The following is a 115343-nucleotide window of genomic DNA, read 5'->3' as shown; positions in this document are numbered from 1 at the left end:
AGTCTAAGGAGTGTCCATTTGCTTTCAATAGACCTTCTAGCTGACGCATAAACCATGCATTAGGATTAGAACTTAACGCTTGTACACAACCATCGGCAAAACTAATAGAGCCATCTGGAATTACGCGTTCTTCATCAACCTCCATAGTAGAGCCAATCCCCAAACAAGCGGGGCATGCCCCAAAGGGACTATTGAAAGAGAACATACGGGGCTCAATTTTCGGCAATGAAATGTGACAATCTGGGCATGCAAAGTTCTGACTATACATATGCTCTGGGCCATCGACCTCTTGAACAATAACGATACCTTCTGCCCATTTTGATGCAGTCTCCATAGAGTCTGCTAACCGGGATTCAATGCCTTCTTTGACAACGAGACGGTCTACAACAATATCGATGGAATGCTTTTTATTTTTCTCTAATACAATATCCTCATCCATTGTGCGTACCACACCATCAACGCGAGCACGGACAAAACCCTCTTTTCGAAGTTGTTCAAAGACAGATTTATGTTCCCCTTTTTTTCCTTGAATCATAGGTGCTAAGATTAAAATCTTAGTCCCTTCAGAAAAGCTCATTACATCATCTGTCATTTGTTGAATGGTTTGTTGTGTAATGGGTTTACCACACTCTGGACAATGAGCATGTCCAACACGGGCAAATAATAGACGTAAATAGTCGTAAATCTCCGTCACCGTACCAACTGTAGAACGAGGATTTCGACTTGTAGTCTTTTGGTCGATAGAAATGGCTGGAGATAAACCTTCAATATAATCTACATCAGGTTTATCCATTTGTCCCAAAAATTGACGCGCATAGGCCGACAGTGATTCTACATAACGCCGTTGGCCTTCTGCGTAAATCGTATCGAATGCAAGGGACGATTTACCAGATCCACTTAAACCAGTTAAGACAATAAACTTGTCTCGCGGTAGTGAAATATCTATATTTTTAAGGTTATGCTGACGTGCACCTTTTACAATCAATTGATCTTTCATATATGTACCTTTTTACTTTTTGGTGATTGTTTCTTAGAATTTTTTCGTGGTTTTTTTAACTTACTTTCACCGACACTATGCATATCGGACCATTGTTGACGAAGTTCGCCCAATTGGTCACGTAATTTAGCAGCCTTTTCAAATTCCAACTGTTTAGCAGCCGCCTTCATTTGACGGTCAAGCTCTTCAATCTTGTTATATAGTTCTTCCGCTGTAATCTCTGCTACCTTAGTAGTATCTGCATCTTGAGCATATGGTTCGTGGCCATGGTCCATACCAGCTGCAGAGGACTTCTTTTTCCCCTTCTTTGGTGAAAGCCCTTTGCCATCGGTGACCATATCTGCTTCAATTTTAGTGAGCTCAATAAGCTCTTTCACATCTTTAGATACAGATTTTGGCGTAATATGATGTTCAATATTATATGCCTCTTGTACTGCACGACGACGATCTGTTTCGTCCATAGCGCGTTGCATAGAACCTGTTACACGGTCAGCATACATAATAACATGACCATTCACATTACGCGCTGCACGACCGATAGTTTGAATCATAGCTGTATCAGAGCGTAAGAAACCTTCCTTATCCGCATCTAAAATAGCCACCAAGGAAACCTCTGGCATATCGAGGCCTTCGCGGAGCAAGTTGATACCGACTAATACATCGAATACACCGGCCCGCAAATCGCGAATGATTTCAGCCCGCTCGATGGTAACGATATCCGAGTGAAGGTAACGAACACGAACACCCATTTCCTTCAAGAATTCCGTTAAATCTTCAGCCATCTTCTTCGTCAATGTCGTAACGAGAACCCGTTCATTCTTAGCGGCGCGCTTATGAATCTCACCGAGTAAATCATCCATTTGCCCCTTAATAGGACGAATTTCAATGGATGGATCGAGTAGCCCTGTAGGACGAATGATTTGCTCTGCCACATTCGTTTCTACTTCCATTTCATACGGTCCTGGCGTTGCTGATACATACACGATTTGATTGATCCGTTCTACAAACTCATCGAATTTCAGTGGTCGATTGTCGAGTGCTGATGGCAAACGGAAGCCATATTCGATAAGAGATTCTTTACGCGCTCTATCCCCATTGTACATGGCGCGAACCTGAGGAATGGTTACATGCGATTCATCTACCATGATGAGGAAATCATCAGGGAAGTAGTCTATCAATGTATATGGTGCTTCCCCTGCTTTACGCTCCGACATATGGCGGGAATAGTTTTCGATGCCTGAACAGTAGCCCATTTCTTGCATCATTTCTATATCATAACGGGTGCGCTGTTCAAGACGTTGCGCCTCGAGCAAACGATCTTCTGCTTTCAGTTTTGCCAGCTGCTCATCAAGTTCTGCCTCAATGCGCTCTACCGCAATTTTCATTTTTTCTTTTGTTGTAACATAGTGAGATGCAGGATAGACCGCAACATGTTTGCGCTCTGCAATGACTTCTCCCGTTAATGCATCCACCTCAACAAGACGGTCGATTTCATCGCCGAATAGTTCCACCCGAATGGCTCTTTCACTATAGGCAGCAGGAAAAATTTCTATGGTGTCCCCTTGTACGCGGAATGTACCGCGAATAAAATTCATATCATTACGCGTATATTGGATATCTACGAGTTTAGACAGAATTTCATCACGAGATTTCGTCTGACCTAATCGCAAGGACAATACGAGATCAGAATAGTCCTCCGGATCACCTAAGCCATAAATACAGCTAACAGAAGCAACGATGATAACGTCTCGGCGCTCAAATAAACTCATGGTAGCACTATGGCGCAATTTATCAATTTCATCATTAATAGATGCATCCTTCTCGATATACGTATCGCTAGAAGGGATATACGCTTCTGGTTGATAAAAATCGTAGTAAGATACAAAGTATTCTACCGCATTATTAGGGAAGAAACTTTTAAACTCGCTGCAAAGTTGAGCAGCCAATGTTTTATTATGGGCGATAATCAAGGTCGGTTTCTGAACCGCCTCGATGACCTTTGCCATGGTAAAGGTTTTTCCTGTACCAGTCGCACCTAATAGGACTTGAGCCCATTCGCCACGCTCAATCCCGTCTGTAAGAGATTGAATGGCTGTAGGTTGGTCCCCAGTAGGCGTAAAGGGCGCCTCCACTTTAAATGGTTGGCCCCCTTCATAGTTATAGCTATTATGTTTCATTACTGTTCATCCTGATGTTTACGGATAGCCTTGAGTTCTTCCTCTGACAAACGACGACCTGCATTTTCAGCTTGGTTCAATGTATCCTCACCTTCTAACACTTCGATGAGCATAGCAATGGAGAAGCGATCTAATGTAGGCGTGGTCTTTTGAATTTCATCGGCCATCATCCAATCTGATTCAGTATAGTTATTAATACGATCTGTAATTTCTTCCCAGTTTGAAAGTAGTAATCTCGTAATAGGACGATATAATTCAATACCGAAATACTCGATTAAGCTAACGATTTTTTCCATGTTTTCTAGGCTTACATTACATTCATTTTTTTTATTTTCAGATTCTACATATTCAAGTAAGAATTCCCGGTTATATTTATTTGTCACCTTGAATCATTCCTTTATTAAATAGTGCATTGGCAAATTCTTTTGCATTAAATGGACGTAAATCATCCATGCCTTCACCAACGCCAATCCAACGTACAGGTACGCCTAGTTCTTCTTTAATAGAAATAACTACGCCACCTTTCGCAGTACCGTCTAATTTAGTAACTACAATACCATTAACAGGTACGGCTTGACCAAATAATTTAGCTTGGCTTACCGCATTTTGACCTGTAGTGCCATCGAGAACGAGCAATGTTTGATGCGGAGCACCCTCTACATGATTATTCGCTACGCGGCCCATTTTTTTAAGTTCTTCCATAAGATTTACTTTTGTATGAAGACGACCAGCCGTATCGACAATTACCATGTCTGCATTACGTGCCTTTGCGGCTTCCATCGCATCATATACAACGGCAGCAGGGTCTGCACCTTCCTTATGTTTAACGATAGGTACGCCTACGCGGTCAGCCCAGATGGATAATTGGTCCGCCGCCGCCGCACGGAATGTATCTCCAGCAGCGATGATAACCTTTTTACCTTCTTTAGTATAGTAGTTTGCCAATTTAGCAATAGTTGTAGTCTTACCCACACCATTAACACCAACAACCAGGATAACCTCTGGGTGGTGAAGTGTGATTTCATCCTCTTGGTCAACTAACATTTCTGTGATGCGGTCTTCCATGAATGGCATTACATCACCAGTATTGTTAATAACACCTTCTGTAACACCACGGCGGATTTCCTTCATCAAATACTCTGTAGTCTTAGGACCTAAATCGCTAGTGAGCATGACCGCTTCTAAATCATCAAGAAAATCATCATCGATTTCTGCATAACCAATGATCACTGTTTCTACATTTTTTACAAAGGACTTACGAGTTTTTTCTAAGCCCTCTTTAATTTTATTAAAGAATCCAAATGCCATTATGCTAGATCCTCCTTCACATCTTCAAATGAAACCGTTAACAATCGAGATACACCGCGCTCCACCATGGTAACCCCTTGTAATACTTCGGCAGCTTCCATCGTTTTCTTACGATGTGATACGACGATAAACTGCGTTTCCTTATTTACCCGATTCAAATAAGAACTAAATCGCTCTACATTTGCTTCATCCAAAGCAGCATCAACTTCGTCAAGCACACAGAATGGAGCCGGACGATAGTCAAGGAACGAGAACAATAAGGCAATAACTGTGAGTGCTCGTTCTCCACCAGATAGTAACGTCAATTGCTGACGCTTTTTCCCTGGTGGTTGGATGTAGAAATCAATACCACCAGTCAAGATATTTTCTGGGTCGGTAAGTACGATTTGAGCCGTACCACCACCAAATAATTGACTGAATACATGTTGGAACTGCTTACCTACCACCTCTAATACATCATAGAGTTGCGTGCTCATGGCCTTATCCATTTCAGCGATAACCGCCTGTAATTGCTCTTTTGCCGTATCGAGATCTGATAATTGATTCGATAAGAAATCATACCGAGTTTTCGTCTCTTCATACTCTTCTACAGCATTAGGGTTTACAGATCCAAGTTCTGCAATTTCCGCCATTAAACGAGCTTGTTCCATTTTCCAATCATTCACAGAGCCGGCAATATTTATATGCTGTGCATCTTCCAATGAATAGCCTAATTCATTCAAATCCTCTACAGCACGATCACAATCCATGCGATAACGCGTCAATTTACCTTCTGCTTCAACTAGACGATTTTGAACCACCTTATACCGCTGGTTGAGTCGGTCTTGTTCAGCTAAAATTAATTCAATCTCCTCCCGTGCACCAGCAGTCGATTGATACGCTTCATCACGTAAAGCGCGAAATTTTTCAACCTCTCCACGAATCGCTTCAAGAGACTCATTAGCAACTCGAATTTGTTCAGGAATCACAACATTCAAACGCTCTTCACTAGAGTGTAATAACTCCATGAGAGGTTCTAAGCGAGATACTATGGTTTCCAAATTTTGCTTTCGTTGCTCTTGTTGTACCTTACGTTCTTCTATAGTGCTTTCTAAACGTTCACAAAACAATCTAGAGGCTGTAAAAGATTCATATGCCTCTTGCTGTGCCTTTTGCAGCGTACTTAATCGTTCCATAATTGCCGATTGATCACCTTGTTGTTCAGGTGAATTATGTAACGCTGACAATTCCGATTCAGATTGTGAAAGCACATGTTTTGTTTGTCCCATGTCCACGTCAATTTGAACGATACGTTCCTGTTCATCATGAAGCACACGCTTTTTACGTTCTAATTGATTTTCAATGTTCTGAATCTTCGCTTGACTGGCCGAGAACAAAAGATTGGTGTGTTGATATTGTTCATCCAACACACTTCGCTCACGTTGCGCCCTTTCAATACGATTTTCTTCATCTTTAATTTGTTGTTCAAGCTTGGCCGTACGCTCTTCTACAGAAGCTAATTCGGCCTCTAAACGAGCCGCTTCTTCACGACGACTTAACAAGGAACTGCGTTTTTTCTTCGTTGCACCACCAGTTAAGGAACCACCTGGTTGGAATTGTTCCCCCGTCAATGTAACGATGCGTAACTGCTGATTATATTTCTTTTGTAACGCAATAGCCCGTTCCATTGTTTCTACAACTAATGTACGGCCCAACAAGTATTGAAAGATATGATTATAGGCAGCATCGAATTCAATACAGTCGACAGCTGTCCCAATGACACCATCTTCCGACAATGCAGGAGTATCATAAGGTCGCCCTTTCACAGAATCCATAGGCAAGAAGGTAACGCGCCCCCCTTGAATTGATTTAAGGAATTGAACGCCTTCTGATGCGGCTTTAGCTGTCGTTGTCACAACATGGTTAACACTACCACCTAATGCGATTTCAATAGCAACAGTAAATCGGTTATCTACGGTAAATAAATCACCTACCGCCCCTTTAATCGCTTCACGCCATGGGCCCTTACCGTTAAGGATGTTTTTAGTACCTTCTAAGTAACCTTCATGTTGTTCTGCCCATTGTGCTAATAATTCTAATCGCCCCTGTGCCTTTTGCACATCGCTACTCATGCGATTTAATGCCTTTCGGGCTTCTCGCAATCGTTCTGATGCAGACCGTTCTTCATCAACTAAGGACTTCCGTTTATTAGATAACTCATTAAATTGAGTATCTAAGGATTCATGTTCAGATTTCGCTGCCGATAAATTGGATTGAACCTCTTTAATTTCCGCTTCTAATGTTTCTACTTGAACAGCGGACTCAGATTTACGAGATTCTAAATTTCGCAATGTAGCCTTCGCTGTTTCAATACTAGCAACTAAATCTAATTGACGCTGTTGATAGGCTTGTCTGTCGCTTTCTAAGGACTTCCATGATGATTGTTCCGCATCTAATTGAGCAATGGCCTTATTATAATTTTCCTCTAAAACTACGAATTGAGTGCGTTCAGATTCTAATTGAGCCGTTTCATCCTCAATAAGGCGATCTAAAATGAGCAATTGCTGCTCTTCACCCTTTTTAGACGCTTCTGCTTCGCTAATACGCAGAGAAGTATCTTCTACTTCGCGCTTAGTTGTACGCAACTGTTCTTCTAGTAGTGTTACAGTACCATTGATGCGTTCTTCTTCCCGTTGTTTTTCGCTAAACTGTGCTTCCCAAGATTTTAATAGTTCTTGATCCTTTGCATTTTCAGCTTGTAATGTATGACGCCGTGCATCGAGGGTAGATAATTGCGTTTGTAGTTCAATTTCTTCATCCTTCAATGCAATATTGTCATTTTCTGCACGGGTTAATAATCTATCAGCTGTCTTGTAATTATGAAAGCCGATAACACCATCATATTCGCGTTTACTACGGCTTAATGCCATATATTTTTTCGTCGTTTCCGCTTTTTCTGCCAGAGGTCCTAATTGTTCCTCGATGGTCGCCATAATATCGCGAACCCGTTCCATATTCCGGTCAGTGCTCGCAATACGACGCAATGCATCCTCTTTATTAATTTTAAAACGAGAAATGCCTGCAACGTCTTCAAATATAAGGCGACGTTCTTCTGGTTTACTATTAAGAATAGCATCGATACGATTTTGCCCAATGATAGCCATCGAATCTTTGCCAAGACCTGTATCAGCTAATAACAAGTGAATATCCTTTAGACGGCAGGTCCGTTTATTAATGAGGAACTCACTTTCACCTGTCCGATAGATACGACGCGTAATGGCTACCTCTTGCATGTCCACATCGAGTTGACCATCTGCATTATCAAATACAAGGGTAACCTCGGCAGCACTCATTGGTTTTCGTTTTTCTGTGCCAGAGAAAATGATATCCTCTGCACGTTGGCCCCGTAAATTACGCACATTGGATTCCCCTAGAACCCATTTCATAGCATCCGTAATATTACTTTTACCACTCCCGTTAGGACCAATAACGGCAGTCATCCCTGGGGAGAATTTTACAACTGTTTTATCAGCAAAGGATTTAAATCCTTTTAATTCTAGCCGCAGTAATTGCATGACTGCCTCCTTTCTTAGTATAACCCCATTAAATCATATCTTTAATTATACCACATATACCATGCCATCTATACTGCATTGTACTGTATCAATATCATTATTTTCTCGCCATGTGAAAGTTATATCTTCATATGCTCGTTCGAAATATGTTACATTGCGTTTTTTTAATCCTCTTACCTTAGACGTAAGACATCGTGGATAGGATATCGTAATGGTACGAATTAGATTTCTAAAATATTCTGTATGCTCATCGATACAATATGCTATGCGCTGCTTCCACTGCTCATTTGTCACTAGTTCTCCCATGGCAGGCTCATAAGGACCTGCCAATAGACTAGTACCTGTATCGAGTTCTTCAGTGCTTTGCAATCCAGTCCGAATAACAGTAATATGATGCGATTCAAACCAAGTCTTTAAAAACGCACAATACTGTAATGCTAACTCCAATGATAATGGCTCATATATACCTGACTTATATTGTTCCGCCAATTCCGTATGATCTATGACGAGAACGGGATAAATACGTACAAAATCAGGCTGCAATGCAGTTATTTCAACAGCTGTTTGTATTATCGTTTCCCATGAATCGCCTAAAAGCCCCGGCAACAGTTGTAGTCCTACGGTAAATCCAAACTTTCTTAATTGTTTAACAGCCAATTTTACATCATCAGAGGTATGACCGCGTTTAGCTAAAGATAGTACGGTATCATCCATCGATTGTACGCCGAGTTCTATGGTCTTCATACCAAATGAACGCAGTAATTCTAATTGTCCATCACTTACGGCATCAGGCCTTGTAGAACAACGAATACCATCTATAATACCCGCTTGTAGCGCTTCATTCGCAGGTGCTAATAATTGTTTTTGTAATTCTTGATCAATAGCGGAAAAGGAGCCTCCATAAAAACAAACCTCCCAATATTTATCCTCTCTAGACTCGCCTACATAATCTCTAATGGTCGATGTAATATATGCTGGAGTCAAATACCCTATGCCTGATATTTCTGTAATACGAGACTGATTACAAAATGTACACACATGAGGACACCCTACATGAGGGATAAAAAATGGAATCATACCATATTTCATGAATAAACCTCCTTCCTATTACTGATCTACGCTTCACGGTTCATGCTATTGTATGTAAAAAACCTAAATTAATAGTTCCTATATAAAAAGCGCCTTGCGGCGCTTATTATATAGCAGCCATTAACCGTTCTAATGTCAATTGTGCTGCATGTTGTTCTGCTATTTTTTTACTTTTACCAGTACCTGCCTCATAGGTAATCCCATCAATGGATACCTCCATCATAAAAGTCTTAGCATGATCAGGACCAGACTCACTGATAAGACTATATACTATATGTTTATCACCATCACGTTGTACAAATTCTTGTAACAATGTCTTATAATCTTTACCACGCTTACCTTCTAATGCTTGCTTAAGATTAGGAGCTAAGTGATGAAGAACAAAGTCCATTACTGTTTTATAGTCAGTCGTTATATATAACGCACCAATCAATGATTCAAATGTATCAGCTAATATGGATTTTCTATCACTACCACCAGAGGACTTTTCCCCATGGCCCAGTAATAAATAATCACCTAAATGCAATGTACGACTAACGGTAGCTAATGAATCTTCACAAACTGTAGCCGCCTTAATCTTAGTCAAATTACCTTCAGACATATCGGGATATGTTGTAAATAAATATTCACCAATAATTAAATCCAATACAGCATCACCAAGAAACTCTAAGCGTTGATTATGATGAATATGCTTAAATTTATGTTCATTCGCATAAGATGTATGAGTAAAAGCACAATCTAAAATCGAGATATCAATATTCGGTATATGTAAACGACTAACAAGCTCATGAAGAGAATCTTCACGAGCTTGTGTCATTATAGTATTCTTATGCGATACGTGACGCCCCATTAGTCTTCATAACGGCGAACACAAAGTGTACCGTTATGACCACCAAAGCCAAAGGAGTTAGAAAGAGCTGCTGTAACATGTAAATCACGAGCACCTTCACGTACATAATCAAGGTCTAAACCTTCATCTGGATTATCACAGTTAATTGTTGGATGAACCTTACCTGTTTCGATTGCCATTGCCATTACAATAGTTTCAATCGCACCAGCAGCGCCCAACAAGTGACCGGTCATAGATTTTGTAGAGTTAACAGCGATATCTTTTGCATGATCACCGAACAATTCTTTAATAGCCAATGTTTCGTTTTTATCATTCAAGCCTGTAGATGTACCGTGAGCATTGATGTAGTTAATTTCTTTAGGGTCAACACCTGCATCTTTAATTGCTAATTCCATACATTTACGAGCTTGTACACCACCAGGAGCTGGAGCTGTAATATGATAAGCATCGCCATTAGTGCCATAGCCTACTACTTCTGCGTAGATATGAGCACCACGAGCTTTAGCGTGTTCTAATTCTTCAAGTACAACGATACCTGCACCTTCACCCATTACGAAACCGTCACGGTCCTTATCAAATGGACGAGATGCTTTTGTAGGCTCATCATTGCGTGTAGACATAGCTTTCATAGCTGCGAAGCCGGCTACAGCAGCAGGGGAAACAGCAGCTTCAGTACCACCTGCAAACATGATGTCTGCATCACCACGTTGAATAATGCGGAATGCATCACCAATTGCATTAGTACCAGAAGTACAAGCTGTCACGTCTGTAATAACAGGACCTTTCAAGCCTAGGCGAATGGATACACGTGCAGAAGACATATTTGCAATCATCATAGGAACTGCAAATGGGCTAACACGACCAGGACCTTTTTCAAATAATGTTGTATACACATCATGGATAGAATCAATACCGCCAATACCAGTACCAACTACTGTACCACAACGGTCCAAATCTTCTTCATCAAGTGCTAATTTTGCATCATCAGCTGCCAAAACAGCTGCACCAATTGCAAATTCAACGGAACGGTCCATACGGCGAGCTTCTTTTTTATCTACGCCATATTGAGTAATATCAAAATCTTTTACTTCACCTGCAATGCGTGTTGCATAGTCAGATGCATCAAAGCGTGTAATTGGGCCAATACCAGATTTACCCTCTAACAACGCATTGTAGAAATTCTCTTTACCGATACCTACCGGAGTAATCGCTCCTAAGCCAGTAATTACTACACGTTTTTCCAATTATTCCACCTCTTATAGCTATATAGCCCCTTTAATTAATCGATTTCTGCTACTTGTTGTTTTAACTGTGCAAAAATATCTTTAACTGGCATAATCTTATCGACTTTTCGCATATTATTGCCAGAGAATACTAACCCCGTTTCCACATCACCTTGTTGCGCTCTAGATAAAGCACGGATAATACAGAATTTATGGGAACAATGTTTTAAACAATTGTCACATACTGTTGGTGGCGCTACAGTGCCATCAAGAACAGATTCAGCAAATTTATTTTTAATAGCTTGGCCTGGTAAACCTACTGGACTTTGAATCAATACAATATCCTCAGGATTTGTAGCACGCACATACATTTTTTTCAATTCATCAGATGCATTACATTCATCAGAAGCAGCAAAGCGACTGCCCATTTGAACGCCATTAGCACCCAATTTAAACATATCCACGATATCTTTACCATCTAAAACACCACCAGCTGCAATAACTGGAATATTTTTAACGGCGGCTACAACTTCTGGTACGATTTCACGAGCAGAACGATCCGTTCCCAAGTGACCACCAGCTTCGCTACCTTCTACGATAACTGCAGCGGCACCTAAACCTTCAGAAATGCGCGCTAATTTTGCAGAAGAAACAATAGGTACGATTGGAGTACCAGACTCTTTACCCATTGCGAACATATCTCTTGAAAATCCGGCACCTGCCACTACAAGATCAATGCCCTCTTCGATGGCAGTTTTTACAAGACCCGCAAATTGCGTTGCTGCTACCATCGCATTTATACCAATAATACCCGTAGGTGATAATTTTCTAGCTAATTGTATTTCATATCTTAATTCATCAAAAGGCAATCCAGATGCTGCAATAAGGCCAATACCACCTTCATTTGCAACGGCTGCTGCCAACCGAGCTGTAGACAATCTAATCGCCATACCACCTTGAATAATAGGTACTTTGGCCACTAGATTCCCAATGCGAAGTTCAGGGAGCTTCACTATCAATTCCTCCTGTAAACAATACCGATTAGGGGAGCCACTCGGCCCCCCGCACGGCTGAATTGTCAGCTATACAGCTTATTTAGCAGAATCAATATATTCTACTGTATCCTTAACGGTTTTGATTTTTTCTGCAACGTCGTCAGGGATTTCAACATTGAATTCTTCTTCAAATGCCATGATCAATTCAACGATATCCAAGGAGTCAGCGCCTAAGTCGTCGATGAATGTAGAATCAATGGTAACTTCAGCTTCATCAACGCCTAATTGTTCCACAACGATTGCTTTAACTTTATCGAAAGTGCTCATTAGTGGTTCACCTCCTTTCAAATGAGATTTATATATAGTCTAATTTTGTAACTACATTACCATGCCGCCATCTACATTGATGACTTGACCTGTAATATAGCTAGCAAAATCACTAGCAAGGAATGTTGTTACGGCAGCCACTTCTTCAGCTTTAGCCATACGGCCCAACGGAATTTGTGTTACCATAGCTTCTTTCACCTTTTCAGGCAATACATCTGTCATATCAGTATTGATAAAACCAGGTGCGATTGCATTAACTGTGATACCACGGCTAGCTAACTCTTTTGCACAAGATTTAGTAAAACCAATTACACCAGCTTTAGAAGCCGCATAGTTAGCTTGACCAGCATTACCCATCAAACCAACAACAGAAGTCATGTTAATAATATGACCAGCACGTTGTTTCATCATGATTTTGGATACTGCTTTTGTTACTAAATATACACCTTTAAGGTTGATATCGATAACGGCATCAAAGTCTTCGTCTTTCATACGCATAAGCAAACCATCACGAGTGATACCTGCATTATTTACTAAAATATCGATGTGACCAAATGTTTTATGCGTTTCTTCAACCATTGCTGCCACTTCTTCAGCATTTGCAACATTGGCTTTAATTTTAATCGCTTTGCGACCCAATGCTAAGATAGCGTCTACTGTTTCTTGAGCAGCAGCTTCACTGCCACTATAGTTAACAGCAACATCAGCACCAGATTGTGCAAGTTGAATAGCAACGGCGCGACCGATACCACGAGAGGCGCCAGTTACGAGAGCTACTTTACCCTCTAAGTGCATTTTATCGAACCCCCTTTAAAAATTCAAGCGTTTTCTCTAAGGATGGAATGTCTTCTACATTAGCTAATTCCATTTCTTTATTAATCTTTTTAGTGAAACCTGTTAATACTTTGCCAGGACCAACTTCTACAAAGCGAGTTACACCAAAGTTAACCATTTCTGCAACACAATCTTCCCACAATACAGGATTAGCTGCTTGTGTTACTAAAGATTCTTTAATGTCACTAGCATTTGTTAAAATTTTGCCAGTTACATTAGCTACTACTGGAATCTTAGCATCGTTAACTTGGATCTTATCTAATTCTTCTTTTAAACGAAGCGCTGCAGGTTCCATAAGACGACTATGGAATGGAGCACTTACAGGAAGCATTACTGCACGTTTTGCACCGGCTTCTTTCATTTTTTCAGCTGCTGTTTCTACGGCAGCTGTTTCACCAGCGATTACGATTTGACCAGGGCAGTTAAAGTTTACAGCTTGTACAGAACCAACTGTATCATTAACTTGTTGGCAAATTTCAACAACTTGTTCTCTTGGCAATGCTAGAATAGCCGCCATAGCACCCTTGCCCAATGGTACAGCTTCTTGCATATATTCACCACGTTTATGAACTACATACACAGCATCCTTAAAATCAAGAACACCGGCAGCGACTAACGCACTATATTCACCTAAGCTATGACCACCTACGATATCTGGTGTAAAACCTTGTTCTTTCAACACTTCATAGCAAGCTACGGAAGCAGTTAAAATAGCTGGTTGTGTATTAGCAGTCTTAACCAATTCTGTATCAGGGCCTTCGAAGCATAATTTAGAAATAGAATAGCCCAATGCTTCATCAGCTTCTTCAAAACGTTGTTTAACAATAGGGTATGCATTATACAAATCTTGTAACATGCCTACTTTTTGGGATCCTTGACCTGGAAATACAAATGCAGTTTTCATAGGATGGCCTCCTTATTTGCCAAAAGTTTGTAGATTTTTAATCACTGTTTCAGCTTCTGTCATAATGTCTGTAATGATTTCTTTACAAGGTTTCACATCGTGTAGCATACCTGCGATTTGACCAATCATAACGGAGCCTTCTTTTACATCACCTTCAATAGCAGCTTTACGAAGTGTACCTGCGCCAAGATTTTCTAATTCTTCCTTGGAACCACCACTAAATTCAAGATTTTTATATTTATGTGCTAATTGATTCTCGATAATTCGAACTGGATGACCTGTTGTAAGACCAGTCATAACAGTAGAACGATCTTTTGCTTTCAATACAGCGTTTTTATAGTTTTCATGAGCAATACATTCTTCAGATAGGACAAAACGTGTACCCATTTGAACTGCATGAGCACCTAGTGCAAACGCAGCTGCTACGCCACGGCCATCTGCAATACCACCAGCAGCAATAACTGGAACATCGACAGCATCTACAACTTGTGGTAACAATGCCATTGTTGTAATATCCCCAACATGGCCACCTGATTCAGTACCTTCTGCAATAATCGCATCAATACCACCACGAAGTAAACGTTTCGCTAAAAGAACGGATGCAACTACAGGAATAACCTTTGTGCCAATTTCTTTCAAAGCTGGGATATATACACCAGGATTACCCGCACCAGTTGTAATAACAGGAACTCGTTCTTCAACAACGACTTCCATAACTTCTTTTACAAAAGGAGACATCAACATAATATTGCAACCAAATGGTTTATTAGTACGCTCTTTAACTTTGTGAATTTCGTTGCGGAAAATATCAGGAGGCATATGTCCTGCACCAATTATGCCAAGACCACCTGCTTCAGATACTGCAGACGCAAGTTCAGCCGTTCCTAACCAAGCCATACCACCTTGAAAGATAGGATACTCAATCTGTAACAAATCACAAATATCAGTCTTAATCATCTTGATGTTTCCTCCTTAATACCATTTCAAGACGAGGCTAGCCCAGGTAAGGCCAGCACCAAATCCTGCAAGTGCTACATTATCACCGCGTTTTAAGCTACCTTCACGATTTGCTTCATCCAACGCAATGGCCACTGATGCAGCAGATGTATTACCATACTTATGTAAATTTACAAATACCTTTTCTTTTGGCATATGTAAACGTTTAGCGGCTGAATCGATAATACGAATATTAGCTTGATGTGGGATAAAATAATCTAACTCATCTAAATTCATATTAGCTCGTTCTAGAGATTTTAATGCCGTTTTTCCCATTGTTTTAACAGCAAATTTATATACTTCTGGACCATCCATATGAATGAAAGTCAAGCCTTCTTCTATACGTTGGTCATTAGCTAAAACAGCTGTACCACCAGCTGGTATACACAATGCAGAACCGCCAGTACCATCAGCGCCTAAGTCGACCCCTTTGATACCATAACCTTCTGGAACCTCAGAAACAACAGCTGCACCTGCACCATCACCAAATAGAATACAAGTACCACGATCTTTCCAGTTAACGCGACGAGACAAAATTTCTGCGCCTACAACGAGAACATTTTTAAATAATCCAGAAGCGATATAGCTTTGAGCAGTTATCAACCCATACACAAATCCGGAGCATGCAGCTTGTAAATCATAAGCTGCTGCATTTTTCGCACCAAGATTTGCTTGCAATATACATGCGGCAGAAGGAATCACCATATCTGGTGTCAATGTAGCAAAGATAATCATATCGATATCTTCTACATCGAGCTTAGCCATTTGAAGTGCTTTTTTTGCAGCTTCAGTTGCCATATAGGATGTATTCATACCTTCTGGTGCAATGCGTCTTTCTTCAATGCCTGTACGTTCTCTGATCCATTGGTCACTTGTATCGACCATTTTCTCTAAATCAAAGTTAGTCACCACATTATCAGGAAGGAAGCTACCTGTACCAATAATACCGACAGGTTTATTCATCATACTCATATTTTACGGCTCCTTCAATTTCCATTGTTTCTCGAATATGTTCAATTATTTTGCGTTCTACTAAATCGGCTGCAATGGTAATAGCAGTCTTAATTTCTTTAGCCTTTGAACTGCCATGAGCAATCATAAACACACCATTTACACCAAGTAATGGAGCACCACCATTTTCAGTGTGGTCCACCTTCTTGGCCATTGGTTTCAACGCTGGTTTGATAAGCAATGCCCCAATTTTAGCTAATATTCCACCATTCATGATGCTGTCTTTGATGAGCTGTGTCAAACCAGTTACAAGACCTTCTGCAAATTTAAGAATTACATTGCCTACAAAACCATCGCAAACGACAACGTCTACGGTTCCTTTCGGAATATCGCGACCTTCTACATTTCCTTTAAAATTGATGGTTTTCATATTTTCCAAGATAGGATATGTAGCAAGCACAACTTCATTACCTTTAGTCGCTTCTTCACCAATATTGAGAAGGCCTACCGTAGGATTTTCTTTGCCAAGTAAAAGTTTTGCATACTCAGCGCCCATCAATGCACCTTGTACAAGATGTTTTGGTTTACTATTTGAGTTCGCACCGGAATCCAACATAACGGTTATACCGTTTACAGTTGGCATTGGTGTAGCAATAACAGGTCTATCAATGCCCTTGATACGGCCTAGACCAAATAATGCTGCCGCTACAGCTGCACCTGTGCTTCCTGGGGCAATAACAGCTTCACATTCTTTACTTCTAACTAAAGATGTAGCCACCACAACGGAGGCATCCTTCTTCTTGCGCAATGCTTGGCCAGGATGTTCATCCATTCCAATTACTTGACTCGCATGATACACAGAAATGCGAGGATTATTTGTTTCATTATTATCTTCTAAAATTTTAAATATTTGAGTTTTATCGCCTACAAGAACAACATCAATATGTTCCGTTTCTCGCACTGCTTCCAAGGCGCCTAAGACGATTTCCAAGGGAGCAAAATCACCACCCATGGCGTCAATTGCAATTTTCATATACTACACCCGATTCTCCACAGACTCCATGATAAATTTAGCTCTAAATACTTCTTTTATTTTATCTCTAATTATAACCCAAATAAAGTATTTATCTCCACGACGACGAACAATTTCTGCTTTCGCCACCAAATTAGTACCAGACTCTACTGGATTTTTATATTTAATATTCCCTACCTCTGCAGAGCAAAGGGTTGAACCCATAACTAGCTTGGCCAAGGAATTTGCTTGAGCATACAAATACTGTGGATCAATATAACCAAAACGATCTTCCATGTCTGGCGTCGTATGTAACATGGATAAAGCTTGTTTTCCTTCCGTTACATCGATGAGTTCGCCTACAATTTCATGCTGTATTGGTTCCGGTTGCTCATCCTGAGCATGTTCGGTAGCCATCGCTTTAATACGCTCACGCAATTCAGGAATCCCCAATTCTAATCGATCGAGTCGAATTGTAGGTACACTGACACCAAAGTGCGATGCCAACTCTTCATCAGTAAGAAAAGGCGTAATATTCAGTTTTTCTGTTAACTGTTTCTGTCTTTCTTGCTTCTTCAACCTACTCATGGGACCACCTTTTATGACCTAGTATTAATATTACATCTTAAGTATATATAATAATTCCCATATTGGCAAGGTTTTTCGCATATATAGTGATATATTTTATGGTAATATACTAAATATTGTCCTTATTTTAAAATTAATTAATACTTTATAGGAGAAATTAATATAAAACATATATTAATCAACAACTATCCATTTTTGGGCAGTAAAAAACACCTACACAAATGTGTAGGTGTTTTACACGCTCAATTAGGCTTTTGCAACTACTTGTTCACCTTTATAGTGACCACATGTAGGGCAAACACGATGAGGCATCATAGGTTCGTGGCATTGTGGACATGCTACATAACCAGGAGCTTCTAATTTCCAGTTTGCACGACGACGATCGCGACGGCATTTGGATAATCTACGCTTAGGTACTGCCATTATCTGCACCTCCTTAGTACAATCATTAGGATAGTCTATCATCTTTCTCATCAAGCAAAGCACGTAACTCTGCGAATCGAGGATCCACCACAAAGGATTCACAAGAACAAGGTGAAACATTCAAATTTGCTCCGCAATGAACGCACAATCCTTTGCAATCATCCTGACATAACACTTGAGAGGGCTCATTGATGATTAATGTATCCCGAATCAGTTCGGTTAAGTCAATTTCCTCTCCGTTAAAAGGAATCACATCTTCATCGGCATCTCGAGAATCACTAAAGATTTCCTCGAAGGAATCGTTACGCTCATGTTCCGTAGTCGTTAAACAACGAGAACATTCGTAATCACCTTTAGAATTAATCGAACCTTGAACGATGTAGTTTTGACCATCAAACCAAAACTCACCACTAATAGTTATATCATGACGGCTCCAAGGAAAAGCAACTACGTCACTACCAAGTTCTTCACTCGGCATCGTATAGCTATAAGGAAATTTCTTTCCTATATGTTCTTTTGCTTGCTCTACTTGCAGTTTCATAATCTTACCTCGACTTATAATATTATAAACATGACAGTGTGCTTTGTCAAATAAAAAAGGCTATCTCAATATTGCTTAAGATAGCCTTTCTAATGTATCAATTACATTTTTTCGAATTGATCTTTGCCAACGCCACAGATAGGGCAAACATAATCAGCTGGTTGATCTTCGAATTTAACGCCTTCTACAGCTTCGTCATAAACCCAACCGCATACTACGCATACGTATTTTTCCATGTCTATTTCCTCCTTCACTTGAGATTATATTAATGTGTTCATATCGTTAAGATACTTTATCTGTAATATAGTATAGCAAAGACATCGAAACTTTTCAATACTCATTTTCCATTTTTCTACTAAATTTTCAATATCCTCTGAAAGCTGACTATTATTACTTTCATACGTAATTTTATAATGAAATCTATTATCAATTAGATTTTTATGATATACTATTTACTAGAAATATATAGTGGTATACTAAATATTCGCTACATAAGTAGATTTTATTATCTTATATATAACTATATTATAGGAGGATTCATGAGAACAAAACTGACTGAATTACTAAATATCGAATACCCTATCATCCAAGGTGCTATGGCATGGGTTTCTGAGGCTACATTAGTTGCAGCTGTAGCTAACGCTGGCGCTACAGGTGTTATCGCCTTAGGCGGTCGCGATGCAGAATGGACTCGCAATGAGATTCGCGCATGCAAAGAATTAACAGATAAACCTTTTGGTGTAAATTTAATGCTTATGGCCCCAAATAAAGATGAATTAGTAGATGTTATCATCGCAGAAAAGCCTGCATTTGTAACACTTGGCGCTGGCAATCCTACCCCATATATTAAACCATTCCAAGAAGCGGGTATCAAGGTCATTCCTGTTGTACCTTCCTTGAAATTAGCAAAACGCATTCAAGATGCTGGTGCCGATGCTATCGTCGTAGAAGGTATGGAGGCTGGTGGTCACATCGGTTCTCAAACGACAATGTCTTTGATGGAAAACATTCTACCAGAAATCACTATTCCTGTTGTTGTGGCTGGTTCCATCGTTGATGGTCGTGGTTTGGCAGCAGCTTTATTGATGGGTGCTGAAGGTGTACAAATGGGCTCCCGTTTCTTACTTGCCGAAGAATGTAAAGCTCATCAAAATATGAAAGAAGCAATTATCAAAGCAACAGATACTGACTCCGTTGTAACAGGTCTTCTCTCCGGTCACGGTGGTGTACGTAGCTTGCGCAGTGATTTTACAGACCGTTATATTGCAGCAGAAACTGATGGCGTTACAACAAAAGAAGAGCGCAGCAAAATGTCCCAAGGTACAAATAAATTAGCTGCTATCGATGGCGACGTTGTCAATGGTGCTGTACAAGTAGGCCAAGCGCTTAATAGACTTAATGAAATTGAACCAGCTCAAACTATTGTACACTCTGTTATTAATGAAGCTATTATGGCAATCCGTAAAGCACAACGCTTTATCGAAGTAATTTAATAGGAGGTCCTATGTTACCTTATCATGGAAAGTATCCAAAATTAGATCCAAAATCTTGTGTTATGCCTGGTGCTGAACTAGCCGGCGATGTAGAGTTGAAAGAATTTGCCTCCATCTGGCAAAACTGTGCACTTCGTGGCGATGTTAATAAAATTGTAGTAGGTCGTTATTCCAACGTACAAGATAACTCTGTGCTTCACGTCGATGATGATGAGGCTTGTATACTTGGCGACTATGTAACTATAGGTCATGGGGCCATTGTTCATGCGTCTACCATCGAGGATAATGTACTCGTTGGCATGGGGGCTATCGTACTAAGTGGTTGTCATATCGGTACTGGCTCTATCATTGCAGCCGGTGCAGTGGTAAAAGAAAACACTACAATCCCTCCCTATTCTTTAGTCGTTGGTATTCCTGCACGCATCGTACGTACTGATGAATCCCAAGTTGAAAGAATCCACAATCAAGCATTAAAATATAAACACCTTTGGACTGTTGAATATGGTATGCTACCAGATTGTGGTGGCGAAGAATACGACAAAAGCGCCAAAATTGTATAACTACAATGTAAAAAATAAGGTTTTCTATAAATAAAGCCTTCACACATAAAAATAGCGACTAATTGATCATCTGGTATCAACTAGTCGCTATTTCTTTATCATCAGAATATCGTCCGATATAGTATGCAGTTTTGTTTTATAATTGGAATCTTGCTTTTACAATCTGCTGAGTTATCAATGCGGAGCCCATAGCTAGCGCCATTGGGAAGCACATTTCCACGGAAAATCGTGAAAGTTCTAACATGAACACACAGGATGTAAGCGGCATCTTTTGTGCCAATCCCAAGAAAATTACGGCCCCTATAAATGCAGCAAAGCCAAGGTGTACAGGGCTGACCATAATACTCCACAAGGCCGCAAAGGCTAATGCCAATGTACTACCTAGCATCATAGATGGCGTAATTCGACCACCATAAGCACCAGCCATTAAGGCAAGTAACACGGCAATCCATTTAGTAGCTAATAGACCTAATGCATAATCCCATCCTACTAAATCTGTAAAGGTCAACTGATTACCAGCTTTACCATTACCGAGGATTTCTGGAAAATACATGGCCATCACCCCAATAACAGCAAATGATAAAAGAGCTATGACAATCATTTTAGGGCTTTTTCTATCAAACTTAGGTAATAAAGATTGTGTTTTATCAAATAAAACAACGCCAATAGCAATGACAGCGCCAAGGACGATAGCAAATTCTTGATAGCTACCATATAAGGGTGGTTGTGGCATCGTATACTGAACAAGATCTCCTATCCCTGCCTGACGAACGACCAATGTAGCTAGTCCACACGATAAAAGGGCTGCACTCATGGCTCGAACATTCCATGTGATAAGTAATGTCTCTAGCGTAAAAATAGCAGCTGATAAAGGAGAATTATATACGGCAGCTAAGCCTGCACCAGCAGCACAAGCAATAATAAGCGACTTGTCCTCAGGGCGCATATCAACATAGCGCAATAATCCAGACATGATACCAGCACTAGCTTCACGAGGTGCGACTTCTCGACCAAGCGGAGAACCCATGCCGACCGTGATAATTTGCAATGTAGCATGAATAAATGTGGTCAACGGAGGCATTTCTTTTGTAGAATCTTGGACAGCTTTTTTTATATCTACCAGTGGATCTCCATAACGATGGATAAGAACCCAACCTACACCGCCAACAAGACCACAGGCCAGTAAGGCTAACAATCGATGTTCAGGCGATACACGGGCTACGGCTTGTCCAAATGATAAACCTTCTGATGTAGAATAGGCATACATAAAATGCTGGATATAATGTAACAAATGGGTATAAAAAGAACCGATTAAGCCCGCCACCAGGCCAACGATTATTATTAAACCAAGTAAACGTTTATCTAACATACTCTCTATATCACTCCATAGCCAGGACTACTTCACCCTGTTTCAACGAAGATTGTACATCAATAATTCGTTGATTAGAAGATCCTCTAAATCGTAAGGATGGATCTTTTAACTCATCTACAAATCGACCATCCACGAGGATATCGATTTGTTCCACTAAGCTACGGCGCGATGGATCAGATATAATATCATCCCATACATAGCCAGAGTAAGCCCAAATAGGTTTTTCAGGCGCTGCTTCACGCACCGCTTTCACTATAGCTAGCATACCATCTACATTTTGAAATGGTTCACCGCCTAACAAGGTAAGGCCAGCACAATTAGGATCTTTTACATAAGACACAACCAGCTGTGTTTCTTTATCAGTCCATTCTTGACCAGCATTAAAATCTTGATATTCTTCATTAAAACAATTATAACAGCAATGGGTGCAACCAGTTACAAATATAGATGTGCGTATACCTTCCCCATTGGCGATATCATATTGTCGGATCTGTCCGTATCTCATAATAACCCCCATATTTGCCTGTGATCAACTTTGACCAAATTAAATATATAGATATATTTCAATTTATCATGTATATAGTAAAAGCTGTGCCGATGGCACAGCTTTTAACATGTTTACAATTAATAAAATTAAATATGCATTACACGATCTTTTATTTCTTTTGTGCGACCTTCGTTCCAGAAGTTTTCACCAAGGTATCCACACGTACGGCGGATAACTGTTAATTTATCGCGGTTTGTATTATGACAACGAGGACATTCCCATTGATTGTCATCATTAACCTTGATTTCACCATCAAATCCGCATTCATGACAGTAGTCAGATTTTGTATTGAACTCTGCATAGGAAATATTGTCGTAAATATATTTAATCATCGTCAATACTGCTGGAATATTATTGGACATATTCGGAATTTCTGCATAGGAAATGCAACCGCCTGTAGATTTCTTTTGGAATTCAGATTCAAAGGCAAATTTATCAAATACGTTAATTTCTTCACGAACGCTTACATGATAACTATTCGTATAGTAACCTTTGTCCGTTACATCTTCTATAATACCAAAGCGTGCTCGGTCCAAAGAAGAGAATCGATTTGTTAAGCTTTCAGCAGGCGTACCATAAAGACCAAAGCCTAAGTTATGTTTTTCACGCCATTCATTAATAGCTTGGTTCAAACGATCCATAATTTTCATGGCAAAAACACGACCATGTTCACCTGTATTAGATTCGCCAGTAATCAAGCGACATGCTTCATAAATGCCGATATAACCAAGGGAAATCGTCGCATAGCCATCAGTCAAAAATGGAGCGATTTTTTCACCTTTTTTAAGTCGCGCAATAGCACCATGTTGCCAATGAATTGGGGATACATCGCTTACTACATCTTTCAATAGATTGTAACGTAACATCAATGCTTTTTCAGCTAACTCAAGGCGTTTATCCAAGATTTCAAAATACTTTTCTTCACTACCGCGTGCTAAAATACCAATTTGTGGCAAATTCAAACTTACTACGCCCATGTTGAAACGGCCATCAAATTTATAATTGCCTTCTGCATCCTTCCAAGGAGATAAGAAGGAACGACATCCCATAGGGCTGAATACATTGCCTTCGTAATTTTCCTTCATCTTCTTTGCAGAAATATAATCAGGATACATGCGTTTAGCCGTACATTGAGCAGCTAATTCTGTTAAATAATAATATGGGCTATCCGGATAAACATTGTGTTCGTCTAATACATAAATCAATTTAGGGAATGCTGGTGTAATGTATACATCGGCTTCATTTTTTACACCCTTAATACGTTGACGTAAAATTTCTTCCGTAATTAATGCCGCTTCCTTAGCGTATTCATAATCCGGTTGGAAATACATAAACAATGTAACGAATGGGGATTGGCCATTTGTAGTCATCAATGTATTGATTTGGTATTGAATGGTTTGAATGCCGTCCTTTACCTCTTTACGCGTGCGTTTCCAAGCAATTTCACGAGCCTTTTCCATATTTGGTTCCATGCCGTAAATCTCAACTTGTTCTTCAATTACATTATTGAGGATTTTTTCATAAGATTTACGTACGAATGGTGCCAAAATACGGTCAATACCATTAATACTTTGACCACCATATTGACCAGATGCAACTTGTGCAATGATTTGAGTTGTTACAGTACATGCTACTTGGAATGATTTTGGCGTGTCAATGCGCTTACCGTTAATAACTGTACCATTTGTCAACATATCTTCTAAGTTGATTAAGCAACAGTTAAACATCGGTTGGATGATATAGTCCATATCGTGGAAATGGATAGCACCGCTATCATGTGCTTCTAGTATATCTGTAGGAATCAACTTACGACGCGCAATATCCTTGGACACTTCACCAGCAATTAAATCGCGTTGTGTAGATACAATGGCAGCATCTTTATTAGAATTTTCATCAAGAACACTAACATTACTACGATCCAACAAACCGATGACATCTTCGTCAGTCGTGTTTTGGCGACGTTTGAAAGCTTGTACCGCTTTATAACCTTCATAAGCACGAGCTGTTGCAGGATTATGATACTCAATCAACTTATAGTATACTTGATCTTCTATTGCATAGATTGTCATATCCTTTTGAAGTTTTATAGCATATGCTTCAATTTCGTCAGCAATGCGTTCAGCTAAGCCAGATTCATATAACCCCGTACTACTATGTTCTGCCTTTTCAATAGCTACTGCAATTTTATGTTTATCGAAAGGTACCTTAGTACCATCCCGTTTAATGACCTGCAACATCTCGGAACCTCCCCGTTTCCCATACTCCGAATTAATTAATGTCATTACATATAAAAAGTATGGAAAAAACCATACTCAATCTATATTATTTACTACGAAAAATACAAAATTCAATAGATTATTTCGTATTTCTAACCGCTTTCATAGTATACTATATATAGTGTTTTATTGCAATAAAAAATACAATATCATGTAAAAAAGAGTCTTTTTGCTATACTTAAACGGCATAACAAAAAAACTCTTTTTTTATAAAGCGATTGAAAGAAGTCGAGTCCAGAAATTAGGCCGTTTTCCTGCCCAATGATCCGGTACCGTAGGATAAAATACTCTATCCGCTAATAAATCGCGTTCATTTAATCGGACGTCACTAAGTAAATCTTTCTTATATTCAACATCTAGTTTAGAAATTACATCTACATAGCTACCATATTGATTGTTCATCACATCATAACCAGTACCAAAGAAGTGTATTAGACCATTCGTATATAATTCAATAGCTTTCGTATAATGCTCAGAATGATGTGTAAAAGACATAATATTACATTCAAATAAAATGCCCTTATCAACCCATTCCAATAGTTGTTCAGGTTTATTAAAGAAAAGGTCATTACGTTCCACTTCACTTATGATAGGCGTAATACCTAAGTCACATAAAGTCTGTAACCACGCATCTACATGATATAACTTACAATCTTGTGGAATAGTAACTAACATAAAATGGCTATTACCTAATACAAGTGATTCTTTATGATTGCGTATATAGTCAATCATACCATCACCTAACTCAACAACGGCACCACTATGTAATGTAACCGGTATCGCTTGTTCAGATACTACTTGTGTTAAATTTTCTACCTGCTCCACTACTGACTCAACAACGGTCTGTACATTTAGCTCATTAACCTTAGGTGTACAAAAAATATCTGTAATACCAGAACGGACTAAATCTTTAACCATTTGCACAGATTCAGCCATGGATTGAGGTCCCTTTCCATCTGCCATAGCCGGCAAAATATATGTATGTAAATCTAAAATGCGTTTCATCTTCTTCCCCATTCTCATCTTTATATCGCCCCTTACCTCGATATAAATCTCTTAAATATAATCTCTTTAATTACTCAAATTCATTTTGTATTCATATTATACCAATGAATCTATGTCTTGAAAAGTACCTATACCTAAACTTTTGATAATATTTGATTGCTTAAAATTAAAGATTATTTAATAATTTCATTTTGTTTTCACAAAAAAACAAGGCTCCTATAAATAACTCATAGAAGCCTTGTATATTTAATTAAAATCCATCTATTAACTATGCCGTATTCTTTGATAAATAGACAGTATAACTTGTACGACAGCAACACCAATGATGACGCCGGCTGTATCGATTGCTACATCGCGAATCGATGCATGTCTACCAATACTTGCAAGTTGCAAGCATTCATCCATAACGGCAATAACTAATCCTATAAAAATCACTTTAAGTCCTGCATATTCACGATTAAATTGATGCAATGCTACATACAAACATCCACCAAGTACAGCAAACTCGAACACATGCGCCATCTTGCGGACAATGCGATTTAAGGACCACATGTCACCGGTGAGACCCAGCTTATACAGAATCGGACTCAACCATTGTGTCATCTTAAGACTCAAACCATCTGAGGAAATATCATTTTGTAGCGAATTATCCCAGATAAAAAGGATAACGAGAACAACTAAAGTAAAGCTTATCCAATGTTTCTTTAACATCTACTATCACCGCCACTAATCTCGGTCAAAAATATCTCTAGTATAAACTTTATCCTTTACATCGGCCAAGGAATCATCCCAACGATTGGCTACAATCACATCACTAACACGTTTAAAATCATCAAAATTTCTAATGACTGGTGAGTGGAAAAAATCATCAGCATCTAGTGTTGGTTCATACACAACAACAGCAATCCCCTTTGCCTTAATACGCTTCATGATCCCCTGTACCGCAGAAGCCCTAAAATTATCGGAATTTGTTTTCATTGTTAATCGATAAATACCAACAATCTTAGGATCCTTACCAATGATAGCATCTGCAATGTGATCTTTTCTTGTACGATTTGCATCAACAATGGCAGATATGAGGTTTTGTGGCACATCATTGTAATTTGCCAATAGTTGTTTTGTATCCTTTGGCAAACAGTACCCGCCATATCCAAAGGAAGGATTATTATAGAAATCCCCAATACGAGGATCTAAACATACGCCATGAATAATCTCACTCGTATTTAATCCACGCACCTCTGCATAGGAATCTAGTTCATTAAAGTAAGCTACACGCAATGCTAAATAGGTATTAGCAAACAATTTTATAGCCTCTGCCTCTGTAGAACCAGTGAAACATAAAGGTATATCATCTTTAAGAGCACCTTCTGCTAATAAGTGAGCAAACGTATGAGCACGTTCCGAATCTTCACCAACTACAATACGAGATGGATATAAATTATCATATAACGCTTTACCTTCACGTAAAAACTCAGGAGAGAAAATTATATTCTTCGTATTAAACCGTTCTCGCATCTGTTCTGTATAACCTACAGGGACTGTAGATTTAACAATCATAACCGCATCAGGATTAATATCTAAAACTGTTTTAATAACAGATTCTACGGATGATGTATCAAAAAAATTCTTTTGTGGATCATAATTGGTAGGTGTAGAAATTATAACATATTCAGCACCTGTGAAAGCTTCGTTAGGATCTAATGTAGCACGAAAATTCAGCGACTTATTCTTTAAATAGTCGGCCAACTCTGAATCAACAATAGGTGATTCTTTACGGTTAATCATATCTACCTTTTCAGGAATGATATCCAGTGCAACCACTTCATTATGTTGTGCTAATAATACGCCATTTGAAAGGCCAACATATCCCGTACCAGCTATTGCTATTTTCATTTATTTACCATCCTTCATATAAAAATCTTTATACCATATTGCAAAACGTCTTAAACCTTCTCGAAGTGTTGTACTCGGTTTAAACCCAAAATCCGTTTCTAATGCAGATGTATCAGCATATGTAATCGGCACATCTCCAGGTTGCATCGGTACGAGTTCCTTATGGCGCTCCATGTTAAAATCTGCTGGTAACACACCAGCACCTATTAACTCTTCACCTAATATTGTCACAAAGTCCAATAGATTTTCAGGACTATTATTACCGATATTATAAATTGCATATGGTGGTACTGGTAATCCATCAGCTCCATTTCTTCGTTCAGGAGCTACTTGCATAACCTTATAAACACCTTCAACAATATCATCTATATAAGTAAAGTCACGCTTACAATTACCATAGTTAAAGATTTTAATCACTTCGCCTTTGCGCAATGTGTTAGTAAATCCAAAGTATGCCATATCAGGACGCCCTGCTGGGCCATACACAGTAAAGAACCGAAGGCCTGTACATGGGATGTTATACAACTTAGCATAGGAATAGGCTAATAATTCATTAGATTTCTTTGTAGCTGCATATAAGGACACAGGATTATCTACTTGATCATCTGTAGAATAAGGAATCTTTTTATTAGAACCATAAACGGAAGAGGATGATGCATATACAAGATGTTCAACACCTTTTGCCCCATTATCATACGAATGACGGCAACATTCTAATATATTGTAAAAGCCAATAATATTTGATTCTATATATGCGTCTGGGTTCGTAATAGAATAGCGTACACCTGCCTGTGCTGCTAAGTTCACAACTACATCCGGTTTATATCTATCAAAAATAGATTGTAAAAACTCTTTATCCGCTATATTCCCTTTTTTGAATATCCATTGATTATCATGTTTTACGGAGGAAACAATCTGTTGAAGTCTATACTCCTTTAAACTCACATCATAATAATCATTAACAGAGTCAACACCTATGATGAGGCTATTTTCAATATTATTAAAAAGCGACATAACAAGATTGGCACCTACAAATCCTGCAGCCCCAGTAATGAGAATTACCTTGTTATGTAATGATACATTTTGTAAAAGCATAGTCTGTCCTTTCCTTTAGGAACGTCTTAGTCGTGCTAAGGCGCTATCCCATATTTTAGCAAGTACAACCCTCTCCGTTGGAAATAAATACAACACAACAAGATACGAAATAAGACTGACACATATACAGAAAATCGTCCAAATCATACTATTATATAAATGCAACAAAGCATAGGAACCAATACCTACAATGGCGGAGGTAATGATATAGGCTTTAATATTAAAAATTACACTCCACGCATTCATCTTCACATACACAGCTAAGAGATATAAAAGTACACCAATCATTTGAATCCGTACTATAGAACGAGCATAGACAAATGTAGTGAAATCATATTGAACACATATGTATATAACCGGAATTAATACGATGAGATGTAACATCTGTGCAAGGAATGAAATATTTGGCATTCCCTTAGCACGAAATGCTTCAGATATTAAATATGAAATAGCGGTCACGAGAGATGAGCTTAATGCCCATGATCCTAGCACTATTCCGGCTAACTTCCACTGAGGTCCCAATAAAATTTGTACAATAAAATCTTGATATACAAACATACCAACACCTAATGGAACCAAAAATAAGGCCATATATCGTTGAAATGTTAAAAATGTTTTTTCAAACTCCTCTTTATTATGTTGATGTCGTGATAAAGCAGAGAATAAAACAGGAGCCATCGAAGATGTAGCAATAGCCATAACAGTAGTAACTATAGCTGTTGGCATCTTATAAACGCCAAGATAATATGCGTTCAAAAAATGACTAATAATGAAGGTATCTACCCATGCCGTAAGCCATATAGAGAATGCCTCCGCCAAGGACCATGCACTAAAACTGAACATATTACGAAATATAGGATACGAAAAATAGATGGATATCAATTTTTCTTGTCTCACACATAATGCAATAGCTGTAAATAGTTGTGCCACTAAAAGCCCAGCAATCAAAGACCAATAATCAAAACCTGATAATGCCATTGGTATAGATACGAACAAAGGAGTAATGATAGTAATCATTCGTATGCTTAAGAGAAATTTGAAGTTAAAATTTCTTCTATACATTGCCATTTGAATGCTACTAAATGCACTCAATGGTAACATAGCCCCCATCACAGCTAAAGGAATACCTAATCCTTCATTGCCAACCAATGATGCTAACTCATCACGGCAGACAATGATAGCAATCCATAATACAATAGCTAGTACTATATTTGAAATAAATGCAACACTAACACTTTTCTGTTTAGCCTCTTCACTTTCAAATTCGTATTGAACAAGAAATTTCTGGAATCCCGCATCTGCTAACATTTCCGCAAATGAAATAACCATCATTATAGTGGCTAAAATACCAAATGCTGTAGGGGCCAAAATATGCGCCAATATGATATTTGTAATTGGTGTAATAAGCTTTGCTAAGATCTCCGTTATAAGTGACCACTTAGCAGCAGCTACAACTTTAGTATCCATTGATATTCAAATCCATTTAATTACGATTTATATTCTTTAAGCCTTGTAAAAATAACTCATGATGCGCTTCACATGACAAATAATTCTGTATTGCTGTAAACCCATTAATCGTTTTTGTAGGTGATTTTAAATTTATAGATTCCATATCACCATTTTCGAATAATATACGATTTATATCTGTAGGAACAAAATCAGCTCCGATGTATACCTTCAAGATGTAACCACTCTCCCATTTCGTAATCAAACTCCATTGGTTCCATCTTTATAAATCCTGCGCCAGGATACAATGTTAATTCTCCAATATAAAGATGATCATTCACGTCATAAAAATCAACCCGTAAAAACGGAAAATCCTTAGATAATTGTTTGCATAATGATCTCATTTCTTCATAGTGTGGCGGTTTTTCAAATGTTTTGTTAGAGGGCTCATAATGAAGAACGGAAAGATTAATATAATTCCAATCCTCATCATAATAGTTCATACGTGTTCCACCTTTAGAAAATCGTTCAGAACAAACTACAGTTAGCTTTGGTTCTCCGTGAAAGGAATACATCTTATAGTCTAATAAATCTGCATTCCCTAACTCATCTATATACTCTTCTGCTAAAATACGGCGACGTACATTTTTATAGGGCCATTCACGAGCTATAAGATAAAAATCACGCTGTAAAGATTTATTAATAATTTGACGTGCTCCTTCTTTATCAAACTTAGACTTATCTTTACAAATTACAATACCACCACTGTCATGAGTGCATTTTAGTACAAACTGATTCGGTAATGCATCAAAATCAATTTCATTAAAAGAATCCCATACACCTAAAGTAGGAATGATGTACTTTGAGTCAATCCTATCAGCTAAATACTTTTTAGCCTCATACTTATCAACCATAGTAGTATATATGGATTTACGATCATATAATTTCATCCACTGCATCTTTTCACTAAAGGTCTGTGGATTATCTAAATTTAATGGATATCCCATATATTGAGGAAATATCCTTCGTAGAAACGCTTCATCGCTTAAGGAATCATAAGCACCCATTTTTATCATCACCCGTAAACGGTAATAAGGATCAGAGATGAACCGCTTTCCCTTGGTCAAGATTGTTTGTATGTTCATGTAATTTCTTCCTTTTAGCCCGTAAAATCTGAACTTCTATAAAAAATAACATCATATAAAAGTAAGTACTTTTACTTTCATAAGAAACCAAACCCATATCCATAACTAATTGAGACATAAGTAATATAAATACCATGACATATTCATTGCTGTGAAAATCATGATATCGTATCATGTTATAAACGAGATAGGCATACATGGAGTAGTATGTGACCACACCTATAACACCAGTACCCGCCAGTAATTCAATGTAATTATTGTGAAGGTAGTAATTTTCTCGACCGAAAATAGAGTATGTATATACCGCAGGATTATTAATCCCAACGCCTATAATTGGAGACTGATGAAATAAATCCCAACCAATATCGACTAAGGCCATGCGAACAATAGCAGAAGAATCCCCACCAGTGCCTGTGAAAGCATCTACCATGGAACTCATACGTTCTAATACTTCACTAAAAATAGGTAGCTGTAATATACCTATAAAAGCAATAATTAGTATGCTCAAATAAGCTACTAATTTAGCTAAGGAATTAACAATATTTTTACTACGAAAGCTTTTGAATACGAATAATAAAACGATACCTATAACGACAAATACCAATGCTTTCCGACTACCTGTAGCCGCCAATATACCTAATGTTGGTAATGCTATGATGTTCCACCATCGCGGTTTATCGTACATCATATAATACACGGTCATTACAATAGCATTGGCACCTAATAGTCCTACTGTATTTGCATTTAATGCGTCATTTGCTATACGAGCCGATGATGAAAGAACATTGATAAAATAATCGAGCCCATAGTAATACACCGTATAGAAACAGACAATATATCCTGTCCACATGCCGATTTTCAATAAGGAATCAACTGATTTTTCTCGCTGAAAGCACATATACAAAACAATGAGCATACAAAATATTTTTACAATATCAAAGCTTCTACTCATGGCTACAGATGGATCAAGAGCATTTAGAGAACTAAGATAGCAAACGCCTATGAATAGTAGCATATACATATGCATCCATGTAAATGACACTGTAATTCGCCCCTGGTCTCGTACGAGATAACATAGTATTAATCCAAACAAGCATACGAATAGCACATAGGCACCGTAATCTGCATCGCCGAGGGCGAACGATATGGTCAATGAAAGTACAAGAAATACTAATGTTATAAACCATATAAGACGATTAGATATGGTCGTAATATTTAACTTCAATACTGTCCCTCTTCTCTCAATATATGTACATCACAACACTAATTTTTCTATAAAATATCAATCCAACGTTTAGCAATTTTACTTAGTGGGAATGTATCTCGCACCTTGATTGCTTCAACAGATATACGTTTAGCCAACTCAGGACTTGCTAAGATGGATTTCATTTTTTCATACATCGTTTTCGTATCCCCTACAGGCACTAGTAATCCATTGACCCCATCTTGAATAACCATACGCGCACCGCCTACCGGACAATCTGTAACAACTACAGGTAGCCCCATTCCCATAGCTTCTAACATAGAGTTAGATATGCCTTCAAAGTCAGACGATGACACAAACATTGTACATGGTCGCTCTTGTTCCAAGATGTTAGTTGCGAACCCCGGTAAAAGAACTCTGTCTGTTAATCCTAAATTTGCAATTTGTTGACGAAGTTCATCCTCTAGGACACCTTGACCATAAATGACAAGTTTATAATCCTTAAACTCATTTGCCAACATGCTAAATGCATTGATCATCATAGGTAAATTCTTTTGCGGATGTAATCGACACGCGGTTACAATAATCTTTTCACGTTCCCCTTCGTAAGGTTCTGGTAAATTGCCATTAATCGGATTCGGAATGATATGCCCACGGCTTTGTATAGACTTAGAGAAATATGATTTCGCATCTTCAGTTTGAAATACTATAGCATCAGCAAATCGAAATGCAAAGTTTCGAAGCATTTGTTGATGTTTGCCGACAGGCACCTTACGCGGATTATTTCGTTCAGAAAATACCATGCGATTTTTCACAAACCACGAACTAATAGCTAATATAAAACTGGACGCACTCAGAAATGATAAACACGTTGCATTAGGACGTTGTTTTAATATGCCAATAAGTGCTTTAATTTCTTGTAAAAATCGAAGAATCTTATTGGAACTGGTCGTATGTATTTGAATTTGCTCTATACCTTCTGGCAATGCATATTCGGTGCCATAGCGATTGGGACTTGTTTGAATCACTGTAATCTCGTGTCCATCATGATGCCATTGGCGAGCCAATTCTGTTAAAATACGTTCAGCACCATCATTTCCAAGGGAAATAGTAACAATAATAATTTCTTTACCCATTTTGACGCTCCTCTGTGATATATTCGGCTAAACGTATATATGCGTCTTTCATTGTTACCTTTGGTTCCCATGATAGATTGCGCATCTTCCTAGAATTTAAAAACATATGAACTGTAGGCGCATATCCAAAGGAGGACACAATTTCAGGTATATCAAAGACAACAGAAACTTTATCGCCCCCCACATGGCACGCTACTAAATTGGCAATACTAGCAATACTACGAGTTTCCTCGTCATGGCACACATTATAAGCTTCGCCCATATCACCTTGGGTCATCAAAATAATAATGGCCCGCACTGCATCCGTAATATAGCAGAAGTTGGACATGGAATCGCCCTTAGTATGAAGGATAATATCACGACCATCCAAGGCATGTTGGGTGAACTGCATAAACACCCGATTATCATCTAACGGCACCCCAGCGCCGAACGTCTGCGCAAGGCGAGCGATTTTAACAGGAACACCAAATTCAACAGCATAGGATTTACAATAACATTCGCACATACGCTTACTTTCAGAATAGGAACTACGAACGTTTAGATGATCTAAATACCCAATGCGATCCTCCGTCATAACTTGACCAGATTCATAAGGTATACCATACTGTTCCATGCTCGATAGATATACCATACCTAAAATCCGCTGTTCTTTTCCCAGTTCTAACATACGTTCCGTACCATGTATTGATGTACGAATCGTATCCACCGGATGTTCTACAAAATATTTAGATTTTGTAGGGGCAGCCCCATGCATAATATAGTCACATGCTACAGTTAGAGAATCTAATGGCCTATCAACAAATGTGATTGCTTGTGAATTTAGAATATCTCCAAACATAGAATGTGCCTTTTCTATATTGCGCACATGGCATATGACATGTAATGAAAGATGGTAGGCATCATTGGCGGCTACTAATGAACGAGCCACCATAGAGCCTATTAAACCTGTAGCACCTGTTACAAGTATTGTCTTATCCTGAAACGCCTTAAATATATGAGAATCACCTATAATTTCTTGTATGTCTCGTTCAACAACCGTATTAATTGCCCTCACCTCCACTTTCTCTATTTTTTAATATACCTGTGAACATATAATAATCTGACGGGGTTGTAATCTTAATATTTTCAGGTTCCCCCCATACGGGATACAAGGGATACCCATAATGCATCATCATAGATGCAGAATCGATAAAATCATGAATTCCTTCAGCTATTGATGTATCATGAACTGAAAGAATATCAACGAGCCTAAAACTTTGAGGCGCTTTTGCCATCAAACATTGTTGACGATTTAAAATCGTTTTGATTTCTCCATCATCAGTAACCATAACTGTTTCAATAGCAGGAGTTACCGTAATGGCACTCCCCTTTGTTTCAACAGATCGTATATTTCTAACAATGGTAGAACGATCAACTAAAGGTCGTACACCATCATGAATTAGTACTGTTATATCATCAACACCATATAATCGTTTCACTTCAAGCAAACCGTTATATTGAGAGTCCAGTGCAGTCTCGCCACCAGGAACAATGGATACTATTTTTTGAAGGCCTTCTTTTGCTATCAGAGCCCTTGCATAATCCATCCAGTCTGACTTACACACTAATACAATGCCATCAATGAAGGGTTCTTCTTCAAAAATGGATAGTGTTTGTATCAGTATAGGCTTACCATTCCATTCAAGGAATTGCTTTGGCATTTTATCATTTTTCATACGGGATCCTACGCCACCAGCAAAGATAACTGCTATTCTTTTCATAGAACCTCCCTTAACTATTAACGATGTGTATTTACTAAATAATGAATGCCCTTGTAATTGGTATAACTACGATCCATATCGATATATACGGCATCATGCTTTGCTACACGCTGTTCCACTGGAGGCAATTGCATATAGTCGCCCCAAATCAAACGTAAGTATCGTTCATAACCAGCCATAACGGGAATTTGATGACCTTCAAATTCCTTATATACAACGTGATCAAAATCTTGGCGTGGATGGCGTAGCTTCATACCTTTCAAACTACCAATCAGTTCCGTTACTTCATGGGATGTGTCAAAATCATATTGGCTCATTTGTTTTTCTGCAAAGCGCCATATGTGATAACGCCACGAAGGTTTAGAAATCACCTTATAAATGCACCCAGCCAACATGCGATATACCTTGCCCTTGTTATCAGGCAACCGTTGTGCATTAAACAAGGCAAAGGTCATGGCCCACATTAATTGAAAGAATCGTTTGACAGTACCCTTGGGACAGCCATCGATAGGCATAATTTCAAGGGCTAATCCATGACAAATATCTTCATTCACACTATGGCGATTGATGAAAGTCGTTTCTTCATCGCGAATTGATGCACCCGCATCATGATAGATCTTATCTCTCGTTGTTCTACAATAGGTATATCGTTTATCACCGTGTATAGGCCAAAGTTCAGCCAATCTTTCATAATCAGGACGAGGCATAAAAATATCTAAATCATCATCCCAAGGGATAAACCCTTTATGTCGAATAGCTCCTATAAGACCGCCACCACATAAATAGAATCGTAGATTATGAGCATCACAAAATTCTTTAAACACTAAAAGCATATTCAATTCTTTAGCCTGTATATCATGAGCTGTTGTTTCTGCCATACTACCTTTCTAACGTATAACGGCCAATACCGTTTCCACCATAACTTTTAATTCTCCAATGAACGAGAATTCTTTAAGACTCCGTAAATTCCATTCCATCTTTGCAGGCAATACATTATGAATATAGCAATCATCTACATCATCTGCCGCATCTAACAAGATATCTTCATCCTTATACCGAATACTAGCTACACTCGTTACACCTGCAGGCAGTAACAATGTCGCTTTCATTTCATCTGTATAAGCTGCTACATACCTTGGGACCTCTGGACGCGTACCGACAAAACTCATGGTACCTTCCAATATATTTATCAACTGAGGCAATTCATCGAGTCGACATTTTCGCAAAGCCTGTCCTACAGATGTAACACGCATATCATCTTTAGACGTAACTTGTGTACCAAGCTGTTCAGCATTTTGTACCATGGTTCTAAACTTGTAAATTCTAAAAGATTTACCATACTGCGTGACCCGTTCTTGTCTAAAGAATACAGGACCTTCACTATCTAGTTTTATCCATACCGCTAATAATAGAAATATGGGACTCAATACTATTAATAGAATGGCTGCCATTAAGCGATCAAATACAGACTTAATCATTAAATCACGACGTTTGGATGCTAAGATGTCGTAATAAGGACGAATGGCTTCACATCGCATATCATCGGGCAACTCCTGCCATGATTTCCAAATCATAATGCACCTAAACATTCTTTAAATGTATGAATCACATAGCTTACCTCTTCATCTGTCAAATTAGTATGAAGGGGCAATGTAATTTCATTTTTGAACTGATCATATGCATTTGGATAATCATCGATAGAAAATCCCAATTTTTTATAAGCCGTATGCATTGGAATTGGCTTATAATGCACATTTGTAGCAACACTTTTTTCTGCCATTCGTTCAATTAATTCATTACGTTGTTCTATGGTTGCATCATTGATACGCACTAAATATAAATGACCACTACTCATATGCTCATCCGTATAATGAGGTACTACAGATACAGGACAATCTTTAAACGCGTCATTATATCGATCAATAATTTCACGACGCCGTTCTAATAGGCCAGGATATCGTTCTAATTGGGCCAATCCAATAGCAGCCATAATATCCGTCATATTGCACTTATAATAGGTACCTTTAATATCATATTCCCAGGCCCCCATCTTAGTTTTGGCCAATGCATCCTTATCCTGACCATGTAAAGATAATAGTTGAAATTCCTTATAGAGAGCTTCATCATCAATACCCTCTATATGATTCCACGTAGCACACCCACCTTCAGCAGTGGTAAAGTTTTTTACCGCATGAAAGGAAAAACTACTAAAGTCAGCTACATTGCCTGTATGCATCCCTTTATAGGTTGCCCCAAAAGAATGTGCACAGTCTGCAACGATTGGAATTCTACCTAAAGCACGTTGTATATCATTACTTGGTACAAATAAAGATTTTGCATCATTTACAATTGTAAATAAACGGTCATAATCACAAGGTACACCACCGATATCGACAGGAATAATGGCCTTTGTCTTATCGGTTATGGCAGCAGCCACCTTATCATAGTCCATTTCATAAGAATCAGGTGCTGTATCGATTAATACTAGTTTTGCCCCTACATGAACTACAGGACTTGCACTAGCCGTATAGGAGTAAGCACTAGTTATAACTTCATCACCTGGTCCAATACCCAATACGCGAAGAATCATTTCTAAGGCTGCAGTTGCTGAATTTAAGCACACTGCCTTTGGCGTCCCTAAATACGTTGCAATACGTCGTTCTAATTCCTTAGTACGTGGTCCAGTTGTAATCCAACCACTTTTTAACGCTTCTACCACCTCATTGATTTCTAATTCTGTAATATCTGGAGGAGAGAAATTAATTTTCATAGCTTTCACCTATACTTTCCATTTATTCCATATCAATAAACACTGATCCGATAATAGGTACTCCAATTTGCTCTAATCGTTGTTTAGCTAATGCCATATCATCAGGTTGAACATAATCACCTTTTACAACCAAGAGAACCCCATCAGCTTTCTCAGCTATTACCAAGGCATCCGTAACACTTAACACCGATGGTGTATCCACTATGATGACATCATATTCATCACGAATGTACTCAAATACCGTAGATAATCGATGGGAATCAACCACCTCTGACGGAGATTCCACTGCAATACCACTGGTAATTAGATCTAGATGAGGCATCACATGACGATGAATCGTCAAATCTTCATCCATAATGATATGATTTGTTAATCCTTGATTTTTTACATCAAATACAACATGTTGCACTGGATTGCGTAAATTACCATCAATTAACAGCACCTTGTCATTATTCTTGGATAAAGAAATCGCTAAATTAGCGGCCACCTCCGATACACCTTCACCTGTTGTAGCAGATGTAACACACAACATTTTTCTATTTTCTGCATTACAGCGATACTGTAAATTGCTACGCAATGTTCGATAAGATTCCACAAGAGGAGTATCACCATATTCATTTGAAATTAATCGTATCGTATCCATCTTAACCTCTCACCTTGTACAACCAACGCAACACTTTATTCTTAGGTTCTTCTATTACCGATTTTCTGTGATTAGGAATGACACCTAACATCGGCACCTGTAACATATCTTCAACATCTTTTACAGTCTGTATTCTACGATTTCGCAAAGAGTTAACTAATGTATACAAACAGCCTAAAATTAAACCGATAATAGCACTGGCAACCATAACAAGTACACGACGAGGAGCAATCGCTTTTTCTGGTAATGTAGGAGCATCGACAATTTGTACCTCATTCGGCACCATAACCTCTGCCACCTTAGCTTCTTCCAGACGTTTAGAAAGCATTTCATAAATATCTTGGGCTACATCTACATCACGCTTAGCTTGAATATACCCCCGTTCCTTTTCAGGGAGTGCTTTCATCGCATCTTCGTTATCTTTATCTAAATCAGCTAACGTAGCCTCTTTACTTTGAGCTACTGCTAAAGCAGCTTCATTTTTAAATTTATCTGTTAATAAACCTTGTTGAGCGGAGTTACTTGATGGAGCTTGCTGTGAAACAATAGCATCGATTTCCTGTTGTAAACCGGCTTGTGCTTTAGCAATCTGATCATTTACTTCCTTCATTGCAGGATGTGAATCAGTATATTTACCTACGTAACTTGCCTTACGAGCCTCTAAATCTGCTAGTTGTGATTTATAAGCTTGTACCGTTGAGCTATCTGCAATACTAGCACCTGCCGAACCTAAATCCGCATTAATGCTACCTAATGCAGCTTGCGCCGTTTCTAAATCGAGCTTATTTTGTGCCTTTTCACGATCGATTAACGTAATCTTATCTGTAAGCCCCTTCATTTGATCATTGGTAGAATAAATTTTATTATCTACTTGAAATTGTTGGAGCTTTTTCTCTGCTTCAGACAATTCCTCCTTCGCTGTTACCACTCTTTTTTGTAAAAACTCACGAGTCGCTTTTTGTTCAACTTGGGATAACTCGGCTAAGCGTTTTAAAAATGTATCAATTAATAACTGATTAGCTTCTTGTGCCTCTTCTGGGGACTTACCAGTCACACTAACTTGTAATAACTGTGTTTCTTTATATGGCTTTGTCTCAATACGATTTTTAACAAATTCTTCATACGTTGGTAGCTTACTACTATCTTCGGCAATTTCATTGATAACAGGTTCCACAACATTACGACTTTTTAAAATCTCTGCATCAGTATTCATCAATTGACGAGCCATCGTATCAGAGTAGCTTGGGTCACTAGATAGCACTGAATTACCTAAGCCTTGCGTCTGTTTAATACGCAACATAGCTGTAGACTGATAGGTAGATGGTGTTACGATTAAGTACGCACCGCCAAGGAGAATACAAATGCCAGTCACATTTATAATAGTTCGCCGTTTTCTAACAAGAATCTTGGCTATATCTTTTATATCTATAATTTGTTCCATCCCAATACCCCTTTCAAGTAGGCATACAACACCGCGGTCTCTCTTTCCGCTTAAATATTATGGTTAGGTGTATATGTTGGAATAATATCCTGTAATACGCCAATTACATCCATATCAGTTTCACAAGAATCAAAGCTGCTAATTTTTTCTATCAACCAATCACGATCAACGGTATCTAACGGGGCTTCAAAAATCTTTGTATGATTCGTTCGATTGGTTCCTTCTTCAGATGTAAGCAACTCTTCGTATTTCTTTTCACCTGGTCTAAGGCCTGTAATTTTAATATGAATATCCTTATCAGGTTCCAATCCTGATAAGCGAATCATATTTCTTGCTAAATCAATAATCTTTACAGGTTCGCCCATATCAAGTAAGAATACCTCTCCACCTTTACCCATAGCACCAGCTTGTAACACGAGCTGACTGGCTTCTGGTATGGTCATAAAATACCGCGTCATTTCTGGATCTGTAACAGTTACAGGGCCACCAGCTTCAATTTGTTTTTTAAATAGAGGAATGACGGAACCGCGACTGCCGAGAACATTACCGAAACGAACAGTAATATATTTCGTATCATATGTATCATTCATAGATATGATAACCTTTTCTGCAACGCGCTTTGTGGCACCCATAACGCTAGTTGGATTGACGGCTTTATCCGTAGAAATCATAACAAACCGTTCTACACCATGGCGACCTGCTACGTCTGCTACATTTCTTGTGCCATAAATGTTATTTAAAACGGCAGCCATTGGTTGAATCTCCATTAACGGTACATGTTTATGAGCTGCTGCATGAAATACAACTTGCGGATTATATTGAGTGAATATTTGATCTAATTGTTGTTTATCTCTAATATCTGCAATAATTGGTATAATCGGGCCGTCTTTATATATATTTTTCAACTCTTGATTGATAAGGTATATACTATTTTCACCATGGCCTAACAATAAGAGCTGTTTAGGGCCAACACGCATAATTTGACGACAAATTTCTGAACCTATAGATCCACCAGCACCAGTAACTAGAACAACCTTATCGCGAATATAATGTTCTACAATATCCATATCGAGACGAACCTCATCACGTTCTAATAGGTCTTCTATGGATACAGGATGTAAATGGGATACTAGTACCTCATCATCTAACAATTGATACATCCCCGGTAATGTATTGACTTTACATTTAAGAGGTGAACAGATTTCCATGATATTTCTGATTTCATTACGTGTAACAGAAGGCATGGCGATTATAATTTCTTTCACCTTATTTTCTTTTACAATAGATGGGATATCATGGCGATTACCTAGTATACGAACGCCGCCCATTAGACGATTGAATTTAGACTCATCATCATCGATGAAACCAATTACCTTACGAGACCGTTTATGATACCGTTCAATTTCACGAGCAATTGTGGCACCTGCATCACCTGCGCCAATGATTAAGGTATTTACCATATCAGCATCAGTACTTTGTTTTCCACCATATTGCATGGCAATATAATGGAGTATCATTCTACCAATTCCGATAACACCGGTACTAAGAATCCAGCTAATCAAATATATGGATCTAGGTAAAGATTTATCAAATACATACATCCCTGTATAGAACAGTCCTGCTCCTAAGGTGGTCGCAATCAATACAGCAACCATTTCGCGCATACCTGCATAGCGCCATATGCGCGTATATAGATGCATGGACAAAAGCATAACAATATAGGAGATTACCATTATAGGCAATGCATCTATCATCTGATACAGATAATGTGATGTTATATAACCATCAAATCGTATAAGCAAACTGATCAATGCCACACCAATAATAGTAATAACATCTACAATAAGTAATAAGCCGGGTAATAAATATGAACGCAATGAAAGCCCCCCTTATATGACTTACATATGATACTATTTTTACTAATTAGTCTTTACCTATGCGAGATACCATGTAAGCACCTGTCAAAATAGGAGCAATATCTCTAGAGAAACTAATCTTACTGTTCTTAGTTAAGTACAAGATATCGCCTTCACGCATAACGTAATTTTGGGACATATCACCAGTTTTCAACATATTATTTAAATTGATTTCAATAGGTTTTGTAGGATCATTTTGATGAATTAAAAATATCTTCTTCTTAGCCGTATCCCAGTTGAAACTACCCGCGGCCCCAATCGCATCAATAACGGTACTCGATTTTGTTAATGTATAAGCACCTGGTTTATTAATTTCTCCAAATACATAAACGCGTACGCCACCTAATTTTGTAACATTAACCGACACATCAGGATTGATAATGTATGTGGATAATGCGTTAGATACATTTCGGGTGAATTCTTCTACTGTCATTCCATCCGCCTTAATATTACCTGCCATAGGAATGGATACATATCCATCTGGTCGAATGGTGAAAGTTTTATTTGCACCTAAATCTGCTTGTTGTACTACATCAATCATGAGTTCATCCCCTTGTCGTAGACGATACTCTTGATCAGAACCAATTGTAGATGCAGACGTATTCATATTTGATGTTGTAACTACTACAGGAGAAACATCCTTTGCAAGACCCGTAGTGGCTATCGTACCTATGACAAGAGATAAAGCAATCCATTTTTGATTCATACATGCACCTCATAGCATTCATTTCAATTAACAAAACACCTTAACACAACTATTTAAATAAATTTAATATTTAATTAATTATCGTACACATATTTTATCATCGTTTCTATGTAACTACTATATAAGCAAGATGAAGCTTCTTTCTATGGTTTTCATGAAGCATCAAGAATACTGAAATTATCTATGTTTAATGCCCACCTGTATATGTGTATTTTTCTTCGCATGCATGAGTATTAAATTGTTCTATATATTTCTATTACTAATAAAAAATTTCTATATTTAGGAGTTTGCAAAAAAAATGGATGTATATATCCGTTTAATAATAGATATATACATCCAAATAAATTATATTTAATTTTATTCGACACGACCGCCCAAATAAGCTTCCATGACACGAGGATCATGTCGTACTTCATCAGCTGGACCAGACAATACCATTTTGCCTGTTTCCAATACATACGCATAATCAGCGATTTTCAATGCTTGACGGACGTTTTGTTCTACCAAGAGAACGGTGGTGCCTTCTGCACTAATTTCTTTAATAGTTTCAAAGATTTCGTTTACTACTAATGGTGCAAGCCCCATAGATGGTTCGTCTAGTAGCAATAACTTAGGACGGGCCATAAGAGCACGACCAATGGCAAGCATTTGTTGTTGGCCACCAGATAATGTACCACCTAGTTGATAGCTCCGTTCATCGAGAATTGGAAAGCGTTTAAATACCTTTTTAATGTCCGCTTCAATCTCATTATCATTGCGTATATAAGCGCCCATTTCAAGATTCTCGTAAACGCTCATATCTTGAAGAATTTGACGACCTTCAGGTACTAAGGAAATACCATTATGTACAATTTGATGAGTTTTATGTCCAGTAATGTCTTGACCCTCAAATAGCACCTTACCTGATGTAGGCTTTACAAGGCCCATAATAGTCTTCATTGTTGTCGACTTACCAGCGCCGTTGGCACCGATCAAGGATACGATAGACCCTTGTGGTACTTCTAAGCTAATGTCTTTTAAGGCTGTAATATGTCCATAACCAGCCACGATGTTTTCTAGCTTTAACATATTACACCTCCTCTTTACCTAAGTATGCTTCGATAACAGCCTCATTATTTTGAATTTCTTGAGGTGTACCTTCAGCAATCTTTTTACCAAAATTGAATACCACCAAACGGTCACAGATATTCATCATCAATTCCATGGCATGTTCAATTACGACAACAGTAATACCTAAGTCGCGAATTTTACCAATCAATTGGCGTAACGCTTCCGTTTCACTATCATTCATACCTGCTGCTGGTTCATCAAGTAAAATCAATTGAGGATGTGTAGCTAAAGCACGCGCGATTTCGAGACGACGTTGTTTGCCATATGGTAATGATGTAGCAACTTCTTCAGCATCTTCTTCAAGACCTACAAGTTTTAAAAATTCATAGGCAATGCCACGACAACGTTCTTCTTCAATACGTTGGCGTTTTGTTCTTAAGAAACTAGCAACGAAACCAGAACCAGTTCGGCAATGCATACCAGTTAATACTGTTTCCAAAGCTGTCATATTGCCAAAAAGTCGAATATTTTGGAATGTACGAGCAATGCCCATTTCTACCGTTCTATGCGGTTTAATGCCTACAACAGACATACCATCAAATACAATTTCGCCAGAACTTACAGGGAATACACCTGTAATCAAGTTAAAGAGTGTAGTCTTACCAGCACCATTTGGTCCGATAACACCAAACACTTCACCTTGCTTAACACCAAAGGATATGCCTGTGAGAGCTGCAACGCCACCAAAGCTTTTACTTACGTCATTTAATTCTAATAGCATTCAGTTCCCCTCCTATCCTTGTTTATCTTGTTGTTTACGTTTATACGCTTCAAAACGTTCTGTTAATACTTGTGTTTCAGGAATGTATGGAGCTTTTTTAAAGCCTAATTTACGGCTAATCTTATCTACCATAGATTCGGTTAAAATACCATCTGGACGAACAGCCATCAAAATGACTAACAATGCACCATAAATGATATCGCGATAGTCGGATAAGAAACGCAATACTTCTGGCAACAATGTAAGAATGAAAGAACCGAGTACGGAGCCCCATACTACATTAGAACCGCCAAATACAGGGAACAATAAGATTTGTACTACTTTATGATAACTGAAGTCTGTAGGGTTGATAAAGTTTGTAATATGAGCATACAAACCACCACCAATACCGGCGATAAATGCGCCGATGATGAAAGCCATCATTTTATAGTACACTACATTAATCCCCATCAACTCAGCAGCATGATCATCTGCCTTAATAGCGGCAAAGGCACGACCGACACGGCTATTGTTGATACGTACACAGAAAGCAATAATAAAAATCAAAACGATTAGTAAAATAATGATAGCCATAATGTTGCCCCATGCAACCGCATCAATTCCCATAAGGCCATCAATATCAATTTCGTAAGCAAAATTTGTCAATTCTTGAGGAATAGATGGAATGCCGGATAGACCAAGAGCACCATTTGTCACATCTAAGTTCAAGAAGATAACACGCACGACTTCACCAAAACCAAGTGTGGCGATGGCAAGATATAGACCTTTCAATCGAGTTGTTGGCAAACCGATGATAACGGCAACTAAAGCAGCTACAAAGCCACCTGCTAAAATACCAACTACGATAGGTAAATCAGCTTTCAAAGAAAGCAATGCACCCACATATGCACCAACACTCATGAAACCAGCTGCCCCAAGGGATAATTGTCCACTAGCAAGGGTGAAATAAATAGAGATACCAAGGATGGCATTGATGATGAAAAACATCACAATTTGTAGATAATAAGGGTTAAAAATATCCATTATGGTCTGCCCCCCTTATCTTTAGAACCAAATAAACCTTGTGGTCTCCAGAATAATAAGACAATGATTAAACCGAAGGCTACCGCATCACGGAATGTAGATGCACCATAAGCAACGGAGAAGATTTCCGCAATGCCCAAGATAAAGCCACCTACCATGGCGCCAGTAATATTGCCAAGACCTCCTAGGATAAGTACAGCCAAGCCTTTAAAGCCTATGATAACACCCATGGTAGGCTCAATAGCATTGAAGGAAAGGCCAACAAGTACACCGGCAGCTGCACCTAAAGCGGAAGCAATCATAACGGTAACAGAAATAATCATCGTTGGATTGATGCCTAAGAGAGCTGCTGTTTCCGTGCTCATGGATACGGCACGAATGGCTTTACCAATCTTAGTCTTTTTAATAACCACATTCAAAATAATCATTAAGAGAACAGAAACACCTAAACCGATAATTTGCACCATGGAGATTTTAAATACCCCAAAGTCGATAAGTCCACCAATATAATCTGGTGGGAAGGATCTAGTTTGAGGACCCCATAATAATAATGCCAAACTTTCAAGGAAGATGGAAACACCAATGGTGCTGATAAGTGGTGCTAAGTGAGACACCTTTTTCTTACGTAGTGGGCGTAACGCCACAAATTCTAATAAGTAACCTAGTACGGCACCTACAGCCATCGCTACGATAAGGGCTACAAATATGTTTACGTCAAAAACAGTTACCATAAAAAGACCAACGAAGGCACCTATCATAAAGATGCCTCCGTGTGCCATGTTGATGATATTTAAAACGCCAAACACAAGTGTTAAGCCAATAGCGAGTACAGCATATAAGCTACCGAGGGTTAACCCGTTAACTAATTGTTGTAAAAACACTATACTACCTCAACTTTTATTTTTTTAATGCGTCAAATTGACCGTTTCTAATTTGCAATACTTGAACTTCCATGGAAGGGTCGCGGTGGTCATTGAATTTGAATTGACCTGTTACACCAACGAAGTCGGCAATATTTTTCAATGCTTCGCGGAATTTTTCGCGATCTGTGGTGGAGCCAGATTTTTTCAATGCTGCTTCATACAAGTAAACTGCATCGTAAGCTTGCGCTGCGAATTGATCTGGTTCTTTACCGTATTTATCTTTATAAGCTTTACGGAAATCTTTTACCTTTTGGTCATCTTTGTTAGGGAACCAAGGTGTACCTACGATAACACCATCAGCTGCAGCACCTGCGATTTTAATAAATTCAGGACTGTTGAAGCCATTGGAACCAACTACAGGTTGTTTCATACCCATTTCACGCATTTTTTTCATAATCAATGCGCCTTCTTGGTATAGAGAAGCAACAACGATTACATCAGGATTAGCTTGTTGAATCTTAGTTAATTGTGCAGAGAAGTCTGTATCTTTATCTGCGAATGTTTCAGTATCAACGATTTGTACACCTTCAGCTTCCAATGCTTTACGAGCTGTATTATTTACAGATACCATTTGGTCATTGTTGTTGGAGTACATAATAGCTGCAGTTTTAAAGTTCAAAGTTTTATGTGCTTCTTTAATTGCAGTATCTACTGCCAAGGATTCTGGTACAGCATTACGGAAAATGTAATCGCCAATATCAGTAATACCTTCAGCTGTTGTAGATGTGCCAAGAGCTACGACTTTACTTTTATTTGCTACAGGGCCAGCAGCCATCATTTCACCAGATAACATAGGGCCAATAACACCTACCACTTTATCTTTAGAAATTACTTTATTCATCGCATTAATCGCTTCGTTTTTATCACCTTTAGTATCTTCAACGAGCAAATTAATTTTTACATTGTTAGCATCTGCATTGATTTCGCTAACAGCCAATTCTGCACCAGCTTTGATAGATTCGCCATACGCAGCAGCACCACCTGTTGTCGTTGTTAACAATGCGATTTTCGCTTCATTATTATTTGCATTACCTGCATCTTTATTGCTACCACAACCAGCAGCAACCGCCATTACACCAGCAAGGCCAAAAATGGCTGCTTTTTTTAACATGGATTTATTCATGTTACACCCTTCCTTTAATCACAATAATAGCAACTATAATAGTATAAATTATATATACTTCTATATTATGAAATATTTTTTATGTTTGTCAATTAAATCATGTATATCTTCTATAGAATTCAGATAAACACCTTATAATTTTTATTTATTATGCTAATAATTCTGAAAAATGTTCCCATTTCTCATACAACTTTTGTAAGTTGCTTTCCGTATCTGAAAGCTGCTTAGATATGTTTTCCATCTCCGCTAAATCTTGTTGGACTACAGGATTTGCTAATTGTACTTCATACATTTTCGTGGTCGCCTCTAATCTAGCAATTTCTTCTTCCACTTCAGCTAATTGCTTTTCAACCATGTATGTATTTGTTTTTTTCTTAGGATCATCAGATGGAGATGTAGAAATGGTTTTAGCTTCAGATTTCACATCTTCCTTAGCTACTTCTTCTACTACTTCTGTAAGAGCAGCTATATCCTGTTGCTCTTTTAATTTCTCTTTATAGTAAGAATAATTACCTAAGTATTCAGTAAGACCTTTATTCTCTAATACCAATGTTCTTGTAGATACTTGATCTAAGAAATACCGGTCATGGGAAATAATAAAACACGTACCACCAAATTGCTGCAACGCACGTTCGACTATTTCACGGGTAGGTACGTCTAAATGGTTAGTAGGTTCATCAAGAATGAGGAAATTATCACCTTGTAAGAATAATTTTAACAGAGCTAAACGCGCTCGTTCACCACCGGATAAATCACCTACTAGTTTAAATACATCATCCCCTTTAAATAGGAATGATCCTAGTACATTGCGAGCTTTCTCTTCGGTGAAATTATAATTATTGATAATCTCATCTACCACTTGCCACCGATCGTGTAATTCTTCATGTTCTTGTGAAAAATAGCCCACTTGTACACGATTGCCAATATCGATATGACCTTCTGTAGGGAATAACTCCCCTACAATAGCTTTCACCATGGTAGATTTACCAGCCCCATTAGGACCGATCAATGCAACAGATTCGCCGCGCCTTACAACTACAGATACATCATCAATGATTGGATTATCCGTTTTGTAGCCAATAGACACATGATCTAATACAAGTACCTTATCAGCACTCATAGCAGCCGGTGGAAATTTAAAATCTAACGAATGTGAAGTTTCAGGAGCCTCTAGTCGTTCTAATCGATTTAGTTGAGATTGGCGACCTCTTGCCATCTTAGACTTAATACCAGCGCGATACTTATCAATATACTCTTCTGTTTTCTTAATATATTCTTGCTGCTTTTCATAAGCAATCGTATCTGCTTTTAAACGTTCTTCTCGTTGTGCCACATAGCGACTATAATTACCGCGATATGTTGTGGCCTTGTGATGATCTAGTTCTACCACACCAGTAACGATGCGATCCATGAAATACCGGTCATGGCTGACGATCAGAATGCCGCCTCGATAGGATGATAGATAACCTTCTAACCACTCCAACATTTCCATATCCAAATGGTTTGTCGGTTCGTCGAGGAATAAAAAATCTGGACTCCGTACTAAGGCCTTCGCCAAATTAATACGCGTTTTTTGACCCCCAGAAAATGCATTAGCCGGTTTATATAGATCTTCATCGGTAAAACCAAGACCATAGACTATGCGTTTTGTTTTTTGTTCATAGTCATAACCACCTAACCATTCCAATCGATTTTGTAAATAGTCTAAGCGTTGTAAGTCACTTTCACTAGCCTCATGAGTCTCTAAATATGTGGTTAACTCTTGTAATTTATTTTCTAATGCATGAACATCTTCCCAAGCTGTTTCTATTTCTTCAGCTAAACTAGCATCACCTAAGTTAACATCTTGTTGCAAATAGCCAATGCTTGCCACAGGAGACATTACAACTTGGCCTTCATCTAATTCCTCAATACCGAGGATACATTTCAACAGTGTTGATTTACCAGCCCCATTAGGGCCAACCAAGGCAATTCTATCGCCTTCTTTTATTTCAAAGGACACATTGGAAAACACTTGGCGCACCCCAAATGATTTTCCTAGGCCGATCATTCGAATGCGTTCCATTCAATACCTCCTTTATCATTCCGTAACTATTATTATACCACAGTCGCTTTCACAAAAATGACCATTTCCACGCTATCCTTTGTCTTCCGGCTATGTCTAAATAATTTACCTAATAAAGGGATATCACCGAGTATTGGGATTTTTTCAATCTGTTTTTGATCACGATTATCCATTAAGCCACCTATGACCAGTACTTCTCCCGGTTGTAGACGCACTCTAGTCTGTGCTTGTCGAGTGGTTATTTTATAAGATTTCATCTCAGATACCATAATGGGTGAACTCACCTCAGCTCGTATAGACGTATCAATGGTACCATTTTTCGTTACTACCGGTGTATAGTCAAGTTTAATACCGACCTCTTCGTAATGAATGGATCTTTTTCTTTCACCATTAGAAATTGACTCTTCGATTACAGGAATTCGTTCACCTATCAAAATATGTGCGGCTTCACCATTTAAGGCCATAATGGAAGGGGTTGCAATAACAACTGCCTTTCCCGATGTTTCTAAAAGGCTAAGCTCAGGTTTAACAAAAAATTTATAAGCTTCCCCATCTGGAGCTTTTCCAAAAGAAATAGCACCATAGGAATTTGTCTTATCATTACCATGTCCGGTTAAACTCAACCAGGACCATCTAAATCCCGTCTCCTTCGTATAGGAATGCTCCATAGCCATAATGGTGGCTTCCAAGCGCACTTGTTTCATATCTCTATCTACAGATTGAATGATAGAGTTTACCCCTTTTTCCTCGTCTCCTGTTACATTTAATACAATCTGATTCGTTTCCTTATGCACAGCGAATTTTCCATTAGGTACTACTGTTTTTATGACAGATTCTAGCGATGTCGATGATGCCATCTTTGGTTCTACTACCACTACATGACGATGCTCCTTAGCACTAGAATGCCCTGTAACGGTTACCACGCCCTGATCATCCTGTATATCAAAATGATACATATCCCCTAAATGATGTAGCATGTCTAATGGCGACTTACCATGTATCGTTCCTGTCACAATTCCATTTAATGTATTAATGCCTAGTATATCAATCTTATAACTACGACTGATGGCCTCTACCACATCGGACAAAGGCGCCTTGCTAACCGTCATACTATATGTATTTTGACCTGACTCAGATTGTTGTACATGTATCGATTCTTTCGCCCATACACAAGGATTTTCTATTACACCTAAGAGTAAAACTATAATCATGATTCGCCAATAGATACACATCGTACATTGCCTCCTTCATCAAGGGTTACACCATTTTCATCTACATTAATTACCTTTACACCATGCCAAGAATCTCCTTCCATAACAACAGTAGATTCTGTGCCACTGCTTAAAATTACAGCCCATTGAGGCCCATGTATTACGCCATTAACATGAATTGTTTTCTGCTTATTATGTTTTGTTGTAACTGGTTCTGCACTAGAACTGCTATCTTGGTCTACTTTCTTCTGACTATGTCTCCGTTTACCTTGTTTTACCTTTGATGAATCATCTTTATTATTTAGGTTCTGCTGACCTCCACCGCTATGTTCTTCATCCATCATATATATTGAAGATACATTACTTTTGTCTAATGATTCGCCTAATACCTCACGCCAAGGAAGAGCTCGCAAGTTATTACTCGTACTGTATAACAATGTTATTTCATGAGATTTATCTTCTGATTTCGACATTGACGTTGAATCAGGCTCCATCTGGACATAATCAGCCTCGGGTGTATAGAATATGCCCCAACCAATTGCTATTCCACCTAATACAAACAATACACCTAGACTCTTCTTGTATCGTTTACATTGAGTCACATAAGGATACAATTTTTCTCGTAAACGTTCCTGTATGTTCATTCATCAGGACTCCTTTCACATAGTGGAATTAAAATATCTATCTAGTATCAGTATGCAACACAAATATACATAAAAAAAGGACACTAATAGTCACCCCCGTGACTATTAGTGTCCTTGACAAATCATAAAATATCAGTTATAAAGTTTTATTTATCATCATAACCCATTGGATGAGATTGATGCCAACGCCATGCATCCCCTATGATGTGTGATAATTCACTATGTTGTGGATTCCAGCCTAGAACATTCTTAATGCAATCTGAAGATGCGATTAATGTACTTGGGTCCCCTGCGCGACGATCACCATACTCCACGGGAATATCAATTTTAGTTACATTTTTAGCTGTTTCAATAATATCCTTTACAGAAAAACCATTGCCACTACCCAAATTAAAAGCTCTTGATCCACCGCCATTAATTAAGTAATTCATAGCTAATACATGAGCAGATGCCAAATCAGTAACATGAATATAATCTCGAATACATGTACCATCACTAGTATCATAATCAGTTCCAAAAACCGTAATATGAGGTCTCTTTTTTAAAGCGGCCTCTAATACTAATGGAATTAAATGAGTTTCTGGAGAATGATCTTCACCAATATTGCCACTTTCATCTGCACCTGCAGCATTAAAATAACGTAACGCTACATAAGTAGAGCCATAAATAGCACTATAGTCATGAAGCATTTCTTCAATCATTAGCTTAGTACGACCATATACATTAGTTGGCTGTAACTTAGCGGTTTCTACAATAGGTACCTCTTCCGGTTCACCGTAAACAGCAGCTGTACTTGAAAATACAAAATATTGGACTCCTGCCTGTCTTGCAGATTCTATTAATCGATAAGATCCAACCACATTATTTTCATAATAAATAGATGGATTAATCATAGACTCTCCTACTTGAGAATGTGCCGCAAAATGCATAATCCCCTTTATATTATTATCTTTCATGATATTGACAAGTTTTGAATCTGCAATATCTAACTCTATAACCTTAACCCCTTTAGGAATAGCACTACGGTGACCACGTGAAAAATTATCAACGACAATAGGTGTAAAACCAGCCTGTATTAATGCTCTAACCGTATGACTACCTATATAACCAGCACCACCTGTTACTAAAATATTCATATACTTACTCCCCCATTAATAACTACAACTTTTTCATAGCTTGAAGTTTTGGACCAATCAAGCGTTTATAAACTTCAACACCAGGTTGATCAAAGGCATCAACACCAGCTAAAATTGATTCAAAATACACAGCCCAACAATGCATGAACATAATTTCCCCTAAATGAAATGCATTTAATGTTGGTACCGATATGGTCATATTAAAACGATTATCTATCGATAGGGCCTCACGATTTGCATCAAGTGCGCTATTTAAGATATCACTAATAGGAATATCACCAATTGCATCAAGTTTGTCGTACTCACTATATAAATTTGGAACAACCAATGATGTATTCCAATCTCTTACCTTAATAAATTGAACTACCTTGTTAAGACGCCCCTCTTGGTGTTCTTGCACTTGTGCGTGCATATCCATCGTGCCTACTGCAGGAACAGGTGTACGTCCATAAGGAAGACAGGTATTACTCATTTTACCTAATGATTCGGATAAGAGCTGTACATACCAATCGGATAGTGAATGTAGAGACTCACCATAAGGCATGAATACCTCTATAATACGTCCATATCGCTCAGATGCAATATATTTTAATAATGCACTAAATAGTGCAGGATTTTTATAAACATCTTCTTCTTGGCAAGCCATATCCATCGATGCAGCACCGGCTAAAAATCCTTCAATATCAAATCCCACAAGAGCAGCTGTAACGAATCCTACTTCAGTAAAAACGGAGAATCGGCCTCCTACACCATAGGGAACGGAGAATGTTCTCCATTGATGCTTGATAGCCATATCATGAAGAATAGTAGGATGTGCCTCATCATTTGTTTCTGTAACGACGGTAACTTCATAATTAATATGATGATCCTCTAGTGCTTTTTGAAGAATCATAAAATTAGCCATCGGTTCAATAGTGGAACCAGACTTTGATGTAACTACAAGCATAACTTTATAGTCACTACCCTTTTCACCGGCCTGAGATACTAAGGTTTTAATTAGCCCTTCTAAGTATGGGCCATCTACATTAAACCCAGCAAAATAAAATCTCGGATAGCCGTTGCGTTCTTCATCAGTATAGTTATTCCAAAATGAACCACATTGCACATCAAAGAGTACCTTACTACCTAGATAAGATCCACCGATGCCAATAGAAACAACAGTATCAATACTTTTACGAGCATAGTCACCCAAGTCATGTAAACGGTCCATCATATCCGGTGTATTGATGCCGTTTTCTGATATATATGGCAACTGATAAAACAAGATTGGTTCTGGCTGACCATCTTTAGATAGGTGGCCTTCTTCATAACCTGTGGATCGCAAAATATTAGTATGACGCCATACATTTTGAATGGCCCGTTCAAAGTTTTGTATGTCCCTTGCCTGTATGCAGCTTTCATTATAGATATTGTTATAATCTAGCTCAAATCCAGAATCTAACTGTAACATCAAGTATCTCCTTTATGCACCAATCCAACCATAGCCATAACCGATACCAAATACGGACCAAAGAATAGCGATGGGAATCAATAACTTAAATTTCAATTTTGCTGTTTTATGATGACATACTACCATGCCCAATAAAGCGCCTAAACCACCAAAGGCAAAGGCTAAAAATAGCAATGTAAATTCAGAAATCCGCTCATACCCCTTTATAGCGGATAACTTATCATATCCATATATACAAAAGACAATAAAATTCCATACGGTCATAATAATCAGAAAATACGTTTCACTCATAATCCTATATTTATTTCCCCTTAAAATATGAGAAGGTATCACCCAATCCACAATCTAAACTAACAGTGGCTTCAAATCCAAAATCCTTTTTTGCTTTTTTATTACATAAGCGAGAATGGCGTATATCTCCAACCCGCTCTGCTTCATAATTAGTTACAATTTCTTTACCACTGATAGATGCAAAATAGCCTACCAATTCATTGACAGATGTACTCGTATTGGTAGAAATATTATAAATTCCTGTTAAGTCAGGATGATTCATAGCTTTAATATTAGCCTCAACTACATCAGCTACATATACAAAATCACGTGTTTGCTCACCATCCCCAAAAATGGTAAGCGGCTTATCCTCATTAATGAGGCGGTTGAAAATACTGATTACACCGCCTTCTCCACCATCCCCTTGACGTGGCCCATATACATTAGCATATCTAAAGCATACTGTTTTTAATCCAAAAGCTTGTTCATAAATACGTAAATATCCTTCAGCTGTCAATTTTGTAAGGCCATAAAATGATGTCGGTTTACCAGACATGTCTTCTGTGAGTGGTAATGTATCGAGATCACCATACACTGCAGCAGAGGATGGCATTAGAAAATGTGAAACATTATGCTTTCTAGCTGCTTCGAGCATATTAATTAATCCCATTAGATTCACATCACAATCCATCTTAGGATTTTCCATAGATGCAGGTACCATCGTTTGTGCCGCTTCATGAAATACCACTTGAGGTTTAAAATCTGCAAAAATAGATTCTATGTTAGCGTCTCGTACATCCATTTCTATGAATGTTGCTTTTGGATTAACAAATTCTCGTACCCCTGTTGTAAGATTATCGATTACCAATACTGTATGACCTAATGCTATGAGTCGATCGACCAGATGGGACCCTATAAATCCGGCGCCCCCCGTTACACAAACGCGCATTGTTTTCCCCTTTTAGATTATTTACCTATCGCTGCCCCTGCCTTTGCGAGTTGGTCAGCCATTTCATTATATGTATCACCCGTATGAGCATGTACCTTGTGAAAGTATACTTTCACATGTGGAAATATACGTTCACAAAATGCTGCATATTCATTGGTTAATACATTATTTCGTTTCCACTTCTTCGTGGCCCACATTTCAATCCCCATATAATCATAATATAAGGAACACTTAGAAATCCCATGAGTTAAAGCATATTCCATAACATGCATAGCCGCCAATAACTCACCAGACACATTCCAAAACTCTGTATATTTCACATCTTTTGTGCCGAATGAAAATGTTTCTTTGTTTCCATTTAGAAACATAATACCACCTGAACCTACAGACTGATTATATTTATCATAACTGCCATCGATATATGCAATTAAATGATTGGTTTCTGAGAAATCAGGGACTATAGATTTCTTTGTATGGTTTGTTTTAGACGTTTTTGATGATGCTAGATAATCACCAATACTCATGCCTTCATCACCTATAAAAGCCTGAGCTTCTGACTTAGTGGGAAACGATTTATAAATAGCCCCACCAAAGCCTTTAACCTGTTTTTCACAATCGCTCCAAGTTTCATAAATACCTGGCGTACGGCCTGCTTTTACAGCATAAAATTTCTTCGCCATACAACCTCCTAATGCTTCATGGTAAGCGGTACAAATTCAGCATTTACTACAGATTGTAAATCTTGTGGATTAACATGCATCTGCATGCCTCGTAAACCAGCACTAACATATACAGCCTCTTGAGCTTGCATCGTTTCATCAAAATATGTAGGAAATAGCTTTTTCATACCTACCGGCGAGCAACCACCCCGTAAATAACCAGTTATACCTAATAAGTCCTTAACATGAATTAATTCAACTGATTTATTACCACTGACACGAGCAGCCTGTTTCATATCTAGTTCTTCAGCTACAGGAATACAGAATACTACATATCCTGTTTTATCACCCTTGCCAACTAAAGTCTTAAATACTTCTTTTTCATCAAGACCTAGTTCATCAGCTACATGAACACCCTGACCTCGTTCTTCAGACCATTCATATTCATTAATCGTATATGCTATGTGATGAGTATCTAATATGCGTAATGCATTTGTTTTTTTATGCTTTTCCTTACTCATACAAGAGCCTCCTATTTATTAACAATTTTATTTATATTCTTTAATTCAATGCGTAAAGTACCATCATCATTAGTTTTAATTTCGATAAACTCTCGATTTTGCATATATTCTACAGGGAACGAAATTTCTATGCCAGTATCGGTTTTAATCTTATGATGTTCGCCTACCTTCGTAGCAAATTCACGATTTACCGGTAAAGGCCGCATCATATCCTGTTCAGCTAACTCCTTTTTAGCAGCTTCTTGTTGAATGGGATTAGACTTAAATACCTCTTCCACAATGCGAACAGGATTAACCGTATCAGATACTTCTGCATTTTTAGCAATCATAGACTTTGCCATCGTCAGCTCTGCTACACCATCGGATTCGTGCGCTTGAGCCACCTTATCTATAATGTTTTTTACCTTTTTAACAGTATCCCTAGAGGATTGATCTGTACCGAGTTGTAACACCTTATCTGCTAAGATATAACAAACTTCACCGTCATATTCACCTTTTGGTTCAAAAATGCGAACAGATAAATCCAATGTATTTATGGCAACAAAAGCTCGCAACTTTTGTGTCGGCATCGGCAATACCGCCTTATGTGGTACAAGTTCAGTCGATAAGGATCCATCATCTTCACTAAACAATTGATGCGTAAAGGCATCATGAGCCTGACATAATAGCATACAAATATAGGATGTGTCTGTCACCACATCGCATACAATAGTATCAATGACAACGCCTACTGTGGCTTGTTTCATATAGTCAAAGGTCTTCTCCCCTAACTCTTTTGCTAACGTGATAAAGGAGATTTCACCAGATTTATATTCACCGATTCGCTTTCCCATAGGGCTATGTGCATGTAACGTCCCTGTTCTCGCGCCGGGATCTTTAAAAGCTTTCGTTACATGGCCTGCAATATAGTCATGTATGTCTTGCTCACCTATTTTTAATTCATGTTCAGAATAGACCGCTAAAGATGATGTAAAATCAAAAATCTCTAGGGCTGCTTTATTAATTTGCATGATAACTCCTAAAGGATAAAAATATTACTCTTTATTATACCATTCTTTTAGTAATTCTTTGTCTATTTTTGAAGAATCAATGATTACTAGTTATTTCACAACATCTTCATCTAGCTCTTAGTTCACAAAAATAAATAAGAAAATAATATAAATAAGGAGGTGTATATATACATAGACACCTCCTTATTTATATTAAATTTTAATTTTAGTAGCTAACCACGCAGCAACTAAACATTTTACAATATCTCCAGGAATATAAGGAAACATTGCAGCAGTTAATGCAGCCCAAAGTGGAGTTCCTGTAACAAGCATAAATCCTATAACACCAAAAAAATATACTACAGGAATTGTTATAACAATAGAGCGCCAAGCATAAGAAAAAAAGTTTTGAGACTTACCTTTGCAAATACTTAATAAAGTATATGCTATTGGCCAAGAAACTATAAATCCACCTGTAGGACCCCATAATTTAGCTAACCCAGACGTTCCACCAGCAAACACGGGAACCCCTATTAAGCCTAATAAAATATATACTAAAAATACAATAAATGCTTCCTTAGGTTTCAACATTAATCCGGTTAATGTGGCAACCAAAGTTAACGCAATCACAGGAACAGGACTAAATGGTAATGGAAATGAAATCCATGCTGATACACACAATAGCGCTGTTAATAAAGCCATTTTTGTTAAACGTCTTGCTTCCATAATATACCTCATTCACATAAAATCTTAATTTGTTCTATGCTCATCATAGAGACGAGCCTTAAAAAGAATCATATCATCTAACGCGCCAACTAAGACATTACCTTCACGTTGGCTTTCAATAGAAACACAATCATTAGCAAGCATAGGAGATAAAAAACGAATAGACATGCCTACCTTTGTGTTACTATTTATCATATGCATCCAAAGATACTCAAGTATAAGTAACCCTGGCACAATATAAGGAACTTCACGATGAATACGATTGCGATCATTTACATCCTCTACAAATTGTATAATTTCATCCTTTGTAAATGTAATACGTTTAAGTGAATCATCAACTTTAGGAGTCTCACGAATTTGTAAAGGTCTTGTTAGTTGTAATAAATTAACCCATAACGTACCACTTGTATTGGACATACAAACGGATATATGATTGCCTTTATACTCTACACCATGAAACACAGTTTCATCTGTGCCTTGCGTATCAAAATAAGCCTTCGTAATAACGCAATTAGTAGGTAAATTTAACGTTTCTTCATCCGTTAAAAGAGCTAATAGATCTCGCATATTACTCCTTATAATTTAATCAGTATAATAATAGTTTTATACCATTACTATTAAATTATAATCAACGGAAACACTATAGTCAACCTAGTATGACATACGAGTTAACAACAAAAGCCACCATTGATAATCAATGGTGGCCTCAATTTTATATTTAAATCCAAAGAATATATAAGCTATTTTATAACTTCAATCCTTTTAAATATTCCTTAAATGCTGCCCCTAATTCTTCATTACGAAGCGCATATTCCACGGTAGCTTTCAAATAGCCTAATTTATCACCCGTATCATAGCGAACACCTTCATAGGCTAAAGCGTAAGTATCTGTTTTGGATGCAGCTAATGCATCTGTTAGTTGTACTTCATTACCAACACCTGGTTTTGTATTCTCTAAGATATCAAAAATATCAGGTGTTAAAATATATCGACCAAGAACAGCTAAATTGGACGGTGCCTTATCAACACTTGGTTTTTCTACTAAGCCATGAACGCGATACAAGTTATCTGCCAACGGTTCTCCGGACACAATACCATAGGAGCTTACCTTTTCATTCGGTACAAATTGAGCACCTAATATGATACCTGGATGTTGTTCATAACAATCCATCAACTGTTGTAAGCATGGTTTTTCTGGATTATAAACAATGTCATCACCTAATAATACAGCAAATGGCTCGTCACCAATAAACGCTTTAGCACATAATACGGCATCACCTAAACCACGCGGTGATTTTTGACGAATAAAATGAATTTTAATATCCGCCAAATCTTTTACCATGGCTAATTGTTTATTTTTACCTTGCTTTTGTAATAGCTCTTCTAGCTCGACACTGCTATCAAAATGGTCTTCTATGGCGCGTTTGCTACGACCTGTTATGATAAGAATTTCTTCGATACCAGAATCGAGTGCTTCTTTTACAATATATTGAATCGCCGGTGTATCAACAATAGGCAACATTTCCTTTGGTTGTGCTTTCGTAGCTGGCAAAAAACGTGTACCGAAACCAGCTGCTGGAATGACAGCCTTACGAATAGACTTCATGTGTATGCTCCTTAGAAATCTTTACCAACGAATTTGATTTTCCATTGGTTATTGTTATTTTTATGAGAATCTTTATATGTTAAATACATATCAAAGGAGTGCAAATCACGATGGTATGTGTAATAGATAGAATCCACATCGCCACTCATCATATTTTGTTTAACACTCACCGAAATATCATCGAGACGTGTCAATTTAAAGGAACCACCATAGATGAGCTCCTTAGGAAGCTCTGTACCATCAAAGCGATATGGCGAGTTGTTATAGCTAATATTGCGTTGATTATACGATACCCACGCATTAACTCTAGATCCTACAGCTGTACGGAATTGAGCGCCCCAGTACGGCATGCTACGTATTGACTTATCATAGCCATAATAATCGCGTTGATAACCACCGAAGAATCGCAAAGTACCATCTTTCCAAAGGTTGATAGGATCATGAGATACTTCTACCTTATAGTCCTTATGGACCCCCTTTACAGATCCTTCCTTCCAATAACCAATGCTTGTTTCACCACGTGCAGTAAATTGAGATTTACCAATATGGTACGTATGTGTATCAAGACGTAATTCGCCGATTTTTTCTACCCATACAGTTTCATCATTATATTCATTGGATACTTTACTATACCCGATGGATGCAGTTCCCCAAGGTAAGAAATAGCGATATCCAATTTGAGGCTTAAATCCGGCTTTTGAATACCATTTGTAATCAAAATACGCTTCACCAGATTTACCCAATGGAATTTCTGCATTACCACGCAATCCAATGCCATCATCACTATTATAAATAGGGCGAGGCATAATAGAAAAAGCACTTACTTTACCTTGTTTATCTCCACGTATAGATTTTGTATAAGATTTCAAGCTAAAAAGTTTAAAATTCTTGATGTAAAAGCTTGGATGTTGAATCACTACCTTATCGCCAGGATAGATTTTAATATCTTCACCTTCAATACGGTAATCAGGTGTATGCTTAAATGCCATCGCATGCTTAGACGTAATCATACCCTTCTCTATGGAACCAGTTTGCCCATCATAAGATAAGTTTTGACCCTTCACATAATACGGATCAGACCAGCCTTGTGTATGACCTGCATCAAAATGTTGATCGCTAGTACGATAGGTCATAACATCACCAGTAAGGTCTTTTGTTTTACCACCATCTTCTAAATAGCGATATGGTCCATCTGCAGTCCTATACTCTGTAGTCTTAGTATTACCAGTAATGCGATTAGCTAATAATGTGCGATTACCTTGAGTAACCACTACATTACCAAAAGCATTTACATCGCCAGTACTACCGGAATATGTCATCTTATCTGCATCTACACGAGTTGGTAACTTTTCTGTCGGTGCAGTAATCGGTGAAGCACCACGACGAACAACACGAATATTGCTGCGTTCAGGTGTCGAAGGTTGTTGCAGTTCACCTGGATAGGATTCAGATATACTATCTAAACTATCTTGATATGTAATTGAGTCTGAAGCAGCCCACGCTGGCTGGGCTAAACAAAGCAAACATGCTGCCACGAGCCATTGTACTCTTTGTTTCCTCATGGTTACTAAACTCCTCTATTGGTTACGCTTTACTACGACGATTGGTTGTGAAACATTTTCTGCTGTATCATTTGTATCTTCTACTTCTTCTGAATCAGCAGTGTTTGTATCGTCTTCGTCAGTGTTCACAGTTGAATCATCTGCTTCATCCACAGTGCTATCTACGGAATCATCATTCGCAGTCGGTACTGTCACGGCTTCAGCTAATTCATCATCACTATGAGCTAACCCATCACCACCAATAACAAGACCTTGAATAGATACAGAGTCTTGAGGTTGAATAAATACAGTGGAACCTACTGGGTAATCAATATTTTTACCCTTAATGAAAGCACCACCTACTAGGCCAACAGGGCCAAGTAGAACTGCACCAGCCACAGAGGCACCAGCTGCTTTAATTTCGCCCTTTGTTTTTTCCTTAGCCTCATTACCTTGTACAGCAGTAAATTCTGTACCATCAATAGCAGGAACAGATTCAAAAGTTATATCTAATGCACCATTACGTCCAAAAGAGCGCGCTTTTTTCAAGGATGTAATCGTTGCAGAACCTACAGTACCAGCTGGCACCAACAATACATTGCCATCCATTACATTTTCAGCAACAGTGAATTTAATTGTATCTCCTTCATGACTTGTTTTTGTGGATACCGCATCATTTAGTGTTACCTTGAACACGTGATCAGAAGATAGTGTTCCTACTTGATTTGTAAGGGTTACATTACTACCATATACCTTGGTTTTCAAGCTAATAATACGTTTTTGTAATGAACCTGTTGAAATTCTACCATTCACACTACGTTCCATCTTTTCAACACGTTCTACCAAGGAACCATCATTAATGCTGTTTTGGTATGTATATTCAAGTGCGTCCATTTCTTCACGCAATGAAATATTAGTACCACTACCTTCAACGGAATCATATAAAGAATCTACACGTTTACTCAATGTAGCAGTATTGCCAGAAAATCCGTTGCCGTATACAGTTTCATCCAATTGATTAATACGATCCACAACGGCACCATCTTGAGGTGCACCATATACAGTGCTTTCTAATACTTGTGTTTTTTCCGTTACTGTACCAGGTGCAGCAAATGCGGTACCTGTCAACAAAGACGCCATCAAAAGTGTAAGTACTTGCTTCTTCATATAATCCTCCACAACTTATCCTCTATGGGACATATACGTTAAACAGCACAATAAGCACGGGCCTAAGACCGTGCTTATTTTCTGAGTACTTCTAAGGAAGTATCTCAGTGGCCATTAAATTTTTAAATCAATAAGTGCAGATACACCTACACCTTGAACACGGGAAGCGCCCACTGGATTTGTACTATCTACTGGTACTAAACCTTTAACACGAACCATGCCATTAAAGCTACCTTCAACTTGAGCAACAGCCTTAACTTGTTCGATACTAGATGCAGGGCCTGTTACTTGAGCAGCACCAATGTACCCTTTTGTACCAATACTAATGATAGGTACAACCTTTGTAGTATATTCAGTACTCAAATTATTTTGTTTTAGTAATTTATTTAAGAAAGAATCAATTTGTGGACCAAATTTACTAACTAGAATGCCAACGCCACCAATTTTAGCAGCACCACCAAGGATACTACTTAAGCCGCCAGCTTGAGTAGTTAAAATGCCACCAAATGCAGTTGTAGTTAAACAAATTCCTAGAACAGCGGTCATAATTTTCTTTTTCATGATAAGCCTCCTAATAGATACTTATATTTTAACAAATTCTATACATAGTTTCTAGTGAAAGTATAAATACTTACACTTAAAGATAGTAAAATTATATAAAAATACAATGAGTTTATTATGAATTTTATGCAATTTAATTTTTAGCTATGTTTTAACCGCAAATCATACAATTATAACCAGAAGACTTAACAGATTCGAGGCACTTGATCTTCACCCAATAAATCTACTAGACGAACACCGCCAATCGATGTTTGTAGACCTACTTTACCAATATTTTTATCCATGGTTACACCGATATGAGTCGCTTCACGGCCTTCTGGATAACTATGTAAAATATCTAGCACATCATTTGTTACGGACGGCTCTACAACGAAAATACATTTACCTTCATTTGCTAAGTATAAAGGATCATAACCTAAAATATCGCAAACAGAACGAACTTCATCATGAATAATAAGCTTGGATTCCTCAACCTTTATGCCCACTTGACTTTGTTCGGCAATCTCTTTAAGAACAGTACCCACACCACCGCGCGTAGGATCGCGTAATAGTGCAACCTGAGACCCTACTGCATTTAAAACAGCATGAACCATATGGTTCAATGGAGCACAATCAGTCTTAACAGAGTCTGATAATTCTAGTCCAAATCGTTGTCCCATGACAGCTATAGAGTGATCACCAATAGATCCGGACAGAATAATATCCATATTAGGTTTTACGAAATTCGGACCTATATTTATGCCATCTGGAATCATACCAATGCCGGCTGTATTGATATAAATTTTATCAACTTCACCTTTTTTTACGACCTTCGTATCACCCGTCACAATTTGTACATTCGCAAGCTTTGCCATATCAGACATGGTGCTTAAAATCGTTTCTAATTCGTCAAAAGGAAGGCCTTCTTCTAAAATCAAACCACAGCTAAGATATTGTGGAACAGCGCCATTCATAGCTAGGTCGTTAACTGTACCGCATACAGCTAATTTACCGATATTACCACCCGGGAAAAAAGTGGGCTGTACAACATAAGAATCTGTTGTGAAAGCCATTCGCCCCGAGGCTACCGGAAATTGTGCCCCATCATGTAAGGGAGCTAACAAATCATTAGTAAAATATTTTAATATAAATCGTTCTGTCAATTCGTGGCTAAAACGGCCACCATTGCCATGAACTAAACGAACTCGTTCCATTAATCCTCCCAGGCTAATCCGCCACTAGAAAAGCCATACTTATACCATGCAGCACAACTACCTTCTACAGATACCATACAAGCACCTACTGCATGATCCGGTGTACAAGCTTTTCCAAAAAGCGGACATTCATTAGGTTTGATTAAACCTTGTAATACGCTCCCACATTGACAGCCTTTAGGATCAAGAGATGGTTTTTCTAACTGTATAGGTAATACCTTTTCTGCATCTAGAAATGCGTAATCATCATTAAGCTGTAACCCAGAATTTGGAATTATACCAATACCACGCCATGCATCATCACAAACATCGTATATTTCATTCATCATACGCACAGCCACAGGATTGCCTTCCTTCATAACAACAGAGTGATAGGTATTACCTACTTCAAAATGACCACTTTTCCGTTGTTCCAAAATATTGACGATAGCAGATAATATTTCTACTCCATCAAACCCAGCAATGCAGGATGGAGTTTTATACTCATCCGGTAAAAATTGATATGGTTGTTCGCCAATGATAACACTGACATGCCCTGGCAAGATAAAGCCATCAATTTGTCCTACTTGTCGGTCTAATAAAGCGCGTAATGCGGGTGGAACCAATTTATGAGACACCAAAAATAATACATTTTTCAAGCCAGCCTGTGCTACAGCTTTCACAGTGGCACCGATGACAGCAATAGTCGTTTCAAACCCTATAGCTAAAAATACTATATATTTATCCGGATGTTTTTTACTTAGTTCCAACACTTCTAACGGCGTATAGATAACGTGAATATGAGCGCCCTGAGTTTGAGCTTCACTAAGACTGCTATAACTACCTGGCACCTTTAGCATATCCCCAAAGGTTGCAATAATAACATCATCTCGTTTTGCATATTCTAACGCTTTATCCATATACACTTGGTCCGTTACACACACAGGACATCCAGGGCCACTGACTAATTCTATTCCCGAAGGCAATAATTGTCGTAATCCTTCTCTAAAAATAGATACTGTATGTGTGCCACAAACTTCCATAAGTCGCACCCGTTCACCAGGTGTATGTAGTTCGCTAATACGGTGTAATAAAGCATCAGCTGTTTTCTGTTTTTCCTGCAAAGTAAGCTTCTTCAAGTTCTTCCAACTCCCGGAAGGCATCTAAGGTTGCCTTCGCTTCTTCTTCATCTACAATTTGAACTGCAAAACCGGCATGTACTAATAACCAGTCTCCCACCTTTGCATCTGGCACGAGAAGCAAACTACAATCGCGCGTTGCACCTGTTAATTCTACTGTGCCAATGGCTTCATTAATAGAAATCAACTGTGCTGGTACTGCTAAACACATACGCCCTCCTTTTGTAAATATACTTATACATCTATTTATAACTATTAATCCAAATATTTTGATTAATTTAATTGTATCATAAAACTAAGAACTCTTATGTAACCAATGATACGTTTATATATTTTTTTGATGAGCAATCCACAATTGTCCCAACGATAAACCACCATCATTACATGGTACTTTTTTATTAATATATAAGGTGCCATGGTGCCATTTATGTTGTAAGGAGGCTAATAATCTGCGATTTTGAAAAACGCCACCACCGATACATACATCATCGATGCCATAGCGTTCACACAAATCAGCTCCAACTTCACAAATAGCAATGGCCAGTGTTTTATGGAAGCTCGCCGCTAACGAGGATACACTTTCACCTTGAGAATAGCCATCCATAATTTGTTGAACTGCAGGCACGAGATCTAATACTTGCCCATCATAGTTAAAGTCTAACAATCGACCTTCTTCATTTGCACATGCAGATTCTAATGCTATGGCGATCTGTGCATCAAAAGAATGTTCATTTCCTAAGCCCAACAAACAACCAATTACATCAAATAATCTACCTGCACTAGATGTCATCATCATGGACATGTCCGATTGCAATGCCTTATCTAGAATTTGCCAGCCTTTAGGCAATGTGGTTAACCATGTTTTATATATATTAGGCAACTCATCCCCATAATAATTCCGTAAGTACCATAAAGCTTGACGCCATGGTTCTTTTACCGCTTTTTCACCACCAGGCAAAGGCGCTAAGTGAATATGTGCAACACGCATATACTCTGCCCCATAGCACAGCATAAATTCTCCGCCCCAAATCGTATCATCGTCACCATACCCAGTGCCATCAAAACAAATTCCAAGAACAGGATATTTTAAATCGTATTCAGCCATAACAGCTGCGATGTGACTATGATGATGTTGGACCTCTATAGCCGGAAGATTTAGCGTTTTACTTAATTGTCGACCATAATTAGAAGAGAAAAATGATGGATGCTTATCCATGACAATTGCTTTCGGCTTCACATCAAACAGCCGTTCATATCGTTTAATGGTCCACTCAAAAGTGTTATGAGTGGATTCACTTGCCAAATCACCTATATGAGGACCTAGCAATACCTCCTGCTGTTTATTAATCGCAAAGGTATTCTTTAAATCACTGCCCATGGCGAGTATCGGTAGATCTGTAATCGACTCACAATGAATAGGTTCAGGAATATACCCTCGACTTCGACGAATTAAAATCGGTGTATTTTCAACCACTGATACAATCGAATCATCTACAGGCGCATAAATTTGACGATTATGTGTCAAAAAATAATCTGCTATAGTCTGCAATTCTAAAAAAGCTTTTTCATCATCGTAAATAACGGAATCACCGCTCGCATTACCACTTGTCATAACCCATTTCGCATCATGTGGTACTAACACATGATGGATAGGTGCATATGGTAACATAACACCAATTAAATGATTATTAGGGGCTACTAACTCACTTATAGACGTATGAAAATCATCATTTTTCTCTAAAAGAACAATAGGCCTTGCCATAGAGCTTAATGCATCTAAGTCTCCATCGCTAACGATGGCAAACTCCTCTACGATGTCGATAGAACCGGCCATGATAGCAAAGGGCTTATCCTTACGATGTTTTCGGTCTCGCAATGTTTGTACCGCTGTATCATTAGTAGCATCACAAACCAAGTGATATCCACCAATTCCCTTTAAAGCAATAATCGCACCCTTCGCAATCATTTCTCTAGCGGCCTCAAAACAATCATCAACGACACAGAGATTACCGTTGTTGTCTAATAATTGGTAGCTCGGTCCACATTGTTCACAAGCATTCGGTTCCGCATGATACCTACGCCCATTCACATCAACGTATTCATCATGACAAGCTTCACACATGGTGAAATCAGACATAGTAGTTCGTTCTCGATCATAAGGCATCGATTTAATAATGGAATATCGAGGTCCACAATTGGTACAGTTTATGAAAGGATAGTGATATCGTCTACCCTTCTCATTCATTTCGGATAAACAGTCCTCACAAGGGGATGTATCCGCACTAATAAAGGTATTAACCGTTCCTTCGAGGGGAGACTTACTTATAACAAACTCCGTATTATCATCAACGTCATGTGGAGCAACCTTGGTAATACCCACATGTGTTATACGGCATAATCGCGGCTGCTCTTCCTGAATCGTATCTACAAATAATTGTAATGTATCTGTATCGGATTGAGCCTCTACATATACACCAGAGCTATCATTGTATACAAATCCATTAATGCCTAATTGATGGGCTAACATAGAAACAAGGGGTCGAAATCCGACCCCTTGTACAATACCTGTAAATCGAATCCCCCATCGTTCAATAGTTTGTTTTTCATCCAATCTAGTGTCCATAGCGGCTCCTATTACAAAATATATCTTATTTAAAATGTCTATCCTAATGCTACAGGAATACTACCATCGATGCCGGCTTGTTCGAGTTCAGCTTGAATCATGATAGCACATTCAATTCGTTTCTTTTGTAGACGACAGCCAAACTCATAAGGCGTTTGTAAATCTCCACCCAATGTAATGTTATTGGCATGACAGCCACCAGAGCAGAAGAATTTAGCCCAACATTCTGCACAAGTAGGTTTTGTAAACACATGTGTGTTACGGAAATCCTTTGGAATTTCAGTATTTTTTAAACCTTCATATACATTACCAAGTATATAACCATCTTTGCCTACAAATTGGTGACATGGATAAATATCTCCATTTGGCACGACAGCCATATATTCATGACCAGCCCCACAGCCACGCAAACGTTTTGCCATACAAGGTCCACGGTATAAGTCCATACGGAAGTGGAAGAAATTAAATTTTTCACCCCACCCGTCCTTTTGACGTTGCAAATATATATCTGCTAATGTTTCATATTCTTTCTCAAGCGTTGGCCAATCTTCTTCGCGAAGTACATAATCGCCTTCTTCACCAACTACAGGCTCCATAGATAAGTGTTCAAAGCCTAAATCAGACATAGCCAATACATCTTTAGTAAAATCAAGATTCTTATGCGTATATGTACCGCGTACATAATATTCTAAACCATGACGTTGCTTTACAGCATTTACAAGATTTTTAGCAATATACTCATAAGATTTAGCTCCACTGCCAGCGACTGGACGCATAGCATTATGCACATCTTCTCGGCCATCTAGAGACAAGACCAAGCTCATTTTATGTTCGTTTACATAATCGATTTTCTCTTGAGACAATAACATACCATTAGTAGTCAACGTCAATTTAAAGATTTTATTATGTTTTGGCGCCTCTTGCTCGATATATTCTACAGTTTGTTTCACCACGTCCCAATTAAGAAGGGGTTCACCACCGAAGAAATCGATTTCGCAATGTTGACGAGTGCCACTCATTTGAATGAGAAAATCAACAGCACGTTTGGCTACATCAAAGCTCATCAATTCGCGTTTTACACCGCCGTAATCGCCTTGACTAGCAAAGCAATATTTACATGCTAAATTACAGTCATGGGCAATATTAAGACACAATGCTTTAACGATTGGTTTTTCTCCAACTACGAGCTTGAATTCTGTGCTCATAGGAGCAAAGAGTTGTTCTGCATCGATGAGCTCATCTAATTCATCCATGATTTCATTTAATTCTACAGGATCCTGAGAGCTATCTAACGCTGCATGGACTGCATCACGATTGGTGCCGTCATATATATCTAATACTTTATCAATGAGTTCATCAATAACGTGAATGATACCGCTATTTACATCTAAACAATAGTAGTTATCTTTCATCCGAAACTTATGGATCATTGGTTTTAATTCTAACATGGTACCTCCAAATTATGTGTATGTGAAAGCGCTAAACTATATAGAACTTTCTAGATAATTGTACCACATTTTTTGTCTATCGTGCTAAAAGTCCTCATAAATATATACCATAAACAGTATGTATATATTACATACATAAAAAAAGAGAGCCATCGGCTCTCTTTTTATTATTTTTGTTTGCAAACTTGGTTGCCTACTGTACAGCTTGTTTTGCAAGCGGATTGGCAAGAAGTTTGGCATTCACCACAACCGCCAGTTTTAGCAGTTTTTTGTAAAGATTCAGTGTTGATTGTACGAATACGTTTAGCCATGATTATCCTCCTCAATACTTATTGTATTACTGTTATTTTATCATAGATATTCAAACTATGTAAAATATAAATTATTTTTGTACATCCTTACGCAATGCTTTTCGCAACGCCAATGCAATCGGTGTTACGATAACGCCTGCAAAGATGGCTTCTGGAATACCATGAGTAACAGACAATACTAAAATAGTTCCCATAACTTGATCAGATGAAAGATGCATTGCCTGTGCGAACATATCCGCGTATATCACATAGATTAGCCCCATTACCATACATGTATGGAATATAGTGCCCATAAATGCAGAAACTATCAAGCGCGGACCTTGTGGTACCTTCCATAATGCTTTGTATACTAAAACAGCCAATACAGGGAATATAATCCGAGGTAATACTGATACTAACGGATTAATGAACAGTGGTGACAAAATATTTGGTGCCGTAAAATTTTGCCAGAAGCTATAGACACCAAAAATCAATCCTACGAACGCACCAACCTTAGGCCCTTCAACTAAGGCACCAATTAATGCTGGGACATGTAATGTAGTGACATTCAATGGTCCTAACGCCATAATACCATAGCCAGAAAGACCTAGAATAATGGTAATGGCCGCTAATAGACCCACAATGGTCAATTCGCGCAATGTTAAGCCCGATTTCGTAACGGTTTCCTTACTCTGTTTACGCTCCAATTGTGTCGCTTGTTGTTCTTGGATTGATACCTGTTGGTTATCATCCTTCACATTTTCATTCATAAAAATCCTCCTCCGCTCTCATTCTCTTAGGATATGAGTCGAAACTAGAAATAAAATTAACCTTTGCTCTTAGTAAGAGCTTTTATTACACCTATCTCTACTAATTTACCAATTAATACAGATACGATAATAAACACAAATTCCAGTAATCCTGGTGTAAAGAATACAAGTGGATTGCCTTGATAGATTGGAAATACCGTAGGTGCTATTGCTTTCACAAATTCCGGAATATACCCACCATATAATATATGACCATTCATAGCTAATAGCATAGCAGCAGTAATGACAATACGCAATAATCTCGTCCCTTTATATTCACCATTTCGAGGGTACATATAGAATGCAAAGACTAACATCGAAATGATGATGAATAGGAATTCCCCCACCAAAGCATTCAAACTAATGGTAGGGCCAAAATAAGCTACCATGATAGGATCCGTTAAATTGATGTAAAAAATAGAACCTAAATAGATAAATGGAATTGGTACAATATAAACGGCCATATCTAAAGCTTCATCAACCGCACCCCATCTATGGCGACGTTTGAAGAAAAATGTCATCAATAAAGCTACCAACTCAAGCAAAATCTGTATAAAAAAATATACACCTAAAAAGACTAGTACTATAAGCGCTTGATTTTCCAATGTTACATTGAACGGCGTAGTGAATAGATTAATAACCGTAAAAATGGCCCAACTGTATACATGGTACCCCATATGAAGTGGCAATTCACCAAATTGTCCTTGTCGCATCCGTTGTAAGAGAACAGGTACCAATAGAGATAAAACGGGGAATGTGAGATATGGAGATCCCAAACCGGTTTGATGTAATACAGCAGTCACTACACTTACAAAAAAGGCACTAACTAAAGTAAATACAATAAATTGCTTATTCATGTGAACCTCCCAACAATTGAGAAATTAAATAAGCTATGATGAGAACAATAGTAACTTGACCATACATACCGACAAGGAAGATAATATCACGCCCAACGGATGGCAAGCCCCAAAGCCAATTTAAATCCAACCCAAGAAACATTAGCTTATAGGTAGCAAACTGAATAACGGCCCAACCCAGCACATATATAATGCGGTTAATCCGTTTGTTTTCAGCGCCAAATGTACTAGCTTTAAACGATAAATAGGCCCAAGGGATACACAAGGATAGCAATAAATACCATGCCAATGCCACTGTAGCACTAGATCCATTATGAATCATATAAGAAATAACAGGAATGGCCACGATAAATATATTCATATATAGTGATCGTTTACAAATATCTAATATAGTGTTCATATACGTTCTCCTAAGATAATTAATCACTTGATATTGTACACTACACACCAGTAAAATGCCACAAAAAAAGACCCCTTATAGAAATTTTCTATAAGAGGTCTTTTAATAAAATCCATGTGCGAAACACGAAACAATCAAGTATTATGCAACAGTAGATTCTGCAGTAATATCAATTGTATGTTTGTCTTCAGATTTTTCTTCTTTCAACAATGGAGTCATGCTTTCAATACCAATACCCAATGTGAATAGGTTATGTAACCAAGCAGTTTGACTTGGAGGCATGAAACCAAGTACGCCACCACCTACAAGAGCACCATTGAAACCAACAATGCCATTGTAATTGGACTTGATGCGTTTCATCAAGGCCATAGAAATGCGGCGTAAATCTACAAGAGCTTGTAGATTATCAGAAGAAATCGTAACATTCGCAATTTTTTGTGCAATAGGAGCACCTTCATTCATTGCGATGCCTACATGTGCTTCAGAAATAGCTGGGGAATCATTGATACCATCCCCTACCATCATGACAGTATAACCTTCAGCTTTTGCTTGTTTTACATAAGCTGCTTTATCCTCTGGCAATACCTCTGCATGCACTTCATCGATACCGAGTTCATCAGCTACGCGTTGCGCATTGCGTTTGGAGTCACCAGTCATCATGACAATCTTTTTAATGCCTAAAGCATGTAAATCAGCAATAACTTGTTTAGATTCATCGCGTACAGGGTCTTTAATACAAATAACCGCTGCTAGTGTACCTCCAATAGCGAGGTAAATATGGGAAGATGAATTTGGTAAATTATTGAACTTTTCTTGTTCATCTGCAGGAATCTTTGTTTTTTCATCATCAAAGATGTAGTGAGCACTACCAATGCGTACACGATAGCGGCCAACTTTAGATGCAATACCATGAGCTACAACGTATTCTACGTCGGAGTGCATTTCCTTGTGAGGCAAGGAATGATCCTTAGCAGCACGTACAATTGCTTTTGCCATGGAATGAGGGAAATGTTCCTCAATACATGCAGCTAATTTTAACATTTCATCTGCATCATGACCATTAAATGGAATGATTTGTTCAAACTCAGGTTCTGCTTTTGTAAGAGTACCAGTTTTATCGAACACAATCATATCTGCTTGTGCAATTTGTTCTAAGAACTTACCACCTTTAACAGTGATACCGCGTTTAGATGCTTCTTGCATAGCGGAAAGTACTGCCAATGGAATGGATAATTTTAGAGCACAAGAGAAGTCAACCATAACGAAAGACAATGCTTTCATTACATTTCGAGTCAACAAATATGTTAAACCAGCACCGATAAAGCTAATAGGCACTAATTTATCAGCCATGCGATATGCTTGTTGTTCCATACCGGATTTCATTTGTTCAGACTCTTCAATGAGGTTAACGATTTTTTCGTAACGAGAAGATTTAGATGTGCTACGTACTTCTACAATAGCTTTACCGTCTTCAACAACAGTACCTGCATATACAGAACTGTCTTGATCGCGACGAACTGCTTCTGGTTCACCAGTCATGGAGCTTTCATTTACAAGAACAACACCATCGATTACAGTGCCATCCAATGGAATTACTTCACCTTGACGGATAATGATTTTATCGCCTTCCACAACTTCGTTAACAGGCTTGCTCACTTCAATGTCATCAACTAAAACCCATACTTTATCAACATTCAAAGACATGCTTTGAGCGAGATTCAATACGGATTTACGGTGAGTCCATTCTTCTAAGATATCGCCAATACCTAATAGGTACATAACAGCACCAGCTGTAGGATAATCTTTTTGAAGTAAAGCTGCACCAATAGCAACACCGTCGAGAACCTCTACGGTTAACTTACGTTGCCACAATGTTTTAATCGCTTTGCCGATAAATTTAATACCGTCAAACCATGCCCATGCTGCCGCAATCGGTGCAGGTAACACTGCTTTTTTACCTAAGTAAATAGCAGTACGATTAATCATCATTTCACGATATTTTTTATTTACCAAGCGCGGAGAGTATTCATTCAAAGCAGGAGCTTCGGATAAATCTAAATCGCGTAGACCTAACACCGCATCACGTACAGATTCAGAATCGCCAGTATGTTTAATGACGATCTGACTGCTACGTGTATAGAAGGTTACGTCTAAAATTGCATCATTAAGTAATAATGTATCTTCTACATAAGCTGCTTCAGCTTCTGTAAAGCGATGACCTGTTACCTTAACATGCAAGCGATTTCTGAGTTTTCGTACAACAGAAAATTGTAACATAGTTAAATCCTTCTATTATTTATTTTCTTCAAAGATTTCTTCGTTGCGTGCTTCGTTGATTTCTTGAGCTTCTGCCAATACATCAGATGCGGAAGCTTGTACTTTTTCAGCTGTTTCTAATACAGTTTCTTTAGCGCGAAGGCCAGCTGCTACGATACCAGCATATACTTTTTTAGCGTCTTTAGAAGTCAACACTTTAAGACCTACAGTACCCAATGCAAGACCTGCTGCGAATAAGTTAGCGTTTTTAAGATTGTTTTGATTGAAGTTGAACATGATAATATCCCTTTCTACTAAATATATAAAAATTTACTTACTATATTTGAAAAGAGGATCCATTATAGAGACCCCTCTTTCAAATTCAGAATTCGTATTAGCTTACTTAGCGGTACGTTTAATGCCTAGTGCTTTATTGGAACCATCACAGCTGCAGTTACCACCGCAACTAGAAGATTTTTTGGAGCCACCGCTACCACAGCCGCAGCCACCCTTACCAGACACTTGTTTATAAATTTTTGTACCAAGATAAGCCAATGCTAATATCACTATGAGTCCTATAATTAGGTTATCCATTATAATTCCTTCTTTCTCAATATCCACCAAATTTTCATAAATTGATATATGATAAATGAGTTAAAAGCAATATATTTGGATATTTCCCTTTTCTCATTATCATTTAACCACAAATAATGATAATTGGCAAGAATTATTTTAAATTTTTTCTATAATTAAATTACATTATGTCAATACAATTTAGTTCTAGGTATCTAAGGAATGTAAACCATAGTGATTAGCTACGCTTTAATTAGAAGCCTAGTGCCAAACCGATATTGTAGAAAATAAAGCATGCAATCCATGCGAAAGCATTTTCATAGCAGAACATGAATAACATCCATTTCCAAGAACCAGTTTCGCGTTTAATAACTGCTAGCGCTGCGATACATGGAGGGTAAATCAAGATGAATAGCATTAATGTTAATGCAACCAATGGTGTAAAGTCTGGATCATTTTGTAAGTAATCAGTCAATGCTTGAGGGTGAAGTGTATCGCCACCTACTGCATAAATTGTACCCAATGTAGATACAATAACTTCTTTAGCCGCTAAACCAGCCACAAGAGATACACCGATTTTCCAGTCAAAGCCTAATGGTTTAAGAACTGGGTTGATTGCTTTACCGAACATAGCAGCATAGGATTGTTCCAATTTTTCAGAATTTTTTTCATCGTCAATTTTTTGATTTTCATCATCTAAATTAACGCTATTTTTGTACATAGCCCATGCTACTGGGAATAATTGTTCATTTTGTTCTTTAATATCATTGAACAATTCAGGGGCTTCGGAATCATCTTCTACTTCGATTACAGGATCATCTTCTCCAGCATCCTCTGCTTGTGTAGTGGCATCTGCTACAGTAGATTTCATATTATCAACAATTTCATTTACTTGATCTTTTTGTTCATCTGTAGTGATACCAAAATGAGCCAAAGTTTCAGCATCTTTCATTTCATATGTTTGAGCTACTTGATCATGCAATGCATCATAATCTTTGGAGTATTCCACATCCATTGGATATGTTGTGATGAACCATACGAGAATGGAAGCAGCAAGGATGAAAGTACCTGCTTTTTTAAGGTACATAATACCACGTTCAAGCATATGAGTTAATGTAGCTTTTAAAGTTGGTAAATGATATGGAGGCAATTCCATTACGAATGGTTCTGCTTCGCCAGCAAATAAATATTTGCGGAAAATTTTAGCAAATACGATACCAAATACAATGCCTAATGCATACACAGCAAATACTACAGTACCAGCCCATTTAGGAGGGAAAAATGCTGCTGCAAACAAAGTATAAACAGGTAAGCGTGCAGAACAACTCATGAATGGAGTAATTAAGATTGTTACCATACGATCTTTGTAGTTATCAAGTATACGTGCACCCATTACGGATGGTACGGAACAACCAAAACCTAATAATAAAGGAATAAACGATTTACCATGTAAACCACAAGCGCGCATTACACGGTCAATAACGAAGGCAGCACGTGCCATATACCCTGTATCTTCCAAGAAAGAGATACCAAGGAATAATAATAGAATTAATGGTACGAAGGATAATACAGCACCTACACCAGCGATGATACCATCAGAAATAAGTGATTGTAACTGACCTTCTGGAATAACTGTTACAACCCATGCCTGTAATGCAGTAAAGCCATCTGTAATCCAAGTTTGAGGAATAGCACCTACAGTATTTACGAAGTTAAATAGTAACCACATTACAACCATAAAAATTGGCAAACCAAGAATACGGTGAGTTAAAATTTTATCATAACGGTCAGAACGCGTTTCTAATTGTGTAGGAGCCTGTGTTAAACATGTATTATATACTTCTACTGCGAAGCGGTGACGATATTCTTGGAATACTACATCAAGATCGACTTGATCTTTAATTTCTTCACGAATCGCTTTCGCTTTTTCAATAACAGCTTCTGTATTTTCAAAGCGCATAACTTTGCCAATAACGTCCGCATCTTTTTCTAACAACTTAACAGCAACCCAACGAAGTGGATATGTAACAGTACCAGCTTGTTTTAGTTCTTCTACAAGTTCACTAATTTTGCCTTCTAACAAATCACCATAGTTAATTGTTACACCAGGAGCTTTTTGAGAAGCAGCTACACTAACTGTTGCTTCTAACAACTCATTTGTACCAATGTTTGTACGACCTACTGTGCTAACAATTGTAGCCCCTGTCATTTCTGCCATTTTTTTTAGGTCGTATTTGATGCCCATATCTTCAGCAACATCAGACATGTTTAGAGCAATAACCATTGGCTTTTCAAGTTCCACTAATTGTGCAGCTAAATATAAGTTACGTTCCAAATTAGATGCATCAAGAACATTAACAATTACATCTGGGTTATCATTTACGATAACATTACGCGCTACTAACTCATCCAAGGAACGTGCAGTTAAGCTATATGTACCTGGTAAGTCAATAAACAATAACTCATGGCCATCAAATTTCTTATAGCCTTCCTTTTTTTCTACTGTAACGCCGGCATAGTTACCAACGTGTTGCTTCGCCCCTGTGATATTGTTAAACATTGTAGTTTTACCACAGTTAGGGTTACCTGCTAAGGCAATTCGAATTTGCCCTTTTTCTGCCATGTGAACCTCCTATTGAACCTCTACATCAATCATGCCAGCTTCGCTATTACGAAGTGCTAATTCAAAGTTTTTTACTTTGATTTCCACCGGATCCCCCAAAGGGGCAAACTTCATAACATGGATTTTTGTACCATGTACAAGACCCATGTCAATTAGACGATGCTTAACGTTGCCACTGCCATGTAGTGTAACAATAAGACCAGACTCACCTGGTTTCATGTCTTTTAACTTTTTGATAGCCATACGACACCTCCTAATTATTGTACCTAACAACCTCATATTAAACACACCAAATAATAATGCGTATTAATATCTTAAATTATTATATCATGAGAGTTCATAATTTCAACAATAATTATCATTTTATTATTCAAAATATTTATACTTATTATTAAATATGATTATACCTATTTTAAAAATATACCAAACATACTTATAAAATAAGGGTCCATCAATTTTAATATTATATACACAATAAGATTTCTCATTACTGAAAATGATAATTAAGGTTATCTTGTTATCAATTTATTATATATTCATTCTCATTTTCATACTTGCGTTTTAAGAATTGCCTGTCATTATTAAAACTTCTAATCTCAATTTCGCCCTTCAAATTCTCATTTTCTGAATTTTATTCATTTAATTAGATGTTATTCAACACTCATTATCTCCCCAGAATAATCCATAATGATATAAATTTGCTCCACTCTAATAGATTAGGTATAATTAATATAATATGTATTAAAGAAAGGACGACACATGAAATCTTTTAAATCCTTAGGCGTTTGCGACGAACTTATTAGCACCTTACAAAAACAAGGCATCAAGGAACCAACGCCGATTCAAGAACAATCGATTCCTATCGTCTTCAAAGGCAATGATATTATTGCAAAGGCACAAACAGGAACAGGCAAAACACTAGCCTTCTTATTGCCTATATTGCAACGCATTCACACAGATGTACATCAAGAACAAGTACTGATTATCGCACCAACACGGGAACTCATTAAACAAATTTCCGACGAAGCAAAGGTGCTAGGCGCTGTGTTGGATGTCGATATTCTTCCGCTCATCGGTGGTAAAACGATTGAATCCCAATTACAACAACTTGGTAGACGTCCTCACGTTATCCTAGGTACACCAGGTCGCTTATTGGACCACGCTAAGCGCGGCTCACTCCATCTCGATTCGATCCGTCGCGTAGTATTAGATGAAGCGGATCAAATGCTTCACATGGGATTTTTACCAGACATAGAAAACCTAATCGGTCAAACAGATGCGAATCGACAATTGTTACTCTTCTCTGCTACAATTCCGGACAAGATACGCAACCTAGCAAAAGCATATATGACAAAACCGGTATCTGTAACGGCGGAAGGCAAACACATTACACTAGACTCAATTGACCAACGCGTATACATGATGAATCCAGAGGATAAAACACCTCGCCTCATCAAGATGATCCAAGAAGATAATCCATATTTGGCAATTGTATTCTGTAACAAGCGAGAAGGCGCCATTCGACTATCCTATGAGTTGACAGCTGCAGGTCTCAACATTGCTGAAATGCACGGCGACCTAACACAGGGCCGACGCACACAAATACTTCGAGACTTTGCCAAGGCAAAAACACAAATTTTGGTGGCTACTGATATTGCAGCGCGCGGCATCGATATTGAGGGCATCACTCATGTATACAACTATGATGTACCTCATGATGTAGATTACTACATCCATCGTATCGGTCGTACAGGTCGTGCAGGTAATTCTGGTATAGCCGTTACATTTGCTACGCCAGCCGATGAATCTTGGTTACGACGCATAGAACGTGCGATCCAAGCAACCTTAACAAAATACACAAAAGATGGGCAAATCAAAACTAAAGGTAATGCCAGCACTGCGCCAAAACGCAAAAAAGCAACATCAAAACCTAAAATCACAAGTTCCTATCAATCTACAAAGGCAAAAGCCCATAAGGCTCGAGGCCATAAGGGTTCCAATACTCGACAACGCCGTGCCTCTACATCACAAACAGGTCGACGTGGCAATCGAAGATAACACAAAAATGCGTGTAGCATATCCTAAGCTACACGCATTTTTTATGTGCCATTATTTATTTTGATTTGCATAGATACTCGGTACACCCTCTACATCCATGCACTGCGTCTTGCAAGCTAAACGATTACTACAAACCCATGTAGTACGTCCTCTCATCTGTTGCTTTACAAAATATCCTTTTTTGCATCGAGGGCATATATATTGCTTTGACTCTTCCGGAACCTCCAGATTTGAATCCTCGTTTTGACCACCACCTACAGGTTGAGTATATCGACAAGACGGATAATTAGTACAACCTAAAAAGGCGCCAAACTTACCACTCCGCTGTTGTAATCGCCCCTTCTTACAGGATGGACACTCGGGTAAATCCTTCAGATTTACTTGATTGGCATCCATAGGCCGTCTTGCATTTTGATTCGAAATGGTACGAACCACATTTGGCATCATTTGATCACGACTCACCTGTTTATCAAAACCAAGTTTATCAATTAAGTGTTGTAAAAATTGAATCTGATCTTTTAGGAATGACTCCAGTGTATCCTCCCCCTCACTCATAAGAGCAAGACGTTCCTCCCAAATGGCTGTTTCATCAGGATATAATAATTCATCAGGCAATGCATCTACCAAAAGATATCCCGTATCGGTAGGAGATAACACCTGTTTCTTACCAGATGTCTTCATAAACCCACGACTGATTAATTCATCAATAATATTTGCCCGCGTCGCTTCCGTTCCAATACCGGATACGGCCTTCAATTGTTTCTTCAACTCTTCATTCTTAACAAACTTATGAATTTCCTTCATCGCTTGTAATAATGTAGAAGGCGTAAATCGAGATGGCGGTTTTGTTTGTTTTGACTCTACAGATGAATCCGTATATTGAACTGAGTCATTCTTTTTAACCGACGGCAAATGATCTGCTTCTTCGATAGCATCCTTTTTAGGCCCTGATTCTGCACCTCGTTCATCGGTTAAGTCCGGTTCATCACCATCTGCGTTAGTCTTAGACTTTTGACGCTTATATAAGGACTTCCAGCCTTCTTCAATAACAACGCGACCATTGGCAACGAATTCTTCCTCGCATTGACCAACTACAATCCTTGTTTGCTCATATACATGTTCTCCATAAAATTGAGCAATATAGGCCTGACTGATGAGAAAGTAAATATTACGTTCTGCTTGAGTTAAGCTGTTTACATTACAAGCAACTGTGGTTGGAATGATGGCATGATGGGCAGTAATCTTTTTTTCATTCCATGCACGACTCTTAATATTTCTATCCGCATTTTGTGCCCATTGTGAAAGTTTTTCATCCCCCGATTGCGCTAAATTGCTGAGAATAGCCATACGGTCACCATATTGATTAGGTGGCAAGTATTCACAATCAGAACGAGGATACGTGGTCAATTTTTTCTCGTATAATTTCTGTGCCGTATCAAGTACAGTTTGAGGGTCATAAGAGTATGCCTTCCCTGCCAACACTTGTAATGACGATAGTGATAATGGCAAGCGTTGTAAATCTTTCTTCTTGGATTTTGTAACGGATTTTACCACACCATCAGGGCTTGATGCTAGCTGTTGCACTAAGCTTTCAGCAACCCCTTTATTAACGAGACGCCCATCTGGATCTAATCCTTTTTGTTCATCCTTAGGTTGCCACGTTGCCCAAAAGGTACCATTCTCATGGGTATATAAAATTTTAACGGTAAAATAATCAACCGGTTTAAAATCAGCTAATTCTCGCTCACGACGTACCACGAGTGCTAGTGTCGGTGTTTTTACACGGCCTATAGGCAATGTTACCTTATTCCCCTTATACCGTTCAGATAATGTATAAGCCCGAGATAAATTCATCCCGATTAACCAATCTGCACGCGCTCTAGCTAATGCAGATTGATATAGATTGTGAAAGTCCTTATTATCCCGCAAATCACCTAATGCCGATTTTACAGATTTCTCGTCCAATGCATTTAACAAAATCCGTTGCACCGGTTTTGTGTTGCCTACAAAATACAAAACCTCATCGACTAATAACTGACCTTCTCTATCCGGGTCACCTGCGTTGACGATGATATCAGCTTTTCCAATCAGCTCTTTTACAGTTTCAAACTGTTGACGACTACTATCGGTTACGAGTAATTTCCACTCAGTAGGTACGATTGGTAAATCTTGAGGGCGCCAGCGGATATACTTATCGTCATAGTCACCAGGCTCAGCTTGATGTAATACATGCCCTACAACCCATGTAACAATATCGTCACCTTGAATGAAATAACCATTGCGTTTTTGTATATTCTTATTTTCCGGCAAACATTTACTGATTTCTCGAGCCATGGATGGCTTTTCTGCAATAAATAACCGCATGGTCCCCTCCTTAACGTACATATGGCGACCATCCCCGTAGTCGCTCTTTGAAATCTCATTATACTACAATTTAGTGGTCATAACTACCAAAATCATGTATAATTTTAAAGATATGAATGATGTGAAAATTGTACAATACAATTAAACTTTCACAAGCGAAACAACAGAGGTGAATTATGACATTTTTAGAAGAAGTACAACGTCGTCGTACGTTTGCTATCATATCTCACCCGGATGCGGGTAAAACGACACTAACAGAAAAATTACTTTTATATGGTGGTGCCATTCACTTAGCGGGGTCCGTTAAATCTCGTAAAACGGCAAAACACGCTGTATCTGACTGGATGGAAATCGAAAAGCAACGTGGTATCTCTGTAACGAGTTCCGTATTGCAATTCGACTACGATGGATGTCGCGTAAATATCCTCGATACACCTGGTCACCAAGACTTCTCTGAAGATACCTACCGTACATTGATGGCTGCCGATAGTGCAGTCATGCTCATCGACGTAGCAAAAGGTGTGGAAGCACAAACAAAAAAACTATTTGCTGTTTCTAAAGAACGGGGTATTCCGATTTTTACATTCGTAAATAAAATTGACCATTTTGGTCGTAATCCATTCGATTTGATGGAAGAAATCGAAAACGTTCTCGGCATTCGTACATGCCCTATGAACTGGCCTATCGGTATCAACGGCGAATACAAGGGCGTATACGATAGAGAACATGAAACGATCGAGCTCTTTGCTAAGGATGAAACACATGGTCAAGAAAAGTTAGCCTCTGAAAAAGGTGCATTAACTGACCCTCGCATGAAAGAATTATTAGGTGACGATGTATATCAAGCATTGCTTGATGATATCGAATTATTAGACGTTGCAGGCGACCCATTCGATTTTGATAAGGTGCGCGCCGGCGAATTGACACCGATGTTCTTCGGCTCCGCTATGACAAACTTTGGGGTAAAACCATTCTTAGAAAAATTCTTAGAACTCGCTCCATCCCCAGCTCCACGTCAAGCTATCGAAGAGGTTGTACAACCTACAAGCGAAGACTTCTCGGCATTAGTATTTAAAATTCAAGCCAATATGGACCCTAATCACCATGATCGCATCGTATTTATGCGTATCTGCTCTGGTAAATTTGAAAAGGGCATGTCCGTATTGCATCGCCAATCGAATAAGACGATTCGCTTATCACAACCACAACAATTCTTGGCTACAGAACGTACCATTGTAGAAGATGCGTATCCTGGCGATATTATCGGTGTCTTTGACGCCGGCACAATGGGTGTAGGCGATACACTATGTGCACAAAAGCACAAGGTTACATTTGGCGACTTCCCTGTCTTCCCACCTGAATTCTTTGCTCGTGTATCTCCAAAAGATACAATGAAACGCAAACAATTCCAAAAAGGCATGACACAACTTGCCCAAGAAGGGGCTGTTCAAATCTTTGAACAACCAGGTGCTCTTGACTCCTTCGTAGTTGGCGCTGTTGGTATGCTTCAATTTGAGGTATTGGAATACCGCCTAAAAAATGAATACGGTGTCGATTTATTAAATCATACATTGCCATACAGTGTGGCACGCTGGATTGACGGAGACGTAGATACATCCACACTAAAAGGTCTAGATAATGCGATGATCGTAAAGGATAACCGTGACCGCACCGTTGTACTCATCGCCAACGAATGGCAAATGGGTTGGGTTCTAGAACGTAATCCAGATATTACATTCTTAACAACACCAAAATTACATAATGAGATTTAATTAAATCTTAGTTCACTATATAAATGGCGCAGGCCCTTTCTATCGAGCCTGCGCCATTTCAGTCTCACATTTATACAATCAAAATTTTTCTATTCTCATTAGAGGAATTTATGACGAAAGTGTAGAATATATAATCTATACATATTTTGTATACATGATAAATTCTATAGTATTTAATTGGTTGTTCATGATACAATGTAATAAATTATTTTTATTTGTTAAAAGGAGTGATTTTATGCCACTGATTGACCTAAAGTTAGTCAACGATGTATGGACACTAAACCTGTCCATGATTCAAACTGTGGGCCTCGCTGTAATTACCTTATTCATAGGTACTTGGATTAATAAACATTCCAAGTTTTTACAACGTATGTGTATGCCAGCACCAGCTGTAGGGGCTCTACCATTTGCATTTTTAACTGCTATTCTTTCTTATTATCATATCTTGGATATCAAATTTGAAGGTTCCTTGCAAACCTTTTTAATGCTTGCCTTCTTTACTACCATCGGTTTGATGGCTTCCTTAAAGGTATTGAAAAAAGGCGGTATTTTCATTATCTTCTTCTTCCTTGCTTGTGCCGTGTGGATTGTAGTTCAAAATACTGCAGGTATCGCCATTGCAAAAGCATTGGGTATTGAACCTATTATCGGTATCATGGCCGGTTCCGTATCCATGATTGGTGGTCTCGGTACGGCAGGTGCCTTCGGTCCATACTACGAACAATTACTTGGTATTCCAGGTACTGCATCTGCAGCCGTAGCAGCAGCTACATTTGGTATGGTAGCTGGTACGATTTTAGGTGCTCCAGTAGGAGAACGCATCATCAAAATGCATAAGGTAAAAACACCTTACGACAACCCTGAAACTATGGATGATGACAACATCGATTATATCGAAGATCACGTTGAAGGCGGCGGAAAGCAATTCAACTCTCAAGATTTGTTAACGATTTGTATGTGGATTGGCCTAGCTCTTGGAATTGGTACCATCGTAAGTGCAGGTTTATCTATCTTAACTCCATTACCTGCATACATTGGCTCTATGATTTGTGCAGCCATCATTCGTAACTTTGGTGACTTTACAAAATCCTACAAGATTAACGATGCTGCCCTTGATGCTGTATCTAATGTAGCATTGTCCCTATTCGTTACAATGGCAATCAATAGCTTGAAACTTGTACAATTAATCGACCTTGCATTACCACTTATTACAATCTTAGTTGCACAAATGGCGCTTATCTGTGTATTCGCATACATTATTTACTTCCTATTTGGTCGCAACTACGATTCCGTTATGCTCGGTGCAGGTGCTATCGGTTTCGGCTTAGGTGCTACGCCAAACGCATTGGTTAATATGTTATCCTTAGCAAGTAAACACGGCCCATCCCCTCGTGCATGGCTCGTTGTATCCTTGGTAGGTGCATTCTTAATCGACTTTGCTAATGCCTTTATTATTACAACAATGGCTGGCATTCTATACTAAAATGAAAGGACCCATTCGGGTCCTTTTTTATGCCAAAAGGTCCTAAGGATAATCCTTAGGACCTTTTAATTATATTATTTAATTAAGGCCGCCCACGCATTGGCTACATCGGCAAATTCTTGGAGGGTAAATGTCTCTCCTCTTCGTTGACCATCGATATTGGCTTTTGCTAAAAGCTCTTCAATTCGATCTTTAGAAAGCCCTGTCGTCTTCATTGTATTAGCAAATGTTTTACGTCGTTGTGCAAAACCAGCTTTCACAACGCGGAAGAATAGTTTCTCATCAATCACATCCACAGGAGGTTTATCACGCAATACACAACGAATGACAGAACTCGTTACAGCTGGCGCTGGCAAGAAAGATTTTGGCGGAACATCTAACACGATATCGGGCTTAGTATAATACTGAACAGCCACCGATAGAGCACCGTAGTCCTTCGTACCTGGCTTTGCCACCATCCGTAAGGCTACTTCTTTTTGTACCATCACAACGAGGCGCTCTATAGGCAATCTACTTTCCAAAAGAGACATAATAATAGGCGTTGTAATGTAATATGGCAAATTAGCAACAACCTTGAACGGTTCATGATGCATAATGGACGGTACATCCAATTTCAACACATCCCCATGAACAATAGTCACGTTACTATATTGAGCTAGTGTCGTATCTAAAACCTCTAATAAACGCGTATCGAGCTCAATAGCCGTTACATTAGCACCACTTTGTGCTAAGCCTTGTGTAAGCGTGCCAATACCAGGACCAATTTCTAAAACAGGCTCTCCTTCTTGTAAATCCGCAGCTTTTACAATTTCATCAACAATGCCACGCTTAATCAGAAAATTCTGGCCCAACTTTTTGCTCATTTTAATATCAAAACGTTTACAGATATAATGAACTACTTCTGGACTCGCAATGATAGATTCAATCATGAATACTCCTATTCTAAATTTTGTTACGAATTTAATACTATGTTTGTTGAAAGTATATTAACATCTTGAAACGGCTTGTTCATATTCATCACGACTGATGCCATAATGATTGAGTCGATATAAAAACTGTTTGCCATTTCCATATCCTATACCCAAAGCAGCACCAACGGCAGCTCGTTTATCAGCACTATTAGGAAATCCAGAAAGGCCATGTCGTACAAGATCTGCCATCGTAAATTCCTCGCTGGATACCAATGATTCTGTATGGAGTACGGATAAAGCCTTTATAATAGATTCTGGCGAAGCTTGTTCGATGCCAATATCATCATTTGCATAGGCCTCATCGCGAGGAACAAAGGCATGTTGTGCATTAGGAAATTTCTTTGTTAATACGCGACGTATACGTTCGCCAGCCGTATCTGGATCGGTAAGAATAATAATGCCCCGCTTTTCATAGGCTACGCGAATCTGTTCAATAACGCCCTTGCGCAAGGTAAATCCTTCCGTAGCAATACAATCAGCGTCAATAGCTTGATGTATACGTTGTATATCCGATTTTCCTTCTACTACAATAACCTCTTTTAACATAGGACCTCCTTATATCTATTATATTATTGTAACATATATAGCATTGCTTAAATAGGTGTAATAGTTTAGTATAATATTATATAAATCTATAAAATAAGGAGATAATTGTGACATTACAACAATTGCGATATGTAACGACAATTGCCAATATCGGCAGTATTAGTGAGGCTGCAAAACGTTTATTCGTATCTCAGCCAAGCTTGACGAAAGCCATAAAAGAATTAGAAAAGGAGATGGGCATTACCATCTTCGATCGCACCAATAAGGGCATTACTGTATCTAAGGAGGGCGAGCGTTTTTTAGGATATGCACGCCAAGTATTGGAACAAGCTACGCTGTTAGAAGAACAATATAAGAGTAATAAAGGTGGAAAAAAACAATTTTCCGTATCTACACAACATTACTCCTTTGCAGTAAATGCTTTTATCGATCTTATCAATCAAAGCGATGTAGACTCTTATGATTTCTCGTTACGGGAAACACAAACCTATGAAATCATTGATGACGTAGCGCATATGAAAAGCGAAATCGGTCTTTTATATTACAATGATTTTAATCGACCTGTTTTAGAAAAATTGATTCATACTAACGAATTAACCTTTACAGAGCTATTCACGGCGAGCCCTCATATTTTTATCGGCAAACAACATCCATTAGCTACTAAAAAAATGGTCTCTATGAATGAATTGGAACCATATCCTTATGTATCATTTGAACAAGGCGACCATAATTCGTTCTATTTTTCCGAAGAAATTTTTAGTACTGTTGTGCGCCCAAAACATATACGTGTCCGTGATAGGGCCTCCCTCTTTAGTCTATTAATCGGCCTCAATGGATACACCGTATCAAGCGGCGTTATCGATAAGGAGTTCAATGGTGAAAGTATCATTTCCGTGCCCCTATCAGAAGAAGGCATCATGCATATCGGCTACATTACTAACAATAAAATGCAGCGCAGTCGTTTAGGACAAGGATATATTAATGCCTTAGAGCAATATGTAAACAATTATGGCAAACATATTCAATTGCCCACCGAAAAATAAATCTTTCGATTCTACAAATCAAAATAACAAACTAAATCAGTACATCCTCTATACAGAAGGATGTACTTTTTCTTTATAACTAATGCCATACTATATGGTTGCCTCCATAACTATAATCTATACCAAACATTAACATATAGATATTTTTAAATATAGTTAGACTTAGCTATAATAAACCTATCGAAATTATCGGTTATACCGTTTATTATAGGAGGTTTTATTATGTCTAACCATTTAGCACCATTTCATTTTGATATTGTAGGTTCTTTCCTACGTCCAGCAGAATTAAAAGAAGCACGTCAAGCTTTCACAGACGGCAAAATCACTCGCGAAGATTTAACAGCAGTCGAAGATCGCCTTATTACAGACCTTATCAAAAAACAAAAAGCAGCAGGTCTACCTGTGATTACAGATGGCGAGTTCCGCCGCGCATATTGGCATTTGGATTTCATGTGGGGATTCAATGGTGTAAAAGAAATTGAACTTGAACATGGCTACAAATTCCACGGTCAAGAAACAGCACCTGGTTCTCTTGCACTTACAGGCAAAATCACAGGCACTAATCACCCATTCGTAGAACATTTTAAATTCGTAAAACAATTCGAAGATGAACATACAACAGCTCGTCAAACCATCCCTGCCCCATCTCAATTCTTAGCAGAATTATTTCGAGAAGATAATGGTACTGTAACACGTTCCTTCTACCCAGATTTAGAGGAGTTAATCCAAGATATTGCAGCAGCCTATCGTCAAGTTATAAAAGATTTATATGATGCAGGTTGTCGCAACATTCAATTTGATGATTGTACATGGGGTATGTGCTGCGACCATGGCTATTGGACTGGCCGTCAAAAAGATAAAAGTGTAACCATCGAAGGAGAAACAGCAAAATACTTACGCGTAAATAACTTGGCCCTTGAAGGTCGTCCTCAGGATCTAGCTTTTACAACACATGTATGCCGCGGTAATTACAACTCTACTTGGGCTGCTAGCGGCGGCTATGAACCAGTGGCACCAATTCTATTTGCCAAAGAAAACGTAGATGCATATTACTTAGAATTCGACGACGAACGGTCCGGTGGCTTTGAACCATTGCGTGAAGTATCACCTAATAAAAAGGTTGTATTAGGCCTCATTACAACAAAACGTCCACAACTAGAAGATAAAGAAGTGATTAAGGCTCGCATTAAGGAAGCTACGAAATACATTCCTCTCGAAAGACTTTGCCTATCCCCTCAATGCGGATTTGCATCCTGCGAAATCGGCAATCAATTAACCGAAAAAGAACAATGGGTCAAATTAGCATTAGTTAAAGAAATCGCACACGAAGTATGGGGTGATTAGATGACAGAGCGCACAATATACTTAGGTGGTGGTTGTTTCTGGGGATTACAAGGTTATATTCGCCAAATTCATGGTATAGTATCGACTGAGGTGGGCTATGCCAACGGCCCTACTACCAACCCAAGTTATGAAGATGTATGTCATGACAGTGGCCATGTAGAAGCACTAAAAGTAATCTATGATACCGATATATTATCATTAGATCATTTAATTCAGTATTTCTTGCGTGCTATCGATCCATTTAGCATCAATAAACAAGGTGGGGATGAAGGAGTTCAGTATCGGACAGGTATATACTATACAGATAGTGCTGATAAAGCAATTATCGAGACTACATTAGCACGTGCTCAATCCTTTGAAAGCAAGCCCTTCGCCATCGAAGTATTACCACTTGATAACTATTACTCTGCAGAAGAATATCATCAAGATTATTTAGACAAAAACCCTAATGGTTATTGTCACATTCCTCTCGGCCTATCCCAAGAGCCACTTATAGACGATAGCGCCTATAACAAACCGACCGAAAAAGACTTGCAAACTTTATCACCGCAAGAGTTTGAAGTGACTCAAAATGCTGCTACAGATGCACCATTTAGTCATGAATTGACTGATGAGTTTAAATCTGGACTCTATGTAGATATTACAACGGGTGAACCACTATTCGGATCATCGCGTAAATTCGAGTCACACTGTGGTTGGCCAAGTTTTACAAAACCAATAGCAAAGGATGTTATTCGGTATTACAAAGATGACTCCCATAGTATGCAACGTATTGAAGTGCGTAGTCGAATCGGAAATGCACACCTAGGTCATGTTTTTGAAGATGGACCTAATGGATCATTACGGTATTGTATCAATGGATCTGCGCTCAAATTTATACCTAAAAATGAATTATTAGGAACAAAGTATGAATACCTAATTCCTTATATCGACTAATATCTATACAATAAAAGGACGATACATTTCCTCGTTGGAAACTATCGTCCTTTTCTCATTAGGTTAATTATACAAAAAGGAGATATCACTTGGATATCTCCATTTATTATTAATATGAATTAATCGAGTACGTAAACTGTTACATCACGTCGACCAAAGTCCATGGCTTCACCATAGGAGTCCATAACAAGGTCAATACGATTTCCTACGATAGCACCGCCTGTATCAGCTGCTACGGCCTCACCATAGCCTGGAATAAATAAGCGCGTACCTAATGGAATCACATCAGGGTCAACAGCAACTACACCGCGTACTGCAGGAATGCCTGTAGCAGTAATACCAGCACCGTCGCCATCACCTGCTAAATAAGCAGATGCTTCCATAACGATGGAACGAGATGCACGGCCAGATACATTACGGGATGTCGTTACTTCACGAGTACCTTCTTTAATAATTGTAGGTACCATATTGGTCATTACAGACTTAGACAATTCATTCGTTCTAATAGCGGTGCCATTATTATATAATGTCTCAACCTGAACGCGTTCAGTGCCCGGTTGACCAACTTGAACAACTTCTTCTTCACCTTGAGCCATTGTGTCATCTTTTTGACGAATAACTTGAACTGGGATTTCTTGATCCACAGTATTCACTGCACGGCTTGTAACACGTACAATATTCACAGTACTACCAGCTTGAATAGCACCACTAGCTGCAGTGGTATAATTAGGAGCTTTAAAGCCTAATTCTTCTGCTAAATCCTCGGCTGTAGTTTGTGTAGTATAAACAGTTCTAGTTTTTCCATTTACTGTAACAGATACTGGGAATGCTCTTACTACTGTAAGTGTTGTCCCTTCTTGTACAGAATTAGAATCGCTAATTACTTTATCTTTCGGATTTAATTTAATACCTGCGTTACGCACGATACCTTCATTCGAATTTAAATGTGTTTTAACAGTATGAGCTGCACCATCAGCCATGACTGTAACAGTTTTATCGTTGTAAGAAAAACCAGTCAAGGTTATTGCAGTTACCATCAATCCAGCAACCACAGACGATATATATCGCTTGTGCGTCTTTTGAATTCTCATTACGAAATACCTCCTGTAACAATCATATTCTACTACAGTTAGATATAACCTGTCAAACACACAAGGTTAACAATCGTTGATAAACCCTCATAATATATAGTTTTTCTTATTTTTAATCTTTTGTTTTTTTACACTTTGTCCACTGTATAAATACATATCTAGGTTTTTCGATAACATACTACATAAGCAAAATTGTAGAGGTATATAAGATACTACTACAATATATAGTATATGATGTATATATTATTTCGACAATGAATATTTATGAGTTTTTCTATTGTTACCACAAAATATATTAAAGTTCTAAATTTTCATTTACATTTCATATTACAATAAATAAAACGACTAAAACATACGTAAATTGGGTATTTATAATCTATATTTATACATCTATATAACAGCGTTTTGAAGTTTCATCATTCTTTCATCTTAAACATTGGCTTAAATCGTTCTATGACTGTCATTTGCTCCCTACTATCTTGTGTGTTAGCAGCCTCCATTAATTCTTCTTGTGCAGATAACGTCCCCTCTATATTAGAAACCTTATAATAAGAACCATCGGCTCTCATAAGATGTGCTTTTAATGTATCTACTAAATATAAATCTAGAATACCTTTAATTCTTGCTTTATGACGTTTATCCTCAATAGGAATCATCAATTCAACCCGTTCATTTAAATTGCGAGGCATCCAGTCCGCACTAGAAAGAAAGATTTTTTCATTGCCTCCACTTCGGAAATAGAACAATCTATGATGCTCTAAGAAACGTCCAACTATGGAACGTACCGTAATATTATCACTAACACCTGCAATGCCAGGTCTAAGCGTACAAATCCCCCGTACAATCAAATCAATACGCACACCATTAGCAGAGGCCTCATATAATTTGGCAATGACTTTTTTATCCAGTAAGGAATTCATTTTGGCAATAATATATGCATCTTCACCACGTTTAGCACATTCAATTTCTTCATCTATAAGATCCATAATTCGCTCTCTCAAATTTAATGGTGCTACGATAAACTTATTCCAAATCGGTGGGTCCGAATAACCTGAAATTAGATTGAAGAAGCGAGATGCATCATCACCATATTCATCATTGCATGTAAAAATACCACAATCCGTATATATACGCGCCGTTTTACCATTATAATTCCCCGTTGCTAAATGCACATAACGGCGTATACCATCTTCTTCACGGCGAACTACCATTGTAATCTTAGAATGGGTTTTTAACCCCTTTAATCCATAAATAACATGACACCCCGCCTTTTCTAATCTACGAGCCATAGTAATATTATGCTCTTCATCAAAACGGGCCTTTACTTCCATCAAAACAGTAACTTGCTTACCATTGTCCGCTGCTTTTACAAGAGACGCAATAATGGGTGATTCTCCACTAACGCGATACAAGGTTTGTTTTATAGCCAAGACATTTGGATCTACCGCAGCTTGTGCTACAAATTGTTCAACCACACTAAAGGATTCAAAAGGATGATGTACAAATATATCTCTATTACGAATCACATCGAGTAAATTTTCTCCTTCGAATCCAATTAAATCGCTTGGTATTTTAGGCTCAAATGGTTTATAGCGCAGATTATCATACCCAGGGTAATTTGAAAAATCGAAATACATACGACAATCTAAATGACCATCTATATGGTATACATCTTTTTCTTCAAGTTCTACACTTGCCAATACGGTACGCAACAATTCAGAAGAACCAGCTCCAACAACCTCTAAGCGAACCGCATCACCACGGCGTCTACGCCGTAAAGAAGCTTCTACCTCTGTCAATAAATCCTTTGCGTCTTCTTCATCGATTTCCAAATCCGCATCACGAGTCAAGCGGAAAATCATGGCCTCTTCTATGCCATAACCTTGGAAGAACTGGATTGCATAATAACTAATTACATCCTCTAAATAGACAAATCTATGTTCCTTGTTCGATGAAGATGGTACTTCTATAATTCGATCTAATACTGATGGTATTGGCAAAATTGCAATTTTATAATCCTTTGTACCATCAGGTTGGACTTGAAAGATGCGAACAATAGCATTAATCGTATTATTAGCTAAAAAAGGAAATGGATGTCCTGAGTCAACGGCCAATGGAGTGACCACAGGATAGATTTGTTCCTCAAAATAATGACGTAACCAGGCCTTTGTCTTTACATCTAACTCTTCAGGATGAAAAAAACTAAACCCTTTTTCCTTTAAATCTGCTAAAACGCGATGTAAATATGTATATTGTAACGAAACTAAACGTTGTACAGATTCATCGATAGCTTTGAGCTGTGCCTTGGCATCCATATGAGCAGCATCATATTTAACAATACCATTCATAGCTTGATGACGTAATCCCGCTACGCGTATCATAAAAAATTCGTCTAAATTAGAACTGGCAATAGCGATAAAGCGTAAACGCTCCATTAAGGGATTGCTCGTATCCATCGCTTCTAATACAACCCGTTGGTTAAACTTTAACCAGGATAATTCACGGTTAAAATAGTACTTTGGACTTGTAAACAACTTATACACCCCCTATGGTCAAGGAAATTTCCATACCAAATATTTCGCTAAAATAGATAGAATCTCGATTAAACGTCCACCATTCAAGAGAAATATTTTCCTTTGTCCGTACGTGAACAATTAATTCTTTATCCTTCTCTTCTAATCGTATCTCGTCTATTTTTTGATTACTTCCCGCATCTAATGAACAGGCTATACGGACGATAGCAACAAGCTTTGTAACTTGTATTTTTTGTAATTCTGTTAGCACTCTAAAGCAATCATCATCATCTGAAGGTGTCCCTTTATAGTGGTAATACACTACATTCGCAACTACTTGTTTTTCTTCCTCTGAAAGTCCAAATATATCAGTTCCCATGACGATATGATACGCATGTTCGCCATGATTTCTAAGGCTTACAAATTTACCAACAGAACACAAGATTGCCGCTATGCGACACAAATATCCCCACCGCTCTGGCAAGCCTTTATGACGCAATGCATTACAAAAGGCTAAACTAAAACGTTCAACCTCCCTATCATGTATAGAATCCGTGTGATAACGAGTCGCTATAGCACGTGCTAAGTCAGCATTTTGCTCACGTAACTGATACATATACGGATGATTTTCAGATTCTACACCGTAAAACCAACTAATACCTTGTGAAAAAGAATAACTACTAAATATTAAAGACTCTGGTTGAATCGCATTAATGATTTCTGCAAACAAAATCATTGTAGGCATAAGAATATTAGCTTTAAATTCCGGTATCTTATACCGATTCATCAATTTGGTAGCCGTAATACCATCAAAGGAGTCTACTAGCTCTTTAAATTGCTGTGGGTTAATTGTTGTAATAGGTTCACTATCACTATATCCCATCAATTGTAAGATTAAACGTGCTTCATCACCGGAAAATATGACATTCTTAATATTAAATAATTGCAATTCTTCTCGCAATGGACTAATCATACGATGCAAATATTCTGTAATAGCAGTGCTAAACGATATAGAAGCCCTTTGATTTCTGTTAAAAGACTCCATAACACGGAGAGAACCACTATGCATGTTTTGTTGGAATAACAAAGATGCTCCTCTCCAAGCTGTTAGACCAACCCCTCCAGATGTAACATCTGCAAAGAGACAAGCTGTATCCTCATCTGTCGCCTTATGATGGTACATCATTTCGTAATATACAAGAGCGTACTTAAAATATACCTCTTTAGGCATATCTATCACTTCAACACGCATGCCAGTTTGTATAAAAATCTGATCCAGTATAGCTCTTCTATTAGTGGCCTCCCGAATTACGGTAGTGCCATATAAACGGCATCTAGACACACCATAATCAGCCATTAATTGTTTATAGCCCTTAAGAATGTCACAAATCTCTTCAATCGTTTTAAAGCTAAGACGTGAAGTTTGAAATAATTCTTCTCCAAAGGTCACTTCTCGAGCTGCATAATCGATGACACGTACATCATCAATACTTTTGTATTCTAATATTGTAATGCTCATGCTACTAGACCCAACATGTAAAATAGCATATCTGAGCACTTTTGATAATGTCATACCTACCTCCTACTGAGGGGACCACTCAATTTCTAACTGACGTTTAAATTCCTTTTTAAAAGGCTTCACTAATTTTTCAACAGCCCCTTTTGTTATATCAATATCTAGATGCTTTGGATACTGTATAATCAAACGCACCTCATCTGGACTAATTCGACTATCTAAATTCATAACCAGCTGTTCATGACTTTCATCAAGAGCCTCAGCAATAGCTAGAATAATTGACAACTTTTGCCCTATCGAACGCTGCTCATCATCCAGTAGTTTACCGTACAAGAAGTTTTTATATTCCTTAGGTGTTAAACCATGCGAATTCATAACGAGAAACGCACTAAAAGCCTGTTCAATATGTGTCATTCCGTATAGATTACTGTTAACCAGCATATAGCAACCATGTCGAGCATGACTATAATAATTCACACGTTTGCCAATATCATGCAATAATGATGCTACTTGCAAACAACGGCGCAGCGCATTATCGCCCTTATGCAAGGACCACCATTGTTCAAATAATGTATCAGCTAATCTGCAAATATATTTAGCATGAACGAGCTCATGACGTGTCATCTCCAATAAAACATTTTCTGCAGAGTGAATCAATATATCTGGAATAATAGGATTACCACCTAAATAGTTATGCCCATAATAATCATAAAATAAACCTTCTCGAAGGCCAGAACCACCTACAACTAAGGTTTTACAATTCACATAATTAAATAATTCATAGACGATACTCATTCCCGCAATTATGATATCAGCTCGCTCGGATGAAAGACCATTTATTTTTTTGCGTTGCCCTAACGGTTTAGATCTAACCTCATCCAATAATTCTGTAAAGCGATGGTATGGAATCTCATAGTTATGTAATTTAGTAATAGGATATGATAATTTACGTTGATCCATTTTGGCTATATTTCGTGCAGTACCACCAATACCTAACAGAGGCATTTTAGTGTTCTTAAGCCAAGGTTGTTCCTCTATGGCCTTTCTAATGGCCTTAATCATTTTATTGTATTCTTTGTCTGTAAACTCATCGCCCTTCTGATAGGTTCCGGTTAATGTTAAAGCACCAATAGGTAAGCTAACAGACTGTTCAATTTGACGATTTCTTACTAATGTAATTTCAGTACTGGCTCCGCCTAAGTCAAAAATAACAAAATCCTTGAGACCAATCGTATTAATAACACCCAAAAAGCCTAAACGAGCCTCTTCTTCTCCTGAAATACATTCTAAATCAAGCCCGGTCTCACGTTTCACGGTTTCAATAAATTCATCACCATTTTTAGCTAATCGAACAGCTGCTGTAGCAACAGCTTTAGTAGAATTTACCTCAAGCGCTTTTGCCATATGTACATAAGACTGTAGCGACACTAAAGCACGATTCATAGCAGGTTCTGTCAGTTTATGATTACCCCACATATTTTCGCTTAAGCGAATGGAATTTTTTTCCTGATAAATTAAGCGATAACTACCTGTATCTGATATTTCATAAATAACGAATCGAACGGAATTCGATCCTAAGTCAATAAATGCAATGCGTTCCATCTTATCATCCTTTGTAAGCCCAAATCGATATAGACTATATATGTTAGTATACCATAGAAAAACGCGATCCTTTCTACGAAAGAATCGCGTCCTACCAAGGATATATGTATAAACCATAATTAGTCCACATATATCCTATAACTAGCAGTATTTATTTTATTCCAAATACACGTTTGCCATTTTCATAAGCAATCGAAGCAAACTCATCTACATCCATACCGCGTAACGATGCAATTTCCTGAGCCACAAATTGTGTTTTACTCGGATCATTACGACGGCCTCTAAATGGAGGTGGTGTTAAATACGGAGAATCCGTTTCAATAAGAATACGGTCAAGTGGCACTTGTTTAGCAACCTCTTTTAATTTCGTAGACTTTGGAAATACAACAGGTCCAGCAAAGGATATATAGAATCCAAATTTAATAGCCTCTTTAGCCATCTCCCAACTACCGGAATAACAATGAAAAATCCCCCAATTGTCCTTGCCTTCGTTGCGCAATATATCCATGATATCACCATGAGCATCACGGTCATGGATGATAATAGGCAAATCTACCTCTCGAGCCAACTCGAGTTGACGTATAAACACCTTCTTTTGCGTTGGTCTATCAGAAAAATCATAATAATAATCTAGGCCAATTTCACCGATAGCACGGACCTTATCATTGTGTAATGCTAACTCTTTAAAATATTCATAGTCATCATCAGTAAAATCTTTTGCTTCGTGAGGGTGTGTGCCTACAGCTGCATATAAACGGTCATCAGTTTCAGCCAATGCAACACCTGATTCAACAGTTTGTCTATCAACACCAGGAATCATAATGTATTCAACGCCTGCATCGAAACAAGCTTGTAACATATCAGCTCTATCGTTATCAAAACGATTATCGTTAATATGTGCATGTGTATCAAAGAGTTTCATTATTTTACAATGCTCCCTGCTGGTAATGATTCAATATTGGTAACTTCTAAATGTTCTTCCCAATCAGAAGCGGATAAAATCATACCGTAAGATTCTATGCCCATCATCTTTTTAGGGCTCAAGTTTGCTAAGTAAATTACCTTTTTACCAACCATAGATTCTGGCTCGTAATATTGAGATATACCACTTAATACAGTGCGTTCTTCAAGACCAATATCCAATACAAATTTCAATAATTTTTTAGACTTAGGTACCTTTTCACAACTTACAACCTTAGCGACACGAAAATCCAATTTTTCAAAATCATCATAGCTAATATTTTCTTTTAAAGGTGGAATATTAGACGTATCAACAGATTCTGTAGTTTTTTCTTCTACAGAAGCGATTTCTACCATTTCTGGAACTTCAAAACGTGGATAAATTGGCTCACCTTTTACGACCTTTGTACCAGTTGGAATACCACCCCATGTACGTACATCATCTAATTGGACATGCTCAAAACCACCTAGGCCCAACTGTTCCCAAATTTTTGGAGCCCCCACTGGAATAACAGGGCTTACGAGAACGGCAATGATGCGTAAGCTTTCAGCAAGATGATACATAACGGATTGCAAACGACGAATATCTGTCTCATCAGAGCTCTTAGCCAAGACCCAAGGCATAGTTTCATCGATATATTTATTCATACGGCTGATAAAAGCCCATACTGTTTTAAGGGCCTTATTTAATTCCATAGCTTCCATTTGAGCTTCAAAATCTGCTACCGTTTGTTCTGCCAAGGAAGAAATTTCTTTATCTAAATCATCTACATCATCAGTTTTTGTGATGATGCCACCATGATATTTTTCAATCATCGCAATAGTACGATTTAAAAGATTACCTAAATCATTAGATAAATCCGCATTAATTTTGGTTACAAAGTTAGGCAATGTGAAGTTTCCATCATGGCCTAATGTAATTTCACTTAACAAATAATAACGCAAAGAATCGGCACCATATGTATCAATCAATGGATTTGGATCGATAACATTACCTAGAGATTTACTCATCTTGGTACCATCTACAATCATCCAACCATGACCAAATACCTTTTTAGGCAATGGCAACTCAAGGCTCATGAGCATCATAGGCCAAATAATAGTGTGGAAACGAACAATTTCCTTGCCCACCAAATGAAGATCTGCTGGCCAGAATTTCTTATATAGTTCACCATCCCCATCGAAAGGAGATAATGCGCTAATATAGTTTACTAATGCATCGAACCAAACATACACAACGTGTTTCGGGTCGAATGGAACCTTAATCCCCCAGTCAAAAGATGTACGAGAAACAGCCAAATCCTCAAGACCTTGTTTTACGAATTGAATCATTTCATTGCGACGAGATTCAGGTTGAATAAAATCAGGATTTTCTTCGATAAATTTAAGCCATTGGTCTGTATATTTACCAAGTTTAAAGAAATAGCTTTCCTCTTTAACGCGCTCTACAGGACGTCCACAATCTGGACAGGTATGATTTTCACCAAGTTTTTGTTCAGTCCAGAAGGATTCGCAAGGTGTACAATACCAACCTTCGTATTCTGCTTTGTAAATATCGCCTTTTTCGTAAGCTTTCGTAAATAATTCTTGGACTACCTTTTCATGACGTGCATCGGTAGTGCGAATGAAGTCATCATTGGAAATATGCATTTTTTCCCATAATGATTTAAATCCATTAACAATATTAGTCGTATATTCTAATGGTGTAATACCTTGTGCCTCAGCAGCACGTTGAATTTTTTGACCATGTTCATCAGAACCAGTTAGTAATCTTACATCATAACCAGCTAAACGTTTAAAACGAGCAATTGTATCAGCTACAGATGTACAATATGTATGACCTATGTGCAATTTAGCACTAGGATAATAAATTGGAGTTGTAATATAAAATGTCTTCTTTGTATCGCCCATCATAATCTCCTTCTATTCATCACTTGTGAAAGTGTTATCGCTCTACAATATTATAAACCTCACGGCGAGAAACGCCAAAGCGTTTTGCTACTTCGCGAATAGCTTCCTTCTTTGGTACTCCTGTTTCTACTAATTCGGCTACGGCTGCTTCATAGGATATAGGTTGTTCTTCCTTATCATCAGTCGGTTCACCCGTCTCACAACCACCTATCACTAAGACAAATTCACCTTTATAGATAATTTGATCTAAGTCATCACAAATGGAAGCTAAATCAGTGCGTAAAAAGGTTTCAAACTTTTTAGTTACCTCGCGAGCAATCGTAATCGGTCGATTGCCCAAGGCCTCATACATATCACAGAGAACCTCTTGTAAACGATGAGGTGCCTCATAAAATATTAGCGTTCCTCGTTGTTTCGCCATAAGCTGAAGAGCATCATTGCGATGTTTCCCACGCTTTGGTAAAAAACCGAAGAATGTAAATTGTTTAGTATCTAAATCAGATGCAATAAGCGCCGTTAATGCTGCATTAGCCCCCGGTAAGGGTACAACGGATATAGCTTGTGCAATGGCCTTCGATGCAAGATCTGCACCAGGGTCAGATATAGCAGGCATGCCCGCATCACTAACACAAGCAATATTCTTACCCTCTAATAACATCTCTATAATAACAGTTCCTTTTTCTTCCTTGTTATGTTCATGATAAGAAATCAAAGGCTTACTAATTTCAAAATGCTTTAACAGTATACCGGTGTGCCGTGTATCTTCGGCTGCAATAGCATCAACCTCTCCCAGTATCCGTACAGCACGATACGTCATATCCTCTAGATTGCCAATGGGCGTAGGCACTAAATACAAGGTGCCCTTGTTATTTTCGTTCATACCAACGAGACACCTCCTCCGTGTACACATTAGGTTGGCTATATACGATTAATGGCGGCTCAACGATTAACCCTTGTTCACCGCCCTTTATAGCCTCAATCAAAACGATTTTAGCCGGTTTATGAATCATACCATGAACCATGCGTATTCGTTTAACAGTAAATCCAACCGCTGTTAATGCATGTATGAGCTCTGATAAACGAGGTGCACTATATACCATCCATAAACGCCCCTTATTTTTGATTAATCGAGAAGCCGCTGTACATACATCATCAATAGAAGTACAACCATCATGTAATGCCAAGCTAAGATGATGATTATTAGGAACTTCACCTCGTCGATGGTCAAAATAAGGAGGATTCACTAGAACACCATCAAAAGGTTTGGAACCAAATTGCTGATAATTCATAGTGCGATAATCACCTTGAACTATGGATACAACATTGGATTTATGATTATATAGAACACTGCGTTCAGCCATGTTAGCCATTACATCATTAATCTCAACACCTGTAATATGACCAGCACCTAGAGATGTACCTATTAACGGTAATACCCCTGTACCTGTGCCTAAGTCTATATATCGATGACGCTGATTAAATCGGCAAAAATGAACCAATGCAATAGCATCAAAGGAAAAGCGAAATTGATCTTGCCGCTGATATATCTTTAAATCATCGATAATCAAATCATCGAGTTGCTCTTGATTATTCATCTGGCAATGCCACATCAGACCATTTTAAATCGATGGTTCGACCTGCCTCCAACTGAACCTTAACGGTATGTTTATGATAATTTACCTTGAGAACCTTGCCGATACCTTCATCAGTTACGACCTCTTTACCGATACCTGGTGGCTCTACGTCGCGAGGCGATGGAGTTCTATCCTTCTTTACATAAAGGTCTCCACCCTTTTTATATAAATCGTCTTCGTAGTTTAAACAACACATAAGACGACCGCATACACCAGAAATCTTAGTCGGATTCAAGCTTAAATTTTGATCCTTAGCCATGCGAATCGATACCGGTGAGAAATCACCTAAAAAGTTAGAACAACATAAAGGTCTGCCACAGGCACCTATGCCATTTAACACTTTAGCTTCATCACGAACACCTACTTGACGTAACTCAATACGCGTTCTAAAAACAGTGGCTAAATCTTTTACAAGTTCACGGAAATCTATGCGCCCATCGGCAGTAAAGAAGAATACAATTTTATTCATATCAAATGTGTATTCTACATTAATTAGCTTCATCGGTAATTTGCGCTTCGCAATTTTTTCTAAGCATATCGCAAATGCTTTTTCTTCTCGTTCCTCATTCTTTTCTAATTGTTGTAAATCCTTAGGTGTAGCCTTTCTCATTACTTCTTTTACAGGCATCACCAAAGAATCTTTTGCCACCTCTTTTGGTCCAATTACAACCGTACCATATTCAACGCCACGCGCTGTCTCTACAATGACGCCATCATCGATTGTTAGAGTTTCTTCGCCAGGTAAGAAATAGTAAATCTTACCAGCCTTTTTAAATCGTACGCCAACGATGGTTACCATCTAAACCTCCTCACGAGCATCGTGAAGGGCGATACTAAGACCGTCCATCACGAGAGCGATTTTTATGTGCAACCGCAGTGCCTGTTCCGCGCGCAATGTTTCATGAGCTACAGTTGCTAAAGCGGCCATTGGCCAATGCGGTAATAATTCTAATAATACTGTTCTATGCATGGGTACTTGTAGTTGCTCTATGGTTGCACCACATTTAAGGGCCATCATATCGCGACTTAACAATCGTAACCAATGCATTAAATCCAATGCATCATCACGGGTCAGTGACTCACACCATATGGCAATCTTTGAAAACCATCGTGAATCAGAGCCTAATGTTCGCATCCATTGTATGGCTAATTCCAACATGGCTATGGTTCCCTGTTGTACTAATGCTTCCACAACAGCAGGGTTACCATGGCCCATCGAAATAGCTTCATCTATGTTTCCTGTAATACCACGTTGCTGCAATGCGTAGCGAATACTTTCATCTGAAACGGATTGAAAGCCCACACCCATACAACGTGAAATAATTGTTGGCAACACAAGATTAATCTTGTTCGTAATAATAATGAAGTACACCTGTGCCGGTGGTTCTTCAATCGTTTTTAACATGGCATTCGCCATAATAGCATTGGCCATGTGAAAGTCTTCAATGATAACGACGCGGTTTCCAAGACCAGCAACAGATAGATGATCTTGCAATAGGGAATACCATTGTTCTACTTTTAAGGTTGATTTCATAGGACGAATCCAAAATGCATCTCCCTTATCCATATAAATAGGTAAACCTTCCGCTTCTATTTTCTTTTCACTTTCACCATTGGCAAGGCGTGCATTTTTTACCTCGTCTAGATATTCAGCCCCATTATGACCTGGAAATACCTGCCGTCCTAAAATCAACGATGCTAACCCTATAGCCATATCAAGTTTACCGAGTCCAGCCTCTCCATAGAACAACAAGCTATGTGGTAATGTTTGCCGTTTTACCAATTCAGTTAGGTGGTTTTTAATCGTATCTTGACCGATTACATTATCAAAATATGTCATAATCCCTCCTATCCTGTCCAATATTACTATTATATAGGAAAATGGCGACTTTTTAAAGAGTCGCCATGTCCTAAGATATGTGATTGTATCTATCGCAATATCGTTTTTACCACATCGTATATGTCATTGTGTATAGATTTTATACTGCGCATTGTAAAAGTTCCAGATTCATCTTGTTGGGCACAGGAAATACGATGCCATTGATAACGTTCAACTAATTCATCATAGGCATTGTGAACAGCTTGCAAATACACTCTATTTCCTTCGTGTATATCCCCTGTCTCTCCCCCTGTTTTACCAGTTCGCTCAGACATCAAAGATTCCGTCACGTCTAATGGAACATCAAGCAAACATACCGCATCAGGACGAGGTAAACCAAACTTAACAAATTCAAAGTCTTCCAACCATTCTAAAAATTGAACACGTTTATCCGCGTCCGTATATTTCACCATTTGATGAACCATATTTGACGTCGTATACCGGTCAGCAATAATGATGCCACCATCATTATAAAATGACTGCCAATCCATTCTAAAGGATGCAAAACGATCGATAGCATACATAGAGCTTGCTACATAGGGATTAACCGAGTCTACATCCGTGCCAAATTGGCCCGATAAATACATCTTAATTGGCATCGATGCATCACTATCATAATTTGGAAAGCTAACACTGCGCACACGATGACCTTCTGCTTGTAATCGTTCTACCAAGCACTTTGTTTGTGTAGCTTTGCCACTGCCATCGCCACCTTCTAGTATGATTAAAGTCCCCATCTCTACTCCTCTACAACTTGTATCGTTTCTAAGTTCATATCGGCTGCACCATTTGGCATATACCCCAATGCACGCCGTTGTTGTATATATTGTAACACAGATTCTGTAATCTCTTCACCTACGGCTATACAAGGAATTCCCGGTGGATAATAAGCAATGGTTTCACCGCAAATATGATGTAACGCCGACTCGAACATACAGGATCTACGCTCCTTATAAAGGGCTTCCCTCGGTGTCATACGTACAACAGGAATAGGCAGAATGGTAGCTGACTGAATAGTCTCAGTACGTTCCTCTATTTGTTCACCAGCACGATTTATTAAGGATGACTTACTACAAATCTCATCGCTTATAGCCTGTACAGCCTTTACAAGAGTCATGATAGATTCTTCTGTATCACCTATCGTGATGAGTACTAACACATGATGCGCCTGCACAAGTTCAACTTCGATATGGTGAGCACGTAATCGTTTTTCGAAATCCACACCGGTAAGCCCCAATTCCTTGGCATCAATCAACACCTTTGTTACATCATAGTTAGGTCTATCTACATCCTTGCTTGACATGATAGAAATGCCCTTTATGGCTTCCAATTCACGTCGTAGTTGTAAACTTAATGACACAGCATGATTTACCAAATTGCTACCTTCCGTAGCCAACTGATGGCGCGCCATATCAAGGGATGCTAAAAATATATAATTAGGACTCGTACTTTGTAACATCTGATGCATTTGTGTAATGCGGCGTTTATTAATTAAATCGCCTTGACCTAATAGCCAAGAGGTTTGCGTCAAAGAACCTACCGATTTATGCGTGCTTTGTGCCACTAAGTCTGCACCTGACGCAATGGCTTCAACAGGTAAATTTTCTGAAAATGGTAAATGAGGTCCGTGCGCTTCATCAACAAGAACAATCATCCCTCGTTTGTGTGCTTCTTGTACGATAGTTACAATATCTACACCTACACCATAATAGTTTGGATACACTAAGAGAATCGCCTTAGCCTCTGGATGAGCATCCATAGTTTTAATAGCATCTTCCACTGATACACCTAAAGGGATACCCCACCGAGCATCAAATTGGCAATCCATATAAACAGGCTTTGCACCAGATAACACTAATCCACTAATAACGGAACGATGTGCTTCTCGAGGAATGATAATCGTTTCATCAGGACCTACTGTCCCCATAATCATCGCTTCAATTAAAGCGGTTGTGCCATTAATAGAGAACCAGCAATCATCAGCTCCATATAATTCAGCAGTTAAGTCTTGCGCCTCTTTTAACTCTCCTTCAGGTTCATGTAGATCATCTAGAGCATACATAACCCCTAAATCATATGGCAGTGCTGCTCCCATCCAGTCCTTTAGTAACTGAGGCGCTTCAACACCAATCTTATGACCAGGTGTATGAAAAGGCACAAAATGTTGTTCCTTATATGATTCTAAAGCCTCTACAAATGGCATTTTTTCTTGATTGCTCATATATACCTCGTAAAAAGGGCATGAATCTCAATGAGACTCATGCCCTTATGCATGTTATTTATCGCTGTGGACGACGCTTAGGATTAAACTGATTCATCCCTTTGTCTATGCCCACCTCTAAGGTGCCTAATACAGCTTTTACTGTGTCTTTGATACCTTTTTGTACTTTCTCTTGATTTTCTTCACTAAATGGTGCTAACACGTGATCAATGACAGTCCATTGTGGTAATGGACGACCAATACCTACGCGAAAACGCGGAAAATTTTCTGTTCCTATATGGGAGATTAAAGATTTAATCCCATTATGCCCACCAGAACTACCATTTGGTCGAATACGTAATTTGCCTACCGGTAAATCCATATCATCATAAATGCAATACACATCAGATGGATCAATCTTATAGTACCGCATCAATGGACCTACAGACTCACCACTTGCATTCATAAATGTTTGAGGCTTTACAAGCAATACCTTCTCACCAGCTACATTAATACTGCACACCTCTGCCTTTTGTTCTTCTCTCCAAGGAGTGTGAGAAACGCTATCTGCAATGGCATCGATGACCATAAATCCAATATTATGTTTTGTCGCTTCATATTGCTTGCCTGGGTTACCAAGGCCTACTACTAACTTCAAGAATCACCTATTATTTATCAAATAAATTACTTACTGAAACTTCATGAAAGATACGCATAATTGCTTCGCCCAATAATGGCGCTACAGATAGTTGCGTTACATTGTCTAATTTGCAATTTTCTGGTAATGGCATTGTGTTTGTTACGATAAGCTCTTTAATGTTAGAGTTTGCAATGCGTTCACTTGCTGGATCTGTTAATACAGCATGGGTAACAGCAGCCATAACAGATTTAGCACCAAATTCTTTTAATGCTTTAGCACCTTCTACAAGAGAACCTGCTGTATCTACAATATCATCAACGATGATACAGTTTTTGCCTTTTACATCACCAATGAGGTTCATAACTTTAGCTACGCCTGGTTCAGGGCGTTTTTTCTCGATGATTGCAATTGGCGCACCAATGCGGTCAGCCAAATCACGAGCTCTTGTAACACCGCCAAGATCTGGAGATACTACAATAACATCTTCAAGATTTTTTTCATTAATGTATTTAGCTAAAATGGATGCACCATATAAATGATCTACTGGCACATCGAAGAAGCCTTGAATTTGACCTGCATGCAAGTCAATTGTTACAAGACGTGTAATACCAGAAGTTTGCATCAAGTTTGCTACTAATTTTGCAGTAATTGGTTCACGACCACGAGTTTTGCGGTCTTGGCGAGCATAACCGTAGTAAGGAACTACAGCTGTAATATGACGAGCAGAAGCACGTTTTAACGCATCAGCCATAACCATTAATTCCATTAAATTATCGTTTACAGGATAGCTAGTTGGTTGAATGATAAATACATCTTTGCCACGTACGCTTTCATCAATCATAATTTGTACTTCGCCATTATTAAAGCGACCTACAAACGCTTCACCTAAAGGCAAACCTAAATAATCACAAATTTCCTTTGCCAATTCTGGATTTGCGTTACCTGTGAAAATCTTAAGTTTTTTGCCGTCTTCAAATGCCATTTTGATACCCTTTCATTTCTCCGTAATCTTAGTTAGTTACTCAATGTATATGTAACGAAATATTACAGATATACAACCTTATTGCCTTATTATTGTATACTATTTTTCCTATCTTGTGTGAAAAATTTTTGATAAATTCTTATTTCTTTTTGAAAGTATCGTCTGTAACCCAATTTTCTTTCACAATTTGCTTGCTACGACCTACTGCTAATGCCTTATCTGGAACATTTTTAGTAATCGTAGAACCTGCTCCTACATAGCTATAATTACCAATTGTAACAGGTGCTACCAAATTGCTGTTACAGCCTACAAATGCACCGTTGCCGATAGTTGTACGATGCTTGATTTTTCCGTCATAATTTACCGTAATCGTACCGCAACCAATATTGACACCAGAACCTACATCGCTATCGCCAATATAGGATAGATGAGGGAATTTGGTGCCTTCCCCAACATTGGAATTTTTAACCTCAACGAAATTACCAATATGAACCTTGTTGCCAATAACCGTATTAGGACGCAAATGAACATATGGACCAATATCTACGCCATCTTTTACTTCGCAGTCATGACCATAGGTAAAATGAATTACTGTATTATTGCCAACAGTTACATTCGTCAAGCGTGTATGAGGTCCAATTTCACAGTTTTCACCAATCACCGTATTGCCTTCTAAAACGGTACCAGGATGTAGAATTGTATCAGCCCCCACAGTAACCTCTGGTGCTACATAGGTATTGTCAGGATCAATAATCGTTACACCAGCGGTCATTAATTCTACATTTTTACGATGTTTTAAAATAGATTCTGCTTCAGCCAATTGCAAGCGAGAGTTTACCCCTAACGATTCTTCAAAATTTTCAGTCATATAAGCGCTTACTTTATCGCCGCCATTTACGAGAATACCAACCACATCTGTAATATACAGTTCACCTTGTGCATTATCGTCGGATAATTGGCCGAGACAAGGCCATAGTTTTTTACTATCAAAAGCATACATACCAGTATTAACTTCTTGTACAGCTAACTCTTCTGGTTTGCCATCCTTTTGTTCTACAATGCGTACCACATGACCTTCTTCGTTACGAATGATACGACCATAACCTGTTGGATCTGGCATATGGGCCGTTAAAATTGTAGCCGCTGCTCCAGATGCAGTATGTTCTTTTAAAAGAGCTTCTAAACTTTCCTTAGTTACGAGTGGCGTATCCCCACATAACAATAAAATAGTGCCATCAAAAGATCCTAATACAGGTTCTGCCATTTTTACTGCATGACCTGTACCATTTTGCTCTTCTTGACGTACAAATTCAGCACGACCTTCTAGATAGTCTTGTACCGCATTACCACCAAAGCCAACGATAACAACATCCTTATCGGTTCCAAGAGATTGAACAGTTTCTAGAACGCGTTCAACCATAGCTTTACCGCCAACTTTATGAAGTACCTTTGGCAATTTGGACTTCATCCGTGTACCCTTACCAGCTGCTAAAATAAGACTTGCAATATTCATAGTAAACTCCTATCTATCAATCGTATCAAATACAGGTTCGATGTGAATTTCATTTGTACTTTCATCAATACCATGGAACGTAAATAGTGATTCATAATCATTGATTAACTTAGGATTTGGTTCAGCAGTAGCCACTAGAACACCTGTTCCCACTACTTTACCATTCATCTCATGTACAAGCTCGGTCAGGCCTTTAGCCGTACCGCCAGCCTTCATGAAATCATCAATAATTAGCACCTTCGCATTTTGTGGAATAGCGCGTTTAGTTAATGTCATCGTTTGAATTCGACCAGATGAACCCGTTACATAGTTAATACTAATGGCAGATCCTTCTGTAACCTTACTATCACGACGCGCGATAACAAGTGGCTTGTTGAAAGCCCTAGCCACCATAACCGCCAAAGGAATCCCTTTTGTTTCTACCGTCAAAATATAATCTGGATTGCGATCTACAAAGCGAGTCATAATAATTTCGCCTAACCGAGTCATCACATGCCAATCATACAAAATATCCGACATATAAATAAATCCACCGGGAATAATACGATCTGGTTCACGCAAACGTTGTTGCACATCGCGTAGGATTTCATTGGCCTGCTCGCCTTTTCGATGAGGTATGAATCGAACACCGCCAGCTACCCCCGCTACCGTTTCTAGAGTACCCAACTGAAAATGTTCCATCGATTGACGGACACAGGTTAAATCTTCACTTACTGTAGATTTCGCCATTCCGAAAAAATCACAAAAATAATTAAGAGATATAAGTTTTTGTGGAGAATCGACTAATAATTTAGTCATTGCCACCATTCTTTCAACACGTCGAACTTTATTCATAAGCCTTCCTTTGCTGAATACTCGATTTATATTGATATCTATATTATACCATGAATTTCCGAATATTCGCATTGAGAAAAAATATATAATTCGGAAAAAGCTCTAGTCATAGACTAGAGCTTTCAACAGTTTATATATAGTTATAAAATATATACTTTTACAGTTTGACGACCAAATCGCAAAGCTTCTGCACGAGAATTAAAGGCTAGGTCAATACGGCTACCTTTAATAGCTCCGCCAACATCATCAGCCACGGCATAGCCATAACCTTCAATAAACATCTTTGTACCTAATGGTATAATCCGTGGATCTACTGAAACAATACCTTTTTTTAAGCGACTGCCAGTTGCCGTATAATTGCTATTTCCTGGGTCTTGAGCACTATATGCACTAGCATGCATCGTCATAACGCGTACATACTTATTGGGAACCCCATTATGACTACGCGAAATGGCGGAATCGCCAAAACGAGTTTCTTCCTTTTCTAAAGCACTCATCGTAGCCGTACCTACACGTCCATCTACAGCGAGGCCTTTAGCCTTTTGAAACTTACGTACTGCTAATTCAGTGTTACGCCCAAAAATACCATCTGCTGAATCATTAAGATATCCTTGATGCACTAACATGGTTTGAATTTTCTGTACATGATGACCTCGTTGTCCCTTATCAACTGACTTCGCCTGTGCGAAGGCCATCATATTAGTCATACATAGCACAGTACATAGTATTAAAATTCTCTTAATCATGTACATTCCCCTTTATTGCTTAACTTAGCAATTATGATATACCCCAATATGACATTCTTTTCGTTTAGCCCCTACAATTCGTAAGTAGCCATAACCAATGATAGCAGAAATGATGGAACCAATCAACACGCCACCTTTAGCCATCTCTTGAGCATGACCTGGATCAAAAGCTAGAACGGAAACAAATATACTCATAGTAAAACCAATACCACATACAATGGATGTACCATAAATAAATTTCCAGTTAGCTTCTGCTGGCATAGGTACAATACCTAACTTAATCATGCCAAACATAGCACCAAAGATACCGATTTGTTTCCCTAAAATAAGGCCTAATGCAACGCCTAAAACAACTGGATGACTTAAATCAGCCATACCAAATCCATCAAGGTTAACACCGGCATTAAAGAATGCGAAAATTGGAACAATAACAAAACTTACCCAGTTAGATAAATAATGTTCCCAATGTTGCATTGGTCTCACATATTTACGACCAATCTTGCCCCGTTCAGGAATTGTCATCGCCAAGATTACGCCTGCCATTGTAGCATGTAAACCAGAACGAAGAATACAGTACCATAAAATGATCCCAAGAATGATATAAGACAAAGATCTAACGTAACCAGACCGATTACAATAAATCAATAACCCCGTTACAACTACAGCAGCAAATAAATAGAAAAGATTAAGATTTGCTGCGTAGAATATAGCAATAACAATGATAGCAATTAAGTCATCAATAACAGCTAAGGCCGTCAAAAATACTTTCATAGAGTTAGGAACTCTTGAGCCTAATGCAGTTATTACACCTATAGCAAAAGCAATATCTGTCGCAGTAGGAATAGCCCATCCATGAACGTAAACTTCACTAAATCCAGCAATAAGATAGTAAATAATAGCAGGTACTAATACACCAAATAATGCAGCAATACCTGGCATGATACGCTTAGCATTCGTATTTAGTTCACCACTTACCAATTCACGTTTTACTTCTAATCCAACAAAGAGGAAAAAAATCGCCATTAATGCATCATTAACCCACTCCATCGTTGTTAATGGACCTAGTTTTAAATTAACCAGAGACATATATTGTGTTGCCAATGGAGAATTCGCTACGATTAAGGCAATAAGTGTAGCTCCTAGTAAAACGGCAGTAGCCGAACCAGGAGAACGTAAAAGTACAAATATCCGTTCCATATGATTCCTTCCTAATATGATAAGTTTATTATTTGTTCTTAATAGATCTTATTTTATAAGCCACAATTAAAACTATAGCACCTAATAAACCAGAAATAATAGAGCCTATAAAGATACCAATTTTAGACATTTCTTGAGTGACACCAGGTGGAAATGCCAATGTAGCCACAAATAAGCTCATAGTAAACCCAATACCACAGACAATGGCTGTACCATAAACCTCGGGCCATGTTGTATTAGTAGGCATCTTAATAATCTTAGACTGAACTAAAACGTAAACAGCGGAGAATATACCAAGCTGTTTTCCCAAGATAAGGCCTAATGAAACACCTAAAACAACAGGGTGGAACAAATGATCTACAGAAACATCTGAGAAGGATACACCAGCATTTAAGAAGCTAAATAGAGGAATAATCAAAAAATTAACCCAATTTTTCAATTTATCCGCCCATGCGTGCATAGGATAAACAGTTTCTCCATCCAACTTACCCATTGCAGGAATAGTCATAGCTAACACAACACCAGCGATAGTGGCATGAACACCAGATTTTAAAACAAAATACCAAAGAACGGCACCGAGTACACCATATAAAACTGGTCTCACATAGCCTTGTTTATTGGTATACCACAACGCTCCCGTCACAATAGCAGCAACGATTAAATGAGGAAAATCTACACCACCACCATAAAATATGGCAATCACTATGATAGCAATTAAATCATCGATAACAGCCAATGCCGAAAGGAATGCCTTCATCGCTTGTGATACGCGTTTACCAAGCATCATAATGACACCAATTGCAAAGGCAATATCGGTAGCAGTAGGTATTCCCCAACCATGCGTATATTCTGGTACAGATCCAGCAATTAAGAAGTAAACTAACGCAGGTGTTACCACCCCGGCAAATGCAGCTAAAACTGGTAACAATCTCTTTGAGTTGGTGTTTAGCTCACCGGAAATCATTTCAGTCTTAATTTCAATCCCTACATATAGGAAAAATAAAGCCATAAGACCGTCATTTACCCACTCCAATACATCCATTGGACCTAAATAAATATGCATCAGAGAAAAATACTGTTCAGCTATTGGCGAGTTTGCAGTTATAACACCAAGAATCGCAGCAAGTAATAGCATAATACCGCCAGATGATTCAGACTGAATAAATGCTTTAATATATTTCATAGTAACTTCCACTTTCTCAATCATAATATAAATACAGGTTTTAACACATAAAAAACCTAGTTGATTTATATTATTATATCATTTTAGTTCGAAATCAATCAATAAACTAATGATGAAGCACGCTGATTAGATACAGGAAGAATATAATAACTTAATGATTAAATCCTCTAATTAAAGAAATAAAAAATACAACTAGAGGAATAGTTAAACAAATACCTGCTATAGTATTTGTAACTGGATTAGACCAAAGTGGCATAATAAATCCAAGTAATACTAAAGTACTACAACAGATTGGTGTACGCCAAACATGTTTTATCTCAGCCGATACTTTAGATTCTGTAGCACTAGCTCTGCCAAATTTCTTTTTAATAGTCATAATAATACCAGTCACAATGCCTACAATAAGAACAATATCCCAGATGGCCCATAATATTTTAAGAGCCATCGTATTATGATTATGAATATGGAGATTAATCATTGTAGTCATGCCCGTAAAATACCAGGGGATATTTTTTGTAGAATACATATCCTTAGTAGAATCAGTATATAAATTAGCATAGACTGGTTGGCCCAAGAACATAGCTGGATCATCATCATTTTCAGCACCTAAATAAAATGCATAATGATGATTATTAAATTTAGATGGATAATCTATAGATATAAGCTGACGATCTGGGTATGCTTTCATAATGCGAGAGATAGCTTCAGATGGTTGTAAAATGTCAGATTGACCAACTGAAAGTTCTTGCTTTGCAGTGTGTAGTACATCTGCATTATAGCTGTCATTAGCAATAAAAAATCCACCTATCCATACACCTGTAATACATAAGATAAATCCCCATACAGTAGCAACCATAGCAAATTCTCGATGTAATGTACTTAATTTCATATAGTTAGACAATACAGTGGATTTGGCAAAGCTTTTACGAAATGGACCGTATAAAAAAATACCAGAAATAATAGATAACCCACATACTAAAGATAAAATTGTTACAATATAAATTCCTGTTTTACCAAGATCTAATCGTGTATGTAGTTGATGAAGCGTGTGTAATACACTTCGAACCCAAGGATGTGCAGGCGTTTCATGATGCGTAGTAATAAGCTCCTTTGTTTCAGGGTTATATAATGCATAATCCCCTCCCATCCCCATACGCGCTGGAGGTGCTACAGTTGCGGAAGAATCAATAATACGATACCGTAAAATATGTGCAGCCCCCATAGCTGGAGAAATATTTAAAATATCCTTAGACGGATATTTTTCTTTCACTAATAGGGCACCTTCATCAGCATAATTAAAAATAGATATTTCTTGTTGACTCATCGCCATTGATGACGAGGAATGATGTGACCCTCCTTGAGCCCATGCATTTAATTCAGTTCGGAACATAAGGACAAGACCTGTAATACAGAACATTAAGAAAAATAGCACAGAAACGATAGATAACCATTTATGAATTTTATAAATTTTTGACATACATATGCCTCCTTCCTCATTATGTTATACATTAATTATTATATCAATACAATACAGCAACCACTATGGGTATAGAGTATATAAACAAGCTCCCCTTGAATGTATATATTATAGTATGATACAATATGTACATCATGCGGGCGTAGTTCATCGGTAGAATGCGAGCTTCCCAAGCTTGAGAGGAGGGTTCGATTCCCTTCGCCCGCTCCATATATAATATTCCGTGATGTGATATGCGTCATGGTTATTTTTTTGTATAAAGATATAATAAAAACAGATTTGTATTGTATATTTTTATAAGGAGTATTCCATGAAATTAAGCGCAAGAAATCAATTAAAAGGTACAATCATTGAAATTCAAGAAGGTGCTGTAAACGCAATTGTAAAAATTAATGTAGGTAACGATAACATTCTTACAGCTGATATTACAATTCAATCCGTTAAAGACTTAGGCTTAGCAGTTGGCAAAGAAGTTGTGGCTGTTATTAAATCCACTAGCGTAATGGTTGGTGTAGAATAATAAGAAAGAGTCGCTTCGGCGGCTCTTTTTTATTAAAATATTTTTAAGTGCCCTGGTCGGACTCTACATGTAAGTATATATAATAAAAAAGGCTAATCATTTGGTTAGCCTTTTTTAGCTTAATCAGCGACTTCCTATCACTCCTCACTGTGGATTTCTCATCGCTGCTTTGCAGCTGGAGAAATCTTACGTTCGGATGAAGGTGATGTGTGGCTCCCATACGTCGCTACGCTCCTCTGTTAGCTCACACCCTACCTTTCCCAGGTGCCCTGGTCGGACTCTACATGTAAGTATATATAATAAAAAAGGCTAACCATACGGTTAGCCTTTTTAGCTTAATCAGCGACTTCCTATCCTCCCAGGCCGTCTCCAGCCAAGTACTTTCGGCGTTTACGAGCTTAACTACTGTGTTCGAGATGGGAACAGGTGGACCCTCGTAGCTATCGCCACTGAATCTGTCAGAGTTTGTACTCTGAAAACCACATAGAAGGTATATATATATATTTGTTGCACATTTCCGCTTATTGTTATTAAGTAAAGCCCTCGATCTATTAGTACCAGTCAGCTCCAAGCCTCACAGCTCTTCCACACCTGGCCTATCAACCATGTCGTCTACATGGGATCTTACTAGCTTATGCTATGAGAAACCTCATCTCAAGGCTGGTT

General features: G+C 38.2%; 106 protein-coding genes, 1 tRNA gene and 2 rRNA genes (1 of these 109 running past the window's edge). 10 read left to right on the top strand and 99 right to left on the bottom strand.

Going from position 1 to position 115343, the window contains the following annotated elements:
• From uvrA to VAHSUH02_RS04365, 19 genes are all read right to left on the bottom strand, one after another.
• Nucleotides 1–997, bottom strand: the beginning of a protein-coding gene (gene uvrA / locus VAHSUH02_RS04455) for an excinuclease ABC subunit UvrA (RefSeq protein ID WP_005384206.1). Its footprint begins 1856 nt before the window's first position; 997 of the gene's 2853 nt are visible here — the first part of the coding sequence; the start codon lies at nucleotides 995–997; its stop codon lies off the left edge, out of view.
• Nucleotides 994–3174, bottom strand: coding sequence for an excinuclease ABC subunit UvrB (gene uvrB / locus VAHSUH02_RS04450; RefSeq protein WP_005384207.1), 2181 nt, complete (start codon nucleotides 3172–3174; stop codon nucleotides 994–996). The genes uvrA and uvrB overlap by 4 nt, the downstream gene beginning before the upstream one ends.
• The gene (locus VAHSUH02_RS04445; RefSeq protein WP_005380954.1) at nucleotides 3174–3557 is read right to left on the bottom strand and encodes a hypothetical protein; all 384 of its coding nucleotides are present in this window, start codon (nucleotides 3555–3557) and stop codon (nucleotides 3174–3176) included. Before VAHSUH02_RS04445 ends, uvrB begins: the two co-directional genes overlap by 1 nt.
• Nucleotides 3547–4482, bottom strand: a complete 936-nt coding sequence (ftsY, locus tag VAHSUH02_RS04440) for a signal recognition particle-docking protein FtsY (RefSeq protein ID WP_005384208.1) — start codon at nucleotides 4480–4482, stop codon at nucleotides 3547–3549. Before ftsY ends, VAHSUH02_RS04445 begins: the two co-directional genes overlap by 11 nt.
• The gene (gene smc, locus VAHSUH02_RS04435) at nucleotides 4482–8036 is read right to left on the bottom strand and encodes a chromosome segregation protein SMC (RefSeq protein WP_005384209.1); all 3555 of its coding nucleotides are present in this window, start codon (nucleotides 8034–8036) and stop codon (nucleotides 4482–4484) included. Before smc ends, ftsY begins: the two co-directional genes overlap by 1 nt.
• Before the next feature lie 45 nt (nucleotides 8037–8081).
• On the bottom strand, nucleotides 8082–9125 hold the full coding sequence (locus VAHSUH02_RS04430) for an elongator complex protein 3 (protein WP_005384210.1): 1044 nt from the start codon (nucleotides 9123–9125) through the stop codon (nucleotides 8082–8084).
• A 106-nt stretch (nucleotides 9126–9231) separates the two neighbouring features.
• Nucleotides 9232–9975, bottom strand: coding sequence for a ribonuclease III (rnc, locus tag VAHSUH02_RS04425; RefSeq protein ID WP_005384211.1), 744 nt, complete (start codon nucleotides 9973–9975; stop codon nucleotides 9232–9234).
• Entirely contained in the window at nucleotides 9975–11219 is a 1245-nt protein-coding gene (fabF, locus tag VAHSUH02_RS04420) for a beta-ketoacyl-ACP synthase II (protein ID WP_005384212.1), read from the bottom strand. Before fabF ends, rnc begins: the two co-directional genes overlap by 1 nt.
• Nucleotides 11220–11254: 35 nt before the next feature.
• A complete protein-coding gene (locus VAHSUH02_RS04415) occupies nucleotides 11255–12211 on the bottom strand; it encodes an NAD(P)H-dependent flavin oxidoreductase (protein WP_005376890.1) in 957 nt (318 codons plus the stop codon).
• Nucleotides 12212–12289: 78 nt separating this feature from the next.
• Nucleotides 12290–12520, bottom strand: coding sequence for an acyl carrier protein (locus tag VAHSUH02_RS04410; RefSeq protein ID WP_005376767.1), 231 nt, complete (start codon nucleotides 12518–12520; stop codon nucleotides 12290–12292).
• Nucleotides 12521–12571: 51 nt separating this feature from the next.
• Nucleotides 12572–13315, bottom strand: coding sequence for a 3-oxoacyl-[acyl-carrier-protein] reductase (gene fabG, locus VAHSUH02_RS04405; protein WP_005376748.1), 744 nt, complete (start codon nucleotides 13313–13315; stop codon nucleotides 12572–12574).
• A gap of 1 nt (nucleotide 13316) precedes the next feature.
• A complete protein-coding gene (gene fabD, locus VAHSUH02_RS04400) occupies nucleotides 13317–14258 on the bottom strand; it encodes an ACP S-malonyltransferase (RefSeq protein ID WP_005376799.1) in 942 nt (313 codons plus the stop codon).
• 12 nt (nucleotides 14259–14270) lie between these two features.
• Entirely contained in the window at nucleotides 14271–15215 is a 945-nt protein-coding gene (gene fabK, locus VAHSUH02_RS04395) for an enoyl-[acyl-carrier-protein] reductase FabK (RefSeq protein WP_005380823.1), read from the bottom strand.
• A gap of 15 nt (nucleotides 15216–15230) precedes the next feature.
• The gene (locus tag VAHSUH02_RS04390) at nucleotides 15231–16226 is read right to left on the bottom strand and encodes a beta-ketoacyl-ACP synthase III (RefSeq protein WP_005384214.1); all 996 of its coding nucleotides are present in this window, start codon (nucleotides 16224–16226) and stop codon (nucleotides 15231–15233) included.
• Nucleotides 16210–17238 (bottom strand): phosphate acyltransferase PlsX, encoded by a 1029-nt coding sequence (plsX, locus tag VAHSUH02_RS04385; RefSeq protein ID WP_005380855.1) that lies wholly within the window; start codon nucleotides 17236–17238, stop codon nucleotides 16210–16212. Before plsX ends, VAHSUH02_RS04390 begins: the two co-directional genes overlap by 17 nt.
• A 3-nt stretch (nucleotides 17239–17241) precedes the next feature.
• Nucleotides 17242–17805 (bottom strand): transcription factor FapR, encoded by a 564-nt coding sequence (fapR, locus tag VAHSUH02_RS04380; RefSeq protein ID WP_005381039.1) that lies wholly within the window; start codon nucleotides 17803–17805, stop codon nucleotides 17242–17244.
• Nucleotides 17806–18051: 246 nt separating this feature from the next.
• Nucleotides 18052–18228, bottom strand: coding sequence for a 50S ribosomal protein L32 (gene rpmF / locus VAHSUH02_RS04375; RefSeq protein WP_005376859.1), 177 nt, complete (start codon nucleotides 18226–18228; stop codon nucleotides 18052–18054).
• A 25-nt stretch (nucleotides 18229–18253) separates the two neighbouring features.
• Entirely contained in the window at nucleotides 18254–18769 is a 516-nt protein-coding gene (locus tag VAHSUH02_RS04370; RefSeq protein WP_005376813.1) for a YceD family protein, read from the bottom strand.
• A gap of 101 nt (nucleotides 18770–18870) precedes the next feature.
• Nucleotides 18871–19005 carry a rubredoxin gene (locus VAHSUH02_RS04365; RefSeq protein WP_004693422.1) on the bottom strand — a complete coding sequence of 45 codons (135 nt, stop codon included), beginning with the start codon at nucleotides 19003–19005 and terminating at the stop codon, nucleotides 18871–18873.
• 303 nt (nucleotides 19006–19308) lie between these two features.
• Here VAHSUH02_RS04365 and VAHSUH02_RS04360 point away from each other — a divergent pair, with 303 nt between their 5' ends.
• Complete coding sequence (locus VAHSUH02_RS04360) at nucleotides 19309–20262, top strand: nitronate monooxygenase (RefSeq protein ID WP_005380851.1); 954 nt, start codon at nucleotides 19309–19311, stop codon at nucleotides 20260–20262.
• An 11-nt stretch (nucleotides 20263–20273) separates the two neighbouring features.
• Nucleotides 20274–20822: a gamma carbonic anhydrase family protein gene (locus VAHSUH02_RS04355; RefSeq protein WP_005376783.1), complete on the top strand. Its 549-nt coding sequence runs from the start codon at nucleotides 20274–20276 to the stop codon at nucleotides 20820–20822.
• Nucleotides 20823–20958: 136 nt separating this feature from the next.
• Here VAHSUH02_RS04355 and VAHSUH02_RS04350 read toward each other — a convergent pair whose 3' ends face one another.
• From VAHSUH02_RS04350 to VAHSUH02_RS04075, 55 genes are all read right to left on the bottom strand, one after another.
• Nucleotides 20959–22191 carry a chloride channel protein gene (locus VAHSUH02_RS04350; protein ID WP_005384216.1) on the bottom strand — a complete coding sequence of 411 codons (1233 nt, stop codon included), beginning with the start codon at nucleotides 22189–22191 and terminating at the stop codon, nucleotides 20959–20961.
• Between the two features lie 10 nt (nucleotides 22192–22201).
• Complete coding sequence (nrdG, locus tag VAHSUH02_RS04345) at nucleotides 22202–22699, bottom strand: anaerobic ribonucleoside-triphosphate reductase activating protein (protein WP_016475428.1); 498 nt, start codon at nucleotides 22697–22699, stop codon at nucleotides 22202–22204.
• A gap of 128 nt (nucleotides 22700–22827) precedes the next feature.
• The gene (gene nrdD, locus VAHSUH02_RS04340; protein ID WP_038148994.1) at nucleotides 22828–24978 is read right to left on the bottom strand and encodes an anaerobic ribonucleoside-triphosphate reductase; all 2151 of its coding nucleotides are present in this window, start codon (nucleotides 24976–24978) and stop codon (nucleotides 22828–22830) included.
• A gap of 246 nt (nucleotides 24979–25224) precedes the next feature.
• Nucleotides 25225–26040: a CpsB/CapC family capsule biosynthesis tyrosine phosphatase gene (locus VAHSUH02_RS04335; RefSeq protein WP_005384219.1), complete on the bottom strand. Its 816-nt coding sequence runs from the start codon at nucleotides 26038–26040 to the stop codon at nucleotides 25225–25227.
• A gap of 246 nt (nucleotides 26041–26286) precedes the next feature.
• The gene (locus VAHSUH02_RS04330) at nucleotides 26287–26733 is read right to left on the bottom strand and encodes a VanZ family protein (RefSeq protein WP_005384222.1); all 447 of its coding nucleotides are present in this window, start codon (nucleotides 26731–26733) and stop codon (nucleotides 26287–26289) included.
• A gap of 15 nt (nucleotides 26734–26748) precedes the next feature.
• The gene (locus VAHSUH02_RS04325) at nucleotides 26749–27915 is read right to left on the bottom strand and encodes a nucleotide sugar dehydrogenase (RefSeq protein WP_005384223.1); all 1167 of its coding nucleotides are present in this window, start codon (nucleotides 27913–27915) and stop codon (nucleotides 26749–26751) included.
• Nucleotides 27916–29010, bottom strand: coding sequence for an NAD-dependent epimerase/dehydratase family protein (locus tag VAHSUH02_RS04320; protein WP_005384224.1), 1095 nt, complete (start codon nucleotides 29008–29010; stop codon nucleotides 27916–27918). It abuts the gene before it with no gap.
• A 15-nt stretch (nucleotides 29011–29025) separates the two neighbouring features.
• Nucleotides 29026–30477, bottom strand: a complete 1452-nt coding sequence (locus VAHSUH02_RS04315; protein ID WP_005384226.1) for a lipopolysaccharide biosynthesis protein — start codon at nucleotides 30475–30477, stop codon at nucleotides 29026–29028.
• 191 nt (nucleotides 30478–30668) lie between these two features.
• Entirely contained in the window at nucleotides 30669–31601 is a 933-nt protein-coding gene (locus tag VAHSUH02_RS04305; protein WP_038148996.1) for an ATP-grasp fold amidoligase family protein, read from the bottom strand.
• Nucleotides 31555–32826 carry an O-antigen ligase family protein gene (locus VAHSUH02_RS04300; protein ID WP_005376844.1) on the bottom strand — a complete coding sequence of 424 codons (1272 nt, stop codon included), beginning with the start codon at nucleotides 32824–32826 and terminating at the stop codon, nucleotides 31555–31557. Before VAHSUH02_RS04300 ends, VAHSUH02_RS04305 begins: the two co-directional genes overlap by 47 nt.
• Nucleotides 32827–32873: 47 nt before the next feature.
• Entirely contained in the window at nucleotides 32874–33941 is a 1068-nt protein-coding gene (locus VAHSUH02_RS04295) for a glycosyltransferase (RefSeq protein WP_005384232.1), read from the bottom strand.
• Nucleotides 33934–35001 carry an NAD-dependent epimerase/dehydratase family protein gene (locus VAHSUH02_RS04290; RefSeq protein ID WP_038148997.1) on the bottom strand — a complete coding sequence of 356 codons (1068 nt, stop codon included), beginning with the start codon at nucleotides 34999–35001 and terminating at the stop codon, nucleotides 33934–33936. Before VAHSUH02_RS04290 ends, VAHSUH02_RS04295 begins: the two co-directional genes overlap by 8 nt.
• On the bottom strand, nucleotides 34982–35701 hold the full coding sequence (locus tag VAHSUH02_RS04285; protein WP_005381038.1) for an IspD/TarI family cytidylyltransferase: 720 nt from the start codon (nucleotides 35699–35701) through the stop codon (nucleotides 34982–34984). Before VAHSUH02_RS04285 ends, VAHSUH02_RS04290 begins: the two co-directional genes overlap by 20 nt.
• Before the next feature lie 17 nt (nucleotides 35702–35718).
• A complete protein-coding gene (locus tag VAHSUH02_RS04280; protein ID WP_005384240.1) occupies nucleotides 35719–36579 on the bottom strand; it encodes a LicD family protein in 861 nt (286 codons plus the stop codon).
• A gap of 9 nt (nucleotides 36580–36588) precedes the next feature.
• Nucleotides 36589–37275, bottom strand: coding sequence for a sugar transferase (locus VAHSUH02_RS04275; protein WP_005384241.1), 687 nt, complete (start codon nucleotides 37273–37275; stop codon nucleotides 36589–36591).
• Nucleotides 37272–38471: a DegT/DnrJ/EryC1/StrS family aminotransferase gene (locus VAHSUH02_RS04270; RefSeq protein ID WP_005384242.1), complete on the bottom strand. Its 1200-nt coding sequence runs from the start codon at nucleotides 38469–38471 to the stop codon at nucleotides 37272–37274. The genes VAHSUH02_RS04275 and VAHSUH02_RS04270 overlap by 4 nt, the downstream gene beginning before the upstream one ends.
• Before the next feature lie 22 nt (nucleotides 38472–38493).
• Nucleotides 38494–39114 carry a CpsD/CapB family tyrosine-protein kinase gene (locus VAHSUH02_RS04265; RefSeq protein ID WP_005384243.1) on the bottom strand — a complete coding sequence of 207 codons (621 nt, stop codon included), beginning with the start codon at nucleotides 39112–39114 and terminating at the stop codon, nucleotides 38494–38496.
• Between the two features lies 1 nt (nucleotide 39115).
• Complete coding sequence (locus tag VAHSUH02_RS04260) at nucleotides 39116–40555, bottom strand: GumC family protein (protein WP_005384244.1); 1440 nt, start codon at nucleotides 40553–40555, stop codon at nucleotides 39116–39118.
• Nucleotides 40556–40605: 50 nt separating this feature from the next.
• A complete protein-coding gene (locus VAHSUH02_RS04255) occupies nucleotides 40606–42432 on the bottom strand; it encodes a polysaccharide biosynthesis protein (protein WP_038148999.1) in 1827 nt (608 codons plus the stop codon).
• Between the two features lie 46 nt (nucleotides 42433–42478).
• Nucleotides 42479–43177, bottom strand: coding sequence for a polysaccharide biosynthesis/export family protein (locus tag VAHSUH02_RS04250; protein WP_005384246.1), 699 nt, complete (start codon nucleotides 43175–43177; stop codon nucleotides 42479–42481).
• Nucleotides 43178–43534: 357 nt separating this feature from the next.
• Nucleotides 43535–44245, bottom strand: coding sequence for an ABC transporter ATP-binding protein (locus VAHSUH02_RS04245; RefSeq protein WP_005380876.1), 711 nt, complete (start codon nucleotides 44243–44245; stop codon nucleotides 43535–43537).
• Nucleotide 44246: 1 nt separating this feature from the next.
• The gene (locus tag VAHSUH02_RS04240) at nucleotides 44247–45008 is read right to left on the bottom strand and encodes an ABC transporter ATP-binding protein (protein WP_005384247.1); all 762 of its coding nucleotides are present in this window, start codon (nucleotides 45006–45008) and stop codon (nucleotides 44247–44249) included.
• 12 nt (nucleotides 45009–45020) lie between these two features.
• Nucleotides 45021–46031 carry a branched-chain amino acid ABC transporter permease gene (locus tag VAHSUH02_RS04235; RefSeq protein ID WP_005384248.1) on the bottom strand — a complete coding sequence of 337 codons (1011 nt, stop codon included), beginning with the start codon at nucleotides 46029–46031 and terminating at the stop codon, nucleotides 45021–45023.
• Nucleotides 46031–46912 carry a branched-chain amino acid ABC transporter permease gene (locus VAHSUH02_RS04230; protein ID WP_005384250.1) on the bottom strand — a complete coding sequence of 294 codons (882 nt, stop codon included), beginning with the start codon at nucleotides 46910–46912 and terminating at the stop codon, nucleotides 46031–46033. The genes VAHSUH02_RS04235 and VAHSUH02_RS04230 overlap by 1 nt, the downstream gene beginning before the upstream one ends.
• 16 nt (nucleotides 46913–46928) lie before the next feature.
• Nucleotides 46929–48077, bottom strand: coding sequence for an ABC transporter substrate-binding protein (locus tag VAHSUH02_RS04225; RefSeq protein ID WP_005380797.1), 1149 nt, complete (start codon nucleotides 48075–48077; stop codon nucleotides 46929–46931).
• Between the two features lie 148 nt (nucleotides 48078–48225).
• Nucleotides 48226–50142 (bottom strand): ABC-F family ATP-binding cassette domain-containing protein, encoded by a 1917-nt coding sequence (locus VAHSUH02_RS04220; RefSeq protein WP_005384253.1) that lies wholly within the window; start codon nucleotides 50140–50142, stop codon nucleotides 48226–48228.
• Nucleotides 50143–50174: 32 nt separating this feature from the next.
• Nucleotides 50175–51374, bottom strand: coding sequence for a type II secretion system protein GspD (locus VAHSUH02_RS04215; RefSeq protein ID WP_038149001.1), 1200 nt, complete (start codon nucleotides 51372–51374; stop codon nucleotides 50175–50177).
• Nucleotides 51350–51997 (bottom strand): hypothetical protein, encoded by a 648-nt coding sequence (locus VAHSUH02_RS04210; protein WP_005384258.1) that lies wholly within the window; start codon nucleotides 51995–51997, stop codon nucleotides 51350–51352. Before VAHSUH02_RS04210 ends, VAHSUH02_RS04215 begins: the two co-directional genes overlap by 25 nt.
• 146 nt (nucleotides 51998–52143) lie before the next feature.
• The gene (gene galE, locus VAHSUH02_RS04205; protein ID WP_005384259.1) at nucleotides 52144–53133 is read right to left on the bottom strand and encodes a UDP-glucose 4-epimerase GalE; all 990 of its coding nucleotides are present in this window, start codon (nucleotides 53131–53133) and stop codon (nucleotides 52144–52146) included.
• Between the two features lie 22 nt (nucleotides 53134–53155).
• Entirely contained in the window at nucleotides 53156–54583 is a 1428-nt protein-coding gene (locus tag VAHSUH02_RS04200) for a glucose-6-phosphate isomerase (protein ID WP_005384260.1), read from the bottom strand.
• Between the two features lie 12 nt (nucleotides 54584–54595).
• Nucleotides 54596–54874, bottom strand: a complete 279-nt coding sequence (locus tag VAHSUH02_RS04195) for a DUF1294 domain-containing protein (RefSeq protein WP_005384261.1) — start codon at nucleotides 54872–54874, stop codon at nucleotides 54596–54598.
• A gap of 10 nt (nucleotides 54875–54884) precedes the next feature.
• Complete coding sequence (locus tag VAHSUH02_RS04190) at nucleotides 54885–55802, bottom strand: NAD-dependent epimerase/dehydratase family protein (RefSeq protein ID WP_005381055.1); 918 nt, start codon at nucleotides 55800–55802, stop codon at nucleotides 54885–54887.
• Nucleotides 55803–55819: 17 nt separating this feature from the next.
• Nucleotides 55820–56482 (bottom strand): ribonuclease H1 domain-containing protein, encoded by a 663-nt coding sequence (locus VAHSUH02_RS04185; RefSeq protein ID WP_005384262.1) that lies wholly within the window; start codon nucleotides 56480–56482, stop codon nucleotides 55820–55822.
• Nucleotides 56483–56490: 8 nt separating this feature from the next.
• A complete protein-coding gene (ybaK, locus tag VAHSUH02_RS04180; RefSeq protein WP_005384263.1) occupies nucleotides 56491–56982 on the bottom strand; it encodes a Cys-tRNA(Pro) deacylase in 492 nt (163 codons plus the stop codon).
• Nucleotides 56983–56993: 11 nt separating this feature from the next.
• Nucleotides 56994–57992, bottom strand: coding sequence for a nucleoid-associated protein (locus VAHSUH02_RS04175; RefSeq protein WP_005384264.1), 999 nt, complete (start codon nucleotides 57990–57992; stop codon nucleotides 56994–56996).
• Nucleotides 57993–58184: 192 nt separating this feature from the next.
• Nucleotides 58185–58697, bottom strand: coding sequence for a biotin transporter BioY (locus tag VAHSUH02_RS04170; protein WP_038149002.1), 513 nt, complete (start codon nucleotides 58695–58697; stop codon nucleotides 58185–58187).
• 24 nt (nucleotides 58698–58721) lie between these two features.
• Nucleotides 58722–59264, bottom strand: coding sequence for a hotdog family protein (locus VAHSUH02_RS04165; RefSeq protein WP_005384266.1), 543 nt, complete (start codon nucleotides 59262–59264; stop codon nucleotides 58722–58724).
• Nucleotides 59265–59442: 178 nt separating this feature from the next.
• Nucleotides 59443–60303 carry a UTP--glucose-1-phosphate uridylyltransferase GalU gene (gene galU, locus VAHSUH02_RS04160; RefSeq protein WP_005380854.1) on the bottom strand — a complete coding sequence of 287 codons (861 nt, stop codon included), beginning with the start codon at nucleotides 60301–60303 and terminating at the stop codon, nucleotides 59443–59445.
• 11 nt (nucleotides 60304–60314) lie between these two features.
• Nucleotides 60315–61865 (bottom strand): LptA/OstA family protein, encoded by a 1551-nt coding sequence (locus VAHSUH02_RS04155; protein ID WP_005382455.1) that lies wholly within the window; start codon nucleotides 61863–61865, stop codon nucleotides 60315–60317.
• 15 nt (nucleotides 61866–61880) lie between these two features.
• Nucleotides 61881–63011, bottom strand: a complete 1131-nt coding sequence (locus VAHSUH02_RS04150) for a hypothetical protein (RefSeq protein WP_005382456.1) — start codon at nucleotides 63009–63011, stop codon at nucleotides 61881–61883.
• A 114-nt stretch (nucleotides 63012–63125) separates the two neighbouring features.
• Complete coding sequence (locus tag VAHSUH02_RS04145; RefSeq protein WP_005376809.1) at nucleotides 63126–63572, bottom strand: hypothetical protein; 447 nt, start codon at nucleotides 63570–63572, stop codon at nucleotides 63126–63128.
• A gap of 185 nt (nucleotides 63573–63757) precedes the next feature.
• A complete protein-coding gene (hypE, locus tag VAHSUH02_RS04140; protein WP_005382457.1) occupies nucleotides 63758–64765 on the bottom strand; it encodes a hydrogenase expression/formation protein HypE in 1008 nt (335 codons plus the stop codon).
• Nucleotides 64765–65883: a hydrogenase formation protein HypD gene (hypD, locus tag VAHSUH02_RS04135; RefSeq protein ID WP_038148579.1), complete on the bottom strand. Its 1119-nt coding sequence runs from the start codon at nucleotides 65881–65883 to the stop codon at nucleotides 64765–64767. Before hypD ends, hypE begins: the two co-directional genes overlap by 1 nt.
• The gene (locus tag VAHSUH02_RS04130; protein WP_005376745.1) at nucleotides 65843–66094 is read right to left on the bottom strand and encodes a HypC/HybG/HupF family hydrogenase formation chaperone; all 252 of its coding nucleotides are present in this window, start codon (nucleotides 66092–66094) and stop codon (nucleotides 65843–65845) included. The genes hypD and VAHSUH02_RS04130 overlap by 41 nt, the downstream gene beginning before the upstream one ends.
• Nucleotides 66095–66208: 114 nt before the next feature.
• Nucleotides 66209–68506, bottom strand: coding sequence for a carbamoyltransferase HypF (hypF, locus tag VAHSUH02_RS04125; RefSeq protein WP_005382459.1), 2298 nt, complete (start codon nucleotides 68504–68506; stop codon nucleotides 66209–66211).
• A 38-nt stretch (nucleotides 68507–68544) separates the two neighbouring features.
• Nucleotides 68545–69954, bottom strand: a complete 1410-nt coding sequence (gene scfB / locus VAHSUH02_RS04120; RefSeq protein WP_005382460.1) for a thioether cross-link-forming SCIFF peptide maturase — start codon at nucleotides 69952–69954, stop codon at nucleotides 68545–68547.
• 167 nt (nucleotides 69955–70121) lie between these two features.
• Nucleotides 70122–70265 (bottom strand): six-cysteine ranthipeptide SCIFF, encoded by a 144-nt coding sequence (gene scfA / locus VAHSUH02_RS04115; RefSeq protein ID WP_004693318.1) that lies wholly within the window; start codon nucleotides 70263–70265, stop codon nucleotides 70122–70124.
• A gap of 71 nt (nucleotides 70266–70336) precedes the next feature.
• Nucleotides 70337–71014, bottom strand: a complete 678-nt coding sequence (locus VAHSUH02_RS04110; protein WP_005382461.1) for an ECF transporter S component — start codon at nucleotides 71012–71014, stop codon at nucleotides 70337–70339.
• Nucleotides 71015–71070: 56 nt separating this feature from the next.
• Entirely contained in the window at nucleotides 71071–71910 is an 840-nt protein-coding gene (locus VAHSUH02_RS04105; RefSeq protein WP_005382462.1) for a hypothetical protein, read from the bottom strand.
• Nucleotides 71903–72310, bottom strand: coding sequence for a hypothetical protein (locus VAHSUH02_RS04100; protein WP_038148581.1), 408 nt, complete (start codon nucleotides 72308–72310; stop codon nucleotides 71903–71905). Before VAHSUH02_RS04100 ends, VAHSUH02_RS04105 begins: the two co-directional genes overlap by 8 nt.
• A gap of 141 nt (nucleotides 72311–72451) precedes the next feature.
• The gene (locus tag VAHSUH02_RS04095) at nucleotides 72452–74587 is read right to left on the bottom strand and encodes a heavy metal translocating P-type ATPase (RefSeq protein ID WP_005382464.1); all 2136 of its coding nucleotides are present in this window, start codon (nucleotides 74585–74587) and stop codon (nucleotides 72452–72454) included.
• Between the two features lie 15 nt (nucleotides 74588–74602).
• Nucleotides 74603–74863 (bottom strand): DUF6110 family protein, encoded by a 261-nt coding sequence (locus tag VAHSUH02_RS04090; protein ID WP_005376730.1) that lies wholly within the window; start codon nucleotides 74861–74863, stop codon nucleotides 74603–74605.
• 102 nt (nucleotides 74864–74965) lie between these two features.
• Nucleotides 74966–75160 (bottom strand): FeoB-associated Cys-rich membrane protein, encoded by a 195-nt coding sequence (locus VAHSUH02_RS04085; protein ID WP_005380969.1) that lies wholly within the window; start codon nucleotides 75158–75160, stop codon nucleotides 74966–74968.
• A gap of 232 nt (nucleotides 75161–75392) precedes the next feature.
• On the bottom strand, nucleotides 75393–77762 hold the full coding sequence (gene feoB / locus VAHSUH02_RS04080; protein WP_105112047.1) for a ferrous iron transport protein B: 2370 nt from the start codon (nucleotides 77760–77762) through the stop codon (nucleotides 75393–75395).
• Nucleotides 77763–77771: 9 nt separating this feature from the next.
• Nucleotides 77772–78005 (bottom strand): FeoA family protein, encoded by a 234-nt coding sequence (locus VAHSUH02_RS04075; protein ID WP_005376797.1) that lies wholly within the window; start codon nucleotides 78003–78005, stop codon nucleotides 77772–77774.
• Nucleotides 78006–78521: 516 nt separating this feature from the next.
• Here VAHSUH02_RS04075 and VAHSUH02_RS04070 point away from each other — a divergent pair.
• On the top strand, nucleotides 78522–79820 hold the full coding sequence (locus VAHSUH02_RS04070) for a DEAD/DEAH box helicase (protein ID WP_005376811.1): 1299 nt from the start codon (nucleotides 78522–78524) through the stop codon (nucleotides 79818–79820).
• 51 nt (nucleotides 79821–79871) lie between these two features.
• Here VAHSUH02_RS04070 and VAHSUH02_RS04065 read toward each other — a convergent pair whose 3' ends face one another.
• Complete coding sequence (locus tag VAHSUH02_RS04065) at nucleotides 79872–82184, bottom strand: DNA topoisomerase 3 (RefSeq protein ID WP_038148583.1); 2313 nt, start codon at nucleotides 82182–82184, stop codon at nucleotides 79872–79874.
• Nucleotides 82185–82360: 176 nt separating this feature from the next.
• Here VAHSUH02_RS04065 and VAHSUH02_RS04060 point away from each other — a divergent pair, with 176 nt between their 5' ends.
• Nucleotides 82361–83956: a peptide chain release factor 3 gene (locus tag VAHSUH02_RS04060; RefSeq protein WP_005382468.1), complete on the top strand. Its 1596-nt coding sequence runs from the start codon at nucleotides 82361–82363 to the stop codon at nucleotides 83954–83956.
• Between the two features lie 235 nt (nucleotides 83957–84191).
• The gene (locus tag VAHSUH02_RS04055) at nucleotides 84192–85439 is read left to right on the top strand and encodes a sodium/glutamate symporter (RefSeq protein WP_005378508.1); all 1248 of its coding nucleotides are present in this window, start codon (nucleotides 84192–84194) and stop codon (nucleotides 85437–85439) included.
• Between the two features lie 74 nt (nucleotides 85440–85513).
• Here VAHSUH02_RS04055 and rsmA read toward each other — a convergent pair whose 3' ends face one another.
• On the bottom strand, nucleotides 85514–86368 hold the full coding sequence (gene rsmA / locus VAHSUH02_RS04050; RefSeq protein ID WP_005378475.1) for a 16S rRNA (adenine(1518)-N(6)/adenine(1519)-N(6))-dimethyltransferase RsmA: 855 nt from the start codon (nucleotides 86366–86368) through the stop codon (nucleotides 85514–85516).
• A 57-nt stretch (nucleotides 86369–86425) separates the two neighbouring features.
• Entirely contained in the window at nucleotides 86426–86956 is a 531-nt protein-coding gene (rnmV, locus tag VAHSUH02_RS04045) for a ribonuclease M5 (protein WP_005378514.1), read from the bottom strand.
• 107 nt (nucleotides 86957–87063) lie between these two features.
• Between rnmV and VAHSUH02_RS04040 the strand changes: the two genes are divergently transcribed.
• From VAHSUH02_RS04040 to msrB, 3 genes are all read left to right on the top strand, one after another.
• Nucleotides 87064–87999 (top strand): LysR family transcriptional regulator, encoded by a 936-nt coding sequence (locus VAHSUH02_RS04040; RefSeq protein WP_005378470.1) that lies wholly within the window; start codon nucleotides 87064–87066, stop codon nucleotides 87997–87999.
• Nucleotides 88000–88221: 222 nt separating this feature from the next.
• On the top strand, nucleotides 88222–89343 hold the full coding sequence (locus VAHSUH02_RS04035; protein ID WP_005382470.1) for a 5-methyltetrahydropteroyltriglutamate--homocysteine S-methyltransferase: 1122 nt from the start codon (nucleotides 88222–88224) through the stop codon (nucleotides 89341–89343).
• Nucleotides 89344–90279, top strand: coding sequence for a peptide-methionine (R)-S-oxide reductase MsrB (gene msrB / locus VAHSUH02_RS04030; protein WP_005382471.1), 936 nt, complete (start codon nucleotides 89344–89346; stop codon nucleotides 90277–90279). It abuts the gene before it with no gap.
• 119 nt (nucleotides 90280–90398) lie between these two features.
• Here msrB and VAHSUH02_RS04025 read toward each other — a convergent pair whose 3' ends face one another.
• The 20 genes from VAHSUH02_RS04025 to VAHSUH02_RS03930 all read right to left on the bottom strand — a co-directional run bounded on the left by VAHSUH02_RS04025 (nucleotide 90399) and on the right by VAHSUH02_RS03930 (nucleotide 114157).
• Nucleotides 90399–91370, bottom strand: coding sequence for a 3D domain-containing protein (locus tag VAHSUH02_RS04025; protein WP_005382472.1), 972 nt, complete (start codon nucleotides 91368–91370; stop codon nucleotides 90399–90401).
• Nucleotides 91371–91786: 416 nt separating this feature from the next.
• Nucleotides 91787–93904, bottom strand: a complete 2118-nt coding sequence (gene ppk1 / locus VAHSUH02_RS04020; protein ID WP_038148586.1) for a polyphosphate kinase 1 — start codon at nucleotides 93902–93904, stop codon at nucleotides 91787–91789.
• A gap of 1 nt (nucleotide 93905) precedes the next feature.
• Nucleotides 93906–95456, bottom strand: coding sequence for a Ppx/GppA phosphatase family protein (locus VAHSUH02_RS04015; RefSeq protein WP_038148588.1), 1551 nt, complete (start codon nucleotides 95454–95456; stop codon nucleotides 93906–93908).
• Between the two features lie 9 nt (nucleotides 95457–95465).
• Entirely contained in the window at nucleotides 95466–97001 is a 1536-nt protein-coding gene (locus VAHSUH02_RS04010; RefSeq protein WP_038148590.1) for a Ppx/GppA phosphatase family protein, read from the bottom strand.
• A gap of 151 nt (nucleotides 97002–97152) precedes the next feature.
• Entirely contained in the window at nucleotides 97153–97923 is a 771-nt protein-coding gene (locus tag VAHSUH02_RS04005; protein ID WP_005382476.1) for a TatD family hydrolase, read from the bottom strand.
• Complete coding sequence (metG, locus tag VAHSUH02_RS04000; RefSeq protein WP_038148592.1) at nucleotides 97923–99872, bottom strand: methionine--tRNA ligase; 1950 nt, start codon at nucleotides 99870–99872, stop codon at nucleotides 97923–97925. Before metG ends, VAHSUH02_RS04005 begins: the two co-directional genes overlap by 1 nt.
• 34 nt (nucleotides 99873–99906) lie before the next feature.
• Nucleotides 99907–100752: a 16S rRNA (cytidine(1402)-2'-O)-methyltransferase gene (gene rsmI / locus VAHSUH02_RS03995; protein ID WP_005382478.1), complete on the bottom strand. Its 846-nt coding sequence runs from the start codon at nucleotides 100750–100752 to the stop codon at nucleotides 99907–99909.
• The gene (locus VAHSUH02_RS03990) at nucleotides 100739–101467 is read right to left on the bottom strand and encodes a tRNA1(Val) (adenine(37)-N6)-methyltransferase (RefSeq protein ID WP_005382479.1); all 729 of its coding nucleotides are present in this window, start codon (nucleotides 101465–101467) and stop codon (nucleotides 100739–100741) included. Before VAHSUH02_RS03990 ends, rsmI begins: the two co-directional genes overlap by 14 nt.
• Nucleotides 101460–102305 carry a PSP1 domain-containing protein gene (locus tag VAHSUH02_RS03985; protein WP_005382480.1) on the bottom strand — a complete coding sequence of 282 codons (846 nt, stop codon included), beginning with the start codon at nucleotides 102303–102305 and terminating at the stop codon, nucleotides 101460–101462. The genes VAHSUH02_RS03990 and VAHSUH02_RS03985 overlap by 8 nt, the downstream gene beginning before the upstream one ends.
• Nucleotides 102306–103346, bottom strand: coding sequence for a hypothetical protein (locus VAHSUH02_RS03980; RefSeq protein WP_005382481.1), 1041 nt, complete (start codon nucleotides 103344–103346; stop codon nucleotides 102306–102308).
• An 89-nt stretch (nucleotides 103347–103435) separates the two neighbouring features.
• Nucleotides 103436–104122 (bottom strand): dTMP kinase, encoded by a 687-nt coding sequence (locus VAHSUH02_RS03975; protein WP_005382482.1) that lies wholly within the window; start codon nucleotides 104120–104122, stop codon nucleotides 103436–103438.
• Between the two features lie 2 nt (nucleotides 104123–104124).
• Nucleotides 104125–105606 (bottom strand): aminotransferase class I/II-fold pyridoxal phosphate-dependent enzyme, encoded by a 1482-nt coding sequence (locus VAHSUH02_RS03970; protein WP_005382483.1) that lies wholly within the window; start codon nucleotides 105604–105606, stop codon nucleotides 104125–104127.
• 58 nt (nucleotides 105607–105664) lie between these two features.
• Nucleotides 105665–106243: an aminoacyl-tRNA hydrolase gene (gene pth, locus VAHSUH02_RS03965; protein ID WP_005378490.1), complete on the bottom strand. Its 579-nt coding sequence runs from the start codon at nucleotides 106241–106243 to the stop codon at nucleotides 105665–105667.
• Between the two features lie 10 nt (nucleotides 106244–106253).
• A complete protein-coding gene (locus VAHSUH02_RS03960; protein ID WP_005378517.1) occupies nucleotides 106254–107207 on the bottom strand; it encodes a ribose-phosphate diphosphokinase in 954 nt (317 codons plus the stop codon).
• A 139-nt stretch (nucleotides 107208–107346) separates the two neighbouring features.
• Entirely contained in the window at nucleotides 107347–108720 is a 1374-nt protein-coding gene (gene glmU, locus VAHSUH02_RS03955) for a bifunctional UDP-N-acetylglucosamine diphosphorylase/glucosamine-1-phosphate N-acetyltransferase GlmU (RefSeq protein ID WP_005382486.1), read from the bottom strand.
• 9 nt (nucleotides 108721–108729) lie between these two features.
• Nucleotides 108730–109554, bottom strand: a complete 825-nt coding sequence (gene purR, locus VAHSUH02_RS03950) for a pur operon repressor (protein WP_005378496.1) — start codon at nucleotides 109552–109554, stop codon at nucleotides 108730–108732.
• Between the two features lie 140 nt (nucleotides 109555–109694).
• Nucleotides 109695–110300 carry a 3D domain-containing protein gene (locus tag VAHSUH02_RS03945; RefSeq protein WP_009660878.1) on the bottom strand — a complete coding sequence of 202 codons (606 nt, stop codon included), beginning with the start codon at nucleotides 110298–110300 and terminating at the stop codon, nucleotides 109695–109697.
• A gap of 24 nt (nucleotides 110301–110324) precedes the next feature.
• Nucleotides 110325–111497, bottom strand: coding sequence for a Na+/H+ antiporter NhaA (nhaA, locus tag VAHSUH02_RS03940; RefSeq protein WP_005382489.1), 1173 nt, complete (start codon nucleotides 111495–111497; stop codon nucleotides 110325–110327).
• A gap of 28 nt (nucleotides 111498–111525) precedes the next feature.
• Nucleotides 111526–112680, bottom strand: a complete 1155-nt coding sequence (gene nhaA / locus VAHSUH02_RS03935; RefSeq protein WP_005378504.1) for a Na+/H+ antiporter NhaA — start codon at nucleotides 112678–112680, stop codon at nucleotides 111526–111528.
• A 151-nt stretch (nucleotides 112681–112831) separates the two neighbouring features.
• Nucleotides 112832–114157 (bottom strand): PepSY-associated TM helix domain-containing protein, encoded by a 1326-nt coding sequence (locus VAHSUH02_RS03930; RefSeq protein ID WP_005382491.1) that lies wholly within the window; start codon nucleotides 114155–114157, stop codon nucleotides 112832–112834.
• A gap of 136 nt (nucleotides 114158–114293) precedes the next feature.
• Here VAHSUH02_RS03930 and VAHSUH02_RS03925 point away from each other — a divergent pair.
• Nucleotides 114294–114367: transfer RNA gene (locus VAHSUH02_RS03925), tRNA-Gly, on the top strand.
• 100 nt (nucleotides 114368–114467) lie between these two features.
• A complete protein-coding gene (locus VAHSUH02_RS03920) occupies nucleotides 114468–114677 on the top strand; it encodes a TOBE domain-containing protein (RefSeq protein WP_005378494.1) in 210 nt (69 codons plus the stop codon).
• A gap of 337 nt (nucleotides 114678–115014) precedes the next feature.
• On the opposite strand, the gene rrf is transcribed toward VAHSUH02_RS03920, so the two are convergent.
• Nucleotides 115015–115131: ribosomal RNA gene (gene rrf, locus VAHSUH02_RS03915) — 5S ribosomal RNA — on the bottom strand.
• A 76-nt stretch (nucleotides 115132–115207) separates the two neighbouring features.
• Nucleotides 115208–115343, bottom strand: a 23S ribosomal RNA gene (locus tag VAHSUH02_RS03910); the annotation flags it as partial.

Source organism: Veillonella atypica KON, assembly GCF_002959915.1.
Taxonomy (GTDB): domain Bacteria; phylum Bacillota; class Negativicutes; order Veillonellales; family Veillonellaceae; genus Veillonella; species Veillonella atypica.
Note: the sequence above shows the minus strand (reverse complement) of the source record. Positions and strands in the feature narration are given on the sequence as shown.

Coding starts and splice junctions, on each gene's coding strand:
- VAHSUH02_RS03960 (WP_005378517.1), bottom strand. CDS start 107,207: ATGGCATTTGAAGACGGCAAAAAACTTAAGATTTTCACAGGTAACGCA.
- VAHSUH02_RS04150 (WP_005382456.1), bottom strand. CDS start 63,011: ATGAAGAAGCAAGTACTTACACTTTTGATGGCGTCTTTGTTGACAGGT.
- VAHSUH02_RS03930 (WP_005382491.1), bottom strand. CDS start 114,157: ATGTCAAAAATTTATAAAATTCATAAATGGTTATCTATCGTTTCTGTG.
- rsmI (WP_005382478.1), bottom strand. CDS start 100,752: ATGAACGAAAATAACAAGGGCACCTTGTATTTAGTGCCTACGCCCATT.
- VAHSUH02_RS04010 (WP_038148590.1), bottom strand. CDS start 97,001: ATGGAACGCATTGCATTTATTGACTTAGGATCGAATTCCGTTCGATTC.
- nrdD (WP_038148994.1), bottom strand. CDS start 24,978: ATGTTGCAGGTCATTAAACGGGATGGTACTAAGGTACCTTTCGATAAA.
- VAHSUH02_RS04240 (WP_005384247.1), bottom strand. CDS start 45,008: ATGCTATTAGAATTAAATGACGTAAGTAAAAGCTTTGGTGGCGTTGCA.
- msrB (WP_005382471.1), top strand. CDS start 89,344: ATGACAGAGCGCACAATATACTTAGGTGGTGGTTGTTTCTGGGGATTA.
- VAHSUH02_RS04365 (WP_004693422.1), bottom strand. CDS start 19,005: ATGGAAAAATACGTATGCGTAGTATGCGGTTGGGTTTATGACGAAGCT.
- VAHSUH02_RS04155 (WP_005382455.1), bottom strand. CDS start 61,865: ATGAGGAAACAAAGAGTACAATGGCTCGTGGCAGCATGTTTGCTTTGT.
- nhaA (WP_005378504.1), bottom strand. CDS start 112,680: ATGAAATATATTAAAGCATTTATTCAGTCTGAATCATCTGGCGGTATT.
- rsmA (WP_005378475.1), bottom strand. CDS start 86,368: ATGATTGAATCTATCATTGCGAGTCCAGAAGTAGTTCATTATATCTGT.
- VAHSUH02_RS04105 (WP_005382462.1), bottom strand. CDS start 71,910: ATGAATAAGCAATTTATTGTATTTACTTTAGTTAGTGCCTTTTTTGTA.
- VAHSUH02_RS04245 (WP_005380876.1), bottom strand. CDS start 44,245: ATGTTAAAGCTAGAAAACATCGTGGCTGGTTATGGACATATTACAGCC.
- VAHSUH02_RS04360 (WP_005380851.1), top strand. CDS start 19,309: ATGAGAACAAAACTGACTGAATTACTAAATATCGAATACCCTATCATC.
- VAHSUH02_RS04005 (WP_005382476.1), bottom strand. CDS start 97,923: ATGAAACTCTTTGATACACATGCACATATTAACGATAATCGTTTTGAT.
- VAHSUH02_RS04085 (WP_005380969.1), bottom strand. CDS start 75,160: ATGGATAACCTAATTATAGGACTCATAGTGATATTAGCATTGGCTTAT.
- VAHSUH02_RS04055 (WP_005378508.1), top strand. CDS start 84,192: ATGCCACTGATTGACCTAAAGTTAGTCAACGATGTATGGACACTAAAC.
- uvrB (WP_005384207.1), bottom strand. CDS start 3,174: ATGAAACATAATAGCTATAACTATGAAGGGGGCCAACCATTTAAAGTG.
- ftsY (WP_005384208.1), bottom strand. CDS start 4,482: ATGGCATTTGGATTCTTTAATAAAATTAAAGAGGGCTTAGAAAAAACT.
- galE (WP_005384259.1), bottom strand. CDS start 53,133: ATGAATATTTTAGTAACAGGTGGTGCTGGTTATATAGGTAGTCATACG.
- metG (WP_038148592.1), bottom strand. CDS start 99,872: ATGGGCGATACAAAGAAGACATTTTATATTACAACTCCAATTTATTAT.
- VAHSUH02_RS04185 (WP_005384262.1), bottom strand. CDS start 56,482: ATGGCGAAGAAATTTTATGCTGTAAAAGCAGGCCGTACGCCAGGTATT.
- purR (WP_005378496.1), bottom strand. CDS start 109,554: ATGAATAAAGTTCGACGTGTTGAAAGAATGGTGGCAATGACTAAATTA.
- VAHSUH02_RS04370 (WP_005376813.1), bottom strand. CDS start 18,769: ATGAAACTGCAAGTAGAGCAAGCAAAAGAACATATAGGAAAGAAATTT.
- VAHSUH02_RS04035 (WP_005382470.1), top strand. CDS start 88,222: ATGTCTAACCATTTAGCACCATTTCATTTTGATATTGTAGGTTCTTTC.
- VAHSUH02_RS04355 (WP_005376783.1), top strand. CDS start 20,274: ATGTTACCTTATCATGGAAAGTATCCAAAATTAGATCCAAAATCTTGT.
- VAHSUH02_RS04090 (WP_005376730.1), bottom strand. CDS start 74,863: ATGTTCAACTTCAATCAAAACAATCTTAAAAACGCTAACTTATTCGCA.
- nrdG (WP_016475428.1), bottom strand. CDS start 22,699: ATGAGATACGGACAGATCCGACAATATGATATCGCCAATGGGGAAGGT.
- nhaA (WP_005382489.1), bottom strand. CDS start 111,497: ATGGAACGGATATTTGTACTTTTACGTTCTCCTGGTTCGGCTACTGCC.
- VAHSUH02_RS04015 (WP_038148588.1), bottom strand. CDS start 95,456: ATGACATTATCAAAAGTGCTCAGATATGCTATTTTACATGTTGGGTCT.
- fabG (WP_005376748.1), bottom strand. CDS start 13,315: ATGCACTTAGAGGGTAAAGTAGCTCTCGTAACTGGCGCCTCTCGTGGT.
- VAHSUH02_RS04110 (WP_005382461.1), bottom strand. CDS start 71,014: ATGAATGAAAATGTGAAGGATGATAACCAACAGGTATCAATCCAAGAA.
- scfB (WP_005382460.1), bottom strand. CDS start 69,954: ATGTTAGAATTAAAACCAATGATCCATAAGTTTCGGATGAAAGATAAC.
- VAHSUH02_RS04410 (WP_005376767.1), bottom strand. CDS start 12,520: ATGAGCACTTTCGATAAAGTTAAAGCAATCGTTGTGGAACAATTAGGC.
- scfA (WP_004693318.1), bottom strand. CDS start 70,265: ATGGCTAAACGTATTCGTACAATCAACACTGAATCTTTACAAAAAACT.
- VAHSUH02_RS04070 (WP_005376811.1), top strand. CDS start 78,522: ATGAAATCTTTTAAATCCTTAGGCGTTTGCGACGAACTTATTAGCACC.
- VAHSUH02_RS04130 (WP_005376745.1), bottom strand. CDS start 66,094: ATGTGTTTAGCAGTACCAGCACAGTTGATTTCTATTAATGAAGCCATT.
- VAHSUH02_RS04250 (WP_005384246.1), bottom strand. CDS start 43,177: ATGAATCAAAAATGGATTGCTTTATCTCTTGTCATAGGTACGATAGCC.
- VAHSUH02_RS04430 (WP_005384210.1), bottom strand. CDS start 9,125: ATGAAATATGGTATGATTCCATTTTTTATCCCTCATGTAGGGTGTCCT.
- VAHSUH02_RS03990 (WP_005382479.1), bottom strand. CDS start 101,467: ATGAATAATCAAGAGCAACTCGATGATTTGATTATCGATGATTTAAAG.
- VAHSUH02_RS04270 (WP_005384242.1), bottom strand. CDS start 38,471: ATGAAAATTAATTTCTCTCCTCCAGATATTACAGAATTAGAAATCAAT.
- fabD (WP_005376799.1), bottom strand. CDS start 14,258: ATGAAAACTGCATTTGTATTTCCAGGTCAAGGATCCCAAAAAGTAGGC.
- fabK (WP_005380823.1), bottom strand. CDS start 15,215: ATGATTAAGACTGATATTTGTGATTTGTTACAGATTGAGTATCCTATC.
- VAHSUH02_RS04100 (WP_038148581.1), bottom strand. CDS start 72,310: ATGAACACTATATTAGATATTTGTAAACGATCACTATATATGAATATA.
- VAHSUH02_RS04195 (WP_005384261.1), bottom strand. CDS start 54,874: ATGAGTGAAACGTATTTTCTGATTATTATGACCGTATGGAATTTTATT.
- VAHSUH02_RS04215 (WP_038149001.1), bottom strand. CDS start 51,374: ATGTGTATCTATTGGCGAATCATGATTATAGTTTTACTCTTAGGTGTA.
- VAHSUH02_RS04265 (WP_005384243.1), bottom strand. CDS start 39,114: ATGGATACGATACGATTAATTTCAAATGAATATGGTGATACTCCTCTT.
- VAHSUH02_RS04320 (WP_005384224.1), bottom strand. CDS start 29,010: ATGCTTTTACAAAATGTATCATTACATAACAAGGTAATTCTCATTACT.
- VAHSUH02_RS04220 (WP_005384253.1), bottom strand. CDS start 50,142: ATGGAACGCATTCGAATGATCGGCCTAGGAAAATCATTTGGGGTGCGC.
- VAHSUH02_RS04285 (WP_005381038.1), bottom strand. CDS start 35,701: ATGAAAAGAATAGCAGTTATCTTTGCTGGTGGCGTAGGATCCCGTATG.
- VAHSUH02_RS03920 (WP_005378494.1), top strand. CDS start 114,468: ATGAAATTAAGCGCAAGAAATCAATTAAAAGGTACAATCATTGAAATT.
- VAHSUH02_RS03945 (WP_009660878.1), bottom strand. CDS start 110,300: ATGATTAAGAGAATTTTAATACTATGTACTGTGCTATGTATGACTAAT.
- VAHSUH02_RS04350 (WP_005384216.1), bottom strand. CDS start 22,191: ATGTTAGATAAACGTTTACTTGGTTTAATAATAATCGTTGGCCTGGTG.
- rpmF (WP_005376859.1), bottom strand. CDS start 18,228: ATGGCAGTACCTAAGCGTAGATTATCCAAATGCCGTCGCGATCGTCGT.
- plsX (WP_005380855.1), bottom strand. CDS start 17,238: ATGAAAATTGCAATTGACGCCATGGGTGGTGATTTTGCTCCCTTGGAA.
- rnc (WP_005384211.1), bottom strand. CDS start 9,975: ATGGGGCGTCACGTATCGCATAAGAATACTATAATGACACAAGCTCGT.
- VAHSUH02_RS04315 (WP_005384226.1), bottom strand. CDS start 30,477: ATGGATACTAAAGTTGTAGCTGCTGCTAAGTGGTCACTTATAACGGAG.
- VAHSUH02_RS03980 (WP_005382481.1), bottom strand. CDS start 103,346: ATGACATATTTTGATAATGTAATCGGTCAAGATACGATTAAAAACCAC.
- smc (WP_005384209.1), bottom strand. CDS start 8,036: ATGCAATTACTGCGGCTAGAATTAAAAGGATTTAAATCCTTTGCTGAT.
- ybaK (WP_005384263.1), bottom strand. CDS start 56,982: ATGAGTAAGGAAAAGCATAAAAAAACAAATGCATTACGCATATTAGAT.
- VAHSUH02_RS04170 (WP_038149002.1), bottom strand. CDS start 58,697: ATGGAAGCAAGACGTTTAACAAAAATGGCTTTATTAACAGCGCTATTG.
- VAHSUH02_RS04190 (WP_005381055.1), bottom strand. CDS start 55,802: ATGCGCGTTTGTGTAACGGGGGGCGCCGGATTTATAGGGTCCCATCTG.
- VAHSUH02_RS03985 (WP_005382480.1), bottom strand. CDS start 102,305: ATGGTAACCATCGTTGGCGTACGATTTAAAAAGGCTGGTAAGATTTAC.
- VAHSUH02_RS04165 (WP_005384266.1), bottom strand. CDS start 59,264: ATGCGAGATCTATTAGCTCTTTTAACGGATGAAGAAACGTTAAATTTA.
- VAHSUH02_RS04175 (WP_005384264.1), bottom strand. CDS start 57,992: ATGCAAATTAATAAAGCAGCCCTAGAGATTTTTGATTTTACATCATCT.
- VAHSUH02_RS04210 (WP_005384258.1), bottom strand. CDS start 51,997: ATGAACATACAGGAACGTTTACGAGAAAAATTGTATCCTTATGTGACT.
- VAHSUH02_RS04295 (WP_005384232.1), bottom strand. CDS start 33,941: ATGGGTAAAGAAATTATTATTGTTACTATTTCCCTTGGAAATGATGGT.
- hypF (WP_005382459.1), bottom strand. CDS start 68,506: ATGGACACTAGATTGGATGAAAAACAAACTATTGAACGATGGGGGATT.
- VAHSUH02_RS04260 (WP_005384244.1), bottom strand. CDS start 40,555: ATGGAACAAATTATAGATATAAAAGATATAGCCAAGATTCTTGTTAGA.
- VAHSUH02_RS04335 (WP_005384219.1), bottom strand. CDS start 26,040: ATGAGAATGGGGAAGAAGATGAAACGCATTTTAGATTTACATACATAT.
- VAHSUH02_RS04390 (WP_005384214.1), bottom strand. CDS start 16,226: ATGAGTATGATGAATAAACCTGTCGGTATTATTGGTACAGGTAGCTTC.
- VAHSUH02_RS04330 (WP_005384222.1), bottom strand. CDS start 26,733: ATGTTAAAGAAACATTGGATAAGCTTTACTTTAGTTGTTCTCGTTATC.
- VAHSUH02_RS04225 (WP_005380797.1), bottom strand. CDS start 48,077: ATGAATAAATCCATGTTAAAAAAAGCAGCCATTTTTGGCCTTGCTGGT.
- fapR (WP_005381039.1), bottom strand. CDS start 17,805: ATGAGTAGGTTGAAGAAGCAAGAAAGACAGAAACAGTTAACAGAAAAA.
- VAHSUH02_RS03975 (WP_005382482.1), bottom strand. CDS start 104,122: ATGGGGACTTTAATCATACTAGAAGGTGGCGATGGCAGTGGCAAAGCT.
- hypE (WP_005382457.1), bottom strand. CDS start 64,765: ATGGAACGAGTTCGTTTAGTTCATGGCAATGGTGGCCGTTTTAGCCAC.
- rnmV (WP_005378514.1), bottom strand. CDS start 86,956: ATGTTAAAAGAGGTTATTGTAGTAGAAGGAAAATCGGATATACAACGT.
- VAHSUH02_RS04095 (WP_005382464.1), bottom strand. CDS start 74,587: ATGTTACAATTTTCTGTTGTACGAAAACTCAGAAATCGCTTGCATGTT.
- glmU (WP_005382486.1), bottom strand. CDS start 108,720: ATGAATATTGCAAGTCTTATTTTAGCAGCTGGTAAGGGTACACGGATG.
- feoB (WP_105112047.1), bottom strand. CDS start 77,762: ATGGCAGAAAAAGGGCAAATTCGAATTGCCTTAGCAGGTAACCCTAAC.
- VAHSUH02_RS03970 (WP_005382483.1), bottom strand. CDS start 105,606: ATGAGCAATCAAGAAAAAATGCCATTTGTAGAGGCTTTAGAATCATAT.
- VAHSUH02_RS04325 (WP_005384223.1), bottom strand. CDS start 27,915: ATGAAAATAGCAATAGCTGGTACGGGATATGTTGGCCTTTCAAATGGC.
- VAHSUH02_RS04275 (WP_005384241.1), bottom strand. CDS start 37,275: ATGATTTGGAAATCATGGCAGGAGTTGCCCGATGATATGCGATGTGAA.
- VAHSUH02_RS04235 (WP_005384248.1), bottom strand. CDS start 46,031: ATGGATATTTTTAACCCTTATTATCTACAAATTGTGATGTTTTTCATC.
- VAHSUH02_RS04305 (WP_038148996.1), bottom strand. CDS start 31,601: ATGAACATACAAACAATCTTGACCAAGGGAAAGCGGTTCATCTCTGAT.
- VAHSUH02_RS04060 (WP_005382468.1), top strand. CDS start 82,361: ATGACATTTTTAGAAGAAGTACAACGTCGTCGTACGTTTGCTATCATA.
- VAHSUH02_RS04280 (WP_005384240.1), bottom strand. CDS start 36,579: ATGGCAGAAACAACAGCTCATGATATACAGGCTAAAGAATTGAATATG.
- galU (WP_005380854.1), bottom strand. CDS start 60,303: ATGAAGTCTATTCGTAAGGCTGTCATTCCAGCAGCTGGTTTCGGTACA.
- VAHSUH02_RS04025 (WP_005382472.1), bottom strand. CDS start 91,370: ATGAGAATTCAAAAGACGCACAAGCGATATATATCGTCTGTGGTTGCT.
- VAHSUH02_RS04075 (WP_005376797.1), bottom strand. CDS start 78,005: ATGGCTATCAAAAAGTTAAAAGACATGAAACCAGGTGAGTCTGGTCTT.
- VAHSUH02_RS04145 (WP_005376809.1), bottom strand. CDS start 63,572: ATGAAAAAGAAAATTATGACCGCTGTTCTAGGAATTTGTTTAACTACA.
- VAHSUH02_RS04065 (WP_038148583.1), bottom strand. CDS start 82,184: ATGCGGTTATTTATTGCAGAAAAGCCATCCATGGCTCGAGAAATCAGT.
- VAHSUH02_RS04200 (WP_005384260.1), bottom strand. CDS start 54,583: ATGTTACAGTTAGATTCTGGATTTGAGCTAGATTATAACAATATCTAT.